The following is a 113,510-nucleotide window of genomic DNA, read 5'->3' as shown; positions in this document are numbered from 1 at the left end:
GGCACCTTCGTCGCCGGTGTCCACGCCCCCTCCTGGCGCATGGCCCTCAACGGCGTGGTGATGGGGCTCAGCGTGCCGGCGGTCGCCTGGCTCGACCGGTCGGCGCTGGTGCTGGCGCTGGTGGCGCTGGTGCTGGGCGCGGTGGTGCTCGCCCTCGCCTGGTACCATATTCACGAACGCGACGCCGACTGACCCGCCGGGACGGTGCCGGCGCACGGTTGCCGGCGCCGCCATCCTGTTCGATATTTGTTCCCATCATCCGATTCGCGCGGGACGAGGGGAGCCAGCCGAGTGCATCTCGACACGCTGAACGACAACCAGCGCCGTGCCGCCACCCACGGCGTCGCCGAGATGCTCCAGGGGGACCGTGGCGGCCCGCTGCTCATCATCGCCGGAGCCGGATCGGGCAAGACCAACACCCTCGCCCACCGGGTCGCCCACCTGATCGTGAACGGCGCCGACCCCGCCCGCATCCTGCTCATGACCTTTTCCCGCCGCGCCGCCGAGGAGCTGACGCGGCGGGTGGAGCGCATCTGCACGCAAGTACTGGGCGCCAAGGCCGGGCCGGTGGGCGCGGCGCTGAACTTCTCCGGCACCTTCCACGCCATCGGCGCGCGGCTCTTGCGCGAATATGCGGGCGAACTGGGCATCACCCCCGATTTCACCATCCACGACCGGGAAGATTCCGCCGATCTCATGAACCTGGTCCGGCACGAGCTCGGATTGTCCAAGACGCAGACCCGCTTTCCCGCCAAGGGCACCTGCCTTGCCATCTATTCCCGCACCCTCAATGCGCAGGCCGACCTCGCCGAGGTGCTGCGCACCGCCTTCCCCTGGTGCGCCGCCTGGACAGCCGAGCTGAAGACCCTGTTCGGCGCCTATGTGGAGGCCAAGCAGCGCCAGAACGTGCTCGATTACGACGACCTGCTGCTCTATTGGGCCGAAGCCGTGCGCGAGCCGGCCCTCGCCGCCCACATGGGTGCGCGCTTCGACCATATAATGGTTGATGAATACCAGGACACGAACCGCCTCCAGGCCGCCATCCTGCTCGCCCTGCGGCCGGACGGGCGGGGCCTGACCGTGGTGGGGGACGACGCCCAGTCCATCTATTCCTTCCGTGCCGCCACCGTGCGCAACATCCTGGACTTCCCGCGCGCCTTCTCGCCGCCGGCGGAGGTGGTGACTTTGGAGCGCAACTATCGCTCCACCCAGCCCATCCTCGCCGCCGCCAATGCGGTGATCGGCGAGGCGCAGGAGCGCTTCACCAAGAATTTATGGTCGGAACGCGCGTCCGGCCGCCGACCACGCCTCGTCAGCGTGCGGGACGAGACGGAACAGGCCCGCTTCATCGCCGACGAAGTTCTCGCCCACCGCGAGGCCGGCACGCTCCTGAAGCAGCAAGCCGTCCTGTTCCGCGCCGCCCACCACTCCGGCCCGCTGGAGGTGGAGCTGACCCGCCGCAACATCCCGTTCGTGAAGTTCGGCGGGCTGAAATTCCTCGACAGCGCCCATGTGAAGGACCTGCTGGCGGTGCTGCGCTTTGCCCAGAACCCGCGCGACAGGGTAGCCGGCTTCCGCCTGCTGAACCTGTTGCCGGGGGTGGGCTCCGCATCGGCGCAGAAGGTGCTCGACGCCATGGGGGAGAGCCCGGCGCCGCTGAAGGCGCTCGGAGAGATGGCGCCGCCGCCGCGCGCCGGGGCGGACTTCGCCGCGTTCGCGATCCTCATGGACAGCCTCGGGACGGCCGATCCCCACTGGCCGGCGGAGATGAGCCGGGTGCGCCGCTGGTACGAACCGCACCTGGAGCGCATCCACGAGGATGCGGACATGCGCAAGGCGGACCTCTTGCAAATGGAGGCCATCGCCGCCGCCTATCCCGGCCGCGCCCGCTTTCTCACCGAACTGACCCTGGACCCGCCCGACGCCACCTCGGCGGAGGCCGGCGCGCCGCTGAAGGATGAGGACTATCTCATTTTGTCCACCATCCATTCCGCCAAGGGGCAGGAATGGAAATCCGTGTTCGTGCTGAACGTGGTGGACGGCTGCCTGCCGTCCGATCTCGGCGCCGGATCGAGCGCCGAGATCGAGGAGGAACGCCGGCTGCTCTATGTGGCCATGACGCGGGCAAAGGACGATCTCGACCTTGTGGTGCCGCAGCGCTTCTTCGTGCACGGCCAGCACGCCCGCGGCGACCGCCACGTCTATGCGAGCCGCACCCGCTTCATCCCCGCAAAAATGCTGAACCTGTTCGAGGCGCGGTCCTGGCCGCCGCCGGGGGAAGCGGAAACCGCCGCCCCCCTCGGCCCGGCCATGGTGGACGTGCGCGGGCGCCTGCGCGGCATGTGGGGCTGAGCGGGTCCGGTTCTCACCCCCGGCCGATGAAGGGCATCTTGGTCGCCATCACCGTCATGAACTGCACATTGGCGTCCAGCGGCAGGTGCGCCATGTAGAGCACCGCGCTCGCCACATGGGCCACATCCATCACCGGCTCGACCTTGATGGCGCCGTCGGCCTGGAGGATGCCGGCCTTCATGCGCTCGGCCATGGCGGTGTCGGCGTTGCCGATGTCGATCTGGCCGCAGGCGATGTCATAGGCCCGACCATCCAGGGAGGTGGAGCGGGTGAGGCCGGTGATGGCGTGCTTGGTGGCGGTGTAGGGCGCGGAGAACGGGCGCGGCACTTCCGACGAAATGGACCCGTTGTTGATGATGCGCCCGCCGCGCGGGTTCTGCGCCTTCATCAGGCGGAACGCGGCCTGGGTGCACAGGAACGGGCCGGTGAGATTGGTGTCCACCACCGCCCGCCACTGGCCGAAGGTGAGATCCTCGAGCGGCACCGCGGGAGCGCCGGTGCCGGCATTGTTGAACAGGAGGTCGAGCCGGCCGAACTTGTCCTTCACCGCCGCGAACAGCGCCGCGACCGAGGCCGGATCCGTCACATCCGTCGGCACCGCCATGGTATGGGGCGAGCCCATGGCATCGGCGGTTTCCGCCAGCGCTTCGGCGCGGCGGCCGGCGATGGCGACGCCATAGCCGTCGGCGGCCAGCGCCACCGCCACCGCGCGCCCGATGCCGGAGCCGGCACCGGTGACGATGGCCACCTTCCTGTTGGCCGTGGGACTCATCGGACGATCCTCCCGTCTCGATCCCGCCCATTCTTTCCGGGGCGGTGATGGTATTGCGTCGTGCCCTTACACAACGGCACAAGCCGGCGCCCGGCTCAAGGGCCGAAACGCGCCTCACCCCCGGTGCGTGGCCAGGGCGGCGGCATCATCGCCGGACCGTCGCTTCGGCGCGGCGCCGGCCCCCCACCCCGGACAGCGCCACAGCCTCAGTCGTCGGCGCGCGCGGCAAGCGCCGCAAGATCGATGAGATGTCCCGCCCGGTCGCGCTTGGCGGCGAGATAGCCCGCATTTTCCGCCGTCGGACGGCCGAGCACCCGCTCGTCCCCCGCCACCTCCAGCCCGGCTGCGGCCAGCGCGGCGATCTTCTGTGGATTGTTGGTCAGCAGCCGCACCGTGCGCACCCCGAGCCGACGCAGCATCTCGGCGGCGAAATCAAAGCGGCGCTGATCCAGACCGAATCCGAGCGCGGCGTCGGCGTCGAACGTGTCATAGCCCTCGGACTGGAGGTGATAGGCGCGCATCTTGTTGGCGATGCCATTGCCCCGCCCCTCCTGATCCAGATAGAGCAGGATACCGCCAGCGCCCTCGGCCATGAGGCGGGCCGTGTCTCGCAATTGATCGCCGCAATCACATTTCAGTGAGCCGAACAGATCCCCCGTGAGACAGGCGGAATGCAGCCGCACCGGCACCGGCCCCGAAAGGTCCGGCCGCCCAACGATGATCGCCACTTGGTCGCGGAGCCCCTCGCCGCCGCGGAACACCACGAACTCGGTCTGCGGCGCACCCTCCAGCGGCACCCGCGCGCGGCCCACCACATGCAGCGTCTCCACCCGCGCCTTACGATAGGCGGCGATGTCCGCCGTCGTCGCCGTCAGCAGGCCCGGCGCGGCGTCCGCCGCCACATCCGCCACCACCGCCGCCGGCAGCACCAAGGCGAGGCCGAGCAGGTCGAGCGCGGCCCGCTCGCGCCCCGTGGCCGGCGTCACCGGCACCGTGGGCGGCAAGGCCGCCTCCACATCAAGCGCCAGCAGGGCGGCCTGCGGCGCGGCGGGCGCCGCCAGGGCGATGCATCCCGGCTCCACCGAGGGGCGTCCGAGCTTGTCGAGGCGCGGCCCCGGCAACACCAGGCGCAGGCCCCGGCCCACAGCTGCAAACGCCTCCGCCAGACGGCCGTCGAACGCCTCCGCGCCGATGACCAGCACCGCGCGATCCGCCTCGGCCGTGGCAAACAGGCGAACCGGGCGGCCGGCGCGCAACTCGGCGATGGCACGGGCGACGGCGACCTTCCCGCCCGCGCCCACACCAAAATGATCCGCTGCCAACACGATGCACACCCCGCGCGTCCCGTCTGCGCCAACGGCCATCCAGCCCCCGGCCACGCTCTTGTTTCCGTTTCAGAAATGGCGACGATCCCGACGGCGCGCAAGGGCGCCGCACGCGCACCGGCCGGGCGCTGCGCTCAACCTTGAGCCGACTGCGGACACGCGCGGAAGCCCCCAGCCGGGCACCGGCGCCTTCCCCTCCGTTGACACGCCGGCAAACCACTCCTACTCCTGTGATGCCGGCCGGTTTGTAAAACAGAGCGGGCCCGTCTCGAGAAGGCCCGCTCAAAGAGGATCAAATCGCATGGCCCTACGCGTGTCGGGAAAGAACATCGACGTTGGGGAAGCCCTCCGGGCTCGGCTCACGGAGCGGGTCTCCGAAGTTCTCGCTAAATATTTCGACGGAGGATGGTCGGGACACGTCACCGTGTCCCGCGAGGGGTCCGGCTATCGATCGGAATGCTTGCTGCATCTTGATTCGGGCGTGAACCTCCAGACCCAGGCCAACGCACAGGATGCCAACGCCTGCGCCGATTCCGCTGTGGAAAAGATCGAGAAGCGCCTGCGCCGCTATAAGCAGCGCAAGGCGCGACTGAAGGATCGCCTGTCGGCGGCGGAGGTGGCGGACCAGAGCTCCGCGGCGCAGAGCTACATTCTCAGCGGCGTTCCAGAATCGGAAACCGAAGAGGAGCTCGACGCCTGGAGCCCGACCGTGGTGGCCGAACAGGTCACGCGCCTGCGCACCATGTCGGTGGCCGACGCGGTTGTGGAACTCGACATCACCGGCGCGCCGGTGGTCGTTTTCCGGCACGGAGGCCATGGACGCGTCAGCGTGGTATATCGTCGATCGGACGGTCACGTCGGGTGGATCGATCCGTCCGCCGACGAAGTCCATTGACCCTCGCCCCGGTATAAGCTAGGCGTCCGCGCCTTCTCGAATTACCGGGCCTTACGCTGCAGGGAACCGATCTATGCCCCTTGCCGACCTCCTCGCACCGAACGCGGTCTTGCCGATGTTGCGGGCGAGCAGCAAGAAGCAGGTTCTCCAGGAGCTGGCTCAGCACGCCGCCCAATTGGTGGACCGCGACCAGCGGGAAATCTTCGAGACGCTCCTGCAACGGGAGCGTCTCGGCTCGACCGGCGTCGGCAACGGCATCGCCATTCCCCACGGCAAGCTGCCCAACCTCGCCAAGCTGTGCGGCCTGTTCGCGCGGCTGGAAAAGCCCATTGATTTCGAATCACTGGACGGCGAGCCGGTGGACCTCGTGTTCCTGCTGCTGGCCCCAGAAGCCGCGGGCGCCGACCATCTGAAGGCGCTGGCGCGGGTCGCCCGCATGCTGCGCGACCCCGATGTGGTGGAAAAGCTGCGCGCCACCCGTGATGCGACGCTCATGTATAATCTTCTGACGGCGACATCGGCGTCCAACGCCGCATAGGCGCATGCCATCATAGTGGCGCGCCATCTGGCGGCGGGCCACGTCGCGAGCGCCAGGGCGCGCGCGTCAGCTGTTGCCCGCAAGCGCGCACGGCTCCGCGATCAGGCCCGGGCCTTCCTGCCGCCGACGAAAGCGCCGGAAGATATCGCCAGCCGTCTCACCTGTGCTCAAGCTGCCGCCTGACGCGGCGGGACAATGCGAGGGGGCATCGCCATGCCTTGCATGACCCGGCACCGCAAAAGGCGCGCGAGCACGTTTTCCAAAAACCCCGCGGGGCCGCCGCGCCAAAAGGGGCGCGGCCTTCCCGATGGGCGAGGGCTCAGCCCGCCGGCGCCTCAGTGCACGCTCACCGTCACCAGCTCATGTTCCATCGCATTGGCCAGCGCGGCTTCACGGCTATCGGTCAACATGATGGGCGTGCCGTCCGCGGCATGCAGGGTGAACAGGGTCATCCCCGGCGCGATCTGCGGCGCCTGCGGAAACATGGCCTTCACATCCTCAGAGCGGATGGTCCGGACATAAGCGATCTCGCCGCCGCCCAGGCCCGCCAGGGCTTCAGGTGTGATCTCGTGTGCCAAATTCTCAGTCATCTTCATTACTCCCTCACTCTGGCGCGCCACCGCCCACGCCCTCAAGGCCGCGGGACGATATCGATCCGCTTGACCTGCCGCACCGGCTCCGGGCGAACGAGATCCACGGAAAGCAGGCCGTTGCGCAGCTCGGCGCCGAGCACGTTCATGCCTTCCGCAAGGACAAAGGTGCGCTGGAACTGCCGGGCCGCGATGCCCCGATGCAGGAAGACCCGGCTCTGCCCGTCATCCACCTGCCGGCCACGGATGGTCAGCTCCTTCTCGTCGAGGGTGATCTCGAGCTGGTCCGCGGAGAAACCCGCCACCGCCAGCGTGATGCGCAGGCAGAGCGGTTCACCCGCCGCCGCTTCAATCCTCTCCACATTGTAGGGAGGATATCCGTCGGCCCCCTTGGTCACCCGATCGAGCACCCGCTCGACCTCGTCGAACCCCAGGAGAAACGGGCTCGACAACGAAGATACTCGCGACATGCCTCAAGTCCTCATCAAGCGACTTGGTCAAGCGATCTGGCTTGTGCCGGACGCGCACCTATCCGGCCGCGCCCACCGGGACCCTCAGCGGCATCCCGACGTTTTCGCATATGGGAAGGGCGGGACCCGCCCGCAAGACCGGGCGGCGCGCCTCCGACATGGGGACCCAGCCGGCCCGTCGCCGCGGCACGCGGACACATTGCGCGCGGGGGATCAGGCGGCCCGGCGCGGCCCCACCACATGGCGGGGGCTGAAGCTGTCGGGATCCGCCGCCGCCCAATCGGCCGCGTAATGGGTCTCGTCCGGCGCCGCCAGCAGGATTTCGGCGGGCAGGAAAGGATAGATGCGATCGAGGGCCTTCACCTCGATCGGGCTCACCCGATGCCAGATGTGGTGCGGCAGCAGCTCGCTGGGATGAGTAAGCCCCGCCGCCGCCACCAATTCCGCCAGGGCCGCGACCGTATGGTGCTGGAAATTCTGCACCCGCTCCGCCTTCTCGGCCACCACCAGGCCCCGCTGGAGGTGGGGATCGGAGGTGGTGACGCCGGTGGGGCACTGGCCGGTATGGCAGCGCATGCTCATCACGCAGCCGAGCGAGAACATGAAGGCGCGCGCGGCGTTGCACCAGTCGGCGCCGATCGCCATGTTGGCCGCCATGGAGAAGCCGGAGGTGACCTTGCCCGACGCGGCGAGCCTCACCTCGGGCCTGAGGCCGGTGCCCACCAGCGCGTTGCGCACGATGATGAGCCCCTCGCGCAGGGGCATCCCCACATGGTCGGCCAGCTCGTGGGGCGCGGCGCCGGTGCCCCCTTCCGACCCGTCCACGACGATGAAGTCGGGCCGGATGCCGGTCTTCAGCATGGCCTTGGCCATGGCGAACACCTCGGTGGGATGGCCGACGCACAGCTTGAGCCCCACCGGCTTGCCGCCGGACAATTCGCGCAGGCGACCTACGAACTCCATCATCTCGACCGGCGTGGAGAAGGCCGAATGGCGGGCCGGCGAGATGCAGTCCCGGCCCACCGGGATGCCGCGCGCCTCGGCGATCTCGGGCGTCACCTTGGCGCCGGGCAGCATGCCGCCATGGCCCGGCTTAGCGCCCTGGGACAGCTTGACCTCGATCATCTTCACCTGGTCGTCGGCCGCCCGCTCGCGGAACCGCTCCGCCGAGAAGGTGCCATCCGGGTTGCGGCAGCCGAAATAGCCGGACGCGATCTCCCACACCACGTCGCCACCATGGATGCGATGGTATTTGGAAAGGCTCCCCTCCCCCGTATCGTGATAGAAGCCGCCCCGCTTGGCGCCGAGATTGAGCGCTTCGATGGCATTGCCGCCGAGCGAACCGAAGCTCATGGCCGACACGTTGAGCACCGAGGCCGAATAGGGCCGCGTGCAGGCCGGCCCGCCCACCGTCACCCGGAACGGCTCGCGGCTCACCGGGGTGGGGGCGAGGGAGTGGGTCATCCACTCGTATTCGGCCGCGTAGGTGTCGAGCTCAGTACCGAAGGGCTGGCGATCTTCCTCGTTCTTGGAGCGGGCGTAGACCAGCGAGCGGTCGTCGCGGTTGTAGGGCTTCTCGGAAAGATCATCCTCCATCAGATATTGGCGCAGGTAGGGGCGGATCGCCTCGAACAGCCAGCGCATGGAGCCGATGACGGGATAGTTGCGCAGCAACGAATGGTTCGGCTGGATGATGTCGAACACGCCGAGCAGCACCAGCGGGAACAGCACGCAGAAGCCGATCAGCCACGCCTGATGGCTCGTGAACGACAAGATCACGCAGATCAGCGCCCCGAGGCAGACGGCGATGAAGACGCTGTAGCGGCTGAGCAGCCGCTTGGCGCCCGGCGTCAGCCCGAAGCGCGCGGTGGTGTTGCCCGTCATGAGTGGCGGCCTCCCGTTTGGATTGACGCCAAGCTACAGCATCTTCATGAAAAAGGGGCCACCATGAAAAAGGGGCGCCTCTTGCACCGCTCGCCGCGCCCCCGGCCATCCAGCCCGGCGCGGGGCTCAAACGGTGGCCGCGGCCGCGAAGCGATCCGCGAGGGCGCGCAGGACGGGGATCTGCCGGGGCAGCTCGCTCCAATAGCGCCGGTTCAGCTCCAGATTCACCACTGCGCCGGCATCGAACCGGCAGCGGGCCGCCACCTGCTCCCAATCGATGCCGCCCCAGCCGAGGGGCAGATGCAGGTCGCCCTCGCCCAGGCCCGCCCGCTCGCCGTCATCGATGGCCCAGCTCGTGGCCGGACGGCCGAAGCTGTCATGGACATGCAGATGGCGGGCATAGGGGGCGAGCGCCGCGATCTCGGAGAAATAATCCACGCCGGCGTCGGTGGTGCGCAGGAAGGCGTGGCTGAAATCCAGCGTCGCACGCACATGGGGATGGTCGAGGGTGGCGATCTCAGCGGCGAGGCGCGAGGGCAGCGCGGTCTCGCGCATGGGCTCGAAGCGGAAGATGTTCTCCACGCACAGGGTCAGGCCATGACGCGCCGCGCGGTCGCCGGCTTTTTCCAAGGCGGCGCGCTGGCGGACATAGGCGGCGTCCACGTCCGCCTCCTCGCGCACGCAGCCGGCATGGACCACCAGCGTCACCGCCCCCAGGGCCCCGGCGACATCGATGGCCGCCTCGAGATAGGCGAGGTGATGGCGCTGGCGGGCCGGATGATCCATCAGGTTCACGGCCAAGGGCCCGTGCACCGTATAGCCGAACGGCCGGTTGGCGGTGGCCTCCACCAGGCGCTCCAGGCGCTCGGGCAAAACCTTGCCATCGATGATGAGGGTCCACGCGAAGATCGGCAGCTCCACATAATCGACCCCCAGCCGCTCCGCCTCGTCCAGCTTCGGGCCGAGGTCATCGAAATCAGGTGACGTGGCGCGAATGGAATAGCCGATGCCCCGGATGGCCGGCCGTACTGCCTGTGCGTCCAATGCTGCCTCCTGTTCCACGTGCTTTCCGAAGGTTCCCGATGCCCGCGACACCGGCGCGCAAAGGGAGCCTTTCACGGGACAGGAGCGCACGAACGCGGCGAGATGAAGGGCAAGAGATGGAAGCAAGGGAGGGAGTGCCGGTGGGGATTGCCACGGTCGCGGCGCGCTTGGGCTCCGAAGGCGCTTGAGCTCTGAACGTGCTTGGGCGCCGAAAAAGAATGAGGGCGTTCGCCGGGGGTCGACGAACGCCCTTTATCCGGATCGATGACGCTGACACCTGACGATCGATCCAACACTTCCTTAGCAAGACTCCGGCCAGCTGCCGAAGGCCCAGATTTAGCGATACATATGGGATTGGCCACTAAATATGGATCTACAGACTGAACCGGAATTGCAGAATGCGATCAAATTTCTCGTTTTGCAATATCTCCATCCGCATATTGCAAAATGCAAGGCAGCCTGACGGCCGCGCGGGCGCGCTGTGCCGGTTCCCGCTTGCTCGTGAAAATCGCCGCCCCAAGTCGCGGGGCGGCGCCGGTCTCAGCCGTCTTGCCGACCGGGTCCGCGCTCGGCGGCGAGCCACATGTCGAGGAAGCCATCGAGCCAGCGGCACACGGCGGCGTCGTAGCGTCCCCACCCTTGCAGGTGGGCCTCACCGGGCTGGGCGCCGCGCTTGGTGAGGTTATGGGCGCCGCGGACCGTCCACAGGCACATCATCTCCCGCGTCACCTCCGGGTGAAACTGGAGGGCATAAGCGGACGCGCCATAACGAAAGGCCTGGTTGGGAAACACCTCCCCCGTGGCCAGCAGGTCCGCGCCGCGGGGCAGCTCGAAGCCCTCGGAATGCCAATGGTACACATGGCTTGGCCAAGGCAGCAGCGCGGCGCCGGTATCGGTGGCCGCGAGCGGATAATAGCCGATCTCGCACGTCCCCTCCCGATGGGGCGACACCCGCGCGCCGAGCGCCTTGGCCATCATCTGCCCGCCCAGGCAGATGCCAAGCAGCGGCGTCTGCGCCTTCAGGGCCCGATCGATGAAATCGATCTCGGCACGGATGAACGGCAGGTCGTCATTGACGCTCATGGGCCCGCCGAACACCACCGCCCCCGCATAAGACGAGAGGGCGTCGGGCAAGGGATCCCCCAGCGCCGGCCGGCGCACGTCGAGCCGGTAGCCCCGCCGCTCCAGGCGCTCGCCGATGCGCCCTGGCGTCGAGTGCGCCTGATGCACCACGATCAGAATGTCGGTGCTGTCCGCCGTGTCCCGGCCCGGCACCTGAGACAGGACGCACGGAGCGGACACGGCGCCGGATTGGAGGGCCTCTTCATTCAGAAGCGGCGCCACCGGCCATTCCGCGGCTCCTTCCGCCGCGAATCCCGCTTCGTCGGGCTCGCCCTGCGGCGTCCGCGCGCCACCACCGGCGTCACCCGCCCGGACGGCACCCCCATCAGGGGCATCGGGCGCGCGCCCATGCCCGTCCCCGGCAGGCGCATCCCGCCCGCACCCGGCGCTTGCAGGTGTTTCGCCTTCGACCCAAAGCGCGCTAGTCTTGTCGCTCACCGCCAGTTTCCGCCTCCTCACGGATCTCGCGACGGATCTCCACCCGATCGCGCGTATCCACATTGAGCAGCTCCGCCGCGCGCCAGACGAGATTGTCCTCGAACTCGGTGAGGGTGCCGTCAGCGAAGGCCACCTGGAACATCATCTCCACGATGCGCCGGCGACCCGCGTCGTCCAGAGCCCGGTTCAGCACGCTGGTGAAAGCATAAAGATCAACGGCTTCGGCATCCTTGGCAATGGCCAATTCGACCAGCTTATCACTTTCCGCCCCGGCCAGGGAAAACCGCTGCTCCAGGACATGCTTCAGCATGGAGCGTTCCGATTGCGTCACCACGCCGTCGATGGTGATGACATGCACGAGGAGTGCGGCGGCAGCGAGACGGTAGTCATCGGCACCGAACGCGGTCGCCTCCCGCTGGCCACCGGCGATGTCCATGATGAAATCGGAGAGGCTGCGAAACATACGAAGGCATCCTGCGGCTCGAAGCGGCTCCGGCGTCAAAAGCGCCGATGCCACCGGTGGGCGGAACATGAACGACAGATGGGCGCCCGGCGCCGGAGCGCAAGCACCCAGGGCGCACGGGGCGCCGCCCGCGCAGGTGCCATGATGCACGCCCCGGCGCAAGGTCGGCAACCCGCCCGCGCGCCTGCGGCCCGCTCGGCAATGTGCCATGATGGGGAGGGGAATCGATCCGAACCGCGCCGGGCCGCACAGGCCCCCGCGGAACAGGAGGGCATCCAGTGCGCGATCAGCCAGCCGGCCGCGGCACCATCCTCCTGGTGGAGGACGAACCCTTCGTGGCCCTCCTGGTCCAGCAGGTGCTGGAAGACCACGGCTTCGCGGTGGTCGTGGCCACCCACGGCCGGGCGGCCCTGGAGCAGGTGGAGAGAAGCCGGCCGGGCGCGACATGGGCGGGCAGTGCTCCGCTGGAAGGGTCCCTTGCGGCGGCCCCCGACGCCCTGGTGCTGGCCCTGGTCGACATGGGCCTGCCGGACATGGACGGCGGCGATGTGGTGCGCGCCCTGCGCCGGCTTCTTCCGGCGCTGCCCATCGTCATCGCCACCGGCTACGCCACCGAGGAGATCGAGGCGGAGTTTGCCCGCGTCGACGGCGTGGCGGTCATCCGCAAGCCCTATGACGGGAGCACCCTGCGCACGACCTTTCAACGCTTCGGCATCGACCTGCCGGAAGAGTGAGTCCGGCGCTGCGTCACACCGGACCACGAGCGGCCCGCCTGGCCTGTCTTTGACGTTCCGGCCAGGTCACCCCAGGACACCGCCAGGACACCGCCAAGGCACCGCCATCCATGGGCGGCGCGCAAGCGGAGAGCGCTCAGCGGCGCAGCAGCACCTGACCCAGGACCAGACCCAGGCCGGCGGCCAGGGCGCAGGCCGCGAGCGGCCGAGCGCGGATGGTCTCGCGGACGGTTTCACACCGCCCCTCGGCCCACACGCCGGCGCTCTCGACCTTGACCTCGGCGGCGGTGACGGCCTCGTCGGCCAGATCCTTGGCGCCCTGGCCGGCGGCATCAAGCAGGCGGGCGATCTCGGCCCGCAGCCGCTCCAGATCCTGCCGCACGTCGGCGAGGTTGGGTTCGGCGGCCTCTTCGACCTTCGCGGCGGTGGACTTCTCGACCATGCTACGGCTCCTGTGGGTGCGGGGCGATGGGAAGGATGCGCCGGAACGGTCCGCCGCCGCAAGGGCGCGAAGCGACCGCCGGACCCGCATCGGGATGGGAATGGTCTCTCTCAGGCGATGCGGACCGCGGACGGCGCGCGCTTCGCTTCATGGAAGAACAGGGCCTGGGCGATGGTGGCCTTCACCGTCTCCGACAGGAATGGTTTGGTGATGAGATAGGTGGGCTCCGGCCGCTCGCCGGTGAGCAGCCGGTCGGGAAAGGCGGTGATGAAGATCACCGGCACATTGTAGGTGCCGAGGATGTCGTGCACCGCCTCCACCCCGGACGAGCCGTCGGCGAGCTGGATGTCGGCCAGCACCAAGCCGAAATCGCCGGCCTCCGCCAGCTCCACCGCCTTGGAATGGGTCGGCGCCACGCCCACCACCTCGTGCCCCAGCTCGTTCACCAGGCTGCGGAGATCAAGGGCGATCACCCATTCGTCCTCGATGATGAGAACCCGGGTGGCGGTCTGCCGGTCGATGTCGCGCTGGGCCGCGATCACCTGGGCTTCCACCTCGTCGATGCGCACGGCGAGGATGCTCGCCGCCTCGGTATAGGAAAAGCCCTCCATGGCGGTGAGCAGGAACGCTACCCGCGACGACAGGTCCATGGCCTGGAGGCGCAGGTCTGCGTTGAGGTCCGGCGGGCCGCCGGGAACCTTGCGGTTCCACACCCGATGGAAGGCGCGATAGAGAGCGACCCGGGAGGAGATGCCGCCGTCGAGCGCCACCTTGCCGTCGATGAGCGCCTGAAGGGTCTCCCGCACCGCACCATCGCCCGCCGGCTGGGAGCCCAGGAGCGCGCGCGCATAGCGCCGGAGCGCTGGAAGCTGCTTGACGATCGAAGCGTGCGCCATGCGCGACCCCTTGTTGGCGATCGGGTGTCCCCGAATGCGGGTTCCGGTCGCGACCCTGCACCCGGAACCCGGCGAAAAAGGGAACAGGTTCCAAACGCCACCTTGGCCGGAAAGTTCCAGGCCGCCCGGAACCGCCCGGCAACGCCTTGCATTATAAAGGGCATGAAGCTGGCCTTCACCGGCGTCGTCGCCGCGACGATGGCGGGTCTTGTCGGAGCTGTCGATGGATTGGGTGAAGGCGGAAGCGGCGCGTGCGCGCCACAAGGAGCGCAGCGCCATCTTCGCGGCGGCCGCCGGCCATCCGCGCGGCCTCCTGGACAGTGTCCGCCGGCGGCTGATCGTGATGGTCCTGTTCGCCCTCGCTCCCATCGCCGGGCTCAACTTCATCCAGGGCGCCCTGCAGCTTGCGGCGGCGCAGCAGGAGGCGCGCCAGCGGCTCCTGCAGCATGCGCAGGCCGATGCCTCCACCCTCGAAAAGGCGTTCGCCTCGGCGGAAAACGTGCTGCGGGCGCTGCAGAACGTGGCCGACGTGCGGGAGGGCGGCCCCTCCTGCCCGGCGATCCTGCACGGCGCGGTGCTGAGCCTGCCCTTCGCCAGCAACATTTCCGTGCTGAATGCGAACGGCACCCTGGTCTGCTCCGCCCTGCCCCTGAGCGCACGCAATGTCGCGGGCGAGAGCTGGTGGCAGCAGACCCGGCGCGGGAACAGCTTTGTGCTGTCGAACCGCGTCTTCAGCCGGGCGGCGCGGACCGAGGTGCTGGTGGGGGTGCTGCCGCTTCGGGAGCCGGACGGGCGCTTCACTGGAGCCGTGACCCTGTCCATTGACGTCGCCTGGCTGGAGGGGCTGCTGCGGCGCGAAACGCCGGCCAACCAGGGCGTGGTCAGCTTGTTCTCGGCCTCGGGCGAGGAATTGCTGTCCAATGCACGGCCCCTGTCCGCCGTGCTGTTCGCCGGCCAGACCATGGCGCCGCCGCAGGCCGGGCGGCCGCCTGCGCTGCGGGAGGCGCAGGACGCGGTCGGTCGCGGCTTCACCTTCGCCACCGCCCCCCTCGGCCGCGACGATCTGGTGGCGGCCTTCGCGCTGCCCACCGACCGCCTGTTCCGCTGGACCGTCCTCACGGTGGCGGCGAGCTTCGCCCTGCCGACGCTGATCGTGGTGGTCTCGCTGGTGGGGCTGTGGCTGGCGGTGGACCGCATCGTGCTGCAATGGCTGCTCTATCTGCGGCGGGTCACGGCGGTCTATGCGCAGGGCCATTACGGCTTCCGGCCGACCCGCATCGATGCCGCCCCCAGCGAGTTCCGCGCCCTCGGGCATGCGGTGGAAAACATGGCGCTCGCGGTGCGCGAGCGCGACGCCAAGCTGCGGCAGGGACTGGCGGAGAAGTCGGCCCTGGTGCGGGAGATCCACCACCGCATCAAGAACAGCCTGCAGATCGTGGTCAGCCTCATCAGCCTTTACGGCTCGGGGGTGCGGGGCGAGGACCGGCGGCGGTTCGACCAGTTGCGCACCCGCGTCAACACCCTCGCGCTGGTGCATCGCATCCTCTACGAGGCGGCGGAGGGTTCCCAGGTGCGGCTGAGTGAGCTTCTGAGCGAGCTGGCCGGGTTGCTGGAGTGCGCCTGCGAGCGCCCGGTGCGGATCTCCGTGGAGGCCGAGGATGCCCCCCTGCCCATGGACATGGCGGTGCCGCTGGCGCTGATGGTGGTGGAAATCGTGCTCGATCTCGCCGCGGGCGGTCAAGACGAGGCGCCGATGGGGCGGGCGACGGCGCTCACCCTTGCGGGGGTCGTTACCGAGGGGCGCCTGTTTCTCCGCGTCGGCGCCGCCGGGCTGCAACCGGCCCGATCCGGGGCCGGCGATCTCGCCCAGGGCTTCGCCGGGCAGCTCGGCGGCACCCTCAGCCACGGCGCGGACAGCGGGCGCACGGTGGTCTCCGGCGACTTTCCCTGCCGCCCCTGAACGATCCCGTGCAACTTGCAGGGAACCTCCGCCGTTCTGCAACGTTCATGCTTCTGGAGCCGGATGGCCGGGCGCGGTCGTGGCAGCAAAGCCGCGCGGCGGTGGCGGCTTTCCTTGCGCCAGATGGCGCCTGAGCGACGTCCGATCCGGACCGGTGAGCACCGGGACCGTTGGTATGGAATGCTAGGGACCAGGAGCAGCAGTCATGGAAAAGGTTCAACCGAAGAGCCGTTCCCACCGCGGCTTTGCGGCCATGGACACGGAAAAGCAGCGCGCCATCGCCCGCAAGGGCGGCGAAAGCGTGCCAGCCGAGAAGCGCAGCTTCTCCCAGAACCGGGCATTGGCCGCCGCCGCCGGCCGCAAGGGCGGACAAAGCGTGTCCGACGACCAGCGCAGCTTCTCCCGCAACCGGACCCTCGCCTCCCAGGCCGGGCAGAAGGGCGGACAGAAAAGCAGTGGGCAGGGCTCCGGCGGCCGTGGGGCCTGAGCCGGGAACGGGTTCTGTGCGGATCTGCGTGCCCGGAGGCGGCGGACATCGCCGGAACATGAGAGCGAGCGGGCGGATGGGGCTTGCTTTCCCGCGTGGTCGGCGCTGTCCTGTACTGAGACGGACGCGCGCCCCGATCCGGGGCGACCGGCGCGACGCGCGGTGGCCCGCCAGCCGTCTCCTCCGTCGTGGCGCGGTCGGACGCGGGTGCGACGTGCCCATGATCCGCCCGGCGTGGGGCACCGGCGCGGCCGATGTCGTCGCACGCGAGGGTTCGCCATGGATGTGATGCCCCGCCCGCCCGCGACCGGCCCGGACAGCGAGCCGCCCCTGCGCACGCAGGTGCTTGAGTTCCTGCCGGCGCTGCGCGCATTCGCGCGCTCGCTCACCCGCAACCGCACCGAAGCCGACGATCTGGTGCAGGAGACGCTGCTGAAGGCGCTCGCCAATGTCGATCGCTTCGATCCCGGCACCAACCTCCGGGCCTGGCTGTTCACCATCCTACGCAACACCTACTACACCGACATGCGCAAGCGTCGGCGCGAGACCGAGGGCCTGTCGGTGCTGGCGCACCAGGACAGCAACGTGGGTCCGAGCCAGGAATGGTCCATGACCCTGAAATCCCTCCAGGAAGCCCTGACCCATCTGCCCGACGACCAGCGCGAGGCGCTGGTGCTGGTGGGCGCCGCCGGCCTCTCCTACGAGGAAGCCGCCGAGGTGTGCGGCTGCGCGCTGGGCACCATCAAGAGCCGGGTCAACCGCGCCCGCACCAAGCTCCTGGTCCTGATGGGCGCCGAGGCGACCGCCGATGTGGTGGAGGCGGACGCCATCGCCCTCTCGACCGCCCATGGCGGGCGCAACGACAGCGGCCGCGGCGACGGCTGAGCCGCGCCGGCCGGCACGCCGCGCTCGCGCACCGAAGGCCAAGGACACAGGGCGCGTGAAGGCACAGGAACGAAAGACGCGGGGACGTTGAGGCCGCCGCGGCGCCGATCGTCAATCGGGCGCCCAGCCGGGCGGCGCCAGCTCGAAACCGGCGAACTCGAAGGCGGGCGCCACGGTGCAGCCCACCAGGGTCCAGGCGCCACGGCTTTCCGCCGCCTGCCACGCGAAGGCGGGCACCACCCCCTGTGGCCGCTCCCCCAGATGCAGCTTCGGTCCCAGCACCAGCGCGCTGCGGGTGGCGCCATGGGCCACCGACAGGAGGAGCGGCGCCCCCGCGTGCCAATGCCAGATCTCCACCGCATCCACCCGGTGCCAGTGGGACCGCTCGCCGGCCGCGAGCAGGAAGTAGATGGCGGTGGAGGCGCCGCGCCCGCCGTCCGGCGCCACATCGCGGAACGTCTCGCGGAAATGCCCACCCTCCGGGTGCGGCTGGAGGCCGAGCACGGCGATCACCTCGGCCGCGGACAGGCGCGGATCGAGGGCGGAGACGGGGTCGGGCGCACTTTGAGGATCCACCCTTCACCCCCGGAAATCGTTCTTGCGCGCCCGCAGCTCCGTGAACACGGCCGCCGGCTCCGCGCCGGCGAGGCCGAGCCGGGCGGCGAGCTCCGGATCATCCGCCCGCAGGAAGGGATTGGCCGCCATCTCGTCGGCGAGCAGCGAGGGCACGGTGGGCTGGCCCGCCGCGCGCGCTTCCTCCACCCGCGCCGCAAACGCGCGCAGGTCCCGATTGTCCGGGTCCACCGACACGGCGAAACGGGCGTTGGCGGCGGTGTATTCATGCCCGCAATAGATCGAGAGGTCCGCCGGCAGGGCCCGCAGGCGCAGCAGGGAATGCCACAACACCGCCGGCTCGCACTCGAAGGCGCGGCCGCAGCCGAGCGAGAACAAGGTGTCGCCCGAGAACAGCAGCCGCTCGTCCTCGAACAGATAGACCACATGGCCCAGGGTGTGGCCCGGCGTCTCCAGCACCCGCCCCACCAGCCCCCCGACCGCGACCGGATCGCCGTCCTCCACCACCGCGTCGAGGCCGGGGATGGCGTCGGCTTCCTTGCGCGGTCCCACCACGGTGACGCCGTAGCGGGCCTTCAAGGCGGGAATCCCCTGCACATGGTCGGCGTGGTGATGGGTGACCAGCACCTGGGTGAGGGTCCAGCCCGCCGCGTCCGCCGCGGCGATGATGGCCGCGGCATCCGGAGCATCCACCACGGCGGTGGCATCGGTGGCGGGGTCATGCACGAGCACGGCATAATTGTCGGACAGGCAGGGAACGAGACGGATCTCGGCCGGCACGGACGGCTCCTTCGGTGCGATGGGAACGCCACCATAGCAGAGCCCGCGCGCCCCCGCCTCCCCGCTTTCATGCCGCAGCACCAGATCCCAGGCGACCCTGCGGTGCCGATGGTCTATTCATGCGCGGCGAGAAAGGTGCGATCGTGCTCCACTCACCCGGCGCGGGCGCACTCCGGCGGAAATCGCGTGCCGCGGGGACCTGGAATCGACAGCATGTGGGATCTCGGCAGTCAGGGGATCATCAGCGGCGGCATGAATGTCGACGTGGTGGACCTCCGCAATTTCTACGCCCAGCCCCTCGGCGTCATGACGCGGCGGCTCCTGGGGCGCGCCATCCGTGTCCGCTTCGACGACCTCACCGGCCTCGCGGTGCTCGGCCTGGGCTACGCCACGCCCTATCTCGGCGTGTTCCGCGAGGAGGCCGAGCGCTGCATCGCCGTAATGCCGGCTGCCCAGGGCGTGGTGCGCTGGCCCTCCACCGGACCGACCCTCGCCACCCTTGCCGATGAGACCTCGCTGCCCCTGCCCACCGCCAGCATGGACCGGGTGCTGGCGGTGCACGCCCTCGAGATGACATCCAATCCCGCCGAAATGCTGCGCGAGGTGTGGCGGGTGCTGGCGCCCGGCGGCCGGCTGCTGGCAGTGGTGCCGAACCGGCGCGGCGTATGGGCGCGGCTCGACACCACGCCGTTCGGCAACGGTCGTCCGTTCTCGCGCGGGCAGGTGGTGGGCCTGCTGCGGGAGGCGCTGTTCACCCCGGTGGGCTGGAGCGAGGCCCTCTACGCCCCGCCGAGCCCCTGGTTCCAGCGCACCGCGGTCGCGTTCGAGCGCATCGGCGCGCGGCTGTCGCTGCCGTTCTCCGGGGTGCTGGTGGTGGAGGCGACCAAGCAGCTCTATCGCCCGGTGACGGTGCGCCGCACCCGCCTCGCGCCGGTGCTGGAACCGGCGCTGGGGCCGGCATTGGGGCGGATGCCGGCGGTCTGACCCTCGCTCCGCCGCCGGGCTACGCCTTGCGGGTGAGGCGGAACACCGCCTGCTCGCCCATCAGGTTCCACACCCACCACGGCATGTCGACGCGCACCCGGTGGCCGGCGGAATTGAGCGCCACCGCCTTCTCCATCTTCGCGTCCAGTTCCTCCGCCAGGGCCACGAAGTCGCGGATGGTGCAGAAGTGGATGTTGGGCGTCTCGTACCAGGCGAACGGCATGTTGTCCGTCACCGGCATGCGGCCGTTGACCAGCAGGTCAAGCCGCGACCGCCAATGGCCGAAATTGGGGAAGGAGACGATGGCTCGCCGGCCGATGCGCAACATCTGCTCCAGCACCCAGCGCGGCCGCCGCGTGGCCTGGAGGGTCTGGGACAGAATGACATAATCGAAGGCATCGTCGGGATAATGGGCAAGATCCACGTCCGCGTCGCCCTGGATGATGGCGAGCCCGCGCGCCACCCCCGCGTTGACGCCCTCGCGGGACAGCTCGATGCCACGGGCATCACAGCCGCGCGTGGTGGCGAGCAGCTCCAGCAATTCGCCATCGCCCGCCCCCACGTCGAGGACCCGCGAGCCGGGCTTCACCATCTCCGCCACCACCACGAGGTCGACGCGCCCGCCCTCCGTCCTCACCGCCCCTTCGTCCAGCACGGGTTCGCGCAAAGCCATCCTCACCTCCCGCGTGCCGGCGGCAGGCCGAAGGCGCGCGCCGCGCTGTCGAGGAAGCCGTGGGCGATGGCAAACAGTTCCGGCTCTTCCAGCAGGAAGGCGTCGTGACCCTTGTCGCTCTCGATCTCCGCGAACGAGACATTGGCGCCGGAGGCGTTCAGCGCATGGACGATGGTGCGCGAATCCTCGGTCGGGAACAGCCAGTCGGAGGTGAAGGAAACAAGGCAGAATCGGGTCTTCGAGCCCTTGAAGGCATGGGCCAGAACCCCGTCGTAATCGGCCGCGAGGTCGAAATAATCCATGGCCCGCGTGACATAGAGATAGGAATTGGCGTCGAACCGCTGCACGAACGCCTCGCCCTGGTGCCGCAGGTAGCTTTCCACCTGGAAGTCGGCGTCGAAGCCGAAGGTGGGCGTGGCCCGGTCCTGAAGGCGCCGGCCGAACTTGCGATGCAGGGCCTGGTCGGACATGTAGGTGATATGCGCGGCCATGCGCGCCACCGCAAGGCCGCGATACGGCATCACGCCTTCCGCCAGATAGCGGCCGCCACGCCAGTCCGGATCGGCCATCACCGCCTGCCGGCCGACCTCGTGGAAGGCGATGTTCTGCGCCGAATGGCGCGCCGCGGTGGCGATCGGCAGGGCCGAGAACACCCGCTCGGGATAGCTCGCCGCCCATTGCAGCACCTGCATGCCGCCCATGGAGCCGCCGGCCACGCACAGGAGCTTGTCGATGCCCAGGTGATCGAGCAGCATGGCCTGGGCGTTCACCATGTCGCGGATGGTGACGAGCGGCATGTCGAGCCCGTAGGGCCGGCCGGTGGCGGGATTGGTGGAAGAGGGCCCGGTGGTGCCCATGCAGCCGCCGAGCACATTGGCGCAGATGACGTGGAAACGCTCGGTGTCGATGGGCTTGCCCGGCCCCACCAGGGTCTCCCACCAGCCGGGCTTGCCGGTCACCGGATTGAGATTGGCCGCGTGCTGGTCGCCGGTGAGCGCATGGCACACCAGCACCGCATTGGTGCGGGCCGCGTTGAGCTCGCCATAGGTCTGGTAGCCGATCTGCAGATGCGGCAGCAGCACGCCGGCATCAAGCCGCAGGGGCTGCGACGGGCCGAAGCGCGCCACCGGCGAATGCGGATCGTCCGCCTCCTGCCGGGCACGGGTTTCGACGGCGTCTTCTGCCTCGGCATCAGCCTTCGGGGCGGAGGCATCCGGGGGGACGAACGATGTCATGAACGGAACCAAGCGACGCCCAAGGGCGGCTGTCAAGGGCCGCTGTCAAGGGCGCCGGTCAGGCGACCGGTGGCAACGAAAGACGCCGCAATTCCCAAACCTTCTTAAAATTGTAAGCCGGCGCGCCGATAAGGGCTCCGCGGGCGGCCCGCGCGCGTGGCGCGGCCGACGGCACGTCACCCCCTGCCCTGAGCGTCCAGGATCCCTCTTGGCGCATGCGGGCGCGGGGATCTGCGTGCGGTGGGGGAGAGCATGAAGGATCCGTTTGCGAAGACCATCGGCTATCGGCTGAACCACACCGCCCGCCTGCAGCGGGCGCTTTCGGCGCGGCTCTTGAGCGATCTCGGCCTGTTTCCCGGCCAGGAATCCGTCTTGAAGCTGCTGTCGGAGCAGGATGGTCGCACCATGGGCGATCTTGCCGCAGCCCTGCGCGTGCGCCCGCCCACCGCCTCCAAGACCATCGCCCGCCTGACCAGTCAAGGACTGGTGGAGCGCCGCACCACCGATGGCGACGGCCGGCTGGTGCGGGTGTTCCTCACCGAGACCGGGCGCACGCGCAGCACCGCCATCGACGGCGTCTGGGAGGCGCTGGAGAACGAGATCGTCGCCGGCCTCGACGGCAAGGAGCGCAAGCGCCTGCGCAAGCTCCTGCGCAAGGTGGAGAAGAACCTCGCCGCGCGCCTCGGCACCGATGGCGGGGCCGACGATGAAGCCGACGCCACGGACGACGACGAGGACATCTGAGCCGGGCGGCGCGGCCCGCCCGCGCCCCCGTCCCCCATCTCCACAGGCGCCGGCGCGATCCGCCATCACCGGCGGCTCATCCTCGCTTTGGTCAAAATCCGCCGTATCCTCGCGCCGTCACCCGCCAGATCCTGCGCCAGGAACCCCACGCCATCATGTCCGCCCCCCGCCTGCTCGTCGTCGAAGGAAACACCGCCGAAGCCCGTGCCCGCCAGATCCATTTCGGAGGGCAGGCGGCGGGCGAGGGCTATGCCCAGCTCCTGCGCGAGCTCGCCCCCGGCGCCGGCGTGGACATCTGCTACCCGGCCGATCCCGGCGCCAACCTGCCCGACAGCGCCGGCCTCGACGGCTATGACGGCATCGCCATCACCGGCTCCTCACTGAACATCTACAACGGTGGACCGGCCATCCGGCAGCAGATCGACCTTATCCGCACCGCCTTCACCACCGGCGTGCCCATATTCGGAAGCTGCTGGGGCCTGCAATTGCTCACCGTCGCGGCGGGGGGCAGCGTGCGGCCCAGTCCGCGCGGACGGGAGGTCGGCTTCGGCCGCCGCATCCGCCAGACCGCCGAGGGCGCCGCTCATGACCTGTTCGTGGACAAGCCCGGCGTATTCGAGGCCATGACCGTGCATCTCGACGAGGTGGAAACCCTGCCCGAAGGCGCGCGCCTGCTGGCCACCAACGACCATTCCCAGGTGCAGGCGGCGGAAATTCCGGCTGGCCGTTCCACCTGCTGGGCGGTGCAGTACCACCCCGAATATCCGTTCCGGGAAATGGCCGCCATCTTCCGCCGGCTGCGCCCGTCCCTGGTGGCGGAAGGCTTCTTCCTGGACGAGGACGAGGAAGAAGCCTTCATCGCCGATCTTGAGCATTTCGAGCGCGAGCCCGGCAACAAGGCGCTGGCCTGGCGCTGCGGCATCGACGGCGCGGTCATTTCCAAGGCGGTGCGCACCCTTGAACTCCGCAATTGGGTGGAGCGGCTGGTTGTGCCCACCCGCGCCGCCCGCGGGCGCGGGTAGAGCCCGTCGCGCTCAGCTCCGCGCCAACCGGCGTTCCGATGGGTCGTCGCCCGCCTCGAACGCCTCCATGAAGGCGGCGACGCGCCGGTCCACCCGCACGTCGGAGCCCCGGATCGGCCGCACCAGGGACAACCCTTCCAGCGACCGGGCGCGGGACAGAGCCACATAGGCCTGCCCGGCGGCGAACGCCCCCTCGCCGAAATCGATGCGCACGTCGTCAAGGGTCAGCCCCTGCGCCTTGTGCATGGTGAGCGCCCAGGCCGGGGCCAGCGGCAGTTGGGTATAGGTGCCCACCACCTGGGCCTCGATGCGCCCGCTCGTGTCATCCCAGCCATAGCGGATGCGCTCCCAGGTGAAGGCGTCGACCTCGACGGTGGGGCCGGCATCGAGCTTCACCATGGCGCTGAAAGGGGCAAGGCCCACCACCGTGCCCACCGAGCCGTTGACCCAGCGCCGGGCCGGATCGTTGCGCAGCGCCATCACCCGCGCGCCCCGCTTCAGCACCAGCTTTTCCGCCACCGGCAGGCGGTCGCCCTCCAGGCCGAACTCCCCCTTCAGCACACCGGCGAACGCCCGCCCTTCATCGGGCAGGGCCGCGAGGCCGCGCGCATTGTAGGCATCGGCGCGGGCGTTGGTGGGGGTCAGAAGCACCGGCAGCGCCCCCTCCCGATGGGGCCGCACGCAGGCCTCGTTCAGCGCCTCCGCCGCCTCGCGCGCGCCGCGCCCGCGCCGTAGCGCATCGAGCATGGCGATGAAGGCGCGATCGGTCTGCCGATGCACATGGGTGAACGGCACCCCGGTCGCCGGCCGGTCGGCCAGCGCCTTGGCGTGGAAGGCGAACGGCCCCTCATAGCCCATGCGCTCGAGCATCTCCTGCTCGGCCATGGGCACCACCGGGGGCAATTGGAGGAAATCACCCACCAGCACCACCTGCACGCCGCCGAACGGCTCGGAGGTGTCGCGGGCGATACGCAGGGAGATGTCCACCGCATCGAGCAGGTCCGCCCGCACCATCGAAATCTCGTCGATCACCACCCGGTCGAGCCGCTTCAGAAGCCGGCGCACCTGCACCCGCGGCTTCACCTCGTCCGGATTGAGCAGGCGTGGGGGGATGCCGAAGAAGGAATGGATCGTCTGCCCGCCCACCTGGAGCGCCGCCACCCCCGTGGGCGCCAGAAACACCTGCTTCGGCGCCGGCTTCGCCCCTTGCTGGCCCACCGGTGTCTTGCGCAGCTCGTGCAGGAAGGTGGTCTTGCCGGTGCCGGCGCCGCCGAGCACCATCAGGGTCGGCGCCCGCGCCGCGAGGGCCGCGAGCGCCCGCGCCGACTGGCCCGCCGGATCAGCCAAAGCCCCGCCAAGCTGAGCCATGCCGCCGCCGGGCTGGGAGACATCGCCGCCGGGCTGGGCCACGGGCGGCGCGCCGCCGCCCTGCTCGCTCCCGCTCACGAGAGCAGGCCGGCCTCGCGGGCGAGGTCGAGCAGGTTGCGCTGCGGCCGGGCCCCGAGCTGGGTGATGATCTCGCCCGCCGCCAGCGCGCCGATGCGCAGGCAGGTGGCCGGATCGAGGCCGCGCGTGTAGCCGGCCAGGAAGCCGGCCGCGAACAGGTCGCCGGCGCCGGTGGTGTCCACCACCCGCTCCACCGGCACCGCCGGCACGCTCACCACGGCGCCGGAGGTGACGAAGGAAGCCCCCTTCTCCGAGCGCGTCACCACTGCTTCCCGCGCATCCTTGCGCAGGGCGACGAGGGCGGTGTCGAAATCGGCGGTCTCGTAGAGCGCCTTCAGTTCCGCCTCGTTGCAGAACACGAGGTCCACGGTATGCGTGCGGACGAGGTCCAGGAACTCGGCCCGGTAACGGTCCACACAGAAGGAATCAGACAAAGTGAGCGCGACCTTGCGGCCGGCGCCGTGGGCGATCTTCGCCGCCGCCAGGAACGCCTCCTTGGCCGCCGGCGGATCCCACAGATAGCCTTCGAGATAGGTCACGGCCGCGCCCTGCACCATGGCCGGGTCGAGATCGGCGGCGGTCAGATCCTGGGCGGCGCCGAGGAAGGTGTTCATGGTGCGCTCGCCGTCGGGCGTCACCAGGATGAGACAGCGGGCGGTGGCGGCGCCGGCCGGGGCCGCGGGGGTGGCATAGGCGACCCCGGCGGCGCGGATATCATGGCCGAACACGGTGCCGAGACCGTCCGCCTTCACCTTGCCGATGAAGCCGGCGCGCGCGCCCAGGGCCGCGACGCCCGCCGCCGTGTTGGCGGCGGAGCCGCCGGAAATCTCGGTGCCCGGCCCCATGGCGCCATAGATCGCCTCGGCCCGCGCCTCGTCGATGAGGGCCATGCCGCCCTTGTTCATGCCATGGGCGGCGAGGACATCGTCCTCCGCGCGGGCGAGCACATCGACGATGGCGTTTCCAATGGTGAGGACGTCGAGGGTGGGAGCGGACACGGGCGGCAATCTCCGAAAATGCGACGCGGAGCGGTAGCATCGCGCAAGGGGGCGCGCAATGACACCCGTTAACCCTTTCGTCATCATCCTCCGCGTCGAGCCCTCAGGGAACGGGCAAGAGGCTGCCATTACCCTCCACCCGCCTTATGGTGTCCGGCGCAGAGCGGCATCTCGTATGGACTCCCGCAGGCGTATGCTGGCGGGGGAGCGCATGGACGTCACCATGGCCCCGATGCCCGGCCGGCCGGGCATCGGGGCTGGATCGCGGCCCCAGCGCGCAAAGACGAACTCGCCAAGATCAGGCACGCCAAGATCAAACACGCCAAGATAAGGATGACCCCCATGCGGAAAACCAAGCCCATCGTCGCGGCGCTTCTCGCCGGCACGGCCCTGCTGGCGCAAGGCGTGGCCGCCTCCGCCTGCACCTCGCTGATCCTGAAGGCGAAGGATGGCGGCGTCGTCTACGGGCGCACCATGGAATTCAGCCTGCCGATGCGGTCGCAGGCCATGGTCATGCCGCGCAACATCGCGCTCGCCGGCACCGGCCCCTCGGGCGCGGCGGGCACGGGCCTGAACTGGACCGGCAAATATGCGGCTGTCGGCCTCAACGGCGTGGGCGAGAAGATCTTCGTGGACGGCATGAACGAAAAGGGCCTCGCCGGCGGCCTGCTCTATCTGCCCAATCTCGCGCAATTCCAGGAGGTCTCGGCGGCGGAGGCGAAGACATCCATCGCCTCGTTCGAGATGCTCACCTATGTGCTCACCTCCTTCGCCACGGTGGCGGAAGTGAAGGCGGCGCTGCCCAAGATCAAGGTCAACCAGGCGCCGCAGGCCACCTTCAAGGGGCCGGTGCCCACGCACATGACGCTGCATGACGCCACCGGCGCCAGCCTGGTGGTGGAATATGTGGGCGGCGCGCTGCACATGTACGACAACCCCACCAGCGTGCTCACCAACGCCCCAGCCTTCGACTGGCAGATCACCAATCTCGGCCAGTATGTGAACCTGTCGCCGGTGGAGCCGAACCCCATGACGGTGGGGCCGCTCACCATCGCCCCACCCTCCACCGGCGCCGGCCTGCATGGCCTGCCGGGCGACACCCTCTCGCCCTCGCGCTTCGTGCGGGCGTTCTTCTTCTCCCGGAACGCGCCGCAGCCGGCCACCACCGAGGAGGGGCTGACCACCCTTCACCACATCATGAACGCGTTCGACATCGCCCCCGGCTCGGTGGTGACAAAGGCCGATTCGGCGGCCGGCGGCGGGGTCTCCGGCGACGAAACCACGGAGTGGACCGTCTACGCCGACCTGAAGAACCTGCGCTATACGTTCAACACCTATGACAATCCGAACCTGCAGGTGATCGATATGGCGAAGGTGAAGCTGGAGGGCAAGGAGCCCCGCCTGTTCCCCCTCGCCAGCACGCCGGTGATGACGCCGATCGGCCAGTGATCACGAAAAGGACGTGATGGCGAAGGCGTGATCCCGGCCGTCGCGCACAGACGCTGTGAGACGCCGTCACGCGATGTGATCGCGCGGCGCGCCGGGGAATGCTAAGCCATCACAAGACCGGGGCGGGCCCGAGGTCCGCCCCTTGACGCACGAGGATCCATGTCGCGCAAGTATTTCGGGACCGACGGGGTGCGCGGACGCGCCAATGCAACGCTCACCGCCGATATCGCGCTTCGGGTCGGCATGGCCGCCGGCCTCGTTTTCCGGCGCGGCGAGCACCGGCACCGGGTGGTGATCGGCAAGGACACCCGTCTGTCCGGCTACATGATCGAGAACGCGCTGGTGGCGGGCTTCACATCGGTGGGCATGGAGGTGCTGCTGCTCGGCCCCATGCCGACGCCGGCGGTGGGGCTGCTCACCCGTTCCATGCGCGCCGACCTCGGCGTGATGATCTCGGCCTCGCACAATCCGTTCGACGACAATGGCATCAAGCTGTTCGGCCCGGACGGCTTCAAGCTGTCGGACGAGGTGGAGCGCGAGATCGAGAGCCTGATCGACCAGGACCTCTCCCGCCGCCTCGCCAAGCCCGAGGAGATCGGCCGCGCCCGCCGGCTGGAGGGCGTGCACGCCCGCTACATCGAATATGCCAAGGGCACCCTGCCCCGCGACCAGACATTCGAAGGCCTCAGGGTGGTGGTGGACTGCGCCAACGGCGCGGCCTACCGGGTCGCGCCCGAGGCCTTGTGGGAGCTTGGGGCGGACGTGGTCGCCATCGGCGTCGAGCCGGACGGGCTCAACATCAATCGCGACGTGGGCTCCACCTCCCCCGAGGCCCTCAGCGCCAAGGTGCGGGAAGTGCGGGCCGACATCGGCATCGCCCTCGACGGCGACGCCGACCGGGTGATCCTGGTGGACGAGAAGGGCCATCTGGTCGATGGCGACCAGCTCATGGCGGTGGTGGCCGAAAGCTTCAAGGCGGACGGGCGCCTCACCGGCAATGGCATCGTCGCCACCGTCATGTCGAACCTCGGCCTGGAACGCCACCTGGCGGCGCAGGGCATCGGCCTCGCCCGCACCGCCGTAGGCGACCGCTATGTGCTCGAACGCATGCGGGCGGACGGCTACAACGTGGGCGGCGAGCAGTCCGGCCACCTCATCCTTACCGATTTCTCCACCACCGGCGACGGCCTCGTAGCGGCGCTGCAGGTGCTCGCGGTGGTGGCGCGTCAGGGCCGCCCGGTGTCGGAGATCTGCCACCGCTTCGACCCCCTGCCCCAGGTGCTGAAGAACGTGCGCTACGGCACCGGCATGCCGCTGGATGACGCCAATGTGCAGACCACCATCGCCGACGCCGAGCGCCGGCTCTCCAATCGCGGCCGGCTGCTCATCCGCCGCTCCGGCACCGAGCCGGTGATCCGGGTGATGGGCGAAGGCGACGATCGCGACCTGGTGGAAGAGGTGGTGGACGACGTCATCGACGCCCTGAAGCGCGCCGCCGCCTGAGCGGGCGCCGACTCCGCTGCCCGACACGCCGGCCCCCGATACCGTCTCTCCGGGAACGGGCATGGCTCCGTCGCGACTTCAAACCGCGCAGTGGACGCGTCCGCCGTTCGGCGGATGCGTGGGCGCTCGCGCGCCGGACCTCGGTCCGCCCGTGGAGACATCCGCGCATCCGTGCGGCATGTCTTCACGCGAGGGATAGAGCGCGTCATGTGAAGAAGGCGGCCCCAGGGCAAAGATCTACAGGCCTTTTCCACCCCGCCCTTAACGTGCCGTCAGGGTTAATTCCACTTTAAGCATCCCGTGCGAATCTTGCCCCATTGAAGCGGCAATGCAGTGGGTGCGTGATGTGGCGTTTGGTTCCCGTTCTGGCGGCGGCCCTTTTTCTTCTCCCGGCGACGGCCGCACGGGCTGCCGACGCACCGCTCACCCTCGGCAAGACCGGTGACTTCTCCCTCGCCCCGCCGGATGTGACGGAGGATGCCGCTTCGGGCTGGTACCTGCGGGCCGACGCCGGATATGTGGCCGGATATGTGGACGGCTCGCTGAACACCCTGTTCGTGGATTCCCTGCCCAGCGGCGGTTCCGGCACCGCGTCCGGCTGGTCCGTCGGCGCCGGCCTCGGCTATCGCTTCACCCCCTGGCTGCGGGCCGACGTGGGCATCGACTATCTCGACCTCGGCGGGGTCGACACCGTGCTGGGGCACTTCAGCGCGCAATCCACGGTCGCCCTCGCCAGCCTGTACTGGGACATCATCACCCTCGCCGGCTTCACGCCCTATGTCAGCGGCGGCGCCGGCTTCGCCATCGACCAGATCGCGCCGCCCGCCTTCCTCCCCGCACCGGGCAACGACTGGCGCTTCGCCTGGAGCCTGGGGGCCGGCGTGTCCTATGCGCTGTCGAGCGCCTGGACCATCGACCTTGGATATCGCTATGTGAACCTCGGTGCGCCGGACCTGCCCGGCCTGCCGGGGATCGGCATCGACGCGCTCGGCGGTCATCAGCTGCGCATCGGCGTGCGCTATAGCCTCGGCGAGTGAGAACGGCGCGGGAGTTTCAGATAATGGCTGAGAGCAAGCCGCTGGTGGCCATGGTGGGCGACCTGAAAGACGAGTGCGAGCTGCCCTATTTCATGGTGGGCGAGAAATATGTCCGCGCCGTCTATGATTTCGCGGACTGCCTGCCGGTGATGGCCCTGCCGGTGATGGCACCCGACGCCTTCGCCCAAGACATTGCCCAAGACATTGCCACCCTCATCGACCGCGTGGACGGCTTCTTCTTCACCGGCAGCCCCTCCAATGTGCATCCCAGCCACTGGAACGGGCCAGAGGATGCGCCGGGCCCGTTCGATCCGGCCCGCGACCGGTTCGCGCTGGCGCTGATCCGGGCGGCGGTGGCGCGGGGCATCCCGTCGCTGTTCATCTGCCGGGGCTTCCAGGAATTCAACGTGGCCCTCGGCGGCACACTGCATGCGCGCCTTGCCGATGTGCCCGGCCGCATGGGCCACCACGCGCCGGAAGAGGGGCCGCTCGACCTCCAATATGGTCCCCTGCACGAGGTGGAGCTGACGGCGGGCTCGCCCCTGGACGGGGTGTTCGGAGCCCGGCGGTTCGCGGTCAATTCCCTGCATTACCAGGGGCTGGACACGGTGGGCGCCGCCCTGTCCGTGGAGGCCCTCGCCCCCGATGGCACCATCGAGGCGGTCTCCCTGCGCGACCACCCCTTCGCCGTGGGAGTGCAGTGGCATCCGGAATACAAGCCGGCCCAGTCGGCCCCCAATGCGCGGCTGCTGGCCGCCTTCGGCGCCGCCGTGCGCGCCGGCCGCTGACACCGGGACCGCTCGGGCTGAGCACCGCGTCTCAGCCCTGGGCCCGCCGTCCCGAGATTGATCCAGCCGCTTGCGAAGGCCGCCCATTCGGCGTTGGATCTCGCCTATCGATTGGCGGGAGACCATGATGACTGGTCCTGTTCGGAAGAAGGGCATGCCACGCTTGGCAGCCAACTGGTCCCGCGTCGCGGTGGCGGCGGTGTTCGGCTGGTCCACGGCGATCCTGCCAGCGCAGGCGCAGGCGCCCGCCGGGGACGGAACCACGCCCGCCGTCAACAGCCCGGCGGCGCCCGCCGCACCCGAGACCCAAGCCCAACCCACGCCCCCGGCGGCATCCGCCGCCCAACCCACGCCCCCGGCGGCATCCGCCGCCCAGGCCCCGGAACAGGCGCCGGACCTCTACACCCTGTCCGAGCTGGAATATCTGCTGGCGCCGGTGGCCCTCTATCCGGACCCGCTGCTGGCGATCCTGTTCCCGGCGACGGCCTTTCCCGACCAGTTGGTGGCCGCCTACACATGGGCAAAGCGCAACCCCAACACCGCGCGCCACGGCGACCTGTCGGCGCTTGACGGCAAGCCGTGGGACAGTTCGGTCAAGGCGCTGACCCGCTTCCCCGATGTGCTCAAGCAGCTCTATGAGCACATGGAGTGGGCCGAATCCCTCGGCTTCGCCTTCATCCGCCAGCCGCAGGACGTCTCCAACACCATCCAAATGCTGCGTGCCCAGGCGGAGAAGGCCGGCAATCTCGCCTCGACGCAGCAGCAGGTGGTGTCCACGCGCGAGGTTTCCGGCCAGCGCACCATCTATATCGCGCCGGCCAATCCGGAGCGCATCTACGTTCCGGTCTACAATCCGAGCACGGTGTTCAACACGTTTGCCGCCGGCGCCCTCGGCTTCGGGGTTGGCGTGCTGGTGGGCTCGAGCTGGAACAACCGCTGGGGCTGGAACAATCGCGGCTGGAACACCATCTGGGTGGCGCCGCCGGCTTGGCGTCCGCCGCCCCATTGGGGCTGGGGCCCCGGCGGTCAGCCCGGCCCGCGCCCGCCCAATTGGGGCCCCGGACACCGCCCACCCGCGTGGGGTCCTGGACAGCGCCCGCCGCCGAACTGGGGGAACGGCCCCTGGCGGCCGGAACGGCCCGGCTCGGGACGCCCCGAAGGCCGCCCGCCGCAGCGGCCGGGCGGCGGCCAGTGGCCGGGCAATCGCCCGGGCGGAAACCGTCCCATCATCAATCGGCCGGAAATCAACATCAATCAGCCGGGCAACAGCGGCAACATCATCAATCGGCCGAACATCAACCGGCCGAACGTCAACCGGCCGGAGATCCCTCCCGGCGCGAACCGGCCGAACATCAACCGACCGGACAACCGGCCCAATGTAAACCGGCCGAACGTCAACCGACCGGACAACCGGCCCAATGTGAAGCGCCCGAACGTCAACCGGCCCAATGCCGGCCAGAACCGTCCGGCCAGCAGGCCGAACGCGGGCCAGCACCGGCCAGCGCAGCGGCCCCAGGCCCAGCGGCCGACGCAACGCGCGAAGCCGCATCAGAATGCGCGTCCCCGTCAGCAGGGGCGGCCGCACCAGAATGCGCGACCACAGAACCCCCGCCGGAACAACTGATCGCGGCGGACGATCCGGCGGTCCATGGGCGCCGCCCATGGACCGCGCCTTGTCCTGAACGCGGATAACTCGGGCGGGAAGCTGGCGCGCGCGGCGCCGGGATGCGCCTGACGCGCGGCCGCGCCTGACGATTGTCTTGCCGCGCCCCGCCGAGCCTGCGAAAAGGCGCGGTCATGATCGTTCTCGACGATATCTCCCTGCGCCTCGCCGGCCGCCTGCTCATCGACCACGCTTCCGTGGCCATCCCGGAAAATGCCCGCGTGGGCGTGGTGGGCCGCAACGGCTCGGGCAAGACCACTTTGTTCAAGGCCCTGGTGGGCGAACTGGAGCTGGAAAGCGGCGCCATCCGCCTGCCGAACCGCACCCGCATCGGCCGCGTCGCCCAGGAAGCGCCCGCCGGCCCGGACAGCCTCATCGACCGCGTGCTGGCCGCCGACACCGAGCGCGCCGCGCTGCTGACCGAGCGCGAGACCACGGCCGACCACATGCGCATCGGCGACATCGAGGCGCGCCTCATCGACATCAACGCCCATTCGGCGCCGGCGCGGGCGGCCACCATCCTCGCTGGCCTCGGCTTCGACGAGAGCGCGCAGAGCCGCCCCTGCTCGGAGTTTTCCGGCGGCTGGCGCATGCGCGTGGCGCTTGCCGCTTTGCTGTTCACCGAGCCCGACCTGCTGCTGCTCGACGAACCCACCAATTATCTCGACCTCGAAGGCACCCTTTGGCTCCAGGACTACCTTGCGCACTATCCGCGCACCGTCATCCTCATCAGCCATGACCGCGATCTGCTCGACAGCTCGGTGGACCACATCCTGCATCTCAGCGGCCAGAAGCTGACGCTCTACAAAGGCGGCTTCACCTCGTTCGATCGCCAGCGGCGCGAGCGGCTGCTGCTCGACCAGAAGGCGCGCAAGAAGCAGGAGACGCAACGGGCGCACATGGAAGCGTTCGTGGCCCGCTTCCGCGCCAAGGCCACCAAGGCCAAGCAGGCCCAATCCCGCCTGAAGGCCCTTGCCCGGCTGGAGCCGCTGGCCGCCCAGGTGAGCGAGGATGCCGCCGCCATCTCCATCCGCCACCCCGAACGCATGCTCTCCCCACCCATCGTGGTGCTGGAAAAGGCGTCGGTGGGCTATGTGCCGGGCAAGCCGATCCTGCGCAATCTCGATCTGCGCATCGACGAAGACGACCGCATCGCCTTGCTTGGCCCCAACGGCAACGGCAAATCCACCTTCGCCAAGCTGCTGGCGGACCGATTGTCCACCGACAGCGGACGCATGGTGCGCGCCGACAAGCTGGAGGTGGCCTATCTCGCCCAGCACCAGCTCGACGAGCTGCGCCCCGACGACAGCCCCGCCGAGCATGTGCGCCGGCTGATGCCCGACGCCCCCGAAGCGCGGGTGCGGGCGCGCGCGGCGGAGATGGGCTTTTCCGGCGGCGCCGGCGACACCAAGGTCTCGGCCCTTTCCGGCGGCGAGAAAGCGCGGCTGCTGCTGGGCCTTGCCACCTTCAAGGGGCCGCATTTGCTCATCCTCGACGAGCCCACCAACCATCTGGACATCGAGGCCCGCGCGGCGCTGATCGAGGCGCTCAACGACTTTCCCGGCGCGGTCATCCTCATCTCCCACGACCGCTATCTGCTGGAGGCCTGCGCCGAGCGGCTGTGGCGCGTCAGCGGCGGCACCGTGAAGCCCTATGACGGCGACCTCGACCAGTATCGCCGCGAGGTGCTTTCCAAAGCCGATGGCGACCGCATGACCAGCGAGGGCCGCAAGGACAAGGCCGAGGCCAGGGCGGACCCGGCGGCCCCCGAGCCCAAGCGCCGCATCGCCACCGGTCCGCTCAAGAAGCGGATCCGCGAGCTGGAAGCACAGGTGGCGAAGCTGGAAAAGGACATCGCCGGCCTCGACACCCGGCTGGCCGAGCCGAGCCTGCACGCCAAGGCGCCGCTCGACGCCGCCCGTTTCGCCAAGGACCGCAACAGCGCCGCCGAGGCCCTCGCCAAGGCCGAGGAGGAGTGGCTAACGGTCAGCTCCGAGCTTGAGGCGGCCGGGGGATAACCCAGGCCGAGCGAATCACCCACATCGACCGCTGTACGCGACCGAGGCGGGGGCCGAAGACCCGGGCATGGAATCGCGTCACGAATCGGCGTGCCGTAACCCGCGCGGGGCACCCGGCGGCGCCGCCGGGTGCCTACACCGCGCCCGCGCCATCGCCCGCGCTCCGCGCCAGCTCCAGCAGCGCCGCCGCCGCCCGCGAGTGATAGCGATCCGCATGGCGCAAGGCGTAAAAGCTGCGTGGCGGCAGCGACAGGGGCAGGCGCGCCAGGGTGCCGGCGGCCAGTTCGGAGCGCGCCACCAGATCCGAAATCACGGTGGCGCCCGCCCCGGCGATCACCGCGCTGAGCACCGCTTCGTTTGACGGCAAATCCAGCACCACCTTGAGACGGTCCGGCGCGATGCCCGCCCGCGCCAGGGCGCTTTCGAACATCTGCCGGGTGCCGGACCCCGCCTCCCGCAGCACAAACGGCAGGTCCAGCAATTCTTCCGGCCCGATCCGCTCCCGTCCGACCCAGGGGTGCGACGCCGCCACCACCAGCACCAGCCGGTCGCCGGGAATGGGGCTGCGGGCCAGCAGCACCTCATTCACCTCCCCCTCCACGAAGCCGAGGTCCACCTCGCCCTCCAGCACCGCCGCCGACACCTGGGCGGTGTTGCCCACGGACAGGGACAGCTCGATTTCGGGATAGAGCACATGGAACCGATAGAGCAGCGGGCCAAGCCAATAATTGGCGATGGTCTGGCTGGCCTTGAGGGCGAGTCGGCCGCGCTTGAGGCCGGAAAAGTCGGCGAGCACGGTCCGTGCCGCCTCCACCCGCGCAAGAATGGCGCGGGCCTCCGGCAGGAAGCCCGCGCCGGCGTCTGTCAGCTCAATTCGCCGGCCCACCCGATGAAACAGCGCAACCCCGCAGGAGGCTTCCAGCGCCGCCACCGAGGCGCTCACCGCCGATTGCGTCATATGGAGCCGCTCGGCGGCCCGCGTCATGTGCAGGTGTTCGGCCACCAGGACGAACACCCGCAACTGTTCCAGCGTCATCGGCCCATCATCGTCAGCTCATGAAGGTGGCGATGAGGATAAAGCTCAGCGCCGAGATGAAAAGCCACGCCGCGGCACCCAGCATCAGCGGCCGCACCCCCTTCATCCGCAGCTTGCGGATGTCGGTTTCCAAGCCCATGGCGCCCAAGGCGACCGCCAGCAGGAAGGTGGTGAGCGTCACCAGGGTGCTTTTCACCTCGACCGGGATCACCCCCGCGCTATTCACCATCACCATGGCGATGAAGCCGAACACGAACCACGGCACCGGCGGCCGAGCATGATGGGCGTCGTCCCCGCCGCGCGCCCGCCACAGGGCGACCGCGCCCAGGCCCAGCACCAGCGGCGCCAACAGCATCACCCGCGACAGCTTGGCCACGGTGCCGAATTCGCCGGCCTGCTGGCCGCCCTGGAACGCGGCGGCCACCACCTGCGCCACCTCGTGGATCGAAGCGCCGGTCCACAGGCCGTAGGCATGGGCGTCAAACCCGGTGAACGGCAGGAGCGCCGGCATCAGCACCATCGAGAGCGAGCCGAAGACCGTCACGCAGGCGACCGCATAGGCCACATCCTCGTCCGAGCCGCGCGTGACCGTATTGGTCGCGATCACCGCCGAGGCGCCGCAGACCGCGGTTCCGGCCGCGATCAGTTCCGACAGCTTCGCATCGACCCCCATCAGCCGGCCCAGCCAACGGGTCCCGAAAAAGGTGGCCGCCAGCGTGATTGCGACAATCGAGAAGCCCACGAGGCCCACCGTCCGGACCTGGGCGAAGGTGAGTTGGAGGCCGAGCAGCACGATTGCGAATCGCAGCACGCGCCGCAAAGCGAATTTCACCCCGGCGCCCGCCGCCCGTGGCGTGCCGACGAGATTGTGGAACGCCATGCCGACCAGGATGGCGATGACCAGCGGGCTGACCAGCCCCAGCCCCGGCATAAGCCGCACGGCATAAGCCGCGGCTGCGATGACGCAGGTCAGCGCAAGCCCGGGGACCACGCCCTCCCGCAGGTGGTGCACGACCCGTTTGTGGCGCGCGGGCAGCGCCTCGGCCGGCACTGCTGCTCCCTGTGGATGATCAACCATGATGATGCCCTCACGTTCTGCGGCGCACCATCACGCATCGGCATTCATCGATCAAACACGTTATATTTCTACATTCAATTATATTTTTCGATTGATTGCCATGGTGCCGTGGGGCGCTCACCCCGAGCCCCAGCGTCAGGCCCGGCCTTCCGGGCGCCCAGGCTTTTGCCGAAGCGCGCCAGCGCGTCCCTCCGCAGCGCGCCGCCATGAGGGCGATCCGCGCGAGCGGGATCTGCCGCTCACTTTGCCACCGAAATTGCAATCTGACCGGTCCCCGATGCCAGCTCGGCCAGCGATGCGGCGCACACGACGCGACCGACGCCGCACCAAGATGAGCGCCCCGCACGGGCAGCGCGCCTCACCGGGATCAGGCACTGCGGTTCGACGCCCGCCGCCTGAGGGAGCGCACAACAAAAAGGCCGGGCGTTGCGGCCCGGCCTCCCAACCTGCGAAAATCTCCGCAGCTCAATGGCCAGCGGGCGCGGCGAAGCCGCGTTCCAACGCCTCGGCCACCTGCTCAAGATCCGCCAAGTGACGCTCCGCGCGCTGGAGGGCGTCGTCGCCCTGGGCGTCCGCCACGTCTTCCTTGGCGTCCGCGATCTGCTGACGCAGCGCCGCCGGCTCGATCTCTTCCACCGCCTTCGCCTCTTCGGCGAGGATCGTCAGGCCACCGGTGTTCACTTCGGCAAAGCCACCCCGCACGAAATAGCGCTTCGGCGCGCCTTCCGCCTTGATGGTGAGAATGCCCGGCTTCAGCGTGCCGATGAACGGCGCATGCCCCGCCAGCACACCGAACTCGCCTTCGGCGCCCGGCACGATCACTTCGGTCACCGCGCCGGAGAACACCAGCCGCTCGGGCGAAACGAGTTCAAAGGATAAGCGCGCCATGTTCGTCTCCGGTTCCTTGCATCTCCGGTCTCCGGCCCCGGATGGCCCCGCTGCGGGCGAGCACCCCGAACCGCGTCCAAGACCCGGCCCGGCGCCGACCCGCGCCGATTATCTCTTACCTGGCACGACCAAGGCACGGCACGGGGCCCCAAAGCCGCCTCGAACCGACCAACGGGCCGCCCCTGGACCGCCTGTAACCCGCGACCGCCGGTTTCCCAAGTACAGGGACGAGAACCGACGTCCGCGTCGCCGCACCCTACAAACACTACCGTCGCGACCCGGACCAGCCGGGCCGCGACGTGTCGGCATCGAAACTCAGGCCGCCTCAGCCGCCAGCTTCTTGCCCTTTTCGATCGCCTCTTCCATGGAACCGACCATGTAGAAGGCCTGCTCGGGCAAATAGTCGTACTTGCCTTCCACCAGCCCCTTGAAGCCGGCGATGGTGTCCTTGAGGTCCACCAGCTTACCGGGCGAGCCAGTGAACACCTCGGCCACATGGAACGGCTGCGACAGGAAGCGCTCGATCTTGCGGGCGCGGGCGACGGTGAGCTTGTCCTCTTCGGACAGTTCGTCCATGCCCAGGATCGCGATGATGTCCTGAAGCGCCTTGTACCGCTGCAGGGTCTGCTGGACCTGACGGGCGGTGTTGTAATGCTCCTCGCCGAGAATGGCCGGCGACAGCATGCGCGAGGTGGAGTCGAGCGGATCCACCGCCGGATAGATGCCCTTTTCCGCGATCGAGCGCGACAGCACGGTCGTGGCATCCAGATGGGCGAAGGAGGCGGCCGGCGCCGGATCGGTCAGATCGTCGGCCGGCACATAGATCGCCTGCACCGAGGTGATCGACCCCTTGGTGGTGGTGGTGATGCGCTCCTGCAGGGCGCCCATGTCCGTGGCCAGGGTCGGCTGATAGCCCACCGCGGAGGGAATGCGGCCGAGCAGAGCCGACACTTCCGAACCGGCCTGGGTGAAGCGGAAGATGTTGTCCACGAAGAACAGCACGTCCTGGCCCTGGTCGCGGAAATACTCGGCGACCGTCAGGCCGGTGAGCGCGACGCGGGCGCGGGCGCCCGGAGGTTCGTTCATCTGCCCGTACACGAGCGCGCACTTGGATCCCTCGGCGGAGCCGTTGTGCTCCTTGGGGTCCTTGTTCACGTTGGACTCGATCATCTCGTAATAGAGATCGTTGCCCTCACGGGTGCGCTCACCGACGCCCGCGAACACGGAATAACCGCCGTGCGCCTTGGCGACGTTGTTGATGAGCTCCATGATGAGCACGGTCTTGCCCACGCCGGCACCGCCGAACAGGCCGACCTTGCCGCCCTTGGCATAAGGCGCGAGCAGATCCACCACCTTGATCCCGGTGACGAGGATCTCGGCTTCCGTCGCCTGATCGGCGTAGGAGGGCGCCGGCTGGTGAATGCCGCGCTTCTGCGTGAAGGTGATGGGCCCCAGCTCGTCCACCGGCTCGCCGATCACGTTCATGATGCGGCCGAGGGTGCCATCGCCCACCGGCACCTCGATGGAGCCATCGGTGTCGACGACTTCCTGGCCGCGCACGAGACCCTCGGTGGCGTCCATGGCGATGGTGCGCACGGTATTCTCGCCGAGGTGCTGGGCGACTTCGAGGACCAGGCGATTGCCCTGGTTGGTGGTCTCCAGCGCGTTGAGAATCGCCGGCAGGTGGCCGTCGAACTGCACGTCGACGACGGCGCCGATGACCTGGGTGATGCGTCCGACCTTGTTCGCCATTTTCGTCGTCCTTCGTATCTTCGGTCGCGAGGCGTCAGAGGGCCTCGGCGCCAGAGATGATCTCGATGAGTTCCTTCGTGATCATGGCCTGGCGGGTGCGGTTGTAGGTGAGCGTCTGCTTCTTGATCATGTCGCCCGCGTTGCGGGTGGCGTTATCCATGGCGCTCATTTGCGAGCCGTAGAAGGACGCCTGATTCTCCAGCAGCGCGCGGAAGATCTGCACCGCGATGTTGCGCGGCAGGAGATCGGCAAGGATCTCTTCTTCCGTAGGCTCGTATTCATAAACCGGCCCAGCCTCGGCGCTGTCGCGCTCGGGGAAGGTCGCGGGAATGATCTGCTGGGCCGTGGGCACCTGCTGGATCACGCTCTTGAAGTTGGAATAAAAGAGCGTGCAGACATCGAACGCGCCCGCGTTGAGCAGCTTCAGCACCTTGGAGCTGATCTCGTGCGCTTCCTTGAAGCCGATGGTGCGCACCGCGCGCAGGTCCACCACCTCGAGGATGCGGTCGGGATAGACCCGGCGCAGCTGTTCGGCGCCCTTGCGGCCGACACAGAGGATCTTGACCTCCTTGCCTTCCGCGAGCAGCAACTGCGCCCTGTCGCGCGCCATGCGCGCGATCGAGCTGTTGAAGGCGCCGCACAGTCCGCGTTCGCCGGTGCACACCAGCAGCAGATGCGTCTGGGTTTTACCGGTTCCCGCCAGCAGAACCGGCGCCTGGGAATTGCCCACAATGCCCGCAGCAAGGTTGCCCAGCACCGTCTCCATGCGCTCGGCATAGGGCCGGGCGGCTTCCGCCGCCTGCTGGGCACGACGCAGCTTCGCCGCGGCGACCATTTGCATCGCCTTGGTGATCTTCTGCGTCGCTTTCACCGAAGCGATGCGGTTTCTTAGGTCCTTCAGACTCGCCATCGCGCCCGTCCGTCAGGTTCGAGGAACTATCAGGAGCCGCTCAGGCGAAGCTCTTGGCGAAGGCGTCGAGGGCCTTCGCCAGCTTCTCGGCGGTGTCCTTGGACAGCTCCTTGGAGGTCCGGATGGCCTCGAGGATCTCGGGATGCTGCGAGCGGAGCGCCAGCAGCAGGCCCTGTTCGAACTCCCGCACCTTGGAGACCGGCAGCGGATCCAGATAGCCGTTGGTGCCGGCGAAGATCACCGCCACCTGCTCCTCGACCTTGAGCGGCGCGAACTGGCTCTGCTTGAGCAGCTCTGTGAGGCGGGCGCCACGATTGAGCAGCTTCTGGGTGGAGGCATCGAGGTCCGACCCGAACTGCGCGAACGCCGCCAGCTCACGATACTGGGCGAGCTCGCCCTTGATCTTGCCGGCCACCTGCTTCATCGCCTTGATCTGGGCCGAGGAGCCCACGCGCGACACCGACAGGCCGACGTTCACCGCCGGGCGAATGCCCTGGTAGAACAGATCGGACTCAAGGAAGATCTGGCCATCGGTGATGGAGATCACGTTGGTCGGAATGTAGGCCGACACGTCGTTCGCCTGGGTCTCGATGACCGGCAGGGCGGTCAGCGAGCCGGCGCCGTTGGCGTCGTTCAGCTTGGCCGCGCGCTCCAGCAGACGGGAGTGCAGATAGAAGACGTCGCCGGGATAGGCCTCGCGGCCCGGCGGGCGGCGCAGCAGCAGCGACATCTGGCGGTAGGCCACGGCCTGCTTGGACAGGTCGTCATGGATGATGAGCGCGTGCATGCCGTTGTCACGGAAGTACTCGCCCATGGCGGTGCCGGTGAACGGCGCCAGGAACTGCATGGGGGCCGCGTCGGAGGCGGTGGCGGCGACGACGATCGAATATTCGAGCGCGCCGTGCTCTTCCAGCACCTTCACGAACTGGGCGACGGTGGAGCGCTTCTGACCCACCGCGACATACACGCAGTAGAGCTTGGCCTTCTCGTCGGTGCCCTGGTTGATGGGCTTCTGGTTCAAGATGGCATCGAGCGCGACCGCGGTCTTGCCGGTCTGACGATCGCCGATGATGAGCTCGCGCTGGCCGCGGCCGATCGGGATCAGCGCATCGATGGCCTTGAGGCCGGTCTGCATGGGCTCATGGACCGACTTGCGCGGGATGATGCCAGGGGCCTTCACGTCCACGCGGCGACGCTCGGTGTATTCGATCGGGCCCTTGCCGTCGATCGGATTGCCGAGGGCGTCCACGACGCGGCCCAGCAGACCCTTGCCCACGGGCGCGTCCACGATGGCGCCGGTGCGCTTGACGGTCTGGCCTTCCTTGATCTCACGGTCGGAGCCGAAGATCACGATACCGACGTTGTCGATTTCGAGGTTCAGCGCCATGCCGCGGGTGCCGTTCTCGAACTCCACCATCTCACCGGCCTGGACATTGTCGAGGCCGTAGACGCGGGCGATGCCGTCACCGACGGAGAGAACCTGACCGACCTCGGACACCTCGGCGTCCTGGCCGAAATTCTGGATCTGCCCCTTGAGGATGGCGGAAATTTCAGCGGCTCGAATGTCCATCAGCGGACCTCTTTCATCGCATGCCGGATAGAATTGAGTTTGGTCTTCAACGAAGCGTCGACCATGCGCGAGCCAAGCTTCACAATGAGACCACCGAGGATGGACGGGTCGACGCTGACGTCGAGGCGCACGTCCTTACCAGTCTTTTGAGCCAGCGTGTCCTTCAGCTCGGCGAGATGCGCGTCGCTCAAGGGCTGCGCCACCGTCACCTGCGCCGTGGTCTCGCCGCGCTTGGCAGCGACCAGGTCGGTGAAGGCGACAATCATTTGCGGAAGCGCGAACAGGCGACGATTTTGCGCCACCAGCTTCACGAAATTGCCCGCAAGGCCGCCAATCCCGGCCTTTTCCAAAATGGCTGTCATGGCGGAAAGCTGCACATCGGCCGTGAAGACAGGACTCTTCACCAGCCGCGCCAGATCCGCACTTTCGGCAATGAGGGCCGACAGGCGATCGAGATCCGTTTTCACGGAATCAATGGCGCCGGCTTCATCCGCCAGTTCGAACAGCGCGGTCGCGTAGCGCCCCGCCATGCCTGACACGATCGTATCCGCCACCCGCACCTCTCTCGGATTTGCAGCCGCCCCCCGGGCAGGTTTGCCCCGGCTATGACCCAAACCCTTGATCTGTTGGGAATATTATAGGGTGATCTCGCCAGCGGGCGAAACCCCACCTTGGAAATCCCGGGTTGCCTAACACAGGCGGATCAAGGCGGCAACATGACCGAAGGATGGCGCCTAGGCCGCATTGCCGCACCGGGAGCATCACGTTGCCATCGCGGACGCACCCAGGGATGCAGCCGGACGCCCCCGCAGTCGCGCCATGGGGAGCAAATCCCGGCGCCGAGACAGAGCCCGAAGCCGCATAAATAAACGAAAATGCCAACCCGGCCCCCGCGCGGCGCGCGCGCCCGGCGGCGCCGGCAAAGCGCAACCGTTGCTCGAATGCAGCGCCGTCCCCATTTACGAAAACGCCCCCGCTCAAAGATTGAGCAGAGGCGTCCGTGTGCGCTCATTTTCGGCACCCCGATGGGGTTCCGGGGGTCAGTTGGCCTGGGTGGTCTTGCTGGGAGTCGCGGGGAAGGCCGCGTTCTTCACGGTGCCCTGCATCAGCTCGACGGCCAGCTTGAGCTGAGTGTCGTCCTTCGGGTCCGGCGGCACATAGGAGGGCGAACCCGCCTGCTCGTCGTCACCGTTCTTCAAATGGCCCTTGAGGGACGCCTCGCCGCGCGTGGTGTCGCCGGTAGCCCCGAACTTGGCCTTCACCTCGTCGGGCATGTCCTGCGCCAGAACGATGTCCGGCTCGATGCCCTTGGCCTGGATGGAACGGCCGGCGGGGGTGTAGTAGCGCGCCGTGGTCAGCCGCAGCGCCCCATTCTGGCCGAGCGGGATGATGGTCTGAACCGAGCCCTTGCCGAAGGTGCGCGAGCCGAGCACGGTGGCCCGCTTCTGGTCCTGAAGCGCGCCCGCCACGATCTCCGAGGCGGAGGCCGAGCCGCCGTTCACCAGCACGATCACCGGCTTGCCCTTGGTGAGGTCGCCGCCGCGCGCGTTGAAGCGCTGCGTCTCCTCGGGATTGCGACCGCGGGTCGAGACGATCTCGCCGCGATCCAGGAAGGCGTCGGACACCGCGATGGCCTGATCCAGCAGGCCGCCGGGATTGTTGCGCAGATCGATGATGTAGCCCTTGAGCTTGTCCGGGCCGATCTCGGCGGTCAGGTCGTCGATGGCCTTCTTCAGGCCGTCGAAGGTCTGCTCGTTGAAGGAATTGACGCGGATATAGGCGATGTCGCCCGACTCCACCCGCGAGCGCACCACCTTGATCTTGATGGTGTCGCGCGTGACCTTGAGGTCCAGCGGCTTGTCGGCGCCCTTGCGGACGATGGTGAGGGTGATGGGCGTGCCCACGGCACCGCGCATCTTGTCCACCGCCTCGTTCAGGCTCAGGCCCTGCACCGCCTCGCCGTTGAGCTTGGTGATGAGGTCGCCGGCCAGCACGCCGGCCTTGGCGGCGGGCGTATCCTCCATGGGCGCGACCACCTTCACCAGGCCGTCTTCCATGGTCACCTCGATGCCGAGGCCGCCGAACTCACCCTTGGTCTGCACCTGCATGTCGCGGTGATTCTTCGCGTCCATGTAGGAGGAATGGGGATCAAGCGACTGCAGCATGCCGTTGATGGCGGATTCGATCAGCTTCGAATCCTCCGGCTTCTCCACATAGTCCGAGCGCACCCGCTCGAACACGTCACCGAACAGGTTGAGCTGACGGTAGGTGTCCGAAGACGCCGCTTCCGCCGCGGTGCCGAGAAGGGCGCGCGGTTGCACGGCGGCGACCGCCACCAGAGCGCCGGCCGCAACGCCGAAGAGAAATAGGGATGTCCGACGCATTATCCGCGCACCTTCCGACTGTCCGTTGCCGCCCACCAGGGGGCGGGATCGATGGAGTTCCCGTCCTTACGAAATTCAACATACAATTGGGGCTGTCCCGAGGCTGTGCCAAGGGGCAGGCCGCCAATTGGGGCGCCGCCGACAGGCGCGGCGCCAGCCGCCGCAGGGCTCATCCGCGCGAGGCCACCCATAATCCCCACCGGCTCCCCGGCAAGCACGAACTGGCCGAGGTCCACGGTGATCTTTTCCATGCCCGCCATCAAGATATGGTATCCGTCGCCGGCGTTGATAATCAAGAGTTGGCCATAGCTGCGGAACGGTCCGGCATAAACCACCCAACCATCGGCTGGCGCCGTTACCTGGGCACCGGCGCGGGTGGCGATGCTGAGCCCCTTGGCCGCCGCGCCCACATCGTCCGGAGCGCCGAAGTCGCGCACCCGCACGCCCGCAACCGGTAGCGGCAGCAGGCCTTTGGCCTCAATGAAGGGGACCGCCGGGGCGATCCGCGCCGGGTTCTGCAGGGCCGCAAGGTCGGACTTCGCCGCCGCCGAGGGGCTCGGCGCCGCGCGGGCCGCGTCGGCTGCGCGGGCGGCGGGCGGCGCCTCGCTCTCCATCCGGGTCACGAGATCGTGCACATCGGTAGAGGTCTTCGCCACCGAATCGACCTGGGCCTTCTCACCCTGCGGCAGGGGATGGGCCTCCGCCTGCCGGCGCTGGCGCTCGCCGACAAGGGCGGCAAGGCGCTTCTTGTCCTGGTCCAGCGCGGTCCGCAACTGGCCAAGGCTCTCCCGCGCCGCCGTAAGCTCGCCGCGCACCCGCACCAGGTCGGAGAGGTCGGCGGCCAGGGTCTCCGCTTCCACCCGCAGCTCGGGCAGAAGCGCCCCCAGCAGGATCGCCGAGCGCACCGCGTCGAGCGCATCATCGGGCCGCATCAGCAGCGCCGGCGGCGGATTGCGCCCCATGCGCAGCAGCGCCGCCAGCACCTCCGCGAGCACGTCGCGCCGCTTGGCGAGGGACGCCGAGAGCTGCGCGGCGGATAGATCGAGGGCGCCGATACGCCCCTCCACGTCGATCAGTTGCAGCTCCACCGCCCGCGACCGGTCGGCGGTCTCCAGCAGCAGGGTGTTGAGCTTGGCACGGTCGCCCTTGGCGGCATCCAGCTCGGCGGCGATGCGCTTCTGAAATTCGGCGCTGCCCCTGACATCGGCCTTGAGCGCATCGGTATCGAGGCCGCGGCGCACCGGAGACGCCGGCGGCAGCGGCACCCGCAAGGGCGGCCGCGCGGCCCCCTGCGCCCCGGGGGCCGGCGCGAACGGCGCCGGGGCCGGGGGCACACCGGGGGCGTCCTGGCCACGGGCCGTCGTCACCGGCCCGGCGAGGCCGATGGCGCAGGCACACAGCAGCAGCCCGGATCTCCGCATCATGAACCAATGCTTAAGGCGGCAGGGTTGATGAGACGTAAAGGCCGTCACGCCGCGCGGCAATTCCGCCGGACCCGCGCGCACGCCGCCCGGTGGCGCGGACGCACGCCCCGGCGCGGGGGCATCACCCACACGTGCCGCAGCACCCCGTATAACACCACCCGCGCCCCGCCTCAGGACGGGGCGCGGACCGGTGCGCTCAGGCCGTCTCCAGGCTTTCCAACTCGGAGATCATGCCGTCGATCAGCGACAGGCCGGTCTGCCAGAAGGCCGGGTCGCGGGCATCGAGGCCGAACGGAGCGAGCAACTCCGAATGGTGCTTGGTGCCGCCCGCCGCCAGCATCGCCAGATAGCGCTCCGCAAATCCGTCCGCCGCCTTCTCATAGACCGCGTACAGCGAGTTCACGAGGCAGTCGCCGAACGCATAGGCGTAGACATAGAAAGGCGAGTGGATGAAGTGGGGAATGTAGGTCCAGAAGGTCTCATAGCCCGCCCCGAGATTGATGGCCGGGCCGAGGCTCTCCCCCTGCACCTTCATCCAGATCTCGCCGATGGCCTCGGCGGTCAGCTCGCCGTTGCGGCGCTCGGTGTGGACGTGGCGTTCGAAGGTGTAGAAGGCGGTCTGGCGGACCACCGTGTTGATCATGTCCTCCACCTTCTGGGCGAGCATGATCTTGCGGGCGCGCGGCGTCTGCGCCTGGTCGAGGAGCCGGCGGAAGGTCAGCATCTCGCCGAACACCGAGGCGGTTTCGGCCAGCGTCAGCGGGGTCGGCGCCATCAGCGCCCCCTGGCGGGCGGCAAGCACCTGGTGCACGCCGTGTCCGAGTTCATGGGCGAGCGTCATGACGTCCCGCGGCTTGCCCTGGTAGTTGAGCAGCACATAGGGATGGGCCGACGGCACGGTGGGATGGGCGAAGGCGCCGGGCGACTTGCCGGGACGCACCGGCGCGTCGATCCACCCCTTGTCAAAAAATACGCCGGCGATGTCCGCCATCTTCGGCGAGAAGGCGCCATAGGCGGACAGCACGGTGTCCCTGGCCTCGCGCCAGCCGATGTCGGCGGTCTCCACCTTGGGCAGGGGCGCGTTGCGATCCCAGAATTCCAGCTTGTCCTTGCCGAACCAGCGGGCCTTCAGCGCGTAATAGCGGTGCGAGAGGCGCGGATAGGCGCCGCGGATGGCCTCCACCATGGCATCCACCACCTCCTTCTCCACCCGGTTGGACAGGTGGCGGGCGGAGGCGACATCCGGAAAGCCGCGCCAGCGGTCGGAGATCTCCTTGTCCTTGGCCAGGGTGTTGGTGATGAGGGAGAACAACCGCAGATTCTTGGAAAAGGTATCGCCCAGCGCGAGACCGGCGGCGCGGCGGACCTCTTCCTTGGTGTCCTGCATGAGGTTCAAGGTCGGCTCGATGGCGAGTTCCTGCCCGTTCACGCTGAAACGCAGGGAGGCCATGGTCTCGTCGAACAGCCGGCCCCAGGCGGAGCGGGACGGGCTCGACTTCTCGTGGAAGAGCTGCTCGATCTTGTCGTCGAGCTGGTAGGGCTTGTCCTTGCGCAGGTCCTCGACCCAGGGCCGGTAATGGGCGAGCGCCGGGTCCGCCATCGCCGCTTCCAGCGCCGCGTCGTCGAGCCGGTTCAGCTCCAGGGCGAAGAACAGAAGATGGGTGGAGGCGTCGGTCAGGCGCTCCTGGATGTCGCCATAAAACTTGGCGCGGGCCGGATCGGACGTGTCGCCCGCATAGATCAGGCTGCCATAGGAGGCGATTCGGCCGATGAGGTCGTCGATCTCCTCATAGCGCGTCACCGCCGCGGCCAGGGCGGCCCCGGCCTCGGTGCCGGCGAGCATGGCGGCGAGCTTGCCCTTGTAGGCCTCCGCGAACGCCTTGCACTCGATATCCGCCTTGATGAGGTCGGCTTCCAGCTCCGGCGCGTCCATGGCCGGGTAAAGATCGGACAGGTTCCACTCGGGCAGCGTTTCCGCGGCGGCCACGGCGCCCCCGGCGGCGGCCGCATGGACCTGGCCCCGTTGGGCGACCATGCCCCCGTCCGCCCTCTCGGGCGCATGGACGGACAGCTCGGCGGGGCGACGATGAAGCGACATGGAACCTCCGGCAAGATCAGGACGGGCGCCTGCGGCACCCTCAATAGCTCGGGGGCCACGATCACCTCAATGGCGCCGCGCCGCAACCCGCCACGCGCCGCCCCCGCCACACGGCCCGCCCCGCTGGCTGCCCCGCCGCGGCGGCACACGAATGCGTGACACTCAGACTTGCTTAACCAACACCCGCCAAGCTGGACCTGTTTCGCACCCCGCCGGATTCCCATGAAACCCTTGCTGCTGCTGGTCGAAGATGACCCTCTCGAAGCGCGCCGCCTCGAATCGGCCCTGCTCCAGATGGGCTATGACGCCACCCTCGCCCGCGACGGCGACGCGGCGCTGGCCCTCATGGAACGCATGGCGTTCGACGTGGTGCTGCTCGATCTGGTGCTGCCGGAACTGGACGGCATGGGCCTGTTGGGCGCCATGAAGGCGCGCGGCATCGCCACGCCGGTGGTGGCGGCGGTGACCGCCGCGGGCCTCGACCTGGCCGCCTCCGCCATCCGCGCCGGGGCACGGGATTTCGTGGTGAAGCCCGCTGGAGCGCTGCGCCTGCGGGTGGCCCTCGCCAATGCCATCGCGCTGGGCGCCATTGGCGGCCCGCAGCCGACGGCGGTGGCGCGCGAGGCCCAGCCCCCGCGCGATGCGCAAACGCCGCGCGAGCGCGTTGTGACGCTCCGCGACGCCCGCGCTCCACACGAGAACGTCGTGACGCTCCATGCGGTCGGGCAGGCCCCCTCGCCTGCCCCGCAGCCCGCGCCCTTCCTCGATCAGACAGGCCATGTGCGGCCGCTCGAGGACATCGAGGAAAAGGCGATCCGCTTTGCCTGCGCCCTCTACGGCGGACGACTCACGGAGGTGGCGCGTCGGCTCGGCATCGGCCGCTCCACCCTTTATCGCAAGCTTTCGCGGCTCGGCCTTACCGCCCAGGAGGGGGCATTCGCCCACCTCGGAGCGGTGCCACCGCACCATCTGGAACCGATAGCAGCCCATATTGTTGCCGCTGAGTGACAAGCGCGCGAAAACCCCGCGCGCCTCACGCTTGTGAGTTGATCGGGGGCATCGGCCACGGCACCAGAACATGCGGGACAGCGGCGAGGAGAAGACCATGGGGGTCACAACCACACGGCACACCGGGCACGCCATCGCGCCCACCCGCCACCACGACGGCAGGCTCGCCCGCCGCGTAGGCGCCAGCGTCATCAGCCTTGCCCTCGCCTTGTCCTGGCTTCCGGCGGCCGAGGCCGGACCGGGCGACGCGCCCTTGAGCCCGTCGCCAGCGGCCGCCTCGGCGCGCGCGCTGCTCAACGGCCCGCGCCCGACCGCGCCCACCACCAACAATGCCGGCATGGGCACCGCCGACCCGCCCCGGCAGGCCGAAGCCGCCCCGGTGAATGCTCTGCCCGTGAATGCCCCGCCCGTGAGTGCCGTCCCCGTGACGGCCACGGGAGCACCCCGGCCAGCGACGGCGTATCCGAGCGCGAGCGGTATCGATGCCGCCGGCAACGGCGAGTCCCCGGCTCAGGCCGTGGCCACCCGGCCGGCGCCGCAAGCCCTCCCCATCGCCCCGGCCGCGCCGCGCGCCGACGCCATGCCGGCGGCGCCCCTCGCGCCCGACCACGCCGAAGCACCTGCCCCACCCCGCGCCGCGGCGTCGAGCAGCCAGGGCGCCGCCAACCAGACCGCGCCCGACCTCGCGCCCAACGGCCCGCCGGTGGCCACGCCCCAGAGCGCGACCGCTCCGGTGGCGCCGCCCGCGCTCGCGCCGGCTCATGCCGCCGCGATGCCGGTTGCGCCGGCCCAGCCTCCGGCGGGCCAGACGGCGGCCCAGAGCAATCCGCCACCGCCGGCCCCAGCGCAGGCGACCCCGGCTCAAGCAGCGATCGGCGCCCCGGCACCGGCGGTGGCCGGGATCGCGGGGCCGCTGGCGCCGGTGGCCGAGGCCATCGCCGTGCAGCTCGCGCAGCCCACCGGCCTCGGCGCGACCAAGAAGGAAACGGAAGCCCTGGTGGCCTTCTACGGCGCCCGCCAGGGCCTGCCCGCCTTCGTCGATGAGCGGGGCGTGAACGCCCGTGGCACGGCGGTGCTCGCCCGCCTCTCCCTCGCCGAAGAGGACGGGCTCGACCCGGCCGACTATGGCGTGACCAAGCCGCCACGCGGCGCCGATGCCGCGACGCTCGCGGCGACCGAACTGCGCCTGGCGGTCGCGGCGCTGACCTATGCCCGTCACGCCCAGTCAGGCCGCTTCGATCCCAACCGCATCTCCGAGATGGTGACCCCCACCCGCGAGATCCCCGATCCGGCGGCGGTGCTCGCCACCCTTTCGACCGTAGCGGACGTCAACGGGACGCTGGCGGCCTTCAACCCGCCCCACACCGGCTACAAGGCCCTCAAGGCAAAGCTCGCCAGCCTGAGCCAGCCGAAAGGTCCGGCCCAGGTCGCCATTCCACCCGGCGAACTGTTGAAGCCCGGCGACAGCGATGCTCGCGTGCCGGCCCTGCGCGCACGCCTCGGCCTGCCCGGCGCGCGCGGCGACCTCACCTATGATCCGGCCCTCGTCACCGCCGTGAAGGCGTTCCAGGACAGCGTGCGGCTGAAGCCCACCGGCGTGCTGGGCGCGGCCACCGTGACCGCCCTCAACCGGAGCGTCTCGGCGGCGCCGAGCGCGGAGACGAAGGCCGACATCATCGCCAATATGGAGCGCTGGCGCTGGCTGCCGCGCGACCTCGGCGCCTATTATGTGTGGGTCAACATCCCCGAATACCTGGCCCGCATCCACGAAGGCGACGCGGTGATCCACGAGACCCGCATCGTGGTGGGCAAGAAGGAGACGCCCACGCCGCTCCTCAGCCAGGACATGCGCTATGCGGTGGTGAACCCGGCCTGGAACATCCCGCCGTCCATCGCCCGCAACGAGATGATGCCGCTGCTGCGCTCCGACCCTTCCGCCCTGCAGCGGCGCGGCATCGAGGTGGTGCGCAACGGCTCCGGCGGCTACACCTTCCGCCAGTCGCCGGGAGAGCGGAACGCCCTCGGCCGCATCAAGTTCATGTTCCCCAACGACCACTCGGTCTATCTCCACGACACGCCGTCCAAGGCGCTGTTCGAGCGGGATCAGCGCGCCTTCAGCCACGGCTGCATGCGCGTTCAGGACCCGCTGGAGTTCGGCGAGGCGCTGTTCAACATCGGCCTGCCGGGCGAGAACTGGACCGCCCAGCGGATCGGCAAGATGTTCGGCGGCAAGGAACGCTACGTCACCCTGAAGCAGCGCATTCCGGTGCATGTGGTCTATTTCACCACTTTCGTGAACGCCGCCGGCCGGCTGGAGACCCGCGACGATCTCTACGGCATCAACGCCGAGGTGAAATCGCGGCTCGGCCTCGGCGCCGCCAAGCGCCGCATGGCCGACGGCGGTACCCCCGCCCGCAGGTGATTCGCACGGCCGCCCGGCGCCCCATACCCGGCGGCCGCCGCGCCCTGCGGCACACCTCAAGCCGCCCCGTCGAGACCTTCTGACGACACGGCCTCTATCCCACAACAGACTGAAAACATTGGATAGCAAGAGCGCACGGCGCGCCGACGGCCTTTGCGTCACGACCAGGTTCGCGCGCTTTTGCCGCAGATCCACGAGCCTCGCATCGGCCTGATCGCCTTGCCTATGGCGTTTCCGTCACAGCCCCGCACCAGCTTCCAGCACGTTTTCGCCATACTCCGCCGGTAGCCACGGTGGTGTGGGATGTCACGACGGCGTGACCATCATGGGTGCCATGCGTCGGAGGGAGTGGATGTCAATTCGCCCTTAACCGAACCCGGCAAGACTCCGTTAGCTACACGTCGCGGTTCGCCGCGGCGCCAACGAAACCAGAGCCCCGGGTTCGCGACATTGGCCAGGACTTCCGCCTTGACCGTTTTCACGGTCTTCTCCCGTCCCATGCGCCGCGGCGCGCGGGTGCTGCGCGCATCGGCCATCGGCGTCACGCTCCTGGTCATGGGGTCCACGGCGCTCCAGAACGCGGTCGCCAATGGCGACACCCGAACCTTGACGCTGCACCACAGCCATCGCGGTGAGACCGGCACCTTCACCTTCAAGAAGGATGGCCGCTACGATTCCGCGACCCTGGACAAGCTGAACTGGTTCCTGCGCGACTGGCGCAACGATAAGCCCACCACCATGGACCCCCAGCTGTTCGACGTCGTCTGGGAAGTCTATCGGGAGACCGACGCCACCGCGCCGATCCAGATCGTCAGCGCCTATCGCTCGCCGGAAACCAACGCCATGCTGCGCTCGCGCTCGCGGGGCGTCGCCAAATTCTCCCAGCACATGCTGGGCAAGGCCATGGATTTCTATATTCCCGGCGTCAAGCTGGTGGACCTGCGGGTGGCGGGGCTGCGGCTCCAGCGCGGAGGCGTCGGCTTCTATCCCACCTCCGGCTCGCCGTTCGTGCATATGGACACGGGCAATGTCCGCCACTGGCCGCGCATGACCCGCGACCAACTCGCCAGCGTCTTCCCCGACGGCAAGACCGTGCACGTCCCCACCGACGGCAAGCCCATGGCCCATTATGCCGAGGCGCTGGCGGAGATCCGCGAGCGCGGATCAAGTGCCGGCGTGGCCGTCGCTTCCGCCGATTCCGGACGCGGGATGAAAAGCTTCTTCTCCGGCTTCTTCGGCAAGGCGGACGCCGAAGACGAGGAGACCACCCCGGACACCACGGTGGCCGAGGCCTCCGAGCGCGAGGCGCCCCGCGCCGCGGCCCCCGCCCGCACCGCCCAGGCCGTGCCGCAGGCCACCCCGCTGCCCGTGGCGCGGCCGGCCACCATCGCCGCCGGCGCCCTCGCGACCCAGCAGATGGCCAGCGCAGCCCTGGTCGCCCCCCTGCCCCAGCGCCGACCCACCGACGCCCAAAACCGCACCCGCACGGCGTCGGCGTCGCTGCCCGCCGTCATCACCCGCGGCACCGACCGGGAAGCCCCGGAAGCCCTCGGCTACGCTTCGGCGGGCGACGTCTTCGGCCCGGCCCCCATCGCCGGCCGCGCTCCGGCCGCAAGCACGGTGACGTCCGCGCGACGGTCGCGGGAACGGGCGCCGGCAACCCAGGCCATCGCCTTCGGCCGCCTGTTCCTGTCGCCGAGCCTGTCCACCGAGCTTTATCTGCGCCCGCCGGAGCTGCGCGTGTTCACGGCCTTCATGTCCGCACCCAATGAGGTGGTGGCCATGGCCTTCTCGCGGGATGCCAGCTTCGGCCTGAAGTCGAATTTCATCGGAACCGCCGTGGCGGATGTGCCCACCTTCGCCTTCCGCGCGCCCACCTACGCCCTCAATCAACGCATGTAGGGCGTGGTCGCGCCCAGCGCGTGGCGAAGAGGCCTATGGCAAAGGGGGCCACGGCAAGGCGTCCATGGGAAGAGGCCGTGACGCCAACGCGGACGGAATCGGACCGCCGCGCGCGCCGATGTCAGAGATGCGGGGGCGGGGGCGGCGCCGCCGGCGCCCCGCCCCCGCCTCAAGATCACATGAAGATGCCGAGGGCCTGGCAATAAAGTTCGACGATGGCGTCGTGCTCCTTGCGCTCGTCCACGTCTTCCTTGCGGATCTTCAAAATCGTGCGCAGCGCCTTCACGTCGAAGCCGTTGGCCTTGGCCTCTGCGAACACATCCTTGATATCGTCGGAAATGGCCTTCTTTTCCTCCTCGAGCCGCTCGATGCGCTCGATGAAGGACTTGAGCTGTTCCTTGGCAAAGCCCGCTGGGGCATCCGAGACGTCTTCTTCCGCCACCTGGCAGGTCTCCTCAATCTGATCGGGCGCTGATAGAGGCCCCCCGTCGCGCCCGCGTCAAGGATCGATCCCCGCTTTCCACGCAACGGCGCCATTCGCCGTGCGACCGCGCCGCCGTAATGGGGGGTGTCGCAGGGGACGCCTCAAAGTCGCCTCCATCCTGCCCCGATCACTGGCGAAAAGGGGGGGTCGGCGCCGCATGATCGGCTGGCCATTGACGGATCGCGCGATGAAAGGCACACAGCCCTCCCCATGTCCCGCCTCCCCATGTCCCGCTGTCCCGACCGCATGACGGATCCATACCGTAACGGCCCGAATCGCACCACGTTCCCCGCGGCGCGGCATGGGATGGCGTGGCTGGCGCTCGCATTCGGCCTCGTCCTGCTGCCCTCCCTCGCCCACGCCGATTTCCGCCTGTGCAACCGCACCCAGAGCCGGGTGGGCGTCGCGGTCGGCTACAAGGACGGCGACAGCTGGAGCACCGAAGGCTGGTGGAACGTGGCCGCCAACAGCTGCGAGACGTTGCTGCGCGGCGATCTGGTCGCCCGCTATTATTATCTGTATGCGGTGGATTACGACCAGGGCGGTGAATGGTCGGGCAAGTCGCCCATGTGCACGCGGGAGAAGGAATTCACCATCCGCGGCGCCGGTGACTGCCTGGCGCGCGGCTTCGAGCGCACCGGCTTCTTCGAGGTGGACACCCAGGAGCAAAAGTCCTGGACCGTGCAGCTCACCGAAGGCAACCAGACCCGGCCCGCCCAGGCGCACGCGCCCATGCCGCCACCCGCGCCGCCGAATTTCCGCCCGAAGCTCCAGTGACCGCCGCCATCCCGGCGGCGCGCGCAACCGCGACGAGCCAGCTTCAGATCTCGCGGCCTTCCACGGCCGTGGCAAGCTGGCTCTCCAGCTCCTTGGCCCCGTCCAGGCGCGGATTCACCGCCAGCGCTTTGCGTAGGGCCTCCAGCGCCCTCTTGTCGTCGCCCATGTCCCGCATGATCAAGGCGAGGCCGTAGAGGGTGGCATAGTGCCGGGGCTCGCGGGCCAGCACCTCGCGGATATCGGCCAGCGCCGGACCGTAATCATCCCGCAGGTAATAGACGGTCGCGCGCTTGGAGCGCGCACCGATGTCATCGGGATCGATCTCGATGGCTTGGCCGAGGATCTTCAGCGCGAGGTCATATTGCTTGGCCTCCAGCGCCACGGTGGCGCGGACCATGAGCAGATCGACACTGGCGCTGTCGGTGGTGTTGAAAAGCTGATCGAGCCGGTCGCCAATGATCTTGGCGCTGCGGTCGTCCGGGGCCGCCTTCAGGGCGGCGAACAGGCCTTCCAGCTGCGTGCGCTTGTCCTTGGGCGCCTTATGTGGCGCGCGTGGCCCTGTCGGCAGGCGCCCATCCGCCGGCGCCACCTCGCTGCGACCGGCTTCGGCAGTTCCGCCGTCCCGGCTGTCGGTGCCCGGTCCGGTCAGCGCCAGTGCGGGGATCGCCGCGATGGCCATCGCGGCCGGCAGGAGCAATGCCAGCGAGAAGCGCGCACCGCGCCGCCAACGACGCCCAGGGGACACCGAAGACATAGTGGGAGGCTGCGGAAGAAGCGGGGTGATCTCGGCACTCATGGGAAAAGTGTCGGACTCCGCGCCCGGTTCGTCAACGGCGCCGCGGCGCTCGGGCCGCGGCCACCCGTCACGTTCCGGCGACGGGCGCCGGAACGCGCGCGCCTCAACCCTGGCGGGCCTTGTAGCGCTTCTGGGTCTTGTTGATGATGTAGACGCGGCCCTTGCGGCGCACCAGACGGTTGTCCCGGTGACGACCGAGCAGCGACTTGAGGGAATTACGGATCTTCATGACACTCGCCTTCGGGCCGACCGCGGCGCGCGTGCCGCGCGGCTCGTCGACACTCTCTGGATGGATAGAGCGGGCGTGATAAGCGGCGCAGGCCCGGATGTCAATGCGCCGGCCCATAGGGGAGACGATCGAGGGCGGCAATCGAGGGAGGCCATGGACCCGCGCCGTCTTCAGGCACGATGATAGGGATGGCCCGCCAGAATGGTCACGGCCCGATAGACCTGCTCGGCCAGCATCACCCGCACCAATTGGTGGGGAAAGGTCGCCGCCCCATAGGCCAGGAGCAGATCGGCGCGGGCGCGCACGGCCTCCGACAGCCCGTCGGCACCGCCGATGACGAGCACCAGCGCCGGTGTCCCGCCATCCCGCAAGCGGCCAAGACGGTGTGCAAAATCCTCGCTGGAGACGTTCTTGCCGCGGGGATCGAGCACCAACAGGCTCGCGCCCGCCGGCGCCGCGGCGAGAATCGCGCTCCCCTCCTCCGCCATGCGGTCCTCGGCACGGCGGGCGGACGATTCGGGAAGCTCCACCATGTCCACGGCGGTGAAGCCCAGGGCGCGGCCCGCGGCGCGGGCGCGCTCCAGATAGCGCGCGACGAGGTCGCGCTCGGCCCCGGCCTTCAGCCGGCCGATACAGACAAGAACAAGGCGCACGCGCGTTCAGCCCGGAAACACCGCGTCCCCCTCAGGAGCGCGGCGTGCCGGACCACATCTTTTCGATGTTGTAGAAGGCGCGGACCTCGGGCTGGAAGACGTGGACGATCACATCGTTCGCGTCGATCAGCACCCAGTCGCAGGCCGGCTGGCCTTCGACCCGCACCTGTTTGATTCCCGCCTCCTTCAGCGCCTCAAGGAGGTGCTCGGCGATGGCGCCCACATGCCGCTGCGAGCGGCCCGAGGCGATCACCATGAAATCGGCGATGGCGGTTTTTCCGCGCAGGTCGATGGAGACGATGTCCTCGGACTTATCGTCTTCCAGGCGGGCCTGGACGAGGGCGAGAATCTCTTCCGGCTCAAGATAACCGTCAGAGATGGGGGCGGTCGGCGTCATCTGGTCGTTCGCCATCGGGCTAGTGGCCAGTACGGCCGACGGGACCGGGGCCTTGGGGGCCGGAGCCATGGTGGACAGGGGTCCATATCCTCTCAAGTTGAAGGCGCCGGGCTCATCTGCCGCGGACGCGATCTTCAGAATGTAGGAAAATCAACGGATTTTCAAGGGTCGGACGGCGTCATCTTCCCTGCGGCGCAACGCCGAGGCGTTGTGCGGCGCGGATTCCCGTTGAGGACAAGGGAGATTTCAGCCCGTGCAGGAACACCCAGGACGGCGTCGGGCGGTCGAGCAACGCCGCGGCGTCCTGCTCATCGATGCGCCAGCGCGCGAGCGCCAGCGCGGCCGGCGTGGCGGTCGCGGTCAAGGATTGCCCCATACGGTCCACCACCACCATGGGCAGGCGCTCGGCGATGGCGCGCCAGCGCTGCCAGCGATGGAACTGGGCCAGATTGTCCGCCCCCATGATCCACACGAAACGCACCTGCGGCATGCGGCGCGTCAGGATGTCGATGGTCTCGTAGGTGTAGCGCACCCCGAGCGCGGCCTCGCAGCCGGTCACGTCGATGCGCGGATGGTTGGCCACCCGGCGCGCGAACGCCACCCGTTCCTCCAGCGAGGGGAGCTGCCGGTTGTCCTTGAGCGGGTTGCCGGGCGTCACCAGCCACCAGACGCGGTCGAGCTTCAGCCGGTGCAGGGCCAGCAGGCTCGCGGCCCGGTGCGCCTCGTGCGCGGGGTTGAAGCTGCCGCCGAACAGGCCGACCCGCAGGCCGGGCGTGGCCAGCGGAATGCGCCGCACATCGCGGGCACCGGGCGAAAGCACGGCGCCGGCCCCCGCGGCCAGGCATAGCCGGGCGGGCGCCTCGGGCGGGGCGAAGGGCTCCGCGAAGAGGGCTTGGGGGAGAGGAGCGTTCGCCGGGGCGCAGCTCACGGGCGAACCCCGCGCGTCAAGGGTGGATCACGGCCGGGTCTGACCCGACCCGTGGATACGGTATTTGAAGGAGGTGAGCTGCTCGGCTCCCACCGGCCCGCGCGCATGCATCCGCCCGGTGGCGATGCCGATCTCGGCGCCGAAACCGAACTCCCCGCCATCGGCGAACTGGGTGGAGGCATTGTGCAGCACGATGGCCGAATCCACCTCCGCCAGGAAGCGCTCCGCCGCCTGGGTGTCCTGGGTCACGATGCAGTCGGTGTGGTGCGAGCCGTGCTGCTCGATATGGGCGATGGCGGCGTCGAGCCCGTCCACCACCTTCACCGCCAGGATGGCGTCGAGATATTCGGTGTCCCAATCGCTGTCGGCGGCCGCCTCCACGCGCGGATCCACCGCCTGCACGACGGCATCGCCCCGTACCTCGCAGCCGGCGTCGATCAGCATCGCCACCAGCGGCTTCAGGTGGGTCTCGGCGACCGCGCGATCCACCAGCAGCGTCTCGGCGGCGCCGCAGATGCCGGTGCGGCGCATTTTCGCGTTCAGCACCACGGTCTTGGCCATGTCGAGGTCGGCGGCCTTGTCGACGAAGACATGCACGATGCCGTCGAGGTGCGAGAACACCGGCACCCGCGCGTCGGACTGTACCCGCGCCACCAGGCTCTTGCCGCCGCGCGGCACGATCACATCCACGGTGCCGTCGAGCCCGGCCAGCATGTGGCCGACGGCGGCCCGGTCCACGGTGTTCACGAATTGCACCGCATCCTCCGGCAATCCGGCGGCGGCGATGCCGGCCACGAACGCCTTATGGATGGCGCCCGAGGAGGCGAGGCTGTCGGACCCGCCGCGCAGAATCACCGCATTGCCGGAGCGCAGGCACAGCGCCGCCGCGTCCGCCGTCACATTGGGCCGGCTCTCATAGATGACGCCGATCACCCCGAGCGGCGTGCGCACGCGCTCAATGATCATGCCATTGGGGCGGGTCCAGCGCTCGGTCACCTTGCCCACCGGGTCGGGCAGGCCCGCCACGGCCTCGATGCCTTCCGCCATCACCTCGATCCGCTCGGGGGTGAGGGTGAGGCGGTCGAGGAACGATCCGGTCATGCCATCGGCCTTGGCGCGGGCGACATCGGCGGCGTTGGCGGCCAGGATCTCGGCCCGGGCGGCGCGCACGGCGGCGGCGGCGGCCTTCAGCGCCGCGGTCTTGGTCTCGGCATCAGCCAGAGCGATAACGCGGGCGGCGGCGCGGGCGCGCTTGCCCATGGCCAGCATCGCCGCAGCCAGATCCGCCGGCGGCAGCGCCCGCTCCGCGGAAGCGGGGGCGTTCATGCGTGCGGCGGAGGCGGTGGCCATGGTGTCACTCTCGAAATAAGGGTCGCAATGTGCGGCTTCCGACACTGCGGATCCAATCTGTAGCACGTCCGCCGGGGAAATCGACACCCGAGCGGACACAAGCGTTAACATGGTGCCGGATGCTGGCATCACCACCGTCGCGGATGCAACCGCGATCCGTCACAAACACGTCACCCGCCGTCCAGGAGCGGGCGCCCTCATTCGACTCCAAGCGCCATGTCGTCGCGGTGCACCATCTCCGAGCGGCCGGAGATGCCGAGCAGGTCCTCGATCTCGGCGGTCGAGTGACCCATGATGCGCTGCGCGGTCTGCGAATCATAGGCGACGAGGCCACGTCCCACCTCCGCCCCATCCGGCGCGCGCAGAACCACGGCGTCGCCCCGGTCGAAGGTGCCGTCGATGCGCTTCACGCCTGCCGGCAGCAGGCTCGCGCCGCGCCGCAGGGCCGCCACCGCCCCATCGTCGAGGTGCAGCGTGCCGTGGGGCTCCAGGGCGCCGGCGATCCAGCTCTTGCGTGCCCGCACCGGATTGGCCGAGGTGAGGAACCAGGTGCAGCGCCCGCCCTCGCGGATGCGCTTGAGCGGGTTTTTCACATGCCCCGTGGCGATCACCATGTGGGTGCCGGCCGAGGTGGCGATCTTGCCCGCCTCGATCTTGGTGCGCATGCCGCCGCGCGACAGCTCCGAGCCGGCCGCGCCGGCCATGGCCTCGATCTCGGCCGTGATGCGCGGCACCACCGGGATATGCCGGGCGTCCGGATCCTTAGCCGGGGGCGCGGTATAAAGACCATCGATGTCGGAGAGCAGCACCAGCAGGTCGGCGCTCGCCATGGTGGCGACGCGGGCCGCCAGCCGGTCGTTGTCGCCGTAGCGGATCTCGGAGGTCGCCACCGTGTCGTTCTCGTTGATGATGGGCACCGCGCGCAGGTCCATCAGCCGCGCCAAGGTGGAGCGCGCATTGAGATAGCGCCGGCGCTCCTCGGTATCGCCGAGGGTCAGCAGCACCTGCCCGGCGTTGATGTCCTCATGGGCGAGCGCCTCGGCCCAGGTCCGCGCGAGCGCGATCTGCCCCACGGCGGCGGCGGCCTGGCTGTCCTCCAGCTTCAACGGCCCCGCCGGCAGGTGCAGCACCGTGCGGCCGAGGGCGATGGCGCCCGACGACACCACCATCACGTCGCAGCCGCGCCGGTGCAGGGTGCCGATGTCCTCCACCAGCGAGACCAGCCACGGCAGCCGCACCCGGCCCCGGTCGCGATCCACCAGCAAAGCGGAGCCCACCTTGATGACGATGCGGCGGAAATCGGTGAGAGCGGGCAGCGTGGCGGGGACCGGGGTGGTCATGGATGTAAGGACCGCAAAGAGGCCGCGCCATGGGGTTCGCACCGTCGGCGCGGACGGCATCACCTCCATGGGGCAGGCCATGGAGCGGGGCGCGTCATGCACCACGCCGCACGGCATAGGCCATCGGGTCGGAGAAATTCAAGCCCGCACGGCGCGGACCGCCGCGCGCCTTGCCCGCGCCATTCCGCCGGGCACAATCGCCTGATGCTCGCCCATGCCGATTCGCCTCCCCTCTCCCCCGCCCGCATCGGCCTTGCCGGCGCCGAGCTTCTGCTCGACCCTTCCGGCGCCGCCCTGTGGGTGGAGGAGCGGCTGCTGGTGGTGGCCGACATGCATCTTGAAAAAGGCTCCGCCTTCGCCCGCCGCGGGCAGATGCTGCCGCCCTTCGACACGCGCGAGACCCTCGACCGCCTGGGGCGGCTGGTGGCTCGCCACCAACCGCGTACCGTCGTCGCCCTCGGCGACAGCCTGCACGACCGCTGGGCCGGCGAGCGCCTCGACGCGGACGCGCGCGGCCGGCTGCGGACCCTGGCGGCGGCGGTGGAGCTGATATGGATCGCCGGCAATCATGATCCCGCCCCCCACGATCTGGGCGGCCGCTGCGCGGAGATGCTCTCCATCGGCCCGCTGCGCTTCCGCCACGAGCCGGAGCTGGACGCGCGCGCCGGCGAGGTCTGCGGCCACCTCCATCCGGCGGCGCGGGTGGTGGTGCGCGGGCGCGGGGTGCGGCGGCGCTGCTTCGTGACCGATGGCGCGCGCCTGGTGCTGCCCGCCTTTGGCGCCTTCACCGGCGGCCTCGACGTGAGCGCCCCAGCCATCAGCGGACTGTTCGGCCCCGGCGCCTTCGACGTCCATCTCCTGGGCGAGGACCGCACCTTCCGCCTCCCGGCGCCACGGCTCGGGGCGCCATAGGGCGCCGGGGACAAGCCCGCCGGACGCGCCATCCCACCGCTTTCCACCGCCGGCAACAGGCCGTCGCCGTCCGCGCGGACGGCCCCCACCCGCCGACGGACCTCTCCGACTTCGGCAACGCTCCGTCCCACCGGCGACGGCTACGCACCTGGAGCACGCCTTCACCGGCGTCTTTGGGCGAACGGCCCCGCCATCACCGGCCGGTTCGGGCCCGGCGCGGTCTCTGCCGGGCAAAGGCCGGCCTCCGGCCACGCGCCGCCAAGACCCGATGTCGAAGACTATTCCATGGGCAGGGCCGCGGGTGCGCCGGACCATTGCGACTGCGCGGAGCCGTTGGCGAGCATGGCATCCATCGCCAACGGCTTGCGCAGACTGTCCTTGCTCTCGCGGATCATGCCTGGAATGAGAAAAGCGTCGACCAGGGCCCAAAGGCCCACCGCGGCGAGGAGTATGACGCCCACGCCAACGACGATCGTCAGCCCCTCCATATGACCCCATCTCGCGACGCGCGACCGGGATACGAGCGGACGTGCGGGGCCTTCTCCTGCCCGCCCGACGGGCGTCAGTCCATTCCCCGGTCGCGCCGGCGACGGATGCGCACATAGAGGGCGCCCTCGCCGCCATGGCGACGGCCGGCGGCTTCAAAGCCCACCACCACGCTGCGCATCTCCGGCTCCGCGAGCCACAGCGGCACCGCCCGGCGCAGGACGCCGCGGCCTTCCCCGAAAAGACCTCCGAGCCGATCGGGATCACCCTTCCCGGTGATCACCAGCACGACCCCATGGCCGAGGGCCTGGGCTTCCACCAGGAACAGCCGCAGGCGTCGATGGGCCGCGGTCTGGGTCAGGCCGTGCAGGTCAATGCGCGCATCCACCTCGGCACCGCGGGAGAGGCGGCGGCGCGCCTTGTGTTCCAAGGGCGCGAGAGGGGGCGGACTGGGGGGCACGGCCGGCGCCGGCTTCGCGGTCATGGTGGGCAGCGACATGGTCGGCGGCGACGTGGGGCGCGGCGCCGGGGTGCCGTCCACCGGCGGCGCAACACCCTCCGCCGGGTCGCCGGTCGGAGGTTGCGGCCGCAGGGGCTTCACTTCGCGCACCACATGGGCCCACAGCGCCCGTTCCTCACCGCTCAGCAGCCGGCGGCGACCGCGCCGGGTGGTGGCGCGTGGCGTCATGGCGCGCCGGCTCGCGCCGGGTCCGGGCAGGTGAACCGCGGCACCAGCAGGGCGATGCGCCCGCGATGCCGGATGCGCCCCGCCACCGCTCCCGCCTCCTGCCCGGTCCCGAAATAAAGATCCACCCGGCCGGGACCGACAATGGCGGAGCCGGTGTCCTGGGCGATCATCAGCCGTTGGAACGGATCGGCCGAGCGTGGCCCGGACAGGGGCAGCACCACCTCGACGAAAATCGGGGAGCCATAGGTGTGCAGCCGTCGATCCACCGCCAGCGACCGGCCGGGGGTCAGCGAGACCCCCTGGGCCCCGATGGCGCCGACGTCGGATGACAAATCCAGCACCTTGAAGAAGACGAAGGACCGGTTCTCGCGGCGCAGATCGCGCCCGGCCTCGGGGTCGGCCTCCATGAACGCGCGGATGCGGTCCATGGACATCTCGTCGCGCGGCACCAGCCCGCGCTGAATCAGCAGCTTGCCCACCGGCGTGTAGGGGCGCCCATTATAGCCGTCGTAGCCGAGCCGCAGCACCCGCCCGTCACCCAGCCGCACCCGCGCCGAACCCTGGATCTGCATGAAGAAATAGTCGACCGGATCCTTGAGATAGACGATTTCCAGGCCTCGCCCCGCCAGCGCCCCGTCCTCGATCTCCTTACGGTCGTAATAGGGCACCTCCCGACCGGCCTCGACGCGGACCGCGCCACCACCGTTCGCGGAAGGTCCCGAAGTCGTGACGAGATCAGACGGCCGCGCGTAGACCGGCACGTTGAACATGCCGCCGGGCTCCAGCGCACCTTCCACCTCCGGCTCGTAATAGCCAGTGAGAAAGGCGTCGGGATTGGTGTCCGGCATCACCCGGAAGGGACGGAAATTCAGCTCGAAGAACAGCCGCGCCAGCTGGCGCGAGGGCTTCTCGATGCCAAGATCGGCAGCGAGGGCGTCGGCGGCGGCGCAGGCTTCGATGAGCCCGGACCGCAGCGTCGGCACGGAGGCCACCGCATCCACTGCCGGGGATTGACTGACCATGGCGCAGCTGTTGCGAAACGCGACAAAGGCGGAAGACAGATCGTCCTCCGCCCAGCCATTGAGGTTCGAAAAGGAGATCGGCACCAAGCTGGCACCGGGAATCCGCGGCACCGGCATCAGCCCGCCTCCCGCCGGTCGCTCGGAAACCGGCGACCCGGCCACCGCCGGCCCGCCGGCGCCGGTCACCGCGACCAGAGCCAGCATGGCCCAGATCGCGCCGGCCCAGATCGCGCCGGCCCCGGCCGCCCGCCATGCCTTCCGGGCCGCACCACCGGATGCGCCGGCTCTCACCGTCCACGCCATCCGGGACGGCGCCGAACGATCCGCCGTGCCGCCGTGTTCCCCGAGATCCACCACGATCGCCGCCTCACTGCGCCGCTTCGGTCGCGACGAGCTTCCAATTGGGATTGCGGGTACCGAGATCGCGGGCAAAGGTCCAGACGTCGGTCACGTCCGCCACCGTCTCGGCGTCGCCGTCCACCACGCCACCGTCACGCCCACGGGTGACGGAGATGAGCTGCGACACGAAACGCACCGTGAGTTGGGCCGTGGCGCCCTGCACCACCGCCTGCTCCAGATCCGCGCGCGAGATGGCCACGAATCGCGATTCCATGGTCTCGCCCCGGCTTTCGCGCTCGGTGATCGCCGCGGCGAAATTGTCGTACACCTCCTTGGACAGGAGATCCTTCAAGGCCCGACGATCGCCATTGGCGAAGGCGGTCACGATCATCTCGTAGGCGGCCTTGGCGCCGGACAGGAAGTGCGTGGCGTCGAAATCGGGCTCGATGCGCGCTGCCTGGTCAAGGCCGGCCGCGACCGCGCTGCCCTCGGCGGCAACGCCCTCCCAGCGGAATTTCGGCGCCTCTTCGGGATCGGTGCTCACCGGCTGCGGCAGGCCGGGATTGACCGTGTTGCGCTCGGGCAGGGGCACCACATTGTCGGGCGCCGGCTGGGGCGGTCGGGCGGTGTCGCGGGAATAGGGATCATAGGGCGGCCGCTCGCGCCCCGTGCGCTGGCCCAGCACGCTGCGCAGCCGCACGAAGATGAACACGGCCAGGGCCAGGAAGATGATCGTGTAGAGATCGATCACTGCGTTTCGCCATGCCTGCGGCGCCACGGTCCCGCCGCCGCGCCTCGGTTACCTCGATCGTGGATCCCTTCCGCCGGATGTCGCCGCATCGCGAAAAGAGACCCGTTGCTTTATGTACGCAGCCCCGGCCCTCCCGCCAGTCCCCCGGCACCGGTGACGCACATATTTGCTGCACCTTACGGCAGGCCGGCCCTCGGCGCCACCATGTGCCACCCGGCCCTGCGCGGAGCGCCCTTCTTCCTGAGATTGAAGGCGGAAAAGAGACCGGCGTCCAGCAGCGATGCGTCGCAACCGTGCCCCCGCCCGCCGGTCCACTTTCTGCGCGCGCGGCGATATCCATCTCCCCCGAAAACGCACTAGATTGCACGCTCGTCCACCACGCCGGATCAGACATGGCTCCATCCATCCTCATCGCAGACATTGGCGGCACGACCACCCGCATCGCCCGCGCCGGCGCCGATGGCGTGCCCTTCGACGTGCGCCTGGAGGCGAACGATTCTTATGCCTCGGCCCAGGAGCTGATCGGCACCTATCTGGCGGACATGTCCGGCGACCGACCCGCCGCGGCGGTACTGGCGGTAGCCGGTCCCATCGATGGCGACGACATCCGCCTCACCAACCGCGACTGGCGCTTCTCCCGCGCGGCGCTCGCCGCCGGCTTCGGCCTCCGGCGGGTGGAGGTGGTGAACGATTTCGCCGCGTTCGCCCATGCGGTGCCCCAGCTCGGCCGCGACGATCTGCTCGGCGTGGGCGTGGGCCGGGCCGCCGCCGGGCGCCCCCGGCTGGTGTGCGGGCCCGGCACCGGCTTCGGCACGGCCGTGATCCTCACCCGCGAAAATGGCTACGACGTGCTGCCCAGCGAGTCCGGGCACATGCGCCTTGGCGCGGTAACCACCGACGAGGCCCGCATCATCGCCCACCTGGTGCGAGATTTCGGGCCGGTCGCGGTGGAGCATGTACTGTCAGGCAGCGGGCTGGCGCGCCTGCACCGCATCCTCACCGGCGAGCAGCTCTCCTCCCACGCCATCATCAAGGCCGCGGCCAACGGCCAGCCCAGCGAGAAGGAAAGCTGCGCCGTGTTTCTGCGGGTGCTGGGCCGGGTGCTCGGCGACCTGACCCTGGCGTTCGAGGCCCTGGGCGGGGTCTATGTAGGCGGGGGGCTCGGGCGGGCGCTGGCGCCGCTGTTCGCCGACAGCCCGTTCCGGACCGCCTTCGAGGACCATCCCCCCTATGGCGAGCGCCTGGCCCAGGTGCCGGTTCAGGTGGTGACCCACGCCGCCCCCGGCCTGCTCGGCGCCGCGCGGCTGGGGCGGCACCTGCTCCAGGCGGATTGACGGGCTCAGGCCGCGCTTCGCACCCCCGCTTCCCGGTCGCAGAAAGCCACCACCGCCTCCGCCAAGGCCGAGGCGGCGGCGCCGGGCCGATCCGCCACGCACAGCACCAGCTTGGTGGGCGCGACCGGGGGCAGTCCGGCCGCGGCGCCCAGCACCCGGTGACCGGCGCCGACCGCCCGGCGCTCCAGCAGCGCCACCCCGAGCCCGCCGGCGAGCGCCGCCTCGATGCCGAGCAGGTTCGGGCTTTCATAGGCAATGCGCCAGTCGCGCCCCGCCTGTTCCAGCGCGTGGACCGCCCGGTTGCGGTAGAGGCACCCCTGCGGGAAAGCCACCAGCGGCAGCGGATCGCGCGCCACAGGATCGGCCAGCCCCGCCCCCGCCACCCAAACCAGACGCTCCGGCCAGGACGCGCGCACGAAAGCACCCGTCGCCGGAGCCGGACCGCCGCCATCCCGCTTCATCAAGGCCAGATCGAGGTCGCCCCGATCCAGGTCCATGGCCAGATCGCAGCTCAAGGCGCAGCGCACCGACAGCCGCACCGTCGGATGGTCGCGGGCGAAATCGGCGACAAGACCGGTCAGCGCCGCCACCGCGAAATCTTCCGGGATGCCCAGCCGCACCACATTCCCGCCGCCATCCGCCAGCGCCGCCCGCGCCTCCGCGCTCAGTGCCAGAATGCGCCGCGCATAAGCCAAAAGCCGCTCGCCCTCGGCGGTAACGCTCACCGCGCGCGGGCCCCGCACCAGGAGCGCATGGCCCGCCTGCTCCTCCAGGCGGCGAATCTGCTGGCTCACCGTGGATTGGGTGCGATGCACCCGCGTACCGGCGCGGGTGAAGCCGCCCGCATCCACCACGCTCACGAAGGCCTTCAGGAGATCGAGATCGAACATGGCCGCTTCCCGCGCCCCGCGCGGGCGCGCCGTAACATTCGTATTTCCACTACTTAATATCAAAACATCGAATTTTTAAATGTGTCGCGGACGTGCGAAGCCGGAACCCTGATCCTTCCGCGAGCGCGCCATGAACAAACCGGTCATCAACAAGCCCATCGTGAGCGCGTCCCCGCGGTCGTCCACCACGCCCGGCATCCGCATCGACGGCACCCTGGCGCTGATCGTCCTGTTCTGCCTCATCTGGAGCTCGGCCTTCGCGGCGGCCAAGACCGCGCTGGCCGATTGCCCGCCGCTGCTGCTGCTTTCGGCACGGTTCCTGCTGGCGGGCGGCGTGCTGCTTTTCGCCTGCGCCATGTTCGGCGCCTGGCGCCGGGTGGGGTGGCGTGTCCTCTCCCTGTTCGCCAGCATCGGCGTGCTGAACAACGCGGCCTATCTCGGCTTTTCCTATTGGGGCATGACCACGGTCTCGTCCGGCTTCACCGCGGTGGTGGTCAGCGCCACGCCCCTCATCACCGCGTTGGCGGCGGCGCCGCTGCTCGGCGAGCGGATGACCGGCAGAAAGCTGTTCGGCCTGCTTCTGGGGGTCATCGGGGTCGCCATCGTGCTGCGTTCGCGCATCGGCGGCGGCCATGAGGACCCGGTGGGGGCGCTGTTCGTGCTGGCGGCCCTGCTGGCGCTCACCGCCGGCACCCTCGCCTATAAGCGGGCGCGCCTGCCGCCGGGCACGCTGCTGCTGGGCAGCGGCGTGCAGGCCCTGGCCGGCGGGCTGGTGCTGGCGCCCATCGCGCTGCTGATGGAAGACCCGGCGCGCATTCATCTCACGCCGGCGCTGACGGTGTCGTTTTTGTACCTGACTCTTGGGGCCTCGGTGGGCGCGTTCAGCCTGTGGCTGTTCATCCTGAACCGCTCCAGCGCCACCCGCGCCAGCGCCCTGCATTTCCTGATGCCGCCGCTGGGCCTGCTGTTCGGCTGGCTGCTGCTGGGCGAAACCGTGCCGCCGCTCGATTTGCTGGGCATCCTCCCGATCGCGGTCGGCATCCGCCTTGTCACCACCGGCGAGGCCGCCGCTCAGAAGCGATAAAGCGCGCTCAGCACCAGGCCGTTCTCCTCCGGCGCATTGCGGGCGAGCCAGGTCCTGACGAAGGCGGCCTGCACCGTCATGGCCGCGCTCCAATCGTAGGCGGCTCCAAGCTGGAACTTGTAATATTCATAGGAGACATCGAAATATGGCCCCGCGCCCGCGCCCTCGGACATCACGTTGAAGGATTGCGCCAGCACCTGCCAGCGCTCCGCCAAGCGCACGCCGAGGGTCAGGTCGAGATGCAACTCGTCCGGCGGATCACCGAAGCGCAGGCGCTGCGCGAGCTGCGCATCCACATAGGTCGGACGGCCCCACAGGGTGAAGGACCACCCCGCCAGCAGGCGCAGATCCAGCTCGGGATCGTCATAGCCCACCGCCGCCGCGCTCGAGGAATTGCCGGTTCCCGGCAGCCGACCCACCACCTGGGTCGAAACCACGAGCCCGTCCTGCTGCCACAGGCGCACCCGCGCGCCTGCGTCCATATAGCCCGGACCATTGTAGGTCGCCGGATAGGGATCACCCAGGGAGATAGACAGCACCTGAGGCGCGGCGATCACGGTCAGCCAGTCGGTGAGGCCATACTCAAAGACCAGCGTCACCTCGACCTTGTCATAGGGGCGGCTGTCGTACAGATGCGATGACGGACCGAACTCGGAGCCCGAATGAACCGCCGTGCTCTGGAGGATCGACTGGCCTTCCCCGCCCCGGAGCGTCCACGCCCCCGCAAAAGCAGCGCGCGCGGGGATAGCCACCGCCAGGAGGAGACACAGGCCGAGGAGCCCGAGACCGGGGATTGTCCTCGCCCCAATATCTCTCATGAGTTGCATGCACGAAGGAGAAGCACCCCGCCGCGAACACCGCGGCGCCCGCCGCCGTGCGCCGGTGCCCCTTGCCTGCCCCATGCTGGTTGCCCTGACCCCACCCGACTATAGCGGAAGTTTCAGGACACCGGCAGGGACAAGAGGTCAACGGCATGCACCTGACCTAAAGTGACCTTGCGTAATTTTCATCTTTGTTCGTCTTGCCGCCCTATGCGGAACCCACCATATTGACGCACGAAGCCCTCGGTGCGTTTTGGCGCCGGCAAAGGGTTTCGAGTTTCTTGAAGGGGAACGACGATGTCCGATTATGATCGCAACGTCGCCGGGCGTTGGAACCCGTCGGTGGCACGCTCGCAGGCCGCGATCGACCAGGGGCTGCGTACGTACATGCTGAGCGTGTACAATTACATGACGCTCGGCCTCGCCATTACGGGCGCCGCTGCGCTCGGCATCTACATGCTGTCCGTCACCACGGATCCGAGCCTTGCGGCGGGGCGGGTGGCTGGCGGCATCATGCTGACCCAGCTGGGTTATACCCTGTTCGTGAGCCCCCTGAAGTGGGTGGTGATGCTGGCCCCGCTGGCCGCCGTGTTCTTCTTGAGCTTCCGTGTGGAACGGATGAGCGTCACCGCGGCGCAGATCACCTTCTGGGTCTATGCGGGCCTGGTGGGCGTGTCGCTGTCCACCATCTTCCTCGTCTACACCCATGAGAGCATCGTCCGGGTGTTCTTCATCACCGCGGCTTCCTTCGGCGCGCTGAGCCTTTTTGGCTACACGACGCAGAAGGATCTCTCCGGCATGGGCACCTTCCTGATGATGGGCCTGTTCGGCATCATCATCGCCTCGCTGGTGAACATCTTCCTCGGCTCCTCGATGCTCCAGTTCATCGTGTCCGTGGTGGGCGTGCTGGTGTTCGCGGGCCTCACCGCCTACGACACCCAGCGCATCAAGGAGATGTATTTCGAGGGCGACGACGTGGCGGTGATGGGCAAGAAGGCCATTATGGGCGCGCTCACCCTCTACCTGGACTTCATCAACCTGTTCATGATGCTGCTCCAGCTCTTCGGCAACCGCAGCAACGACTGACGCCGGGTTCATCCCACCCATGCTTACGGAAACCCCGGCTTCGGCCGGGGTTTTCTTTTGCCCGGCCCCGAGGCGCCGCCGTGATGATCGCGGGCTTGGCCGCAGGCTTGGCCACGGGCTTGGCCGATGGTCCATGGGCGAAGCCCTGGAACCGCTGGTATAAGAGGGCGCGAGACCGATTCCACCGGAGGTTCACCGGCGAGACCGGCCCGCAGACGCGCGGCGGCGCCCGCCCATGGGCGGCCCCCTCGCCCTGTCCTTGAAGCCATGGAAAGACTGGCCATGCCCATCCGTGCCGCGACCCCAGAAGACAGCCTCGCCATCGCCGCCATCTATGATGCCGCCGTGCTCGCCGGCACCGCCTCGTTCGAGATCGATCCGCCGGGGCCGGAGGAGATGGCCCGCCGACGGCAGGCGATCATGGATGCCGGCTATCCCTTCCTGGTGATGGAAGAAGACGGGCTGGTGGTGGGCTATGCCTATGCCACCGCCTTCCGCCCCCGTGTCGCCTACAAGAACACGGTGGAAAACTCGGTCTATGTGGACGAGACGATGCACGGTCGCGGCTTCGGCAAGGCCCTGCTGGAGGCGCTGATCACCGCGTGCGAAGCGCGGGATTTCCGGCAGATGGTGGCGGTGATCGGCGACAGCGGCAATGCCGGCTCCATCGCCCTGCATCGCGCCTGCGGCTTCGCGCCCATCGGCACCCTGCCCGCCACCGGCTTCAAGCTCGGGCGCTGGATCGACACCGTGCTGATGCAGCGCGCCCTTGGCGCCGGCTCCGGAACGCTGCCCAGCCGCTGAGCGCGGAGCCCGCCCAGAGCATTTGCGGTGAACCCCTGCTCACCGGAAATGCTCTAAGTCTTTGTTTTATCGCAATTCCAGGCGCAAGACCGCTGCACACTTTTGCTGGAATTGCTCTAGCCCACGGAAAACGCCGCCCGGCGCTAAGGTCGCCGGGCGCATGGTAGGAGCTCCCGCCGGCGCGCCGCGCCCGGCTCAGCGGGTGATGAGGGTGCCGGCGCCGTGGTCGGTGAGCAGTTCCACCAGCACCGCGTGCGGCACCTTGCCGTCGAGGATGACCACGCCTTCCACGCCCTTCTCCAGGGCATAGATGCAGGTTTCCACCTTCGGGATCATGCCGCCGGAAATGGTGCCGTCGGCGATCAGCGCATGCGCCTCGGCGATGGTGAGGCGCGGAATGAGCTGCTTGTTCTTGTCCAGCACGCCGGGCACGTCGGTGAGCATCAGCAGGCGCTTGGCGCCCAGCGCGCCGGCGATGGCGCCGGCGAAGGTGTCGGCGTTCACATTGTAGGTGCCACCATCCACCGCGGCCGCCACCGGCGCCAGCACGGGCACCAGGTCGCGGCCCAGGATCTGGTCGAGCACCATGGTGTCCACCGTGTCGGGCTCGCCCACGAAGCCGAGGTCCACCACCTGCTCGATCTTGCTGCCGGGATCGACCAGGGTGCGGGTGGCCTTGCGGGCACGCACCATGTTGCCGTCCTTGCCGCACAGGCCGATGGCCTTGCCGCCGGCCTCGTTGATGAAGCCCACGATCTGCTTGTTGATGGAGCCAGCGAGCACCATCTCGACGATCTCGACCGTCGCCTTGTCGGTCACGCGCAGGCCGGCCGCGAATTCGGACTTGATGCCGAGCTTCTCCAGCATGGCGCCGATCTGCGGGCCGCCGCCGTGGACCACCACGGGGTTCACGCCGGCCTGTTCCAGCAGCACGATGTCCCGCGCGAAGTGGCGGGCCAAATCCTCGTCGCCCATGGCGTGGCCGCCGTACTTCACCACGATGATGGTATCGTCGTAGCGCTGCATATGGGGCAGCGCCTTGGCCAGCACTTCAGCCTGAAGCTGCGCTTCCGCGATGGGGGACAGGACGGTCTCGGTCATGGAGATCTCGCTCAAGCGGGTCGACCCGAGGGGCTTTGCAGGCACGGCGGCGCCGTTGCGCCCCGCGCCCCCGGAACGGCGCCCTCATAGCCCGTTCGCCGCCGCCGGGGAAGGGTGCGGCTGGCTGTTGGCATCCGACGGAATGGGCATTTTCCCACTCACGAAAACGTGATGATAAGGGGCCTCCGGCGCACCACAATCGGAGTGCGAAGAGCATGCGACCAAAACGTGCTCCACCGGTTCCGCCGGGGTCCTCCCTCCGGGGGCCGGCGTCCGGCGATTGCAGACCTCAGGAGGGCAAGGCGGCTATCGCCAGCGGTCCGAGGCGGCGCCCGTCCCGCCTTGCGGCGGGGCCGCGGTGTCAACTCGATCGTCATGAGCATTTCAACCTCGCCGAGACACGGTAAAGCTGCGCTTCGGATCGAACGCGAAACACCGCCGCCGCACTCCACCCACGCATGCACGCTCCCCGGCGGGCATCTCCAGGCAGAGTTCACCCATGTCCGCCCAGTCCCATCCGCCCCAGGCCTCGACGTCGGCTCCCGCGCCGCTCCGCCTGCCGCCGCGCCGGCCCCACGACCTGTCGCGCGGGCTCATCGCGCTTTTGTTCGTGGCGTGCATGGCGCTCGTGTCGATCCCGATCCTGACGCACCCCATCCCGCCGCTGTCGGACTATGTGAACCATCTGGCACGCATGCACGTCATCGCCGCGCTGCCCCATGACGAGAACCTCGCGCGCTTTTATTCGCTGGAATGGTCCATCCTGCCCAATCTGATGATGGATTTGGTGGTTCCGGTCATCGATCGCGTCACCAACATCTATGTCGCCGGCGAGATCTATACCCTCTTGTGCTTCGCGCTCATCACGGCGGGCACGCTGACCCTTCATCGCGCCTTGTTCGGAAGCTGGTCGGCGCTGCCGCTGCTGGCCTTTCCGCTGCTGTACAACAACATCTTCCTCATCGGCGTGATGAATTATTATTTCGGCATCGGGCTCGCGTTGTTCGCCTTGGCGTTCTGGAGCCTGCTGCGGGAAAAGCCCTGGCCGCTGCGCTTCATGATCTCCGCCGCCTTCGTGGTGGCGCTGTTCTTCTGCCACCTGTTCGCGGCCGGCGTGTACGCGGTGGGTATCCTGTCGTTCGAGCTGGCGCGCCTGTTCGGGCGGCGCGACACACCACTGCTGCCCCGGCTGATCGATTTCGTCGCCTCCGGCCTGCCGTTCGCGATCATCATCCCCATGCTCATCGCCAGCCCCACCTGGGGCCTGTCGGGGCAGAACACCTGGGAGCCCCAGGGCAAGCTCCAGGGCGTCGAGTTCGTCATCAACGTCTATTACGATATCGTCGCGTTCGTGCTCACCGCGGTGGTGGTGCTGGCGGCGGCCTGGGCCATTCAGCATCGCCTCCTGCGCACCCATCCGCTGCTGCTGCCGCTGCTGCTGGTGGCCGGCGCGGTCTATCTCGCCATGCCGCGGGTGGTGTTCGCCACCTACATGGCGGACCAGCGCTTCCCCATCGCCATCGCCTTCATGGTGCTGGCGACCATCCAGGTGGATTTGCGCCACCGGCTCGCGCAGCGCGGTTTCGTGGTGGTGCTCATCCTCCTGCTGGCGGTGCGGGTGGGCGAGGTGCAGACGGTGTGGGACCGCCTGACCCACTGGACCGCCAGTTTCCAGAAGTCCATCAGCCTCATCCATCCCGGCTCCCGGGTCCTGGTGGCCTATGCGGACATCCAGGGCGGCAACGATCCGCGCGATCTCGGCCTGGTTCACGCCGCCTGCCTCGCCATCATCGAGCGATCGAGCCTCGTCACCACCGCCTTTACCGTGAAGGGCAAGCAGATCCTGCGCGCCAACCCGCCCTATCGCAACCAGGTGGATACCGAGGACGGCACCCCGCCCCAGATTGAGCAACTGCTGTTGACGGAGGAGGATGCGACCCCCGACGGCCCCCGCTATTGGGATCTGTGGCCCCAGCATTTCGATTATGTCTATGTGCTGTTCACCGAGCGCGGCGCGCCCAATCCCGATCCGGACCGCTTGAAGATGATCTATGAGGGCGAGCGCTTCCGTCTCTATCAGGTGATCCCACCCAAGCCCGCCACGCCCAAGCCCGCCACGCCCCCGGCCGAACCCCTCAACTGAGGCAGACGCAGCGCCGTCACGCGACGTTCATCCTTTTCTGCGACGGCGAGGCCCCTCCAGCCCTCGCCCGACCTCCTGCGGAGCCGACATGGAATCCGTCTTCACCAACGCCCGCCTCGTTCTCGACGACACCATCATCGATGGTACCTTGGTGGTGCGCGACGGCCGTATCGCGGCCGTCGACGACGGCCGCAGCCATGCCGCGGCGGCACTGGATTGCGCTGGCGACATGGTCTGTCCCGGCCTCATCGATCTGCACACGGACGCGCTCGAAAGCCACTTCGTGCCGCGCCCCAAGGTGTTCTGGCCGGACGCGCGGGCGGCCGCCCTCGCCCATGACGGGCAGGTGGTGGCCAGCGGCATCACCACCGTGTTCGACGCCATCTGCGCCGGCGGCTTCGACCAGGCCAAAGCGGAGCGGCGCGAGCTGTTCACCATCATGCTCGACGCGGTGGATGCCAATTCGGCCCTGTTCCGCGCCGACCACTACATCCACCTGCGCTGCGAGATGACGGACCCGACCCTCCTCGCCCTCGCCACCCCGGCCCTCGACCGGCCGCGCGTGACCCTCGCCTCGCTCATGGATCACACGCCGGGCGCCCGGCAATGGCGCAATGTGGAGAGCCTGCGCACGTTCCTGCTCGGCATCGGCAAGTCCGCCGCCGAGGCCGAGGTGGAGATCGAGACCCGGTCCGCCCGCGGCCGCGCGGCGGTGGCCGACAATTTTCAGGCCCTCGCCGACCTGTTGCGCGAAAAGGGCGTCGTCCGCGCCAGCCACGACGACACCACCGCCGCGCATGTGGAACTCGCCCGCGACGCCGGTTGCTCCATCAGCGAGTTTCCCACCACCCTCGATGCCGCCCGCGCCGCGCGTGCCGCCGGCCTCGCCACCATCGGCGGCGCGCCCAACGTGGTGCGCGGAGGGTCCCACTCCAATGGCATCGCCATGAAGGATCTGGCGGCGAAAAACCTGCTCGACGCGCTCGCCTCCGACTATGTGCCGGCGAGCCTGCTGCAGGCGGCGGTGGCGCTGCATCTGCGGCAGGGCCTGCCGCTGCCCGCCGCGCTCGGCCTCGTGACCCGCGCTCCGGCCCGCATGGCCGGGCTCCACGATCGCGGGCGCCTCGCGCCGGGGCTGCGGGCGGATGTCACCCGGTTCCGGATCGTCGAGGGCACGCCGGTGGTGCGACAGGTGCTGGTGGCGGGCGAACGCGTGTTCTGAGGCGGAGCGTCGTCAGAAGACGGGAGGCACCATGCCCACCGGAAAGCCGCCCAGACGCAGGGTGCCGGACTTGAAGCCCACGGCGAAGCTCACGCCCTTGCGTCCTTCAACGGTGGCGGGCTTGCCCACCATGGCCAGCGCCCCCACCACCGGCGACAGCTCCGGCGGCACCACCCCGGCGCGGTCGAGCTGCTTCATCAGATCATTGAGCCCGGAGAAACCCAGGTCGAGGGCGCCGTTCAGCCGCCCCATGGGATCGAGCGACAGCTCCCCGCGCGCCGAGGCCGCGACCTGAGGGGTGGTGACGGTGAAACGATCGAGCCGCGCCACCCCGCCGGCCGCCGCCCAGGCCTTCAGCCGCTGGGTGAGCGGCATCGGCCGCAGATCCGCTGCCGCGGTCACGAGGCCCTGAAGCGTGACATCCACCGGTCCCGGACTGCCCGCCTCCGCCAACACCGCGCTTTCGCCGCCGCCGAGGCCCGCCGCATAGGCGAGCCCGTCGGGCCCCGACGTCCCGGGCACCCGACGCACATGGAATTCCAACAGACGCGCCGACAGCAGCGCCCGGCCGGACGGGTCCGCGGGCGCCTCCACCCGAGGATCATGCACCAGGAGCGAGAACCGCTGCGGCTGGCCGGTGAGATCCCCCACCCCGCTCATTTGCAGCAGGCTCCAAGTGGCCGCATAGGCGCGGCCGGTGGCGCGCTCCTCGACCCGCGCCGGCGGAACGAATTCCGCAACGATGTGGTTCGGGGCCCAGATCTGGGCCACCGCATGGGCCGCCACCGCCGTCACCCGCGTCGCGTCACCGCCGCGCGTTTCCAGGGTCGGGTCGGTGCAGACCAGCTCGAAGCGAAAGGGAAAGCCGGCGAGGTGCCGCTCGCCGCAATTCCAGATCCGGCCGAGCCGCGCCTCCCGGTCCACCCAGGCATCGATTTCCTGCTCGGCGCGGTTGGCCGCGAACACCCATAGGCCACTCCAGGCCACCGCCAGCAGCACCACGAGGGCCACCGGCAGAATGACGAGCCACGACTTCAGGCGCTTGGACGAGGCATCGGCGGGGGTCATGCGCGGTCTTTCCCTCGGCAGCGGGTCGGCGGCTGGACGAATCGGCCCCGCCGCGCTTGCGGCGGGCGCTCCGCGCTGTTAGGCGACGGCGCAGGGGATCTGTCAACGCCGAGAGCGTCCGCGTCGATCATGACTGAAAATCAAGGAGCAGCCCACGAGCGCTGGGTGTTCGCCTACGGTTCGCTGATGTGGAACCCCGGCTTCGCCTTCGCCGAGCGCTGCGAGGCCCGGCTGATCGGCGCCCACCGTTCGCTCTGCGTCTATTCCTTCCACCATCGCGGCACACCGGAGGCGCCGGGCCTGGTGCTGGGGCTCGAGCTCGGCGGGTCCTGTCGCGGCATCGCCTATCGGATCGAGCCCGAGCTGTGGAGCCAGACCCACGCCTATCTCACGGAGCGCGAACAGATTTCAGGCGTGTATCGCGAATGCGTGCGGCGGGTCCAGCTTGTGGACGGCAGCCGCCGCGCCGCCCCCGCTGTGGCCTATCTGGTGAATCGCGGTCATGCGCAATATGCGGGCGCGCTCACCCGCGAGGAACAGCTGGCCCTGGTGCGCCGATCCCACGGGAAATCCGGGCCGAACGCGGATTATGTGTGCGCCACGGTCAGCGCCCTCGGGGAGCTGGGACTTGCCGACGTCGATCTGGCCTGGATCGCGCACCAGCTGCGCCACGAGCCCGCACACGCCGTGAGGCCTCTTCGCCCCCACTCAGATCCAGGTGAATGACCAACGGGCGGACCCACCGCCCGATCGTCCGCCGCCCGGCTGGAGCGTTCTGCGCGCGCATGGGCGCGCAGGGCCCCTTGTTCCATTGCGCAGGCCCCGTTCTTCAGGCACGGGGATCGCCTTCGCGCACAAGCGCCCAAGACGGAGAACCACGGAGCCCGTCGACCGTGGACGGCGCCCCGGCGATGGGCACACGACTCAGGCCGCGTGGCGGCGTGCCACGGGGCAGCCGCGCACCACCATCGGAAGCCGCGCGCGCGGCTCTGCACCACACCCCACAGAACGATGGGTATTCAGCACGCGGCGCAAGCCGGGCGCGGCGTTCTCGCCGAGCACATGGATGTGAATTTCATCAGCGTCGAGCCGCTGCGCCATGCGCCGCGCCTCCTCTCCGCTCGGCCCCACCCACATGGCCATGGAGCCGGCGGGGGTGCGGCGGGCGACGATGGCGACGGCATCCGGATAGTCGGGCGCGGCATCGGCCGGGTACACCGAGAACACATGCCGCACGCCGTCTTCATCACGCCAGAAGCGGTAGCGCGCGCCGAGCGCGCCATGCTTCAAGCCAGAGAGGCAGCCGGCGTCGGTCAAGGGAATGAGGAGCGAATCAGTCGCGTTCATGGGAACGAAACTAGAACGCCGAAGAATCGCGATCAAGAGTTTTCCACAGAGGTGGACAACGGGGATGACCCATCGGCCGGGGGAAGACCCTGTTCCGCAAGCTCTTTAGGCGCCCGGTCGCCCAGTTCCTTCAGCCCGGCGGTGAGCAACCGGGCGCTCGCGGTCTCGATGTCGGACTCAAGGCGCGCCATGAATGCCGCGCGCCCGAGGCCGGGCGGGATCGGCGGCAGGATGTCCACGCGAATGGTGCCGGCGCGCTTGGTGAGGGCGCGGCGCGGCCAATACAGGCCCGAATTGAGCGCCACCGGCAGGCACGGCACACCCAGCGACCCATAGAGATGGGCGACACCGAACTTATAGTCCGGCGGCGCGCCCGGCGGGCAGCGCGTGCCTTCCGGGAAGATCAGCACCTGCCGGCCCGCCTCCACCTCGCCGCGGGCGAAGCGCGTCATGGCCTTCAGCGCCGCCATGCCGCCACTGCGGTCGACGGGTATCATCCGCGCCTTGGTCAGATGCCAGCCCAGCAGCGGGATCCGGATGAGCTCCCGCTTCAGGACGAAGGCGGGGTCCGAGAACAGGGGCAGCAGGGCCATGGTTTCCCACGCCGACTGGTGCTTCGAGGCGATCAGCAGCGGCCCGTCCGGGATGTTCTCCCGCCCTTGGATCTCCACCCGCGTGCCGCAGATGAGCCGCAGCAAAGCGCTGTTGGTGTTGGCCCAGGCCAGCACCGCATATTTCCAATGGCGGCGGCGCGGCAGCAGCAGCAGCGGCAGGAAAGCGAAAACATAGATCACGGTCACGACATAGAACGCGACCTGGAACACGAGCGAACGCAGCGCCGTCACCACCTGGAATGCTCCCTCGCCGCCGAACCGCTCACGGTGCGCGGCGCGCCTCGGCGGATGCGCGCAGCCGCGGCGCCTCGACTTCGGCCACCGCCTGGGCGGGGCGGATCTGCGCCTTCGCCATCATGTACTTCAAATATTCCTTGAAGAGCAGCTTCACCGTGGCCGGATCGCGCCACCAGCGCTCAGTCTCCATGCGCGAGGTCACCACCGGATAGGCCACCAGCTCCACATCGGGCAGGGAATGGTTCAATTCCACCAGCGCGCGCGGCATGTGCCAAGCCGAAGTGACCACCACCAGCGAGCGGAAGTTCTGGCTCCGCGTCCACTCCGCCGCCTCGATGGCGTTGCCGCGGGTGTTGAGCGCCTTGTGGCCGAGATCCACGCAGCAGGAAATGAGCGTCTCGCCATTGGGCAGGGTCCGCCGCAGCTCGCCCGGCGTCGTGATCGGATTGACGCCGGTGATGAGAAGGCGCCTGCCCCGCCCTTCCGCGAGGAGCGTGACCCCGTCGGCGATGCGCGAGGCACCGCCGGTGAGCACGACGATGGCGTCGGCGGCCTTCACCTGCACCGGTTCACGGGCGGCGATCTGGGTGAGGAAGGCCAGGAAGCCCGCCAGCACCGTCAGCACGCACAGCCCCGACAAAAGCACCACCCCCTTGACCAACCGGCGCAGCAGGGGTCGCCCGCGCGCCGGGCGGCCAGCCGAAATCTCCATGCGGGCCACCCCCTCCGGCCGTTCGGCGCGCTCCGCCCGCCGCGCGCGTCGCGGGGCGCGGGAGCCTGAGCGGGCCATCCGGGGCCGCAGGTCGGTCGTCGTGCTCATCTGTCAACCATGCGGGCGGAATGCGGCGACCCCGAGGAGGCTCCGCCATGGCCCGAAACGGCCGTGGATTTCACTGGATCATCCTCAAGGTTCGGTAAACTGTCACCCGCGACGTGAATGCGGTGGCAAAAGCCACCACCGCCACCGCGCAGCCGATGCCCACGAACCCCCAGATGCCGGGATTGAGCCAGGCGAGAAGGGTCGGATCCTCCGGATCCCCTACCGGAACAAAGCGCGGCAGCGCGACGATGGCCCCGAACACCGCCGCCGCGGCGCAGCCTCCGAGCAGCCCCCCCTGCGCCCCGATCTTCAGGAAATGGCGCTGGAACTGGGCCGCGATGAAGCCGTCGCGGGCCCCGACGAAATGCAGCACCTCCACCACCGCCCGATTGGTGGCCACTGCCGCGCGGGTGGCGAACACCACCGACAGCACGGTGGCGAGCCCCACCAGCCCCAGCAGCGCCACGCCCGTGACCATGACGCCTTCGGCCATGGCGCTGAGGCGATGCGACCACAGGCGATGATCGTCGAGGGTGGCGGTGGGAATGCGATCGCTCAGGGTGCGCCTGAGCTTGGCGAGGTCCACGGTCGTGGCGCCGTCGAGCTTCAGCACCACCACCCGCGGCACCGGCAGGTCGCCGAGGTCGAGCCCAGAGCCCAGCCACGGCTCCAGCAGCCGCCCCGTCTCCTGGGTCGAGAGAATGTGCGTGTCGGCGATGCCGGGGGTGGCGCGGGCGATCTCGGCGGCGAGCTGCACCTGCGCGTCGGTGGCCTTGGGCTCGCCGGCACGGATCTGGATGGTCATCTCCCGCGTCACGTCGCTGCGCCACTGGCTGGCGGTGGTGCGCACCGCGAATGCCGCGCCGATGGTGAGGGAGGCGAGGAAGGTCATGATCGCCACCACCGCCACCAGGGTGCTCCCGGCAATGGTGGCCCCGGGAACGATGGAGGTCTGCGGCCGCGGCCGCGCCGGCCGCCCGGCGTCGTCCGGCGCGCCGGCCCTGGGCGCGACCGCCTTGGGGGCGAGGGGGGCGGTGTCAGTCGTAGACATAGAGGCGACCGTCCGCGATCACGAGGCGCCGGGCATCATACTGGTCCATGAGCGCAATGTCGTGGGTGGCCAGCAGAACGGAAGTTCCGGTGCGGTTGAGCTCGATGAAGAGGCGCAGCAGACGGCGCGCCAGGGTGGGGTCCACATTGCCGGTAGGCTCGTCGGCGAGCAGGAACTCGGGTCGGCCGATGAGGGCGCGGGCGATGGCCGCGCGCTGCTTCTCGCCGCCGGAGAGCACCGGCGGCAGCACGTCCATGCGGTCGCCGAGACCGACCCAGCCGAGCAGTTCGGTGACCTCGGCGCGATAGCTGGCTTCTTCCTTGCCGAGCACGCGCAGCGGCAAAGCGACGTTCTCATAGGTGGTGAGGTGGTCGAGCAGCCGGAAATCCTGGAACACGATGCCAATGCGCCGGCGCAGCACCGCCACTTCGTCCGGGTCCAGCGAGGACACGTCGCGGCCGAACAGGGTGATGAGCCCCCGCGTCGGCTTCAGCTGCAAAAACAGCAGGCGCATCAAGGTGGTCTTGCCCGCGCCCGAGGGGCCGGTGAGGAACTGGAACGAATTGGGCGCGATGCCGAAGGAGACGTCCTTCAGCACTTCCGGCCCCATTCCGTATCTCAGACCGACATTCTCGAATCGGACCAGATGTTCCACCCTTCCCCCGAATCGTCCGCTGCGTTGATCCACCAACATAAACGATGCCGGCCGCCCCGCCCACCTCAGGCCGGAGGGAACCGGCGCTCTGGACGGCCGGCGCCATCCGGTCCATGCTCCCCTCAAGTTGTGCGAGGACCCATGCCGCTGCCGAATATCGCCGTTCTGTTCGACGAAAACCGCATCGCCGCCCGCGTTCAGAGCGTGGCACACGAGGTCGTGGCGGCGGAGCCTCACAATATGCTCGCCGTGGTGGTGATGAACGGGGCCTTCATGTTCTCCGCCGACCTGCTGCGCGCCCTGCACGCCTCCGGGCTGACGCCGGAAGTGGAGTTCATGCAGCTCTCATCCTACCGCGAGGCCACCGTCTCCTGCGGGCAGGTGGACATCCTCTCCGACGTGCGCTCAGACGTGCGCGGACGCGATGTGCTGCTGATCGACGACATTCTGGAATCCGGCCGCACCCTGGCCTTCGCCAAGGACCTCCTGATGGCGCGCGGCGCCCGACGGGTGCTGGTGTGCGTGCTGCTGGAAAAGCCCGGCAAGCGGGCGGTGCAGGTGCATCCCGATTTCGTGGGCTTCACCTGCCCCGACCTGTTCGTGGTGGGCTACGGCATGGACGTGGCCCACGCCTTCCGCCAGCTTCCCTACATCGGCCACATCGTCGGCCTCGCCTGAGCGCGTCCCGGCGGGACGCAAAAAGGAGGCCCGGCGACCGGACCTCCTGACCCAGGGCATGCATCCCGCGCCGGCAGGGCTCAGGGCTTCACCACCTCCGCCGTCGGACGCGGGGTGGCGTCGGTTTCCGCCGGCAGCACCGGCAGCACCACTTCCGGCACCTTGCCGGTGAGGGCGCCCAGGAAGGCCACGATCAGCTTCACATCGCCGTCGTTCAGCGCTTCCCCGAGCTGGGCATTGCCCATGATGGCCACCGCCTGGCCGAGGTCCCACACCTTGCCGGAGTGGAAATAGGGCCGGGTCACAGCCACATTGCGCAGAGGGGCGGCGCGAAAGACATATTCGTCGCCCGCGGTCTTGGTCACCGCGAAGCGGCCCTTGTCGTTGGGCGGCAGGATGTCGGCGCCGGGCTTCTCGACCACGCCGAACGGATAATAGCCGTGGCCACCCACGTTCACGCCCGAATGGCAGGCGGCGCAACCCTTGTCCATGAACAGGGCAAGGCCCTTCTTCTGGTCCGGCGTGAGCGCGTCGTCGTCGCCGTTCAGCCAGGTGTCGAAGGGGGCTGGGGTCAGAAGGGTCGCCTCATAGGCCTCGATGGCCTTGGCCATGTTGTCGAAGGTCACCGGATCCTTCTCGCCCGGAAAGGCAGTGGTGAAGGCCTCCACATAAGGCGGCATGCTCTTGAGCGTCTTCACCACATTGTCGGGCGTGTTGGCCATCTCGACGCCCGCCTGGATCGGCCCCTTGGCCTGGGCCTTGAGGTCCTCGGCGCGACCGTCCCAGAACTGGGCCTCGTTCAGCACCGAGTTGAACACGGTGGGCGCATTGCGCGGGCCGCGCTGCCAGCCGTGGCCGATGGAGGTTTCCAGATTGTCGTCGCCGCCGGTCGTAAGGTTGTGGCAGGAAGCGCAGCTGAACACGCCCGACGCCGACAGCCGCGGATCGAAGAACAGGTCCTTGCCCAGCTCGATCTTCTGGGGCGTGATCTTGTTACCTTTCACCGCCGGGATGGTGGAAGGCAGCGGCTTGAACACCTCGAGCGCCTGCTTGCGCAGGTCATCGGCCGCGGTCGCCGGCCCCACCAGGGCGCTTGCCATCAGTCCGGCGGACACAAGCGCCAGGGACACCCGCCGCATCAGCTTCCGTCTCATCGTCGCCTCCCCAAGTGATCGGTTCGCGGAGGCTAGCGAGAAGCGTTCGTGCGCCGCTTGATTTAGATCAATTCCAAACTGCGACGATTGCTTGCACCCGATCATCGGATAAAGAAGATATGGGAGTTAACCGCCTCCACGCGCACGATCCGGCGGATATTGGATGTCGCCGGCGCATGCATCCATCCATGGCGGGGATCATGATTTCAATATGATTATTTATCTATCACATGATGGCGTTCGATAGATTTCATTGAACACGCTCCGGCTGGACGCGGATCCAGCCGGAGCGATGCGAAGACGCCATCTTCAACCTGAGTTGCGCAGGCCCGCGGAGATGCCGTTGATGGAGAGCTGGATGCCGTGCAGAATTTCCTCCCGCGCAGCGTCCTCCGCCACGTCGGCCGCCGCCCCCTGCCCGCGGTGGAGCTTCAGGAACTCGATCTGCAGATGGTTGAGCGGGTCAAGATAAGGGAAGCGGGCGCGGATGGAGCGGTCGAGCGCGGGGTTGCCTTCCAATAGGCGCACCTGGTCCATGATGGCGTTGAGATGCTTGACCGTCAGCGCGTGCTCGGCCCGAATGCGGCCGAAGATCTCGGCGCGCAGGTGTGGGTCCGGCACCAGCTCCGCATAGCGCGAGGCCACCGCCAAGGAGCTCTTGGCCAGCACCATGTCCATGTTGGAAAGCTGGGTGCGGAAGAAGGGCCACTCGCGATACATGGCCGCCAGAAAAGCGAGGCCATAATCGGTGCGGCGTTGGGTGAAGGCCTCCACCGCGGTGCCGAAGCCGTACCATCCCGGCAGCATCAGCCGGCATTGAGCCCAGGAAAATACCCACGGAATGGCCCTGAGCGCGGTGATGGCCCGCGTCTTCGCCCGCGAGGCCGGGCGCGAGCCGATGTTCAAGGTGGCGATCTCGGAAATCACCGTGGACGACCAGAAATAATCCTCGAACCCCTCGGTCTCGTAGACCAGATGGCGATAGGCCCGGTACGCCTCATCGGAAATCTCCTCCATGGCGCTCAGGAATTCGGGCCGCGGCGCGTTTTCCTCCGGCTGGAGCAGGGAGGCCTCCAGCGTCGCCGCCACCAGGATCTCCAGATTGCGCCGGCCCACCTCCGGATGGGAATATTTGGAGGAAATGATCTCGCCCTGCTCGGTGATGCGGATCTGCCCGTTCACCGCCCCGCCCGGCTGGGCGAGGATGGCGTCGTAGCTCGGGCCGCCGCCGCGCCCCACCGAGCCGCCGCGCCCGTGGAACAGCCGCAGCCGCACGCCATGGGCGCGGAACACGTCCAGAAGGCCGATCTCCGCCTTGTACAATTCCCAGCCCGAGGTGACGAAGCCGCCGTCCTTGTTGCTGTCGGAATAGCCGAGCATCACCTCCTGCTCGCCGCCCCGGCTCGCCACCAGCCGGGCGTAGGCCGGCAAAGACAGGGCGCGGTCCATCACCGTGCCGCACGCCTTCAGGTCGTCGATGGTCTCGAACAGGGGAATGATGTTGACCGCGCTGGTGCCGTCGGCGGACACCAGCCCCACTTCCTTGAGCAGAACCGCCACTTCCAGCAGGTCGGACACGCTTTCGGCCTTGGAGATGATGGCATTGGGGATGACGAGCGGCCCCACGGCCCGGTGCGCCGCCGCCGCCTCGCGGAAGATGGCGAGTTCGGAACGCGTCTCTTCCGAATAGGGCACGAACGGCGAGGACAGCAGGCGCGCCGTGGACAGCTCCCGCACCAGGAGGTCCACCCGCGCATTCTCGTCCAGGGACGCATAGGCCGTGCCCGGCGCCACCTTCTCCAGGAGCTCGGCCACGGTGCGCTCGTGCACGTCGGAATTCTGCCGCAGGTCCACGCAGGCGAGATGGAAGCCGAAGCAGTCCACCGCCCGCCGCAACCGCCGCAACCGGCCCTGCGCCAGGACGCGCGACCTGTTGGCGCACAAGGACCGATGGATCACGTCGAGGTCGGCGCGCAGCGCCTCGGCGTCGGCATAGGGCTCCGCTTCGATCCCCCGGCCGTCGAGCTGACGGCGGGTGGCCTTCACCCGCGACGCGATGTGGGAGAGCACCAGCCGATAGGGCTCCTCCCGGTGGCTCGGCACCGGATCATCCGACCGCGCGGCGAGCGCCTCCAGCTCCGGCGAGATCGCGACCTGTCGGCTCGCCAGCGACAGTTCTCCGCCAAGCGCCGCCAGCTCGGCGGCGTAATGGGCGAAGATGCGCGAACGGTGCAGCCGCACCGTCTCGCGGAGCACATCGGCGGTGACGAAGGGGTTGCCGTCGCGATCCCCGCCGATCCAGCTCCCCATGCGCAGGAACGAGGGCAGGCTGACATCTGGCCCGTCCGTGTCCCGTGTCCCTTCCCCTGCCCCCTCCCCCGCGCCGAGTGCGTCCTCGATGGCGCAATAGAGCCGCGGCAACTGGTCGAGAAAGGTGTAATCGTAATAGGAGAGGCCGTTCGCCACCTCGTCCAGGACCGTGAGCTTGATGCGCCGCAGCAGCGGCGTTTGCCACAGGGTGAGCACGGCACGGCGCAGGGCCTCCTCGTCCTCCGCCTTTTCCTGCGGCGTCAGGGCCATGCGCTCGCCCCGGTCGAGCAGGCCGGCGATTTCCATCTCGCGATTCATGGTGCTTTTGCGCCGCACCTCGGTGGGATGGGCCGTCAACACCGGGCTGATCCGCGCGCCGCCGAAGAAGCCGATGAGGCGCGCCGTGTCGATGCCGGCCGCGTGCGCCAGGGCCAGGCTGCGCGCGAGGCTCCCCGGCGCCGGCGGCGCCCCGGAGATGGCGGCTTCGCGGCCGCGGCGGATGTGGTGCTGGTCCTCGGCGATATTGGCGAGGTGCGAAAAATAGGAAAAGGCGCGAATGATCTCCACCGCCCGCTCCGGCGACAACCGGGGCAGAAGCGCCTCCAGGTCCCGGCGGGCGGCCTCGTCGCCGGCGCGATGGAAACGGATGGAGGTCTGGCGGATGCGCTCGACCAGGTCGAACACGTCCTCGCCCTCCTGCACCCGCACCGTATCCCCCAGCAGGCGCCCGAGCAGGCGGATGTCCGCCTTCAGCGGCAGGTCGTCCAGCATCTCATCCTGGATCTCCTCATGCGCCACCTCACGGGCCACCTCATGGCTCGCCCGCTCCAGGCCGTCCGTTGCCGCGTCCACCGGCGTCACCTTGCAGCTCATGCCGCGCCCCATCTTCAGCCGAGCCCCTTCCGCGTGCCGTGGCGACGCGCGGAAGGCTCCGAACGTGTGGTGATGCGTCGCCGGGGCGAATCGAATCCGGCCTGCCCGGCGACGCGTGAGAGCCCCGTTGCAGTGTCCTGGAAATCGGGCGGCAGCGAAAGGGTGGCCGCGACCGCGGATCAGTCCGAGACCGCCGCCGGGGCGGCCCGCGCCGCCATCGCCTCCAGCGCGGCATAGGCCGTGCCGCGCAAAAACGCGAAGGACGCGGCAAAAAAATCCGCCAGCGCCTCGTGCCCATGATCGGTCAGACGCCCGGCGCCGGTGGTGCCGTCCCGCGTCATGAGACCGGTGCCCTGGGCATCCTTCAGCAGTTGCAGGACATGGGCCCGTGAGACATGGAACCGCCGCGCCAGCTCGGCGATGGACGGCATCTCCTCCCCGCCCTGCTCGGCGACGAACAGCGCCAGCAGGATCATCATGCCGCTGTCGCGATCGGCAATGTCGGCGATCGCCGGAGCCTGGTCCAGCACCCGGTGACCGGACCGGAAGGCTTCGCCCAGGCAGATCATGACATCGTTGAAGACCGCCCTATCGCCCAAAACCATCGCCAGTTCCTCCACCTTGGGGTCGAGGATCGCGATGGAGCGATATTGCAGCTGCCAACGGTGAATCTGCTGGGTCACCATGCGCGACGTGGGCTCCAGCGGCTTCGCGCGCCGGTCGCCCTCGCTCTCGGAAGGGGTCAGATATCCGCCCCACCGCAGCAGCGCCAGCATCGCCTTCGCCCGGCCCCGACTGCACACGCCGGTCTCCGCCGCCAGGGCCGCCATGCGGCTCACCGTAAGGCCTCCGCCCTCGGCTTCCGGCAGCGCATGCAGATACAGCGCGAAGAAGCCGAACAGCATGCGTCCGCGATCGTTCAGCACCCGATTCATCAAGCGGTTGCCACTGTAGAGATTGACCAGCGACGCCGCGCTCAACGCCATGGCCCGTGGGAAGGACGGATGTGTCCGGATCCAAGCCCGCGCCTCGGCACCTACAGCTTCAGCCAGCCACAGAGGCGCCGCCCGCCCCCCTGCTCCCGTCTCGTACGCTTCACTCACCATCGCCCCCGAAGGCCCGTCCCTGACCGCCTTGCCAAGTGAAATCTATCTGCTTTCGTTCCGCCACGGGAGGTATCTCCGGTGGCAATACGGTCAACTTTTGACATTGAGATCTGCCCGCGTCCGACGTAGCCCTTCTCGCGGACAGGCCCACCGTGAGGTATAATATGTCCCGTTTTGCCGCGATTCTTATGACGGCCGCCACGTTTGGCAGCATCGCCTTCGTGTCCCCGGCCTCTGCGGTGGTCTACTGCAAATCCGCTGGTGTTCCAAAGGGCTGCGTGGCGCGTCCGACGGCTCCTGCCGCCCGCGCCGCGGTCCATTGCACCCGCCCGGGCTACCCGGCCGGCTGTGTGGCGGGCGCCGGAGCGCCGGGAGTCGGCGTCACGCCGGGTGTTGGCGTCGGCGCGCCCGGTGCGGGCGTGAATGCCGGTGGTCCGGTCAACCGTGTCGGCGTGCGCTGAGACGACCCAAGACACGACCCACGACCGCCCCTTGCATCGCGTGGACGCTGATTCGCCCGAGGTACGCCCTTGCGGCCGGATCGACGTGTCACGCGATCGCCCCGAGGGTGTTGACACCTGCGCGCGCGGCGTCCCCCGCGTGGTAGAATCACGTCATGTCGCCGCGCCTTCGGCGCGCCCGTGTTCCCGTGTTGGAGATCCTGTCATGAAGAAGCTGCTCCTCGCCTGCGCCGCATTCGGTGTCATGACCGTGCCGGCCCTCGCCGATCAGGCCAGCGCCGACAAATGCGCCGCCGGCCTCGATGCCAACGGCCAGGCCATCTATGCGGCGGCCGCGCCCCAGGCGGCCGCCGCCTCCGACCTGCGCGGCCTGGTGACCAGCGTCACCAAGTCCCTGGTGAGCAACGGCACCGTGTCCATGGGCGACGCCCGTGGCGCGGCCGAAGCCGCCGGCTCCTGCCTCATGAAGCTGCGCTGATCGCCCGGCATTCACAAGCCGGCAGGATCCAAGGACCCATGAGCTTGCCTCATGGGTCCTTCGAGTCGTTATTCCGCAGGCCCTTGACCTGGGCCATTGCGCAGGCCTCACATCGGGCAAGACTCACCGGGGGCAAGGCTCACCGGAACCGGCGCCGAACCATCTTCGTATCGTCCCGGAATCGGTGGCGGGTCCGCAAGCCGGAGTGTTTTCCACGACCTCCGACGGGGCTTTTCATGAGGACAAGGACAGCGCCGGGTGCAACCGGCGGCGGAGAGCAGCGCCCGCCGCCGAGCGTCGGCCATCTCATGCCACCGCTGACACCTGACGTTCTGCTCGCGCGCCTTTCGGCCTACGGCATTCCGTCGGAAACTTTCTCCCACCCGCCGGTGCACACCGTGGCGGACGCAAGGCGTCTGCGCGGGGCCGTGCCCGGAGCGCAGACGAAGAATCTGTTCCTGCGCGATGCCAAGAAGACCTATTTTCTTGTCACCCTGGCCGCCGACGCGGACGTGAAACTCAAGCGCCTGCGAACCCCTTTGGGCGCGCGGGGCGCGCTGTCCTTCGCCTCGCCCGAAGCCTTGTTCAAGCGCCTGGGCGTGCTGCCGGGATCGGTAACCTTGCTGGCCCTCGCCAACGATCCCGAACACCGCGTCACCGTGGCCATCGACGCGGCGCTGCTGCGGGCCGACGCCATCGGCTGCCACCCGCTCACCAACACCCGCACCACCGTGCTGAGCCCCGACGCCCTGCGGACCTTCCTGGCCCTGACCGGACATGTGCCCGTGCTGCTGGACCTGGAGACGCTGCCGGCCGACGCCCCCGCCGAGGGTTGACGCCCGACCACCCGCGCGGCGAGACCACGAAACGGCATTCCCCAACGTAAAACCACGACGGAAAACGGGAGGACGGGAAGCCGGCGGATGGGCCGCTACCCGTACACATCCGGACAGCACCCGCGCCGGCCACCCGGCGCGGGCTTTTTGCCCTCAGTTGCCGCCGTCGAGCAGGCGGCGGGCGATGACCTGGGCCTGGATCTCCGCCGCGCCCTCGAAGATGTTGAGGATGCGCGCGTCGCACAGGATGCGCGACACCGGATATTCCAGCGCGAAGCCGTTGCCGCCATGGATCTGCAAGGCATTGTCCGCCGCCGCCCAGGCGACGCGGGCGCCGAGCAGCTTGGCCATGCCGGCCTCCAGATCGGTGCGGCGCCCCTCGTCCTTGGCGCGGGCGGCGAAATAGGTGATCTGGCGGGCGATCATGGTCTCCACCGCCATCATCACGATCTTGTCGGCCACGCGCGGGAAGGCGATGAGCGGCTTGCCGAACTGGATGCGCTCCTCGGCATATTTCAGCCCCACCTCCATCGCCGCCTGGGCCACGCCAACGGCGCGGGCGGCGGTCTGGATGCGGGCGCTCTCGAAGGTGGTCATGAGCTGCTTGAAGCCCTGCCCCTCCTCGCCGCCGAGCAGGTTCTGCGCCGGCACGGTGAAGCCGTCGAAGCCGATCTCGTATTCCTTCATGCCGCGATAGCCCAGCACCTCGATCTCGCCGCCGGTCATGCCCTCGGCCGGAAACGGGTTTTCGTCGGTGCCGCGCGGCTTCTCAGCCAGGAGGATGGACAAGCCCTTGTAGCCCGGCTCGCTGGGATTGGTGCGCACCAGCAGGGTCATGATGTCGGCGCGGACCGGATGGGTGATCCAGGTCTTGTTGCCCGACACCTTGTAGAGGTCGCCCTCGCGCACCGCGCGGGTGCGGAGCGAGGCGAGGTCGGACCCGGTGTTGGGCTCGGTGAACACCGCCGTGGGCAGGATCTCGCCGGAGGCGATCTTCGGCAGATACTGGCCTTTCTGCTCATCCGTCCCGCCGGCGAGAATCAGCTCGGCCGCGATCTCGGAGCGGGTGCCGAGCGAGCCGACGCCGATATAGCCGCGCGACAATTCCTCGGTGACCACGCACATGGCCTCCTTGGGCAGGCCGAGGCCGCCGAACTCCTCCGGAATGGTGAGGCCGAACACGCCCATCTCCGAAAGCTGGGCGATGATTTCGAGCGGGATGTAGTCATTCTTCAGGTGCCACTCGTGGGCATACGGGGCCACTTCCGCATCGACGAAGCGGTGCATCTCGGTGCGCATGGCCTCCAGCGTCTCGTCGAGGCCAGCCTCGCCGATGGTGCCGGTGGGATGGTCGCCACGGATGATGTCGGCCAGCGCCGCCCGCGAGGCTGCGGTGTTGCCGTGCGCGGCCAGGGTCGCGATCGCCGCTTCCGCCGCCAGGGCCTGGACGCTCTCCACCGGCACATACAGGTCGGTGAGACGCACGATCTCGCCCTGGCTCATGGGAATGCCGCCGAGGATCTGGGCGACGTATTCGCCAAGGCCGATCTGCACGATCAGCTTCTCGGTCGCCCCGAACTTGCCCATCTCGGTCAGCCGGTCGGCATAATGCACCAGCTCGCGCACCGAGAAGACATAGGTGGCGAACCAGGCGAGGCCATGGGTAGCGCGCTGCTCCTGCTCCAGCAAGGCGGAGGAGATCTTCGGGCCGTCGGTCACCCGCGCCCGCACGGCGGAGGTCGCTTCCGCCAACAGCTTTTCGAGGCGCGCCGTTGCGGCTCGGCCAAGGGCGACCGCGTCGATGGGGCTCTGATCGACCGGACGGAAAGCGGCGCTGGCGGACATGGACGATGATCTCCCTTTGTGCATCGCGAAAATGTATCTTGCTCGGGAACGCGTCCAAAGCAATGTCGGACTTGAGCCGTGGCGGCCCTGGACGGGGCGGGGCGGTGCCGGACCTCAATCCGGCAGCCCCTCCACATCCTTCAGGCGCGCCACCAGCTCGTCGAGATTCTCCATCATGTGGCCACAGGCGGAAATGGCGGCGAACACCACGCGCAGCTCGGCCCCGCTCGCCGCGTCGAAGGCGCCGGCGGCGTTGAGCCGCTCCACCTCGCCGTCGAGGGCGACCACCGCGGCCCGTGCGGCTTCCGCGGGGCCGGACAGATCGGCGCCCCGCTCCCCGTCGAGGGCCCGCGCCACCACGTCCATATAAGCCGTCAGCCCGGACACCGCCTGGTCGAGGCCCGGCCCCAGCAGCGCCGCGAACCGCGCCGACAGAACCGTGTCGGTGCCCCGCAGCAGGATGATGACCGAGTGCCACAGCCGCCGGCACGCCCGCACCACCGGCGTGGGATCGGCATGCCCGGACAAGGCCTGCTCCGCCCGCGCCTCGGCGATGCGGGCATCGGCGGCCCGCAGCGCCTTGCGCGCGTCGGCGTTGAGGACATCCATGCGGGCCGAATCGAACCCCCGCCCCAGCAGGCCGTCGCGGCCCAGCCCCAGCAAGGCCGCGCACAGCTTCACCGCCGACGCGCATTGGGGAAACAGGAAGAACACCGCCCGCGCCGGCAGGATCAGCAGCGCGCACAGCACCCCGACCGCCCCGCCGAGCCCGATCTCGAACACCCGATGCAGGCCCGAAATCCACGGGTCCACATGGGTGGGGTCCGAGAGCAGGACGATCACCGCCGTCACCGGCGCCAGCTTGTAGCTGGAGAACTTGGCCGCCAGCGTGCTGGTGATGATGACCGCCACGCCCAGCGCCACGATGGTGAGGATCGCCGACGGCCCGGCCAGTGTCGCCGCGATGACCCCGACGATGCCGCCCACCACCGTGCCCAGCCCGCGATCGATGGCCACCGACAGGCTCGCCCCGATGGTGGACTGCACCACCAGGATCGCGGTCAGCACCGCCCAATAGCCGTTCGGCAGATTGAGGCCATAGGCGACCCCATAGGAGGCGAGCGCCGCCACCGCCGCCTTCAGGCCGAGCTTGTAATGGCTGGGCGCGAAAACCGCGCCGAGGCGCCGGGGCAGGAAGGAAGGCATGCAACACCCACTCTCTGGGGCGGGCGCCGGAGCGGCCAACGCCGAAGGACGGGGCCGCGCGCGGCCCGCGCCTGCTGATCACCGAATCCGCGCCCAAACTCAAGCACCCGCGCGGGTGCGGCGCGCGGCATCGCTGCGGCTTGCCAATCGCGAGGGAAAGCCCGATGTGTCGCATGAGCTAACGGAACCTCTCATGCTGCGACGCATCATCCGTATCGTCCTGGACGCGGTGTGGACCTTCAGCGCCGACGACGGCTGGGCGATCTCCAGCCACATCGCGCTGTCGGCGCTCATGTCGCTGTTTCCGTTCTTGATCTTCGTGACCGCCCTGGCCGGCTTCCTGGATCTGCGACCGCTGGCGGCCGAGACCATCCCGCTGCTGCTCGAAAGCTGGCCCCAGCAGGTGGCCGACCCCATCTCACGCGAGATCTACAATGTGGTGAACCAGGTGCGCACGGATGCGCTCACCTATGGCGTGCTGCTCGCCCTCTACTTCTCCTCCAATGGCATCGAGAGCCTGCGCATCGGCCTCAACCGCGCCTACGGCAAGAAGGAGGAGCGCGCCTGGTACTGGCTGCGCCTGGAATCCATCGGCTATGTGCTGCTGTCGGCGGCGGCCATCCTCGCCTTGTCGTTCCTGGTGGTGCTCGGGCCGCTGCTGTGGCACGCCGCGGTAGTGCAGCTTCCGGCCTTGAAGCCGTTCTCCCACATCGTCACCCTGGCCCGTTTCGCCGCCACCTCCATCATTCTCGTGGTGGCGCTGGTGGTGGCCCATCTGTGGCTGCCGGCGGGCCGGCGCCGTCTGGCGGAGGTTGCGCCCGGCATCCTCGTCACCCTGGTGCTGTGGCTCGTGGCCGCCTCCGCCTTCGGCATGTATCTGTCGGAATTTCCCGCCAATTACGTCACCACCTATGCCGGCCTCGCCTCGGTGATGATCGCGCTCGTGTTCCTTTACCTGACCGCGTCCATCTTCGTGTTCGGCGGCGAGCTCAACGCCGCGATCTCGCGCGACGACAAGGCGCACCAGCCGGTGGACGACGAGCGGCTGGCCCGCGAACGTCTGTCCGAGGGCGCGCAGACGTGAGGCAGAGCGAACCCCAGCCGCGGCCGGACGGGCGGCAATCTCCCACCGCGCTGGCGGTGCAGCGGGGGGTGCTGCGCCATCTGGCGGCCCACGGGGTGGTCGGGGTGACGGAGTTTTCCCTCGCCTCCGGCCGGCGCGCCGATGTGCTGGCCCTCGATGGGCGCGGCGAGATCTCCATCATCGAGATCAAGTCCTCGGTGCAGGACTTCCGCACCGATGGCAAATGGCCGGAATACCGCGCCTTTTGCGACCGGCTGCTGTTCGCGGTGCCGCTCGGCTTTCCGGTCGAGATCCTGCCGCAGGAGACCGGCCTGCTGGTGGCGGACGCCTTCGGCGCCGAGCTGCTGCGGCCACCGCCGCGCCACGCCTTGCCGGCGGCGACGCGCAAGGCCCTGACCCTGCGCTTCGCCCGCACCGCCGCCAACCGCCTCGCCGCCCTCCACGACCCGGACCTGCTGCGGCTCGACATCTGAGGTCGGACGTGCGGCGCCAAGCCGTTGCCGGTCCCACGTTGCCGGTCCCACGTTGGCGCTCCCGCGTTGCCGGTCCGGCGATGACCATACGTCCCGACGCCCATGCGCGAAAGGCCATCCGCGGCCGGCGCCACAGGGCCTGTGGCCGCGCAAATGCCCTTTGGGACCGCCCGCATCAACCCGCGACCAGCCTTTGAACCAAGTTCCGCCGATGACGGCCCGTCCGCTCAGCGCGGGGCGCGCTTGGCCAGGATACGCTGCAGCGTGCGCCGATGCATGGACAGGCGGCGCGCCGTCTCCGACACGTTGCGTCCGCACAATTCATAGACGCGCTGGATGTGTTCCCAGCGCACCCGGTCGGCGGACATGGGATTTTCCGGCGGATGGGGCTTGTGATCGCCCGAGGCGATCAGCGCGGCCACCACGTCATCGGCGTCGGCGGGCTTGGCGAGATAGTCCACCGCGCCGAGCTTCACGGCGGTGACGGCCGTGGCAATATTGCCGTAGCCGGTGAGCACGATGGCGCGGGCGCCGGGGCGGTGCTTCTTCAAGGCGGAAATCACGTCGAGGCCGGTGCCGTCGCCGAGCCGCATGTCCACCACCGCGAAGGCAGGCGCCGCCTGCTCCACCTGGGCGAGGCCATCGGCCACGGTTTCGGCGGTGGCGACCAGGAAGCCGCGCGCCTCCATGGCCCGCGCGAGGCGCTGCAGGAAGGAGCGATCGTCGTCGACGATCAGGACCGTGCGGTCTTCTCCCACTTCGAGCGGCGTCGTTTCATTCATCGTTATGTGTCCTCGACATCCGGGGGCGCTGTGCACTGCGCCTGAACAGCAAAAAACAATGGCGTGCTGGAACGGGGCGTTTCCGTGTCCGCTTTTACGCGCCTTCGGAGGCAGAATAGTCCGGTCCGCGTCCCTTTGTCGCGTCGCGATCCAGTTCTAAGGCCAATGCACGCCGGGGCCAAGTGATCCGTATGGACGCCCCGCTCGCCGGGAGCGGGCGGTTTTCGAAGGTGAGGCTGGCGCCGGTCCGCTCCAGCAGGGTCTTGGCGATGAAAAACCCGAGGCCCAACCCGCTCTCCTCGTCCGCGTCCTGGCGGTCCTCCTGCCGCTCGCGGGCGCGGGAGGTCACATAGGGCTGGCCGATGCGCGCGCTCACCTCGGGCGAGAAGCCCGGCCCGTCGTCCTCCACCACGATGACGAGGCTGGTGGGGGTCCATTCGGCCGCGATATCGACCCGCGAACGGGCGAAATCCACCGCATTCTCCACCAGGTTGCCAAGCCCGTAGAGCAGGCCCGGATTGCGGTTGATCACCGGGTCGCTGGGGCGGCCGGGCGCGTTGATGACAATGGCGATGCCGAAATTGCGGTGCGGCTCGGCCACTTCCTCCAGCAGCACCCGCACCGGCATGCGATCGAACGGCGCATCGCCGGAGCGCAGCGAGGTGAGCGTTTGCAGGATGTCGCGGCAGCGCGCCACCTGGTCGCGCAGCAAGGCCACATCCTCCGCGTAGGACGCGCCGGGCGGCATGGCGCGCTGCATCTCCTTCACCACCAGGGCGATGGTCGACAGCGGCGTGCCCAGTTCGTGCGCCGCCGCCGCCGCCAGCCCGTCGATGGCCGACAGATGCTGCTCCCGCGCCAGCACCAGTTCGGTTGCCGCAAGGGCATCCGCCAATTCCCGAGCCTCCTCCGCCACCCGCCACGCATGCAGGCCGATGAAGCCGATGGAGACCGTGAGCGCCACCCAGATGCCGGCGAGATACAGCTCCGGCAACACCGGCAGCGCCTCCCCCGCCCAAGGCAGCGGCCGCGCCCACAGCCCGACCGCGCCGGCGCTTGCCGCCGCCAGAATGCCCAGCAGCACCGTGGTGCTCCAGGCCAGCGCGGTGGCCGAGATCATCACCGGGGCGAGATAGAGCAGCGCGAACGGATTCTTGAGCCCTCCGGTGAGGTACAGCAGCGCCGTGAGCTGGAGCAGGTCATAGGCGAGCAGCGGGCCGGCGGCAGTATCGCTGAGGCGTCGCGCCACCGGATACTTGATGCGCAGCAGCACATTCACCAGCGCCGACAGGGCGACGACCGCAAAACACGGCGCCAGCGGCAGCGGAAAGCCCAAAAGCAGCCGCACCACTACCAGCGCGGCGATCTGGCCCGCCACCGCAAGCCAGCGCAGACGAATCAAGGTGTCCAACCGGAGCCCGAAGGAGCGCCCGTGCAGCGGCGGAGCGAAAGCGGGATTCATTGGGAGTCTTCACTTTCCGGCAGGGTTTCAGGCGCAACACTGACCGTCGCAATACGCGACAATGTGACATCTTGGCCATAGTTCACGGCAAGGCCTGCCTATTTCTTTTGTCGGCATTGACCAAATAGGAAAGAGGGCACAGGCTCAGATCCTAAAATAATGCGAGAAACGCACAATAAAGTGAGGAACGCCGATGGCGATTGGAGATTTCGCGGGCTCGACCCGCCGCCCGACTCAACGCGAGTTTGGGATGGAGGCCGGTTATTCAGCGCCGCTCTACTGGCTCTACGAGATCGGACACGCCGCGCTCAACCCCTCCCGCGCCATGGCGGACGCCAGCCGCCTGCTCCTGAAGAACCCCATCAATCCGGCCTCCCACACCACCCTCGGCAAATCCATGGCGGCGGCCTGCGAATTGTTCGAGCGCACCACGCGACGTTACGGAAAACCCGATTGGGGTATCGCCGAAACCGTGGTGGAAGGCCAGCGCGTGCCGGTGCACCTCAACACCGTGTGGCGCCGCCCCTTCTGCAACCTGCTGCATTTCGAACGGGCGTTCGAGCATCCCCCGGTTCGCCCGCAGCCCAAGCTGCTGGTGGTGGCGCCGGTGTCGGGCCACCACGCCACTTTGCTGCGCGGCACCGTGGAGGCCATGCTGCCCAACCACGACGTCTATGTGACCGACTGGGTGGACGCCAAGCTGGTGCCCCTCGCCGAGGGCCGGTTCGGCCTGTCCGATTATGTGGACTACCTCATTTCCATCTTCCACCGCCTGGGCGGCGACTGCCACGTTATGGCGGTGTGCCAGCCGGCGGTTCCGGTGATGATGGCGGTGGCCCGCATGGAGGCGGAGGAAGACCCCTATGTGCCGAGGTCCATGACCCTCATGGGCGGGCCCATAGACACCCGCGAGGCGCCTACCGCGGTCAACGCCCTCGCCCAGGATCGCGGCATCGACTGGTTCCGCCGCAACGTCATCACCGCCGTTCCGTGGACGCATCCCGGCGCATTGCGGGAGGTCTATCCCGGCTTCCTGCAACTCAACGGCTTCATGCATATGAATCTTGACCGTCACGTCCAGGCCCATTGGGACCTGTTCACCCATCTGGTGAAGGGCGACGGCGATTCGGTGGAAAAGCACCGCGACTTCTATGACGAATACCTCGCGGTGATGGACCTGACCGCCGAGTTCTATCTCGAAACCGTCGAGAACGTGTTCGTCACCCATGCCCTGCCGAAGGGCGAGATCCTGCACCACGGCCAGATGGTGAAGCCCGAAGCCATCCATCGGGTGGCGCTGATGACGGTGGAGGGGGAAAAGGACGACATCTCCGGCATCGGCCAGACCAAGGCGGCGCACAGATTGTGCCCGCGCATTCCCGAAGACCGGCGGGTCCATTGGGAACAGCCGGGCGTCGGCCATTATGGCGTCTTCAACGGCTCCCGCTTCCGGGCTGAGATCGCTCCCCGCATCACCGATTTCATCCTGAGTGTCGAATATCCGCGCGGGGCGACGTACGACGGCATGGTGGAGGCGCGGGCAAGGTCGCGTTCAGAGCCGGCGGACGCGGCAGACGAGCCTGACGTGTTCGCATTGCCCGCAAACGTCACTTCACTTTATCCCCGGAATGCTGCACCTTAGCTCTAGTCGGGGGCGCCATTTCTAGAGACAATGACATTGAATCGTCATTAGGCTCATCTTTCATGGTGCCCTCATGCCGTTGTTTCGTCGCCCGGATCTGAAAGCGCCGCAGAAGCGCTGCGAAGCCATCGCCCTTGAGCTTGAGGGCGAGGAACTCTGCGTGTCCGTCCGCAGGCACCCGCAGGCCCGGCGGCTCACCCTGCGCGTGCGCTCCGCCACGCGGGACGTCACCGTGACGGCTCCGCCCCATGTCACCCTCGCCGCCGCCGGCGATTTCGTTCGGCGGCACCGGGAATGGATCCGGGTGCGGCTGGGCCGCCTGCCGGACGTGGTGCGCTTCGAGGACGGCGCCCTTGTCCCGCTGCGAGGGGAACCGCACCGGGTCATCCATGTCCCGCAGGAACGCGGCACGCTGCGGACCGGCACCGATGCCACCGGCGCCCCCGCCCTGCATGTCGCCGGCGCGGCGCCGCATGTGGCGCGCCGGGTCGTCGATCACATGAAGCGCGAAGCGCGGCGCGACCTCACCGCCGCCGTGCGCCGCCATGCGCTGGCGCTCGGGGTGGAGGTGGGGCGCATTACCCTGCGCGATACCTCCAGCCGCTGGGGCTCCTGCTCGGCCCGAGGCGACCTCTCCTTTTCCTGGCGCCTCATCATGGCGCCGCCGTTCGTGCTGGACTACCTCGCCGCGCATGAGGTGGCGCACCGGCTGGAGCTGAACCACGGGCCGCGCTTCTGGGCCGCGGTGGAGCGCATCTTCCCGGCCCGCCGCGAGGCGGAAAGCTGGCTGCGCCACCATGGCGCCAGCCTGCACCGCTATGGAGAGTGATCGTCCTCCACCCGCCGCTCGATGCGGAACAGGAGATGCGCGGCCACCGGCAGCGCCACCGAAAGCCCCGCGAAGCGGAACAGATGGTGGGCGCTCATGAAGGCCGGGTCGTAGCCCATGGCGAAGCCGAGCGCGGTCATCGCCTCCAGGGCTCCGGGCGAGAACGCCGTCAGCAGCTTGCCCAGATCATCGCCGGTCAGCCATGCCGCGAGCAAGGCGCACATGGTGGCAACTGTGAGCGCCACCAGGAACGCCCCCAGCGACACCCAGAAATAGGACCGGAGCGCCGACAGGCTGGTGCCGAGAAAGCGCGCGCCCACGCCCGCGCCCAGCACCACGAACGCCGGCAGCAGAAGCGCCGGAGGCACCACCGCATCGGACCATCCGCCAATGTGCAAGGTGGCGCTGCCGGCGAGTGCGCCTAAAATGAGCCCGCCCGGCACCTTGAGCGCCGCCGCCGCCAGTCCGGCGAGCGCGGACACCACGAACAGGATCGCCAGATCCCACACCGGCGAGACATGGGGCGGGGGGTGGAACCCGCCGCCCGAAAGACCCGTGGCGCCGAGCACATTAGGCAGCGCCGCCACCAGCAGGAACAGACGCAAAGTCTGGGCGAAGGCCACCTTGCGCAAATCGGCGCGGGTTTCCTCGGCCATCGCGAGCACGGTGGAAAACGCCCCCGGCGCGGACGCGTAGAAGGCGGTCTCGACCGACCAGCCGCCCACGCGGGTGAGGAACAGCGCGCCGCCCGCCATGGTGCCCACCACGCTGGCGGCGAGGCACGCCATGCTGACCGGCCAGGAGCCGGCACGCGCCAGCATGTCGGGCGTGAGCACCGTGCCCATGGAGGTGCCCAGCACCGTATAGGCGAGAAAACGGGCCCATTCCGGCACCGCCACCGGCACGCCGGCCACGGCCAGGGCGATGGTGAACACCAGCGCGCCGGAAATCCACGCCGCCGGCAGCCCGAGCACCGAGAACACGGCGCCACCGACGGCGCCAGCGCCAAGGGTGAGCACGGCGCCCCATGCCGCCCGCAGCAACGCGGAGGAAGGCCCTCTCATGGATGCGCTCAGGCCCGACGGCCGGAGTCTGCCCCCGCGGCAGCCCCATTGGCCTCGATCCAGCCCGACAGGCGGCGCGCCGCCTCGGTGAGCTGGGCCGCGCCGCGGGCGAAGCACAGGCGCATGAAGCCCGCGCCGCCGGCGCCGAAGGCGGTGCCGGGCGCGATGCCCACATTGGCCTCGTCCACCAAGGTGAGGCCGAGCCGGCGCACATCCCGATATCCCTCGATCCCGAAGAACAGATAGAAGGCGCCGTCCGGCTTCACGAGGTCCACCTTGCCGGTGGCAAGCAGCGCGTCGGCGACGATGTCGCGGCCGTGGCGGGCGCGGGCGATCTGCTCGGCCACGAACGGCTCGCCCAATTCCAGCGCCGCGACGGCCCCCCGCTGCATGAAGGCGGCGACCCCCGAGGTGGAATACTGAATGAGGTTCTCGATGATTTGCCCGAGCCGGGGGTCGGCCTCGATCCAGCCGATGCGCCAACCGGTCATGGCCCAGTTCTTCGAGAAGGTCTGCACGAACAGAATATGGTCGTCGGCGCTCATCACGTCGTGGAACGACGGCGCGCGCGTCCCCTCGCCATAATAGAAGCGGCCATAGATCTCGTCGGCGATGATCCATAGGCCGTGACGGCGGGCGAAGGCGAGCACCGCCTCCAGCTCCGCGCGGGTGGCGACGAAGCCGGTGGGATTGCCCGGCGTGTTCAGGAAGATGGCGCGGGTCCGCAGCGTCACCGCCGCTTCCAGCCGGCCGATATCGAGGGAAAAGCCTTCCGCGCCGTAGGCCAGCGGCACATGAACCGGCACCGCGCCGAGCTTCTGCGCACCCGCCGCCGCATTGGGCCAGATGGGTGAGGGCAGAAGAATCTCGTCCCCCGCCCCGAGGGCGATGGAGAAGGCCACCAGAATGGCCTGCATGCCCGATCCGGTGACGAAATAGCGCTCCGGATCTTCCGGCACGCCATAGATGCGCGCCATGTAGCGGGCGATGGCGGCGCGTAGCTCCGGCAGGCCCCGCTGCCAGGTGTAGAAGGTCTCGCCCGCGTGCAAGGCGGCGGCCGCCGCGTCGCAGATGAAGGCCGGAGTCGGCACGTCGCCTTCCCCCGCCCAAAGGGGAATCATCCCCTCCCGCGAGCGGCCATAATTCATCACCTCGACGATGCCGCTCTCGGGCAGGGCGAGAATGTTCGCGCGCACGCGGTCGAGATAGGGATCAACGGAAACGGCGGGGATCGGGGACGGCATGGGACTCATCTTGAGAAGCGGCTGACCGGGCTACGCGGACCATAGAGGCACAGGCGCGCCATGGCCCATCAATTCGCGTGATATTGCCATCACCCGAGACGATTGATTTGCACTACCGCAATGCGGTCTTGCAAACGCGGCCGTTGTTGGCGCACCGGCCGCTTCCTAGATCGATGGCGACCGCCCTGGCTGCCCCGCCATTACACCCCCGCCCTCCGGAGCCCCCGATGCCCACGAAAATCGACCCGTCCGTCCTCCACCAGCTGTTCCTCGACGCCCGCTCCCACAACGGCTGGACCGATGAGCCGGTGACCGACGCCGAGCTGCGCGCCCTGTATGATATCGTGAAGTTCGGCCCCACGTCGTTGAACACCCAGCCCGCCCGGTTCGTGTTCGTGCGCTCGGAGGCGGCCAAGGCGCGGCTGAAGCCCGCCCTTTCGGCTGGCAATCACAAGGCGCTCGCGGCACCGGTGATCGTGCTGATCGGCTACGACCTGAAGTTCTACGACAAGATCCCCGAGCTGTTCCCGCACAATGCGGCCATGCGCGACATGTTCGTGAACACCCCGGCGATGGTGGAGCCCCACGCCTTCCGCAACTCGTCCTTGCAGGGCGCCTATCTGATCATCGCCGCGCGGGCGCTGGGGCTCGATGTGGGCCCCATGTCGGGCTTCGACGCCACCAAGGTGGATGCGGAATTCTTCCCCGGCACCACCGTGAAGACCAATTTCATCGCCGCCCTCGGGCACGGAGACCACGGCAAGCTGTTCGACCGCCTGCCGCGTCTGGCGTTCGAGGACGCCGCCCAGATCCTCTAAGCGGACGACCCGGCGTCGATCCGGGGCGAATCAGTCCACGCCCGGATCGGCGGTGAAGCCGGCCGCGGCGATGCCCGCCATGGCGGCGGCCTCGTCATTGTCCGAGGTGTCGCCGGAGATGCCGACGACACCGATCACCCGCCCCTCGGCCGTGCGCACGAGCACGCCGCCCGGCACCGGAATGAGCGAGCCGCCGATGGCGGCGGTGGCCGCGTTGATGAAGAAGGGCTGATCCTGCGCCCGCCGGTACAGCGCGCGCGAGCCCATGCCGAGGGACAAGGCGCCATTGGCCTTGCCGCGGGCGATGTCCGCGCGCCGCAGGCTGCTGCCATCCTCCGCCGCGAACGCCTTGAGGGCGCCGCGCGCATCCAGCACGCACACCGCAAGCGGGTTCATCTGCTGCGCCCGCGCATGGGCGAGGGCGGCTGTGACCATGGTCTGCGCGGCATCGAGGGTGAGGTCGGCGGCGCTCACGGCGGTAGCGGTCACGGGGCATCTCCTTCCGGATCGGGACGGGCGCCGGGCCCGGCTCGGACAGCCCGGCGCGGCGCCCGCGTCTTTAGAGCAAATCGGGGGGCCGTTGAATGGCGCACCCTATCTCAGCCGCGCGTCGAGCTGGCTCTGAATCTTAATGAGGGCCGACGGCGACACGCTGAGCTCGCCCTGAAACGGCCGGTCCATGATGAACAACAGCGCGCTCAGCAGCCCGAGCCCGGCGATATAGAGGATCGGCAGGGGGTGGCGTGTCGCCGATCCTTGCAGAAAGGCGGCGCAGGCGAACAACAGCGTGAACAGAGCCGCCAGCACCGACCACATCACCGCCGGGAGCCCACCATGGGCGATGCCGAGGCGGGTGGCGCGATCGTCCTGCATTTCATCCAGATTCTTGTCGATGTCGTTGGAGAAGCGCACCTCCGATGGCAGCGTCTCCAACATGGCGTCGACCGCCTGCTGCACGCGCAGCAGCGCCTGGGTGGTCTCGCGGGATTCGTGACCCTCGTGGAGCGCCGGCCATTCGTGGCTCACCAGGTGGCGCACATAGGCGCGCAATGCGAGCCGCGCCGGGCGCGTATCGGTCATGGACGAGGCGCCGTTCAGCGCCCGGTCGAGCTGATAGACGTTGGCCGCCTCGCGCGTCACGTTCACGTCGGCGGTGCGGAACTGGCCGATGGCCTGCACCAGGGAGAAGCTCAGGAACACGCCCGTCAGCGGCCCCAGCACCTTGAAGGTGTCGAGCGCGGCGGTCGCCCGCGCCTCCCGCCCCTCCTCCGGAAGCAGCCGGCCGAGGCTCTGCACCACCACCAACAGCACCAGCAGCACACCTGTGAAGGTGAGCACGATGGCGAGGTTGGGCCAGGCCGCAAGGGTGTCGGCAAGGGCGACGATCATCGCGGTCCGAGGTCCTCTCGATGAAAACGGGACAATGGGGCCTCTTATGTCAAGGATGGCCCCCGCGTCCATGCGCCGTTCCGAAGCGATCGATCTTTTTTCACCCGCGCCGACGCCGCCGTGGCAGCATGGGCCGGTCGAATCGTCCCGCACGGGACACCCGACCGCGCGGCCCGACCCTGCTCGTCCCGGCGCGCGGCGGATGGCCCGCGCAGCGACCCGCCGAGGCTGCCCTGATGACGTCCCGCCCCCCAGCCCGTCCGCCGGCCGCCCACCTGTCGGCGGCGCCGCGCCGCAGCCGGGAGCCGGGTCATCGCCGCAAGTTCCTGGTGGTGGTGGACGACACGCCCGAATGCGACCGCGCGGTCTATTACGCCAGCCGCCGCGCCGCCGACACCGGCGGCGCGCTGCTGCTGCTCGGCGTCATGGAGCTCGAAGGGGTCAACCAGCAATGGCTGGGCGTCGGCGACCTCATGCGCGCCGAGGCCACCGACGACATGAGCGCGCGCCTTCAGAAGTTCGTGGCCCGCGCCCGCCAGGTGGCCGGCGTCGACGCGCAGACCGTCATCCGCGAAGGATCGAAGGCGGACGCGGTGATGGCCTCCATCGCCGACGACGAGGACATCGCCATCCTGGTGCTGGCGGCGGGGGTGGGCAAGGAAGGCCCTGGCCCCCTGGTCAGCGCCCTGGTCGCCGTCCATGCGGGCCATTTCCCGGTGCCCATCACCATCGTGCCCGGCGCCCTCACCGACGCCGAGATCGACGCCCTCGCCTGAACCCGCCCCCTGGATTCTCCCGAGTGGACAAGACCGGCGCGGGGTGGTGAGCTGCCGGCAAGATGAAAAGACGAGGCGCCGGCGCCCTTGCCGCCCCGCCACCGGACGGGGGGACATGCTTCAGGCTTCGGTCGTCATCTTCGCCGCGCTGGCCTATATCGGCCTTCTGTTCGCCATCGCGAGCTTCGGAGACCGGCTGCGCCCGGGCGACCGGCGCCGCGCGCCCCGCCCGCTCATCTATTCCCTGTCGCTGGCGGTCTACTGCACCTCCTGGACCTTCTTCGGCTCGGTCGGCCTTGCCACCACGCAGGGGTTCGACTTCCTCACCATCTATCTTGGCCCCATCATCCTCATGACCGTGGCCGGCCCCGCCTTCATCCGGGTGGTGCGGCTCGCCAAGGCCAACAACATCACCTCCATCGCCGACTTCATCGCGGCGCGCTACGGGAAGAACCAGGGCATCGCCGCGCTGGTGGCGCTGGTGGCCCTGGCCGGCTCCATCCCCTACATCTCACTGCAATTGAAGGCGGTGTCGGCCTCGCTGCTGGCCGTGCTCGGCTATTTCGCCGGGCAGGCGGCGCAGGGCACGCTGGCCGGCGACCTGGCCTTGTTCGTCGCCTGCGCCATGGCCGCCTTCGCGGTGCTGTTCGGCACCCGCCACACCGACGCCACCGAGCACCAGGACGGGCTGATGCTCGCCATCGCCACCGAGAGCATCGTCAAGCTCGCGGCGTTCCTGGCGGTGGGCATCCTCGTCACCTTCTTCATTTTCTCCGGCCCGGCCGATCTGTGGCAGGCGGCCCATGACGCGGGGGTGGCGGCGCCCTTCACCCGCGGCTTCTCGCTTGAGAACTGGATCACCATGACGATCCTGTCCGGCGGAGCCTTCATGCTGCTGCCGCGTCAGTTCCACGTGGCGGTGGTGGAGAACAAGGGCGAAGACGAGATCCGCCGCGCCCGCTGGCTGTTTCCGCTCTATTTGGTGCTTATCAACCTGTTCGTGGTGCCGCTGGCGCTCGCCGGCATGACGCTGTTCCCGCGCGATGTGGTGGACAGCGACATGTATGTGCTCGCCGTGCCGCTGGCGGCCGGCGCCGATGGCCTCGCCCTGTTCGCCTTCGTGGGCGGCCTGTCCGCCGCCACCGCCATGGTGATCGTCGAGAGCGTCGCCCTGGCCATCATGATCTCCAACGACCTGGTGATGCCGCTGGTGCTGCGGCGGCGGGCGCACAACGCGGCCCGCAACACGCCCGAGCCCAACGACATGGTGGGCATGCTGCTGCTGGTGCGGCGGGTCGCTATCTTCCTCATCCTGCTGCTGGCGTATCTGTATTATCGCATCATCGGCGAGGTGCAGCTGGCCCAGATCGGCCTGCTCTCGTTCGCGGCGGTGGCCCAGGTGGGGCCGGCGTTCGCCCTCGGCCTCATGTGGCGGCGCGCCACCGCCACCGGCGCCATCGCCGGCATCCTGGCCGGCACCCTCATCTGGGCCTATACCTTGATGCTGCCGAGCCTGGTCGAAGCCGGCCTCGTCTCCCACGCCATCCTGTCCTCCGGCCCGTTCGGCATCGGCCTGCTGAAGCCCACCGCGCTGCTGGGCCTCACCGCCGGGCCGCTGGCCCACGGGGTGGCCTGGAGCCTCGCCCTCAACACCCTGGTGCTGGTGGTGGTCTCGTTCCTCACCCGCCCCAGCCAGATCGAGGAGGTCCAGGCCGAGCTGTTCGTGGGCGGGAGCCCGGACCAGCCGCCGCACCGGCCCGCCTTCCTGCGCTGGCGCTCGGCGGTCACGGTGGGCGAGGTGATCGCCACCGTGGAACGCTATCTCGGGCACGAGCGGGCCCAGGCCGCCTTCGCCACCTATGCCCGGCTGAACGCCATCAGCCTCGACCCCCACCGCGAGGCCGACGCCACCACCGTGCGCCAGGCCGAGCACCTGCTCGCCGCCGCCGTGGGGGCGGCCTCCTCGCGGCTGGTGCTGTCGCTGCTGCTGCGCAAGCGCGCGGTCTCCACCAAGGCGGCGCTGAAGCTGCTCGACGACGCCTCCGCCGCCATCCAGTACAATCGCGAGCTGTTGCAGAGCGCCATCGACCATGTGCACCAGGGCATCGCCGTGTTCGACCGCGACCTCAAGCTGGTGTGCTGGAACCGCAGCTTCGGCGAGATGCTGGAATTGCCCGCCGACTGCTACACCGTGGGCGCGCCGCTGCGCGACATCCTTGCCAATGCCCCACCGCCGGCCGGCCCGCGCGAAAGCCTTGCCGGACGGCTGGAACACTATGCCGATCCCGCGCCCGGCTTTTCGGAGCGGCTCGACCAGAACGGGCAGGTGATCGAAACCCGCTCCGATCCCATGCCCGACGGCGGTATCGCCGTGACCTTCACCGACATCACCGCCTCGGTGGAGGCCGCCCAGGCCCTGGAGCGCGCCAACGAAAGCCTGGAACGGCGCGTGCGCGAGCGCACCGACGAGCTGGTCTGCCTCAACAGCGCCCTGGAAAAAGCCAAGGCCGAGGCCGAAGAGGCCAACATTTCCAAGACCCGCTTCCTCGCCGCAGCCAGCCACGACATCCTCCAGCCGCTCAACGCCGCGCGGCTTTATGTGACAAGCCTCGTGGAGCGCGCCAAGGGGAGCGAGGAACGGCGCCTCGCCGGCCATGTGGATGCATCGCTGGAGGCGGTGGAGGAGATCCTCGGCGCCCTGCTCGACATGTCGCGCCTCGACAGCGGCGCCATGAAGCCGGAGCCGGCGCCGCTGCGCATCGGCGAGATCCTGCGGCAGCTCGAGATCGAATTCTCCCCCCTGGCGCGGGAGAAGGCGCTGCGCCTCACCGTGCTGCCCAGCTCGCTGACGGTGCGCTCGGACCGCAGGCTGCTGCGCCGGCTGCTGCAGAACCTCATCTCCAACGCCATCAAATACACGCCGGAAGGGCGCATCCTGGTGGGATGCCGGCGCCACGGCGGCCGCCTCAAGGTGGAGGTGTGGGACACCGGCATCGGCATTCCGCCCGCGCAACAGAAGCTCGTGTTCCAGGAGTTCCAGCGCCTCGACCAGGGGGCGCGGGTCGCGCGCGGCCTGGGGCTCGGCCTCTCCATCGTCGAGCGCATCGCCCGCGTGCTCGACCACCCCATCACGCTGCGCTCCCAGCACGAAAAGGGCTCGGTGTTCACCGTGGAACTGCCGGTGGCCGTGCCGATCCCGGAGATGGCCGCGGCCGGGCCGCGTCCGGCGCGGCCCGGCGCCGCCCTCGACGGGCTCACCATCCTGGTGATCGACAACGAGCCCGCCATCATCGAAGGCATGACGCTGCTGCTCACCGGCTGGGGCTGTTCGGTCATCGCCGCGGCCAATGCCACGGCGGCCATGGAGGCGGTGCACAGCGCCGGGACCGTGCCCGACATCGCCCTCGTGGACTATCATCTGGACGGCGGGCTCGGCATCGACGCGGTGATGAGCCTGCGGTGGAAATTGGGGACGCTGCCGGCGGTCCTGATTACCGCCGACCGCAGCCAGGCCGTGCGCGAGGCCGCGCACGCTGCCGAAATGGTCATCTTGAACAAGCCCTTAAAGCCGGCGGCCTTGCGCGCCATGCTGGCCCAGTGGCGGCTCTCCCGCACCGCCGCCGTTTAGGAAGCGTTAACCACGCCGGCAACGGCGACGCCCGCGTTCTCGATTGTGCCGCGCTTCATCCCCATGAAGGTCAAATAAACGCCCCGTTCAGACGGCGTTATGGACGCGTGCCACAGAAGCACGCCCTCACGGCATGGACATGTTACGAAACCGTAAACGGAAGTGACGTTTTCCTGCTGTTTTGTACAGACGAATACAATCGGAGAGCGGCTATGACGATCACGATCAATGTTCCTGTCTTCCCCATGCGGAAGGAGATCGCGGCGCGCAAGCAGCGGCGCGGCTTGAACATCGGCACCCTGCCGTTCCAGAACACCCTTGCCACCAAGACCCCCGAGCCCCGCTACAGCCGCGAAGGGCTGGAATTCGACGTGTCCGGCCTCGGCAAGCCCCACGGCTCGTCGCGCTGAGTCTGGTTTCGCTTCAAGATCCCGTGTCGCGGCGCCCCGCGCGCCCCTTTGCGGCCGGAAGGGATCATCGCTTCCCCTCCCCCGATCGCGGCCAGACCGCGCGGGGCCGCGCGAAAAATGCGGAATTGAACGCAAAGATGCCCGACGGGGACGTTCCGGCGCTCCGCCTCTTCCCGCCGCATGGCATCGCGCCGCGTCATCCGCTAAGGTCCCGCGCCATCTGGAACAGCGTGTGGTACCGACCCGTCATGACGGACCCGATCCTTGAGCCGAACCCGTCGTCCGACCGCCCCAACGGGGCCGCGGATACCCATTTCGGCTATCGCACCGTGCCGCTCCAGGAGAAGCAGGCCCTGGTGGACGACGTGTTCCACAAGGTGGCGCAGCGCTACGACATCATGAACGACCTGATGTCCGCCGGCATGCACCGGGTGTGGAAGGGGGCGCTGGTCTCCAAGCTGCGCCCGCCGCCGGGAGACCGCCCCTTCCACCTGCTGGACCTCGCCGGCGGCACCGGCGACGTCGCCTTCCGCGTGGCCGAGGCCGGCGGCACAGGCACCCGCGTCACCGTCGCCGACATCAACGCCGACATGCTGGCGGTCGGCCGCGCGCGCGCCGAAACCCGTGGCCTCGCGGGCAAGGTGGACTTCCAGGAGGCCAATGCGGAGGAACTGCCCTTCGCCGACCGCACGTTCGATGCGGTCACCATCGCCTTCGGCATCCGCAATGTGCCGCGCATCCCGCTGGCGCTCAAGGAGATGCGCCGCGTGCTGAAGCCCGGCGGGCGCGCCTTCGTGCTCGAATTCTCCAAGGTGGACGTGCCGGGGCTCGACAAGGTCTATGAGACCTATTCATTCAAGGTCATCCCGGCCATCGGCAAGCGCGTGGCGGGCGATGCCGAGCCGTATCAATATCTGGTGGAATCCATCCGCCGCTTCCCCCATGCGGAGGCGTTCGCGCAGATGATGCGCGACGCCGGCTTCAAGCGCGTGGATTTCATGCGCATGACCGGCGGCGTGGTGGCACTGCATTGGGGTTTCCGCATCTGAGGCCAAGGCACGTGGAGGCCAAGGCGCGTGGAGGCCAAGGCGGGCAGATGCCGCGGCATCCGCACATTGAAATGCTCAAGCGCCGCGCGACCCGGTCTGATGGTCGCTCCGGCTGAAAGGCGCCCGACGTGATCTTTCTTGTCGCCGATGCGGCGCGGCTCCTGCGTGCCGGCTATGTGCTCGCGCGGGAAGGCGTGCTCTCCCTGGTGTCGCCGGCCGCGGCGCCCCCGCTGGCGCGCCCGGCGCTGCGCATCGCCCGGCTGATCGCCCGCCGCGACGCGGGCAGCCGCTCCGCCCGGTTTTCCGCGGCCCTGTCCCGGCTCGGTCCCTCTTATGTGAAGCTCGGCCAGTTCCTGGCCACCCGGCCGGACGTGGTCGGCCCCACCGTCGCCCGCGATCTGGAGGTGCTCCAGGATCGGATGCCGGCGTTCGGCCAGAAGCTGGCGGAAGAAATCGTCACCGACGCCTTCGAGCGCCCGGTCGGCGAGGTGTTCGCGGTGTTCGGCCCGCCGGTGGCCGCCGCCTCCATCGCCGAGGTGCACAAGGCCGAGGTGGTGGACCCGGACGGCACCCGCCGCACGGTGGCTGTGAAAGTGCTGCGGCCGGGAATCAGCCGCCGCTTCACCTCCGACATGGCGAGCTTCCGCCGGCTCGCGGCCTTCGCCGAGACCACCTTCGCCGAAGCCCGGCGCCTGCGCCTCACCAGCGTGGTGGACACCATGGCCCGCTCGGTGGCCATGGAGATGGATCTGCGCCTGGAAGCCGCCGCCTATACGGAATTGGCTGAGAACACGCGGGAAGACCTCGACCTCCATGTGCCCCAGGTGGACTGGGACCGCTCCAGCCGCGAGGTGCTCACCACCGAATGGATCGACGGCATCAAGCTTTCCGACAAGGCGGCGCTGGTCGCCGCCGGGCATGATCTCAAGAACATCGCCCGCATCGTGATGCAGTCGTTCCTGCAGCAGGCCATGCGCGACGGCTTCTTCCATGCCGACATGCACCCCGGCAATCTGTTCGTGGATGCGAAGGGGCGCCTGGCGGTGGTGGATTGCGGCATCATGGGGCGCCTCGGCCTTAAGGAACGCCGCTTCCTGGCGGAGATCCTCTACGGCTTCATCACCCGCAACTGGCGGCGCACGGCGGAGGTGCATTTCGAGGCCGGCTATGTGCCGCTGCACCATTCGGTGGATGATTTCGCCCTCGCCATCCGCGCCATCGGCGAGCCCATCCATTCCCGCCGCGCCGACCAGATCTCCATGGCGCGCCTCCTGGCGCTGCTCCTGGAGGTGACGGCCCTGTTCGACATGCAGACGCGGCCCGAACTGCTGCTGCTGCAAAAGACCATGGTGGTGGTGGAAGGGGTCGCCCGGTCCCTCGACCCGCAGCTCGACATGTGGAGCACGGCGGCGCCGGTGGTGGAAAACTGGATCGCCCGCAATCTCGGCCCGGTGGGGCAGCTTCAAAGGGCCGGCGTGGGCCTGGGCGAAGTCGGCCACTTTGCCACCGAGGTGCCCGCCCTCCTCACCCGCACCGCGCGGGTGATGAGCCAGCTCGACGACGCCACCCGCGACGGCATCCACCTCTCGCCATCCTCCCTGGAGGGCATCGGCCGGGCCGAGGCGCGCGGGGCCTTCTGGGGCAATGCCGCGTTGTGGGTGATCGCGCTCGCCTTGGTGGGCCTGTGGCTGCGGTAGGCGCTTTTGCCGGCACGACGGTGGTTGGCCGCTCCACAGCGACAGGTTCGGGGGCACGCAAGGTGCGTCCCACCCCATTCCCGGCCCACGGAAAGGCCCGGGCGGGGCGGCGGAGCGTCCCCCGAAAAGAGCCGGCGCTCCGAAGCGATCCGCGCGGCTTGCGCAGATCTCGCGCCACGAACAGTCGGGGAAAGGGCTCCGAAGGCTGGCGCGCAGTCGGGCCGCGCCCGCCATGCACCGGCCTCGCCGGGACGCCTCCAGCAGTCGGCGCCCCGCCAAGACCCGGCCATCACACCCCGGCAGCGTCGCGCGCTCGCCACGAGAGTCCCGAAAAACGGGGGGCCGGATGCTGCCGGCGTTCCGAAAGAGGCCGCGAGGTTTGCGCTGATGCGCTGCTCGGGAAGGCTGCGTCTGGAAGGCGGGCCGCGCAAAGCCAGCGTCGCCGAAACGGTCCCCCGGCACAATCCCAGGGGAACAGCCCGCCCAGGGGAACAGCCCGAGGCTGGACGATCCCCGACTCGACCATCCGCGCGGGCGTCAAATCATAAGGCCCGCGGGCTTGACCGGCGGGCCTTCAGTCCAACCCGCGCGGGGTTTGCGCGGACCGCGTTTCGGCCGCGGTCAAAGACCGAAGCCGAGGGTGTCAGCTGCCGCGGCGCTGCTGGCCGAGACCCATCTGCTTGGCGAGCTCGGAGCGGGCCGCCGCATAGCTCGGCGCCACCATCGGGTAATCCGCGGGCAGGCCCCACTTTTCCCGATATTGCTCGGGCGTCATGTTGTACTGGGTTCGCAAGTGGCGCTTCAGGGATTTGAACTTCTTACCGTCCTCAAGGCAGACGATGTAATCCGCGGCCACCGACTTCTTGACCGGGATCGCCGGCTTCAACTGCTCTACCGTCGGCTCGCTCTCGCCCAGGCAGACGCGCTGCAGAGCGGCATGAACGTCGTTGATGAGCGCCGGCAGGTCCGCCGCCGCGACGGAATTGTTGCTCACATAAGCCGAGACGATGTCCGCGGCCAAGGCGATGAAGGAATTTTCTTCCGTTTCTTCAGTCATGGGACTTTCTTTATGCCTGCGACGGGAACCCAATCCAGCCCGGCGCGCAGGCGGGACGCCCCCACACGGGGCGGACACCTGCGGGAGGCCGGCTTTGCCGCATCGAAACGCATGAACGACCACGATTCGATGTCTTCAGCATCATGAAGGTGTTAAGTTCGCGCCGCCGCAAATGCAAGTAGAAATTCAACGCTCCTCATGTACTTCCAAGTTCGACTTGAGCGCATCCTTGCCGGCGGTCAAGCCTCCGGCGTGGCTGCGCGCCGTTCGCGGTGCCCGCGGCCTTGAAGCCACGGCCGTGGCGATGGCTTCAAGGCCGGTCCATACCTTGTCAGGCCGCGCGGCAATGCCTACCTCTGTGCCAAATACAGCGGGGTTCTCATGCCCAAGACTCTTTCCGAGCAGGATCCGCAGCCGCCGCGCGCCGACGCCGAGGCGCCGGCCAAGGTCATCAAGAGCGAGGCGGAATGGAGCTCGTGCCTCACGCCCGAGCAGTTCCGCATCGCCCGCCAGCACGGCACCGAGCGTGCGTTCACAGGGCCCTATTGGGACGAGAAACGCATAGGCCTCTACCGTTGCGTCGCCTGCGGCGCGGCGCTGTTCCGTTCGGAAGCGAAATACGACTCCGGCACTGGCTGGCCCAGCTTCTTCTCGCCGGTGACCCCCGACGCCGTCGTGACGCAAGAGGATACCTCGCACGGCATGCGCCGCATCGAGGTCCGCTGCGCCCGGTGCGACAGCCATCTGGGCCATGTGTTTCCCGATGGACCGGCGCCCACGGGCCTGCGATTCTGCATGAACGGTACCGCCCTTGCGCTGGAAAGCGACGACGGCAAGGGCGAAGGAGAGACCCATGACGGCGCTTGAGCCCCCGCACGCCGCGCGGCGCCCCTCCACCCGCACCGTCCGCGGGGTTCCCCTCACCGACGATTACGCATGGCTGCGCGCCGAGAACTGGCGCGACGTGATGCGCGACCCCGCTGTGCTGGCCCCCGACATCCGCGCCTATCTCGAAGCCGAGAACGCGTATGCGGATGCCTATTTCGCCCCCCTCGGCGATCTGCGCCGGACCCTGGTGGCGGAGATGCGCGCCCGCATCAAGGAAGACGATTCCACCGTTCCGAGCCCGGACGGCGCCTTCGCTTATTACAGCCGGCACCGCGACGGCGGCCAGCACCCCCTCGCCTGCCGCAAGGCGCTGCCGGACGGCGCCGAGGACATCATCCTGGACGGGGACAAGGAAGCGGAGGGCAAGGCTTATTTTCACCTTGGCCACTGGAGCCACAGCCGCGACCACCGGCGCCTCGCCTTCTCCGCCGACGAGCAGGGCTCCGAACTCCACAGCATCCGCGTCCGGGACCTGACCACCGGCGCCGACCTGCCGGACGTGATCGGCGAGACCACCGGCGACCTTCTGTGGAGCACTGACGGCGGTGCCCTCTATTACATCCGCCGCGATGCGGAGCACCGCCCCTCCAAGGTCTACCGCCATGTGCTCGGCACCGCGCCCGAGGCCGACCTCCTCATCTATGAGGAGGCCGACAAGGGCTTCTTCGTGTCGCTGGGCGAAACCCACTCCCGCGCCTTCGGCCTCATCGCCTGCGGCGACCACCAGACATCCGAGGTCTACCTGCTGGACCTCGCCGACCCGGCGGCGCCGCCCCGTCTGGTGGCGGCGCGCACGCCCGGCGTGCGCTACGAGGTGGAGCATCACCCCGCGCTGAACGGAACCGACACGCTGGTCCTGCTCACCAATGCGGACGATGCCGAGGACTTCAAGATCGTCACCGCTCCCACGGCGACCCCCGAGCGCGCCCAGTGGCGCGATCTGGTGCCCCATGCGCCCGGCCGCATGATCCTGAGCCACACCGTCTTCGCCCGGCACATGACGCGACTGGAGCGGGAAGGCGGCTTGCCGCGCATCATCGTGCGCGACCTCGAAACCGGGGCTGAGCATGCCGTCGCCTTCGACGAGGAGGCCTATGCGCTGGGCCTGTCCCCCGGCTTTCCGTTCGACACCCGCGAGGTGCGCTTCACCTACGCCTCCATGACCACCCCGGCGGAGGTCTGGTCCTACGACATGGCGAGCCGCGCGCGGGCCCTGCTGAAGCGCCAGGAGGTACCCTCGGGTCACGATCCCGCGGATTATGTCACCCGCCGCATCCTCGCCCCCGCGCCCGATGGCGAAAGCGTGCCGGTCTCCCTGATCTACCGCAAGGGGACGCCGCTCGACGGCTCCGCGCCCCTGCTGCTCTATGGCTATGGGGCCTATGGCATCACCATACCATCCAGCTTTTCCACCAGCCGCCTGTCTCTGGTGGACCGGGGCTTCATCTATGCCATCGCCCATGTGCGCGGCGGCACCGACAAGGGCTGGCGCTGGTATGCCCAGGGCAAGCTGACCCACAAGACCAACACCTTCATCGATTTCATCGCGGTGGCGGAACATCTGGTGCGCGAACGCTTCACGGCGCCCGATCGCATCGTCGCCCATGGCGGTTCCGCCGGTGGCATGCTGATGGGCGCGGTGGCGAACCTGCGGCCGGACCTGTTCGCGGGCATCGTCGCGGAAGTGCCGTTCGTGGATGTGCTCACCACCATGCTGGACGACACCTTGCCCCTCACCCCGCCGGAATGGCCCGAATGGGGCAATCCCATCGCCGATCCCGATGCCTTCACCCGCATCCGCGCCTATTCGCCGGTGGATAACGTGCATGCCGCCGCCTATCCGGCGATCTTCGCCCTCGCCGGCCTGACCGATCCGCGCGTGACCTATTGGGAACCGGCGAAATGGGTGGCGCGGCTGCGGGCCGCGAACACCTCGGACGCACCGATCCTGCTGCGCACCAACATGGACGCCGGCCATGGCGGTGCCTCGGGGCGGTTCGACCGGCTGGACGAGGTCGCCCTCGTCTATGCCTTCGCCCTGAAGACGGTGAAGGCCCTGACGCCGGTCTCGGAGCCCGCGTGAAGGCACATTCCGCACATCAGGGCAGAAGGTGTTGGTGGACCGTCTTCCGGGCGCGGGTCCCGCGCCCGGAAGACGGG

At 68.9% G+C, this 113,510-nt stretch carries 103 protein-coding genes (1 of these 103 running past the window's edge); 44 read left to right on the top strand and 59 right to left on the bottom strand.

Features of this window, described 5'->3' with window-relative positions:
• Positions 1–192 carry the final stretch of a hypothetical protein gene (locus HUW53_RS02875; protein ID WP_237344231.1) on the top strand. The gene continues 369 nt to the left of window position 1, outside the view, so only the last 192 of its 561 coding nucleotides appear in the window; its start codon lies off the left edge, out of view; its stop codon occupies positions 190–192.
• 99 nt (positions 193–291) lie between these two features.
• Positions 292–2,352 (top strand): ATP-dependent helicase, encoded by a 2,061-nt coding sequence (locus tag HUW53_RS02870; protein ID WP_237344230.1) that lies wholly within the window; start codon positions 292–294, stop codon positions 2,350–2,352.
• 13 nt (positions 2,353–2,365) lie between these two features.
• On the opposite strand, the gene HUW53_RS02865 is transcribed toward HUW53_RS02870, so the two are convergent.
• Both HUW53_RS02865 and ribA read right to left on the bottom strand, forming a co-directional pair.
• Entirely contained in the window at positions 2,366–3,124 is a 759-nt protein-coding gene (locus HUW53_RS02865) for an SDR family oxidoreductase (RefSeq protein ID WP_237344229.1), read from the bottom strand.
• Positions 3,125–3,330: 206 nt separating this feature from the next.
• Entirely contained in the window at positions 3,331–4,449 is a 1,119-nt protein-coding gene (gene ribA / locus HUW53_RS02860) for a GTP cyclohydrolase II RibA (RefSeq protein ID WP_237344228.1), read from the bottom strand.
• 301 nt (positions 4,450–4,750) lie between these two features.
• Here ribA and hpf point away from each other — a divergent pair, with 301 nt between their 5' ends.
• Positions 4,751–5,344 (top strand): ribosome hibernation-promoting factor, HPF/YfiA family, encoded by a 594-nt coding sequence (hpf, locus tag HUW53_RS02855; protein WP_237344227.1) that lies wholly within the window; start codon positions 4,751–4,753, stop codon positions 5,342–5,344.
• A gap of 73 nt (positions 5,345–5,417) precedes the next feature.
• Positions 5,418–5,882 (top strand): PTS IIA-like nitrogen regulatory protein PtsN, encoded by a 465-nt coding sequence (gene ptsN / locus HUW53_RS02850; RefSeq protein WP_237344226.1) that lies wholly within the window; start codon positions 5,418–5,420, stop codon positions 5,880–5,882.
• Between the two features lie 335 nt (positions 5,883–6,217).
• Here the strand turns inward: ptsN and HUW53_RS02845 are convergent, their stop codons facing one another.
• The 6 genes from HUW53_RS02845 to HUW53_RS02820 all read right to left on the bottom strand — a co-directional run bounded on the left by HUW53_RS02845 (position 6,218) and on the right by HUW53_RS02820 (position 11,893).
• Positions 6,218–6,472, bottom strand: a complete 255-nt coding sequence (locus HUW53_RS02845; RefSeq protein WP_237344225.1) for a BQ00720 family protein — start codon at positions 6,470–6,472, stop codon at positions 6,218–6,220.
• A gap of 41 nt (positions 6,473–6,513) precedes the next feature.
• Positions 6,514–6,942, bottom strand: a complete 429-nt coding sequence (locus HUW53_RS02840; protein ID WP_237344224.1) for an Hsp20 family protein — start codon at positions 6,940–6,942, stop codon at positions 6,514–6,516.
• A 213-nt stretch (positions 6,943–7,155) separates the two neighbouring features.
• Positions 7,156–8,826: an FMN-binding glutamate synthase family protein gene (locus tag HUW53_RS02835; protein WP_237344223.1), complete on the bottom strand. Its 1,671-nt coding sequence runs from the start codon at positions 8,824–8,826 to the stop codon at positions 7,156–7,158.
• Between the two features lie 126 nt (positions 8,827–8,952).
• Positions 8,953–9,870 (bottom strand): sugar phosphate isomerase/epimerase family protein, encoded by a 918-nt coding sequence (locus HUW53_RS02830; protein WP_237344222.1) that lies wholly within the window; start codon positions 9,868–9,870, stop codon positions 8,953–8,955.
• Between the two features lie 540 nt (positions 9,871–10,410).
• Positions 10,411–11,154 (bottom strand): glutamine amidotransferase, encoded by a 744-nt coding sequence (locus tag HUW53_RS02825; RefSeq protein WP_272903743.1) that lies wholly within the window; start codon positions 11,152–11,154, stop codon positions 10,411–10,413.
• 259 nt (positions 11,155–11,413) lie between these two features.
• Positions 11,414–11,893: a tellurite resistance TerB family protein gene (locus HUW53_RS02820; RefSeq protein WP_237344221.1), complete on the bottom strand. Its 480-nt coding sequence runs from the start codon at positions 11,891–11,893 to the stop codon at positions 11,414–11,416.
• A 278-nt stretch (positions 11,894–12,171) separates the two neighbouring features.
• Here HUW53_RS02820 and HUW53_RS21935 point away from each other — a divergent pair, with 278 nt between their 5' ends.
• Complete coding sequence (locus tag HUW53_RS21935) at positions 12,172–12,627, top strand: response regulator (RefSeq protein ID WP_237344220.1); 456 nt, start codon at positions 12,172–12,174, stop codon at positions 12,625–12,627.
• 136 nt (positions 12,628–12,763) lie between these two features.
• Here the strand turns inward: HUW53_RS21935 and HUW53_RS02810 are convergent, their stop codons facing one another.
• Positions 12,764–13,069: a hypothetical protein gene (locus HUW53_RS02810; protein ID WP_237344219.1), complete on the bottom strand. Its 306-nt coding sequence runs from the start codon at positions 13,067–13,069 to the stop codon at positions 12,764–12,766.
• Between the two features lie 110 nt (positions 13,070–13,179).
• Positions 13,180–13,965 (bottom strand): response regulator, encoded by a 786-nt coding sequence (locus HUW53_RS02805; RefSeq protein WP_237344218.1) that lies wholly within the window; start codon positions 13,963–13,965, stop codon positions 13,180–13,182.
• 208 nt (positions 13,966–14,173) lie between these two features.
• Between HUW53_RS02805 and HUW53_RS02800 the strand changes: the two genes are divergently transcribed.
• The 3 genes from HUW53_RS02800 (at position 14,174) to HUW53_RS02790 (ending at position 17,297) form a co-directional block, all read left to right on the top strand.
• Positions 14,174–15,925, top strand: coding sequence for a sensor histidine kinase (locus HUW53_RS02800; protein WP_237344217.1), 1,752 nt, complete (start codon positions 14,174–14,176; stop codon positions 15,923–15,925).
• Between the two features lie 205 nt (positions 15,926–16,130).
• Entirely contained in the window at positions 16,131–16,412 is a 282-nt protein-coding gene (locus tag HUW53_RS02795) for a con-10 family general stress protein (RefSeq protein WP_237344216.1), read from the top strand.
• A gap of 288 nt (positions 16,413–16,700) precedes the next feature.
• Positions 16,701–17,297 (top strand): sigma-70 family RNA polymerase sigma factor, encoded by a 597-nt coding sequence (locus HUW53_RS02790; RefSeq protein WP_370877768.1) that lies wholly within the window; start codon positions 16,701–16,703, stop codon positions 17,295–17,297.
• A 111-nt stretch (positions 17,298–17,408) separates the two neighbouring features.
• Here the strand turns inward: HUW53_RS02790 and HUW53_RS02785 are convergent, their stop codons facing one another.
• Positions 17,409–17,873 (bottom strand): cupin domain-containing protein, encoded by a 465-nt coding sequence (locus tag HUW53_RS02785; protein ID WP_237344214.1) that lies wholly within the window; start codon positions 17,871–17,873, stop codon positions 17,409–17,411.
• 3 nt (positions 17,874–17,876) lie between these two features.
• Positions 17,877–18,650, bottom strand: a complete 774-nt coding sequence (gene gloB, locus HUW53_RS02780) for a hydroxyacylglutathione hydrolase (protein WP_237344213.1) — start codon at positions 18,648–18,650, stop codon at positions 17,877–17,879.
• 252 nt (positions 18,651–18,902) lie between these two features.
• Between gloB and HUW53_RS02775 the strand changes: the two genes are divergently transcribed.
• Positions 18,903–19,634, top strand: a complete 732-nt coding sequence (locus HUW53_RS02775) for a class I SAM-dependent methyltransferase (protein ID WP_237344339.1) — start codon at positions 18,903–18,905, stop codon at positions 19,632–19,634.
• 19 nt (positions 19,635–19,653) lie between these two features.
• Here the strand turns inward: HUW53_RS02775 and metW are convergent, their stop codons facing one another.
• Both metW and metX read right to left on the bottom strand, forming a co-directional pair.
• Positions 19,654–20,307, bottom strand: coding sequence for a methionine biosynthesis protein MetW (metW, locus tag HUW53_RS02770; protein ID WP_237344212.1), 654 nt, complete (start codon positions 20,305–20,307; stop codon positions 19,654–19,656).
• A gap of 2 nt (positions 20,308–20,309) precedes the next feature.
• Positions 20,310–21,542: a homoserine O-acetyltransferase MetX gene (gene metX, locus HUW53_RS02765; RefSeq protein ID WP_237344211.1), complete on the bottom strand. Its 1,233-nt coding sequence runs from the start codon at positions 21,540–21,542 to the stop codon at positions 20,310–20,312.
• A 252-nt stretch (positions 21,543–21,794) separates the two neighbouring features.
• Between metX and HUW53_RS02760 the strand changes: the two genes are divergently transcribed.
• Together HUW53_RS02760 and HUW53_RS02755 are read left to right on the top strand one after the other, a co-directional pair.
• Entirely contained in the window at positions 21,795–22,286 is a 492-nt protein-coding gene (locus HUW53_RS02760; protein ID WP_237344210.1) for a MarR family winged helix-turn-helix transcriptional regulator, read from the top strand.
• A gap of 155 nt (positions 22,287–22,441) precedes the next feature.
• Positions 22,442–23,308: a type 1 glutamine amidotransferase gene (locus HUW53_RS02755; protein ID WP_237344209.1), complete on the top strand. Its 867-nt coding sequence runs from the start codon at positions 22,442–22,444 to the stop codon at positions 23,306–23,308.
• A gap of 12 nt (positions 23,309–23,320) precedes the next feature.
• On the opposite strand, the gene HUW53_RS02750 is transcribed toward HUW53_RS02755, so the two are convergent.
• Both HUW53_RS02750 and HUW53_RS02745 read right to left on the bottom strand, forming a co-directional pair.
• Entirely contained in the window at positions 23,321–24,754 is a 1,434-nt protein-coding gene (locus tag HUW53_RS02750; RefSeq protein WP_237344208.1) for an ATP-dependent DNA helicase, read from the bottom strand.
• A complete protein-coding gene (locus tag HUW53_RS02745) occupies positions 24,751–25,752 on the bottom strand; it encodes an adenosine kinase (RefSeq protein WP_237344207.1) in 1,002 nt (333 codons plus the stop codon). The genes HUW53_RS02750 and HUW53_RS02745 overlap by 4 nt, the downstream gene beginning before the upstream one ends.
• A gap of 342 nt (positions 25,753–26,094) precedes the next feature.
• On the opposite strand from HUW53_RS02745, the gene HUW53_RS02740 reads away from it, so the two are divergent.
• From HUW53_RS02740 to HUW53_RS02715, 6 genes are all read left to right on the top strand, one after another.
• Complete coding sequence (locus tag HUW53_RS02740; RefSeq protein WP_237344206.1) at positions 26,095–27,201, top strand: linear amide C-N hydrolase; 1,107 nt, start codon at positions 26,095–26,097, stop codon at positions 27,199–27,201.
• A gap of 159 nt (positions 27,202–27,360) precedes the next feature.
• Positions 27,361–28,704 (top strand): phosphoglucosamine mutase, encoded by a 1,344-nt coding sequence (glmM, locus tag HUW53_RS02735; protein ID WP_237344205.1) that lies wholly within the window; start codon positions 27,361–27,363, stop codon positions 28,702–28,704.
• A 344-nt stretch (positions 28,705–29,048) separates the two neighbouring features.
• Positions 29,049–29,741: an outer membrane protein gene (locus tag HUW53_RS02730; protein ID WP_237344204.1), complete on the top strand. Its 693-nt coding sequence runs from the start codon at positions 29,049–29,051 to the stop codon at positions 29,739–29,741.
• Positions 29,742–29,764: 23 nt separating this feature from the next.
• Positions 29,765–30,529, top strand: a complete 765-nt coding sequence (locus HUW53_RS02725) for a gamma-glutamyl-gamma-aminobutyrate hydrolase family protein (protein WP_237344203.1) — start codon at positions 29,765–29,767, stop codon at positions 30,527–30,529.
• Positions 30,530–30,683: 154 nt separating this feature from the next.
• Positions 30,684–32,153, top strand: coding sequence for a DUF3300 domain-containing protein (locus HUW53_RS02720; RefSeq protein ID WP_237344202.1), 1,470 nt, complete (start codon positions 30,684–30,686; stop codon positions 32,151–32,153).
• 173 nt (positions 32,154–32,326) lie between these two features.
• Positions 32,327–34,210 (top strand): ABC-F family ATP-binding cassette domain-containing protein, encoded by a 1,884-nt coding sequence (locus HUW53_RS02715; RefSeq protein WP_237344201.1) that lies wholly within the window; start codon positions 32,327–32,329, stop codon positions 34,208–34,210.
• Positions 34,211–34,343: 133 nt separating this feature from the next.
• On the opposite strand, the gene HUW53_RS02710 is transcribed toward HUW53_RS02715, so the two are convergent.
• From HUW53_RS02710 to HUW53_RS02665, 10 genes are all read right to left on the bottom strand, one after another.
• Entirely contained in the window at positions 34,344–35,246 is a 903-nt protein-coding gene (locus HUW53_RS02710; protein ID WP_237344200.1) for a LysR family transcriptional regulator, read from the bottom strand.
• A gap of 13 nt (positions 35,247–35,259) precedes the next feature.
• Positions 35,260–36,324, bottom strand: coding sequence for a YeiH family protein (locus HUW53_RS02705; protein WP_237344199.1), 1,065 nt, complete (start codon positions 36,322–36,324; stop codon positions 35,260–35,262).
• A gap of 465 nt (positions 36,325–36,789) precedes the next feature.
• Positions 36,790–37,212, bottom strand: a complete 423-nt coding sequence (locus HUW53_RS02700; protein ID WP_237344198.1) for a F0F1 ATP synthase subunit epsilon — start codon at positions 37,210–37,212, stop codon at positions 36,790–36,792.
• Between the two features lie 315 nt (positions 37,213–37,527).
• The gene (atpD, locus tag HUW53_RS02695) at positions 37,528–38,964 is read right to left on the bottom strand and encodes a F0F1 ATP synthase subunit beta (RefSeq protein WP_237344197.1); all 1,437 of its coding nucleotides are present in this window, start codon (positions 38,962–38,964) and stop codon (positions 37,528–37,530) included.
• A 34-nt stretch (positions 38,965–38,998) separates the two neighbouring features.
• Complete coding sequence (locus tag HUW53_RS02690) at positions 38,999–39,874, bottom strand: F0F1 ATP synthase subunit gamma (protein ID WP_237344196.1); 876 nt, start codon at positions 39,872–39,874, stop codon at positions 38,999–39,001.
• 40 nt (positions 39,875–39,914) lie between these two features.
• On the bottom strand, positions 39,915–41,444 hold the full coding sequence (gene atpA, locus HUW53_RS02685; protein ID WP_237344195.1) for a F0F1 ATP synthase subunit alpha: 1,530 nt from the start codon (positions 41,442–41,444) through the stop codon (positions 39,915–39,917).
• Positions 41,444–42,004, bottom strand: coding sequence for a F0F1 ATP synthase subunit delta (locus HUW53_RS02680; RefSeq protein WP_370877756.1), 561 nt, complete (start codon positions 42,002–42,004; stop codon positions 41,444–41,446). Before HUW53_RS02680 ends, atpA begins: the two co-directional genes overlap by 1 nt.
• A gap of 480 nt (positions 42,005–42,484) precedes the next feature.
• Complete coding sequence (locus tag HUW53_RS02675; RefSeq protein WP_237344337.1) at positions 42,485–43,831, bottom strand: S41 family peptidase; 1,347 nt, start codon at positions 43,829–43,831, stop codon at positions 42,485–42,487.
• Positions 43,828–45,252, bottom strand: coding sequence for a murein hydrolase activator EnvC family protein (locus HUW53_RS02670; RefSeq protein WP_237344194.1), 1,425 nt, complete (start codon positions 45,250–45,252; stop codon positions 43,828–43,830). The genes HUW53_RS02675 and HUW53_RS02670 overlap by 4 nt, the downstream gene beginning before the upstream one ends.
• A 196-nt stretch (positions 45,253–45,448) precedes the next feature.
• The gene (locus HUW53_RS02665) at positions 45,449–47,287 is read right to left on the bottom strand and encodes a M3 family oligoendopeptidase (protein WP_237344336.1); all 1,839 of its coding nucleotides are present in this window, start codon (positions 47,285–47,287) and stop codon (positions 45,449–45,451) included.
• 285 nt (positions 47,288–47,572) lie between these two features.
• Here HUW53_RS02665 and HUW53_RS21930 point away from each other — a divergent pair, with 285 nt between their 5' ends.
• From HUW53_RS21930 to HUW53_RS02645, 3 genes are all read left to right on the top strand, one after another.
• Positions 47,573–48,358 carry a response regulator gene (locus tag HUW53_RS21930; protein WP_307499574.1) on the top strand — a complete coding sequence of 262 codons (786 nt, stop codon included), beginning with the start codon at positions 47,573–47,575 and terminating at the stop codon, positions 48,356–48,358.
• A 97-nt stretch (positions 48,359–48,455) separates the two neighbouring features.
• Positions 48,456–50,780 (top strand): L,D-transpeptidase scaffold domain-containing protein, encoded by a 2,325-nt coding sequence (locus tag HUW53_RS02650; RefSeq protein ID WP_237344193.1) that lies wholly within the window; start codon positions 48,456–48,458, stop codon positions 50,778–50,780.
• 468 nt (positions 50,781–51,248) lie between these two features.
• A complete protein-coding gene (locus tag HUW53_RS02645; protein WP_237344192.1) occupies positions 51,249–52,682 on the top strand; it encodes a peptidoglycan L,D-endopeptidase MepK in 1,434 nt (477 codons plus the stop codon).
• A gap of 175 nt (positions 52,683–52,857) precedes the next feature.
• Here the strand turns inward: HUW53_RS02645 and HUW53_RS02640 are convergent, their stop codons facing one another.
• Positions 52,858–53,124, bottom strand: a complete 267-nt coding sequence (locus HUW53_RS02640; protein ID WP_237344191.1) for a DUF2312 domain-containing protein — start codon at positions 53,122–53,124, stop codon at positions 52,858–52,860.
• 348 nt (positions 53,125–53,472) lie between these two features.
• Here HUW53_RS02640 and HUW53_RS02635 point away from each other — a divergent pair, with 348 nt between their 5' ends.
• Entirely contained in the window at positions 53,473–53,943 is a 471-nt protein-coding gene (locus tag HUW53_RS02635; protein ID WP_237344190.1) for a DUF1036 domain-containing protein, read from the top strand.
• A 43-nt stretch (positions 53,944–53,986) separates the two neighbouring features.
• Here the strand turns inward: HUW53_RS02635 and HUW53_RS02630 are convergent, their stop codons facing one another.
• The 7 genes from HUW53_RS02630 to proB form a co-directional block, all read right to left on the bottom strand.
• On the bottom strand, positions 53,987–54,697 hold the full coding sequence (locus HUW53_RS02630) for a tetratricopeptide repeat protein (protein WP_237344189.1): 711 nt from the start codon (positions 54,695–54,697) through the stop codon (positions 53,987–53,989).
• A 145-nt stretch (positions 54,698–54,842) separates the two neighbouring features.
• The gene (gene ykgO, locus HUW53_RS02625) at positions 54,843–54,968 is read right to left on the bottom strand and encodes a type B 50S ribosomal protein L36 (RefSeq protein ID WP_012114086.1); all 126 of its coding nucleotides are present in this window, start codon (positions 54,966–54,968) and stop codon (positions 54,843–54,845) included.
• Between the two features lie 170 nt (positions 54,969–55,138).
• Positions 55,139–55,621: a 23S rRNA (pseudouridine(1915)-N(3))-methyltransferase RlmH gene (gene rlmH / locus HUW53_RS02620; protein ID WP_237344188.1), complete on the bottom strand. Its 483-nt coding sequence runs from the start codon at positions 55,619–55,621 to the stop codon at positions 55,139–55,141.
• Positions 55,622–55,652: 31 nt separating this feature from the next.
• Positions 55,653–56,018, bottom strand: coding sequence for a ribosome silencing factor (gene rsfS, locus HUW53_RS02615; RefSeq protein ID WP_237344187.1), 366 nt, complete (start codon positions 56,016–56,018; stop codon positions 55,653–55,655).
• Between the two features lie 178 nt (positions 56,019–56,196).
• Entirely contained in the window at positions 56,197–56,838 is a 642-nt protein-coding gene (locus HUW53_RS02610; protein ID WP_237344186.1) for a nicotinate-nucleotide adenylyltransferase, read from the bottom strand.
• 135 nt (positions 56,839–56,973) lie between these two features.
• Positions 56,974–58,215: a glutamate-5-semialdehyde dehydrogenase gene (locus tag HUW53_RS02605; protein WP_237344335.1), complete on the bottom strand. Its 1,242-nt coding sequence runs from the start codon at positions 58,213–58,215 to the stop codon at positions 56,974–56,976.
• Positions 58,216–58,493: 278 nt separating this feature from the next.
• Positions 58,494–59,636, bottom strand: coding sequence for a glutamate 5-kinase (gene proB / locus HUW53_RS02600; RefSeq protein ID WP_237344185.1), 1,143 nt, complete (start codon positions 59,634–59,636; stop codon positions 58,494–58,496).
• Positions 59,637–59,840: 204 nt separating this feature from the next.
• Between proB and pdeM the strand changes: the two genes are divergently transcribed.
• Positions 59,841–60,548, top strand: coding sequence for a ligase-associated DNA damage response endonuclease PdeM (gene pdeM / locus HUW53_RS02595; RefSeq protein ID WP_237344184.1), 708 nt, complete (start codon positions 59,841–59,843; stop codon positions 60,546–60,548).
• 278 nt (positions 60,549–60,826) lie between these two features.
• On the opposite strand, the gene HUW53_RS02590 is transcribed toward pdeM, so the two are convergent.
• The 4 genes from HUW53_RS02590 to HUW53_RS02575 form a co-directional block, all read right to left on the bottom strand.
• Positions 60,827–61,036, bottom strand: coding sequence for a hypothetical protein (locus tag HUW53_RS02590; protein ID WP_237344183.1), 210 nt, complete (start codon positions 61,034–61,036; stop codon positions 60,827–60,829).
• 74 nt (positions 61,037–61,110) lie between these two features.
• Positions 61,111–61,722, bottom strand: a complete 612-nt coding sequence (locus HUW53_RS02585) for a Smr/MutS family protein (RefSeq protein ID WP_237344182.1) — start codon at positions 61,720–61,722, stop codon at positions 61,111–61,113.
• The gene (gene mltA / locus HUW53_RS02580; RefSeq protein ID WP_237344181.1) at positions 61,719–62,948 is read right to left on the bottom strand and encodes a murein transglycosylase A; all 1,230 of its coding nucleotides are present in this window, start codon (positions 62,946–62,948) and stop codon (positions 61,719–61,721) included. Before mltA ends, HUW53_RS02585 begins: the two co-directional genes overlap by 4 nt.
• 163 nt (positions 62,949–63,111) lie before the next feature.
• Positions 63,112–63,831 carry a Tim44/TimA family putative adaptor protein gene (locus HUW53_RS02575; RefSeq protein WP_237344334.1) on the bottom strand — a complete coding sequence of 240 codons (720 nt, stop codon included), beginning with the start codon at positions 63,829–63,831 and terminating at the stop codon, positions 63,112–63,114.
• A 395-nt stretch (positions 63,832–64,226) separates the two neighbouring features.
• On the opposite strand from HUW53_RS02575, the gene HUW53_RS02570 reads away from it, so the two are divergent.
• Complete coding sequence (locus tag HUW53_RS02570) at positions 64,227–65,168, top strand: glucokinase (protein WP_237344180.1); 942 nt, start codon at positions 64,227–64,229, stop codon at positions 65,166–65,168.
• 5 nt (positions 65,169–65,173) lie between these two features.
• Here the strand turns inward: HUW53_RS02570 and HUW53_RS02565 are convergent, their stop codons facing one another.
• Positions 65,174–66,058 carry a LysR substrate-binding domain-containing protein gene (locus HUW53_RS02565; protein WP_237344179.1) on the bottom strand — a complete coding sequence of 295 codons (885 nt, stop codon included), beginning with the start codon at positions 66,056–66,058 and terminating at the stop codon, positions 65,174–65,176.
• Positions 66,059–66,188: 130 nt separating this feature from the next.
• On the opposite strand from HUW53_RS02565, the gene HUW53_RS02560 reads away from it, so the two are divergent.
• Positions 66,189–67,142 (top strand): DMT family transporter, encoded by a 954-nt coding sequence (locus HUW53_RS02560; protein ID WP_237344178.1) that lies wholly within the window; start codon positions 66,189–66,191, stop codon positions 67,140–67,142.
• Here the strand turns inward: HUW53_RS02560 and HUW53_RS02555 are convergent.
• Positions 67,130–67,960: a hypothetical protein gene (locus tag HUW53_RS02555; RefSeq protein WP_237344177.1), complete on the bottom strand. Its 831-nt coding sequence runs from the start codon at positions 67,958–67,960 to the stop codon at positions 67,130–67,132. The two genes, HUW53_RS02560 and HUW53_RS02555, sit on opposite strands and share 13 nt — an antisense overlap.
• A gap of 300 nt (positions 67,961–68,260) precedes the next feature.
• Here HUW53_RS02555 and HUW53_RS02550 point away from each other — a divergent pair, with 300 nt between their 5' ends.
• Entirely contained in the window at positions 68,261–69,049 is a 789-nt protein-coding gene (locus tag HUW53_RS02550; RefSeq protein WP_237344176.1) for a Bax inhibitor-1/YccA family protein, read from the top strand.
• 282 nt (positions 69,050–69,331) lie between these two features.
• The gene (locus HUW53_RS02545; protein WP_237344175.1) at positions 69,332–69,853 is read left to right on the top strand and encodes a GNAT family N-acetyltransferase; all 522 of its coding nucleotides are present in this window, start codon (positions 69,332–69,334) and stop codon (positions 69,851–69,853) included.
• A gap of 195 nt (positions 69,854–70,048) precedes the next feature.
• Here HUW53_RS02545 and argB read toward each other — a convergent pair whose 3' ends face one another.
• Positions 70,049–70,954, bottom strand: a complete 906-nt coding sequence (argB, locus tag HUW53_RS02540) for an acetylglutamate kinase (RefSeq protein ID WP_237344174.1) — start codon at positions 70,952–70,954, stop codon at positions 70,049–70,051.
• Positions 70,955–71,453: 499 nt separating this feature from the next.
• Between argB and HUW53_RS02535 the strand changes: the two genes are divergently transcribed.
• Positions 71,454–73,097, top strand: a complete 1,644-nt coding sequence (locus HUW53_RS02535; RefSeq protein ID WP_237344173.1) for a hypothetical protein — start codon at positions 71,454–71,456, stop codon at positions 73,095–73,097.
• Between the two features lie 88 nt (positions 73,098–73,185).
• Positions 73,186–74,319 (top strand): alpha-D-ribose 1-methylphosphonate 5-triphosphate diphosphatase, encoded by a 1,134-nt coding sequence (locus tag HUW53_RS02530; protein ID WP_237344172.1) that lies wholly within the window; start codon positions 73,186–73,188, stop codon positions 74,317–74,319.
• A 12-nt stretch (positions 74,320–74,331) separates the two neighbouring features.
• Here HUW53_RS02530 and HUW53_RS02525 read toward each other — a convergent pair whose 3' ends face one another.
• Positions 74,332–75,387, bottom strand: coding sequence for a DUF2125 domain-containing protein (locus HUW53_RS02525; RefSeq protein WP_237344171.1), 1,056 nt, complete (start codon positions 75,385–75,387; stop codon positions 74,332–74,334).
• A 129-nt stretch (positions 75,388–75,516) separates the two neighbouring features.
• Here HUW53_RS02525 and HUW53_RS02520 point away from each other — a divergent pair, with 129 nt between their 5' ends.
• Positions 75,517–76,113: a gamma-glutamylcyclotransferase gene (locus HUW53_RS02520; protein WP_237344170.1), complete on the top strand. Its 597-nt coding sequence runs from the start codon at positions 75,517–75,519 to the stop codon at positions 76,111–76,113.
• 198 nt (positions 76,114–76,311) lie between these two features.
• Here the strand turns inward: HUW53_RS02520 and HUW53_RS02515 are convergent, their stop codons facing one another.
• From HUW53_RS02515 to ftsE, 5 genes are all read right to left on the bottom strand, one after another.
• Entirely contained in the window at positions 76,312–76,770 is a 459-nt protein-coding gene (locus HUW53_RS02515) for a hypothetical protein (protein ID WP_237344169.1), read from the bottom strand.
• Entirely contained in the window at positions 76,767–77,579 is an 813-nt protein-coding gene (locus HUW53_RS02510) for a lysophospholipid acyltransferase family protein (protein ID WP_237344333.1), read from the bottom strand. The genes HUW53_RS02515 and HUW53_RS02510 overlap by 4 nt, the downstream gene beginning before the upstream one ends.
• A gap of 31 nt (positions 77,580–77,610) precedes the next feature.
• Complete coding sequence (locus HUW53_RS02505; RefSeq protein ID WP_237344168.1) at positions 77,611–78,405, bottom strand: YdcF family protein; 795 nt, start codon at positions 78,403–78,405, stop codon at positions 77,611–77,613.
• 70 nt (positions 78,406–78,475) lie between these two features.
• On the bottom strand, positions 78,476–79,456 hold the full coding sequence (locus HUW53_RS02500; RefSeq protein ID WP_237344167.1) for a cell division protein FtsX: 981 nt from the start codon (positions 79,454–79,456) through the stop codon (positions 78,476–78,478).
• The gene (gene ftsE, locus HUW53_RS02495; RefSeq protein ID WP_237344332.1) at positions 79,443–80,102 is read right to left on the bottom strand and encodes a cell division ATP-binding protein FtsE; all 660 of its coding nucleotides are present in this window, start codon (positions 80,100–80,102) and stop codon (positions 79,443–79,445) included. The genes HUW53_RS02500 and ftsE overlap by 14 nt, the downstream gene beginning before the upstream one ends.
• 150 nt (positions 80,103–80,252) lie before the next feature.
• Between ftsE and hpt the strand changes: the two genes are divergently transcribed.
• Complete coding sequence (gene hpt / locus HUW53_RS02490) at positions 80,253–80,789, top strand: hypoxanthine phosphoribosyltransferase (RefSeq protein ID WP_237344166.1); 537 nt, start codon at positions 80,253–80,255, stop codon at positions 80,787–80,789.
• An 80-nt stretch (positions 80,790–80,869) separates the two neighbouring features.
• On the opposite strand, the gene HUW53_RS02485 is transcribed toward hpt, so the two are convergent.
• The 3 genes from HUW53_RS02485 to HUW53_RS02475 form a co-directional block, all read right to left on the bottom strand.
• Positions 80,870–81,889: a cytochrome-c peroxidase gene (locus HUW53_RS02485; protein ID WP_237344331.1), complete on the bottom strand. Its 1,020-nt coding sequence runs from the start codon at positions 81,887–81,889 to the stop codon at positions 80,870–80,872.
• Between the two features lie 363 nt (positions 81,890–82,252).
• Positions 82,253–85,126: a phosphoenolpyruvate carboxylase gene (gene ppc / locus HUW53_RS02480; RefSeq protein WP_370877757.1), complete on the bottom strand. Its 2,874-nt coding sequence runs from the start codon at positions 85,124–85,126 to the stop codon at positions 82,253–82,255.
• A gap of 179 nt (positions 85,127–85,305) precedes the next feature.
• Complete coding sequence (locus HUW53_RS02475; protein ID WP_237344165.1) at positions 85,306–86,106, bottom strand: hypothetical protein; 801 nt, start codon at positions 86,104–86,106, stop codon at positions 85,306–85,308.
• Positions 86,107–86,898: 792 nt separating this feature from the next.
• On the opposite strand from HUW53_RS02475, the gene HUW53_RS02465 reads away from it, so the two are divergent.
• Positions 86,899–87,171 carry a hypothetical protein gene (locus tag HUW53_RS02465; protein ID WP_237344164.1) on the top strand — a complete coding sequence of 91 codons (273 nt, stop codon included), beginning with the start codon at positions 86,899–86,901 and terminating at the stop codon, positions 87,169–87,171.
• A gap of 236 nt (positions 87,172–87,407) precedes the next feature.
• Entirely contained in the window at positions 87,408–88,007 is a 600-nt protein-coding gene (locus HUW53_RS02460) for a prolyl-tRNA synthetase associated domain-containing protein (RefSeq protein ID WP_237344163.1), read from the top strand.
• 153 nt (positions 88,008–88,160) lie between these two features.
• On the opposite strand, the gene HUW53_RS02455 is transcribed toward HUW53_RS02460, so the two are convergent.
• Both HUW53_RS02455 and HUW53_RS02450 read right to left on the bottom strand, forming a co-directional pair.
• The gene (locus tag HUW53_RS02455) at positions 88,161–89,852 is read right to left on the bottom strand and encodes an acyl-CoA dehydrogenase family protein (protein WP_237344162.1); all 1,692 of its coding nucleotides are present in this window, start codon (positions 89,850–89,852) and stop codon (positions 88,161–88,163) included.
• Positions 89,853–89,966: 114 nt separating this feature from the next.
• On the bottom strand, positions 89,967–91,058 hold the full coding sequence (locus tag HUW53_RS02450; RefSeq protein WP_237344161.1) for an FUSC family protein: 1,092 nt from the start codon (positions 91,056–91,058) through the stop codon (positions 89,967–89,969).
• A 193-nt stretch (positions 91,059–91,251) separates the two neighbouring features.
• Between HUW53_RS02450 and HUW53_RS02445 the strand changes: the two genes are divergently transcribed.
• Together HUW53_RS02445 and HUW53_RS02440 are read left to right on the top strand one after the other, a co-directional pair.
• Positions 91,252–92,142: a YihY/virulence factor BrkB family protein gene (locus HUW53_RS02445; RefSeq protein WP_237344160.1), complete on the top strand. Its 891-nt coding sequence runs from the start codon at positions 91,252–91,254 to the stop codon at positions 92,140–92,142.
• Positions 92,139–92,615, top strand: a complete 477-nt coding sequence (locus tag HUW53_RS02440; RefSeq protein ID WP_237344159.1) for an MmcB family DNA repair protein — start codon at positions 92,139–92,141, stop codon at positions 92,613–92,615. The genes HUW53_RS02445 and HUW53_RS02440 overlap by 4 nt, the downstream gene beginning before the upstream one ends.
• Positions 92,616–92,842: 227 nt before the next feature.
• Here the strand turns inward: HUW53_RS02440 and HUW53_RS02435 are convergent, their stop codons facing one another.
• Both HUW53_RS02435 and HUW53_RS02430 read right to left on the bottom strand, forming a co-directional pair.
• Positions 92,843–93,397, bottom strand: coding sequence for an ActR/PrrA/RegA family redox response regulator transcription factor (locus tag HUW53_RS02435; protein ID WP_237344158.1), 555 nt, complete (start codon positions 93,395–93,397; stop codon positions 92,843–92,845).
• Between the two features lie 94 nt (positions 93,398–93,491).
• Entirely contained in the window at positions 93,492–94,859 is a 1,368-nt protein-coding gene (locus HUW53_RS02430) for an ActS/PrrB/RegB family redox-sensitive histidine kinase (protein WP_237344157.1), read from the bottom strand.
• A gap of 193 nt (positions 94,860–95,052) precedes the next feature.
• Here HUW53_RS02430 and HUW53_RS02425 point away from each other — a divergent pair, with 193 nt between their 5' ends.
• Complete coding sequence (locus tag HUW53_RS02425; RefSeq protein WP_370877758.1) at positions 95,053–96,501, top strand: polyhydroxyalkanoate depolymerase; 1,449 nt, start codon at positions 95,053–95,055, stop codon at positions 96,499–96,501.
• Between the two features lie 73 nt (positions 96,502–96,574).
• Positions 96,575–97,330, top strand: coding sequence for a M48 family metallopeptidase (locus HUW53_RS02420; protein ID WP_237344156.1), 756 nt, complete (start codon positions 96,575–96,577; stop codon positions 97,328–97,330).
• On the opposite strand, the gene HUW53_RS02415 is transcribed toward HUW53_RS02420, so the two are convergent.
• Both HUW53_RS02415 and HUW53_RS02410 read right to left on the bottom strand, forming a co-directional pair.
• On the bottom strand, positions 97,318–98,394 hold the full coding sequence (locus HUW53_RS02415) for an AbrB family transcriptional regulator (RefSeq protein WP_237344155.1): 1,077 nt from the start codon (positions 98,392–98,394) through the stop codon (positions 97,318–97,320). The two genes, HUW53_RS02420 and HUW53_RS02415, sit on opposite strands and share 13 nt — an antisense overlap.
• Positions 98,395–98,402: 8 nt before the next feature.
• Positions 98,403–99,638 (bottom strand): pyridoxal phosphate-dependent aminotransferase, encoded by a 1,236-nt coding sequence (locus tag HUW53_RS02410; protein WP_237344154.1) that lies wholly within the window; start codon positions 99,636–99,638, stop codon positions 98,403–98,405.
• 227 nt (positions 99,639–99,865) lie between these two features.
• Between HUW53_RS02410 and HUW53_RS02405 the strand changes: the two genes are divergently transcribed.
• On the top strand, positions 99,866–100,456 hold the full coding sequence (locus HUW53_RS02405) for a malonic semialdehyde reductase (RefSeq protein ID WP_237344153.1): 591 nt from the start codon (positions 99,866–99,868) through the stop codon (positions 100,454–100,456).
• A gap of 30 nt (positions 100,457–100,486) precedes the next feature.
• Here the strand turns inward: HUW53_RS02405 and HUW53_RS02400 are convergent, their stop codons facing one another.
• Positions 100,487–100,945, bottom strand: a complete 459-nt coding sequence (locus HUW53_RS02400) for a GlcG/HbpS family heme-binding protein (protein ID WP_307499592.1) — start codon at positions 100,943–100,945, stop codon at positions 100,487–100,489.
• A 105-nt stretch (positions 100,946–101,050) separates the two neighbouring features.
• Positions 101,051–101,845 (bottom strand): bestrophin-like domain, encoded by a 795-nt coding sequence (locus HUW53_RS02395; RefSeq protein WP_237344152.1) that lies wholly within the window; start codon positions 101,843–101,845, stop codon positions 101,051–101,053.
• Between the two features lie 236 nt (positions 101,846–102,081).
• Between HUW53_RS02395 and HUW53_RS02390 the strand changes: the two genes are divergently transcribed.
• The 5 genes from HUW53_RS02390 (at position 102,082) to ubiB (ending at position 109,405) form a co-directional block, all read left to right on the top strand.
• Positions 102,082–102,621 (top strand): universal stress protein, encoded by a 540-nt coding sequence (locus HUW53_RS02390; protein WP_237344151.1) that lies wholly within the window; start codon positions 102,082–102,084, stop codon positions 102,619–102,621.
• A gap of 115 nt (positions 102,622–102,736) precedes the next feature.
• The gene (locus HUW53_RS02385) at positions 102,737–106,249 is read left to right on the top strand and encodes a PAS domain-containing hybrid sensor histidine kinase/response regulator (RefSeq protein ID WP_237344150.1); all 3,513 of its coding nucleotides are present in this window, start codon (positions 102,737–102,739) and stop codon (positions 106,247–106,249) included.
• Positions 106,250–106,461: 212 nt separating this feature from the next.
• Positions 106,462–106,659 (top strand): hypothetical protein, encoded by a 198-nt coding sequence (locus HUW53_RS02380; protein WP_237344149.1) that lies wholly within the window; start codon positions 106,462–106,464, stop codon positions 106,657–106,659.
• 248 nt (positions 106,660–106,907) lie between these two features.
• Complete coding sequence (gene ubiE / locus HUW53_RS02375) at positions 106,908–107,708, top strand: bifunctional demethylmenaquinone methyltransferase/2-methoxy-6-polyprenyl-1,4-benzoquinol methylase UbiE (protein WP_237344148.1); 801 nt, start codon at positions 106,908–106,910, stop codon at positions 107,706–107,708.
• A 128-nt stretch (positions 107,709–107,836) separates the two neighbouring features.
• Positions 107,837–109,405: a 2-polyprenylphenol 6-hydroxylase gene (ubiB, locus tag HUW53_RS02370; protein ID WP_237344147.1), complete on the top strand. Its 1,569-nt coding sequence runs from the start codon at positions 107,837–107,839 to the stop codon at positions 109,403–109,405.
• 643 nt (positions 109,406–110,048) lie between these two features.
• Here the strand turns inward: ubiB and HUW53_RS02365 are convergent.
• Positions 110,049–110,462, bottom strand: a complete 414-nt coding sequence (locus HUW53_RS02365) for a Ros/MucR family transcriptional regulator (protein ID WP_237344146.1) — start codon at positions 110,460–110,462, stop codon at positions 110,049–110,051.
• Positions 110,463–110,843: 381 nt separating this feature from the next.
• On the opposite strand from HUW53_RS02365, the gene msrB reads away from it, so the two are divergent.
• Together msrB and HUW53_RS02355 are read left to right on the top strand one after the other, a co-directional pair.
• Positions 110,844–111,329 (top strand): peptide-methionine (R)-S-oxide reductase MsrB, encoded by a 486-nt coding sequence (gene msrB, locus HUW53_RS02360; RefSeq protein WP_237344145.1) that lies wholly within the window; start codon positions 110,844–110,846, stop codon positions 111,327–111,329.
• Complete coding sequence (locus HUW53_RS02355; RefSeq protein ID WP_237344144.1) at positions 111,316–113,433, top strand: S9 family peptidase; 2,118 nt, start codon at positions 111,316–111,318, stop codon at positions 113,431–113,433. The genes msrB and HUW53_RS02355 overlap by 14 nt, the downstream gene beginning before the upstream one ends.
• Positions 113,434–113,510 lie beyond the last annotated feature (77 nt).

The organism is Xanthobacter agilis, assembly GCF_021730435.1.
Classification (GTDB): Bacteria; Pseudomonadota; Alphaproteobacteria; order Rhizobiales; family Xanthobacteraceae; genus Xanthobacter; species Xanthobacter agilis.
Note: the sequence above shows the minus strand (reverse complement) of the source record. Positions and strands in the feature narration are given on the sequence as shown.

What these genes read in the sequence shown, in the direction of transcription:
- HUW53_RS02865 (WP_237344229.1), bottom strand. Translation starts at nt 3,124, where the DNA reads ATGAGTCCCACGGCCAACAGGAAGGTGGCCATCGTCACCGGTGCCGGC.
- hpf (WP_237344227.1), top strand. Translation starts at nt 4,751, where the DNA reads ATGGCCCTACGCGTGTCGGGAAAGAACATCGACGTTGGGGAAGCCCTC.
- ptsN (WP_237344226.1), top strand. Translation starts at nt 5,418, where the DNA reads ATGCCCCTTGCCGACCTCCTCGCACCGAACGCGGTCTTGCCGATGTTG.
- HUW53_RS02845 (WP_237344225.1), bottom strand. Translation starts at nt 6,472, where the DNA reads ATGACTGAGAATTTGGCACACGAGATCACACCTGAAGCCCTGGCGGGC.
- HUW53_RS02840 (WP_237344224.1), bottom strand. Translation starts at nt 6,942, where the DNA reads ATGTCGCGAGTATCTTCGTTGTCGAGCCCGTTTCTCCTGGGGTTCGAC.
- HUW53_RS02835 (WP_237344223.1), bottom strand. Translation starts at nt 8,826, where the DNA reads ATGACGGGCAACACCACCGCGCGCTTCGGGCTGACGCCGGGCGCCAAG.
- HUW53_RS02820 (WP_237344221.1), bottom strand. Translation starts at nt 11,893, where the DNA reads ATGTTTCGCAGCCTCTCCGATTTCATCATGGACATCGCCGGTGGCCAG.
- HUW53_RS02810 (WP_237344219.1), bottom strand. Translation starts at nt 13,069, where the DNA reads ATGGTCGAGAAGTCCACCGCCGCGAAGGTCGAAGAGGCCGCCGAACCC.
- HUW53_RS02805 (WP_237344218.1), bottom strand. Translation starts at nt 13,965, where the DNA reads ATGGCGCACGCTTCGATCGTCAAGCAGCTTCCAGCGCTCCGGCGCTAT.
- HUW53_RS02795 (WP_237344216.1), top strand. Translation starts at nt 16,131, where the DNA reads ATGGAAAAGGTTCAACCGAAGAGCCGTTCCCACCGCGGCTTTGCGGCC.
- HUW53_RS02790 (WP_370877768.1), top strand. Translation starts at nt 16,701, where the DNA reads ATGCCCCGCCCGCCCGCGACCGGCCCGGACAGCGAGCCGCCCCTGCGC.
- HUW53_RS02775 (WP_237344339.1), top strand. Translation starts at nt 18,903, where the DNA reads ATGAATGTCGACGTGGTGGACCTCCGCAATTTCTACGCCCAGCCCCTC.
- metW (WP_237344212.1), bottom strand. Translation starts at nt 20,307, where the DNA reads ATGGCTTTGCGCGAACCCGTGCTGGACGAAGGGGCGGTGAGGACGGAG.
- metX (WP_237344211.1), bottom strand. Translation starts at nt 21,542, where the DNA reads ATGACATCGTTCGTCCCCCCGGATGCCTCCGCCCCGAAGGCTGATGCC.
- HUW53_RS02760 (WP_237344210.1), top strand. Translation starts at nt 21,795, where the DNA reads ATGAAGGATCCGTTTGCGAAGACCATCGGCTATCGGCTGAACCACACC.
- HUW53_RS02755 (WP_237344209.1), top strand. Translation starts at nt 22,442, where the DNA reads ATGTCCGCCCCCCGCCTGCTCGTCGTCGAAGGAAACACCGCCGAAGCC.
- HUW53_RS02740 (WP_237344206.1), top strand. Translation starts at nt 26,095, where the DNA reads ATGCGGAAAACCAAGCCCATCGTCGCGGCGCTTCTCGCCGGCACGGCC.
- glmM (WP_237344205.1), top strand. Translation starts at nt 27,361, where the DNA reads ATGTCGCGCAAGTATTTCGGGACCGACGGGGTGCGCGGACGCGCCAAT.
- HUW53_RS02730 (WP_237344204.1), top strand. Translation starts at nt 29,049, where the DNA reads ATGTGGCGTTTGGTTCCCGTTCTGGCGGCGGCCCTTTTTCTTCTCCCG.
- HUW53_RS02725 (WP_237344203.1), top strand. Translation starts at nt 29,765, where the DNA reads ATGGCTGAGAGCAAGCCGCTGGTGGCCATGGTGGGCGACCTGAAAGAC.
- HUW53_RS02720 (WP_237344202.1), top strand. Translation starts at nt 30,684, where the DNA reads ATGCCACGCTTGGCAGCCAACTGGTCCCGCGTCGCGGTGGCGGCGGTG.
- HUW53_RS02715 (WP_237344201.1), top strand. Translation starts at nt 32,327, where the DNA reads ATGATCGTTCTCGACGATATCTCCCTGCGCCTCGCCGGCCGCCTGCTC.
- HUW53_RS02710 (WP_237344200.1), bottom strand. Translation starts at nt 35,246, where the DNA reads ATGACGCTGGAACAGTTGCGGGTGTTCGTCCTGGTGGCCGAACACCTG.
- HUW53_RS02705 (WP_237344199.1), bottom strand. Translation starts at nt 36,324, where the DNA reads ATGGTTGATCATCCACAGGGAGCAGCAGTGCCGGCCGAGGCGCTGCCC.
- HUW53_RS02700 (WP_237344198.1), bottom strand. Translation starts at nt 37,212, where the DNA reads ATGGCGCGCTTATCCTTTGAACTCGTTTCGCCCGAGCGGCTGGTGTTC.
- atpD (WP_237344197.1), bottom strand. Translation starts at nt 38,964, where the DNA reads ATGGCGAACAAGGTCGGACGCATCACCCAGGTCATCGGCGCCGTCGTC.
- HUW53_RS02690 (WP_237344196.1), bottom strand. Translation starts at nt 39,874, where the DNA reads ATGGCGAGTCTGAAGGACCTAAGAAACCGCATCGCTTCGGTGAAAGCG.
- atpA (WP_237344195.1), bottom strand. Translation starts at nt 41,444, where the DNA reads ATGGACATTCGAGCCGCTGAAATTTCCGCCATCCTCAAGGGGCAGATC.
- HUW53_RS02670 (WP_237344194.1), bottom strand. Translation starts at nt 45,252, where the DNA reads ATGATGCGGAGATCCGGGCTGCTGCTGTGTGCCTGCGCCATCGGCCTC.
- HUW53_RS02665 (WP_237344336.1), bottom strand. Translation starts at nt 47,287, where the DNA reads ATGGTCGCCCAACGGGGCCAGGTCCATGCGGCCGCCGCCGGGGGCGCC.
- HUW53_RS21930 (WP_307499574.1), top strand. Translation starts at nt 47,573, where the DNA reads ATGAAACCCTTGCTGCTGCTGGTCGAAGATGACCCTCTCGAAGCGCGC.
- HUW53_RS02650 (WP_237344193.1), top strand. Translation starts at nt 48,456, where the DNA reads ATGGGGGTCACAACCACACGGCACACCGGGCACGCCATCGCGCCCACC.
- HUW53_RS02635 (WP_237344190.1), top strand. Translation starts at nt 53,473, where the DNA reads ATGGCGTGGCTGGCGCTCGCATTCGGCCTCGTCCTGCTGCCCTCCCTC.
- HUW53_RS02630 (WP_237344189.1), bottom strand. Translation starts at nt 54,697, where the DNA reads ATGTCTTCGGTGTCCCCTGGGCGTCGTTGGCGGCGCGGTGCGCGCTTC.
- ykgO (WP_012114086.1), bottom strand. Translation starts at nt 54,968, where the DNA reads ATGAAGATCCGTAATTCCCTCAAGTCGCTGCTCGGTCGTCACCGGGAC.
- rsfS (WP_237344187.1), bottom strand. Translation starts at nt 56,018, where the DNA reads ATGACGCCGACCGCCCCCATCTCTGACGGTTATCTTGAGCCGGAAGAG.
- HUW53_RS02605 (WP_237344335.1), bottom strand. Translation starts at nt 58,215, where the DNA reads ATGCTGGCCATGGGCAAGCGCGCCCGCGCCGCCGCCCGCGTTATCGCT.
- proB (WP_237344185.1), bottom strand. Translation starts at nt 59,636, where the DNA reads ATGACCACCCCGGTCCCCGCCACGCTGCCCGCTCTCACCGATTTCCGC.
- pdeM (WP_237344184.1), top strand. Translation starts at nt 59,841, where the DNA reads ATGCTCGCCCATGCCGATTCGCCTCCCCTCTCCCCCGCCCGCATCGGC.
- HUW53_RS02590 (WP_237344183.1), bottom strand. Translation starts at nt 61,036, where the DNA reads ATGGAGGGGCTGACGATCGTCGTTGGCGTGGGCGTCATACTCCTCGCC.
- HUW53_RS02585 (WP_237344182.1), bottom strand. Translation starts at nt 61,722, where the DNA reads ATGACGCCACGCGCCACCACCCGGCGCGGTCGCCGCCGGCTGCTGAGC.
- mltA (WP_237344181.1), bottom strand. Translation starts at nt 62,948, where the DNA reads ATGCTGGCTCTGGTCGCGGTGACCGGCGCCGGCGGGCCGGCGGTGGCC.
- HUW53_RS02570 (WP_237344180.1), top strand. Translation starts at nt 64,227, where the DNA reads ATGGCTCCATCCATCCTCATCGCAGACATTGGCGGCACGACCACCCGC.
- HUW53_RS02565 (WP_237344179.1), bottom strand. Translation starts at nt 66,058, where the DNA reads ATGTTCGATCTCGATCTCCTGAAGGCCTTCGTGAGCGTGGTGGATGCG.
- HUW53_RS02560 (WP_237344178.1), top strand. Translation starts at nt 66,189, where the DNA reads ATGAACAAACCGGTCATCAACAAGCCCATCGTGAGCGCGTCCCCGCGG.
- HUW53_RS02555 (WP_237344177.1), bottom strand. Translation starts at nt 67,960, where the DNA reads ATGAGAGATATTGGGGCGAGGACAATCCCCGGTCTCGGGCTCCTCGGC.
- HUW53_RS02550 (WP_237344176.1), top strand. Translation starts at nt 68,261, where the DNA reads ATGTCCGATTATGATCGCAACGTCGCCGGGCGTTGGAACCCGTCGGTG.
- HUW53_RS02545 (WP_237344175.1), top strand. Translation starts at nt 69,332, where the DNA reads ATGCCCATCCGTGCCGCGACCCCAGAAGACAGCCTCGCCATCGCCGCC.
- argB (WP_237344174.1), bottom strand. Translation starts at nt 70,954, where the DNA reads ATGACCGAGACCGTCCTGTCCCCCATCGCGGAAGCGCAGCTTCAGGCT.
- HUW53_RS02535 (WP_237344173.1), top strand. Translation starts at nt 71,454, where the DNA reads ATGTCCGCCCAGTCCCATCCGCCCCAGGCCTCGACGTCGGCTCCCGCG.
- HUW53_RS02530 (WP_237344172.1), top strand. Translation starts at nt 73,186, where the DNA reads ATGGAATCCGTCTTCACCAACGCCCGCCTCGTTCTCGACGACACCATC.
- HUW53_RS02525 (WP_237344171.1), bottom strand. Translation starts at nt 75,387, where the DNA reads ATGACCCCCGCCGATGCCTCGTCCAAGCGCCTGAAGTCGTGGCTCGTC.
- HUW53_RS02520 (WP_237344170.1), top strand. Translation starts at nt 75,517, where the DNA reads ATGACTGAAAATCAAGGAGCAGCCCACGAGCGCTGGGTGTTCGCCTAC.
- HUW53_RS02505 (WP_237344168.1), bottom strand. Translation starts at nt 78,405, where the DNA reads ATGAGCACGACGACCGACCTGCGGCCCCGGATGGCCCGCTCAGGCTCC.
- HUW53_RS02500 (WP_237344167.1), bottom strand. Translation starts at nt 79,456, where the DNA reads ATGTCTACGACTGACACCGCCCCCCTCGCCCCCAAGGCGGTCGCGCCC.
- hpt (WP_237344166.1), top strand. Translation starts at nt 80,253, where the DNA reads ATGCCGCTGCCGAATATCGCCGTTCTGTTCGACGAAAACCGCATCGCC.
- HUW53_RS02485 (WP_237344331.1), bottom strand. Translation starts at nt 81,889, where the DNA reads ATGGCAAGCGCCCTGGTGGGGCCGGCGACCGCGGCCGATGACCTGCGC.
- ppc (WP_370877757.1), bottom strand. Translation starts at nt 85,126, where the DNA reads ATGAGCTGCAAGGTGACGCCGGTGGACGCGGCAACGGACGGCCTGGAG.
- HUW53_RS02465 (WP_237344164.1), top strand. Translation starts at nt 86,899, where the DNA reads ATGAAGAAGCTGCTCCTCGCCTGCGCCGCATTCGGTGTCATGACCGTG.
- HUW53_RS02460 (WP_237344163.1), top strand. Translation starts at nt 87,408, where the DNA reads ATGAGGACAAGGACAGCGCCGGGTGCAACCGGCGGCGGAGAGCAGCGC.
- HUW53_RS02455 (WP_237344162.1), bottom strand. Translation starts at nt 89,852, where the DNA reads ATGTCCGCCAGCGCCGCTTTCCGTCCGGTCGATCAGAGCCCCATCGAC.
- HUW53_RS02450 (WP_237344161.1), bottom strand. Translation starts at nt 91,058, where the DNA reads ATGCCTTCCTTCCTGCCCCGGCGCCTCGGCGCGGTTTTCGCGCCCAGC.
- HUW53_RS02445 (WP_237344160.1), top strand. Translation starts at nt 91,252, where the DNA reads ATGCTGCGACGCATCATCCGTATCGTCCTGGACGCGGTGTGGACCTTC.
- HUW53_RS02435 (WP_237344158.1), bottom strand. Translation starts at nt 93,397, where the DNA reads ATGAATGAAACGACGCCGCTCGAAGTGGGAGAAGACCGCACGGTCCTG.
- HUW53_RS02430 (WP_237344157.1), bottom strand. Translation starts at nt 94,859, where the DNA reads ATGAATCCCGCTTTCGCTCCGCCGCTGCACGGGCGCTCCTTCGGGCTC.
- HUW53_RS02425 (WP_370877758.1), top strand. Translation starts at nt 95,053, where the DNA reads ATGGCGATTGGAGATTTCGCGGGCTCGACCCGCCGCCCGACTCAACGC.
- HUW53_RS02420 (WP_237344156.1), top strand. Translation starts at nt 96,575, where the DNA reads ATGCCGTTGTTTCGTCGCCCGGATCTGAAAGCGCCGCAGAAGCGCTGC.
- HUW53_RS02415 (WP_237344155.1), bottom strand. Translation starts at nt 98,394, where the DNA reads ATGAGAGGGCCTTCCTCCGCGTTGCTGCGGGCGGCATGGGGCGCCGTG.
- HUW53_RS02410 (WP_237344154.1), bottom strand. Translation starts at nt 99,638, where the DNA reads ATGCCGTCCCCGATCCCCGCCGTTTCCGTTGATCCCTATCTCGACCGC.
- HUW53_RS02405 (WP_237344153.1), top strand. Translation starts at nt 99,866, where the DNA reads ATGCCCACGAAAATCGACCCGTCCGTCCTCCACCAGCTGTTCCTCGAC.
- HUW53_RS02395 (WP_237344152.1), bottom strand. Translation starts at nt 101,845, where the DNA reads ATGATCGTCGCCCTTGCCGACACCCTTGCGGCCTGGCCCAACCTCGCC.
- HUW53_RS02390 (WP_237344151.1), top strand. Translation starts at nt 102,082, where the DNA reads ATGACGTCCCGCCCCCCAGCCCGTCCGCCGGCCGCCCACCTGTCGGCG.
- HUW53_RS02385 (WP_237344150.1), top strand. Translation starts at nt 102,737, where the DNA reads ATGCTTCAGGCTTCGGTCGTCATCTTCGCCGCGCTGGCCTATATCGGC.
- HUW53_RS02380 (WP_237344149.1), top strand. Translation starts at nt 106,462, where the DNA reads ATGACGATCACGATCAATGTTCCTGTCTTCCCCATGCGGAAGGAGATC.
- ubiE (WP_237344148.1), top strand. Translation starts at nt 106,908, where the DNA reads ATGACGGACCCGATCCTTGAGCCGAACCCGTCGTCCGACCGCCCCAAC.
- HUW53_RS02365 (WP_237344146.1), bottom strand. Translation starts at nt 110,462, where the DNA reads ATGACTGAAGAAACGGAAGAAAATTCCTTCATCGCCTTGGCCGCGGAC.
- msrB (WP_237344145.1), top strand. Translation starts at nt 110,844, where the DNA reads ATGCCCAAGACTCTTTCCGAGCAGGATCCGCAGCCGCCGCGCGCCGAC.
- HUW53_RS02355 (WP_237344144.1), top strand. Translation starts at nt 111,316, where the DNA reads ATGACGGCGCTTGAGCCCCCGCACGCCGCGCGGCGCCCCTCCACCCGC.